General features: G+C 42.1%; 107 protein-coding genes, 21 tRNA genes, 2 rRNA genes, 5 riboswitches and 1 other annotated feature (1 of these 136 running past the window's edge). Of the genes, 31 read left to right on the top strand and 99 right to left on the bottom strand.

Translation table 11 applies throughout. From position 1 onward, the window contains the following. Positions 1-14, top strand: the end of a protein-coding gene (locus F0342_RS17355; protein ID WP_149157108.1) for a transglycosylase domain-containing protein. 2,917 nt of this gene lie to the left of the window's left edge; the window shows 14 of its 2,931 coding nt (coding positions 2,918-2,931); its start codon lies off the left edge, out of view; its stop codon occupies positions 12-14. Positions 15-256: 242 nt separating this feature from the next. Here F0342_RS17355 and acsA read toward each other — a convergent pair whose 3' ends face one another. Continuing rightward, on the bottom strand, positions 257-1,975 hold the full coding sequence (acsA, locus tag F0342_RS17350) for an acetate--CoA ligase (RefSeq protein ID WP_149157107.1): 1,719 nt from the start codon (positions 1,973-1,975) through the stop codon (positions 257-259). Between the two features lie 253 nt (positions 1,976-2,228). Here acsA and F0342_RS17345 point away from each other — a divergent pair, with 253 nt between their 5' ends. From F0342_RS17345 to F0342_RS17335, 3 genes are read left to right on the top strand one after another with little or no spacing between them, the layout of a single operon-like run. Further along, the gene (locus tag F0342_RS17345) at positions 2,229-2,861 is read left to right on the top strand and encodes a GNAT family N-acetyltransferase (protein ID WP_149157106.1); all 633 of its coding nucleotides are present in this window, start codon (positions 2,229-2,231) and stop codon (positions 2,859-2,861) included. A gap of 36 nt (positions 2,862-2,897) precedes the next feature. Next, entirely contained in the window at positions 2,898-3,545 is a 648-nt protein-coding gene (locus F0342_RS17340) for an acetoin utilization AcuB family protein (protein WP_149157105.1), read from the top strand. Beyond that, positions 3,542-4,717 carry an acetoin utilization protein AcuC gene (locus F0342_RS17335; protein WP_149157104.1) on the top strand — a complete coding sequence of 392 codons (1,176 nt, stop codon included), beginning with the start codon at positions 3,542-3,544 and terminating at the stop codon, positions 4,715-4,717. Before F0342_RS17340 ends, F0342_RS17335 begins: the two co-directional genes overlap by 4 nt. 87 nt (positions 4,718-4,804) lie before the next feature. Here the strand turns inward: F0342_RS17335 and motS are convergent, their stop codons facing one another. From motS to F0342_RS17315, 4 genes are all read right to left on the bottom strand, one after another. Then, a complete protein-coding gene (gene motS, locus F0342_RS17330; protein ID WP_149157103.1) occupies positions 4,805-5,542 on the bottom strand; it encodes a flagellar motor protein MotS in 738 nt (245 codons plus the stop codon). Continuing rightward, positions 5,532-6,347: a flagellar motor protein MotP gene (motP, locus tag F0342_RS17325; protein WP_149157102.1), complete on the bottom strand. Its 816-nt coding sequence runs from the start codon at positions 6,345-6,347 to the stop codon at positions 5,532-5,534. Before motP ends, motS begins: the two co-directional genes overlap by 11 nt. A 60-nt stretch (positions 6,348-6,407) precedes the next feature. Continuing rightward, positions 6,408-7,406: a catabolite control protein A gene (gene ccpA / locus F0342_RS17320; protein WP_149157101.1), complete on the bottom strand. Its 999-nt coding sequence runs from the start codon at positions 7,404-7,406 to the stop codon at positions 6,408-6,410. Positions 7,407-7,953: 547 nt separating this feature from the next. Then, on the bottom strand, positions 7,954-9,030 hold the full coding sequence (locus F0342_RS17315; RefSeq protein WP_148970963.1) for a bifunctional 3-deoxy-7-phosphoheptulonate synthase/chorismate mutase: 1,077 nt from the start codon (positions 9,028-9,030) through the stop codon (positions 7,954-7,956). A 205-nt stretch (positions 9,031-9,235) separates the two neighbouring features. Here F0342_RS17315 and F0342_RS17310 point away from each other — a divergent pair, with 205 nt between their 5' ends. Next, positions 9,236-11,392, top strand: a complete 2,157-nt coding sequence (locus tag F0342_RS17310; RefSeq protein WP_149157100.1) for a cell division protein FtsA — start codon at positions 9,236-9,238, stop codon at positions 11,390-11,392. 52 nt (positions 11,393-11,444) lie between these two features. On the opposite strand, the gene F0342_RS17305 is transcribed toward F0342_RS17310, so the two are convergent. The 4 genes from F0342_RS17305 to F0342_RS17290 all read right to left on the bottom strand — a co-directional run bounded on the left by F0342_RS17305 (position 11,445) and on the right by F0342_RS17290 (position 14,025). After that, positions 11,445-12,023 carry a YtxH domain-containing protein gene (locus F0342_RS17305; RefSeq protein ID WP_262481786.1) on the bottom strand — a complete coding sequence of 193 codons (579 nt, stop codon included), beginning with the start codon at positions 12,021-12,023 and terminating at the stop codon, positions 11,445-11,447. A 544-nt stretch (positions 12,024-12,567) separates the two neighbouring features. Then, complete coding sequence (ytxJ, locus tag F0342_RS17300; RefSeq protein ID WP_149157099.1) at positions 12,568-12,882, bottom strand: bacillithiol system redox-active protein YtxJ; 315 nt, start codon at positions 12,880-12,882, stop codon at positions 12,568-12,570. Positions 12,883-13,010: 128 nt separating this feature from the next. After that, positions 13,011-13,496 (bottom strand): YtxH domain-containing protein, encoded by a 486-nt coding sequence (locus F0342_RS17295; RefSeq protein ID WP_149157098.1) that lies wholly within the window; start codon positions 13,494-13,496, stop codon positions 13,011-13,013. 16 nt (positions 13,497-13,512) lie between these two features. Beyond that, positions 13,513-14,025 (bottom strand): DUF948 domain-containing protein, encoded by a 513-nt coding sequence (locus tag F0342_RS17290; protein ID WP_149157097.1) that lies wholly within the window; start codon positions 14,023-14,025, stop codon positions 13,513-13,515. Positions 14,026-14,230: 205 nt separating this feature from the next. Here F0342_RS17290 and F0342_RS17285 point away from each other — a divergent pair, with 205 nt between their 5' ends. Beyond that, positions 14,231-15,346, top strand: a complete 1,116-nt coding sequence (locus F0342_RS17285; protein ID WP_149157096.1) for an aminopeptidase — start codon at positions 14,231-14,233, stop codon at positions 15,344-15,346. A gap of 250 nt (positions 15,347-15,596) precedes the next feature. On the opposite strand, the gene murC is transcribed toward F0342_RS17285, so the two are convergent. The 9 genes from murC to F0342_RS17240 form a co-directional block, all read right to left on the bottom strand. Next, complete coding sequence (gene murC, locus F0342_RS17280; RefSeq protein WP_149157095.1) at positions 15,597-16,913, bottom strand: UDP-N-acetylmuramate--L-alanine ligase; 1,317 nt, start codon at positions 16,911-16,913, stop codon at positions 15,597-15,599. 157 nt (positions 16,914-17,070) lie between these two features. Then, a complete protein-coding gene (locus tag F0342_RS17275; protein ID WP_149157094.1) occupies positions 17,071-17,739 on the bottom strand; it encodes a hypothetical protein in 669 nt (222 codons plus the stop codon). Between the two features lie 8 nt (positions 17,740-17,747). Then, the gene (locus F0342_RS17270; RefSeq protein WP_149157093.1) at positions 17,748-18,851 is read right to left on the bottom strand and encodes a nicotinate phosphoribosyltransferase; all 1,104 of its coding nucleotides are present in this window, start codon (positions 18,849-18,851) and stop codon (positions 17,748-17,750) included. A 108-nt stretch (positions 18,852-18,959) separates the two neighbouring features. Continuing rightward, positions 18,960-21,743, bottom strand: coding sequence for a DNA translocase FtsK (locus F0342_RS17265; RefSeq protein ID WP_149157245.1), 2,784 nt, complete (start codon positions 21,741-21,743; stop codon positions 18,960-18,962). A gap of 374 nt (positions 21,744-22,117) precedes the next feature. Next, positions 22,118-22,723: a YtpR family tRNA-binding protein gene (gene ytpR, locus F0342_RS17260; protein WP_149157092.1), complete on the bottom strand. Its 606-nt coding sequence runs from the start codon at positions 22,721-22,723 to the stop codon at positions 22,118-22,120. Next, a complete protein-coding gene (locus F0342_RS17255) occupies positions 22,723-23,532 on the bottom strand; it encodes a DUF1444 domain-containing protein (RefSeq protein WP_149157091.1) in 810 nt (269 codons plus the stop codon). Before F0342_RS17255 ends, ytpR begins: the two co-directional genes overlap by 1 nt. A gap of 176 nt (positions 23,533-23,708) precedes the next feature. After that, positions 23,709-24,026, bottom strand: coding sequence for a thioredoxin family protein (locus F0342_RS17250; RefSeq protein ID WP_149157090.1), 318 nt, complete (start codon positions 24,024-24,026; stop codon positions 23,709-23,711). Position 24,027: 1 nt separating this feature from the next. After that, the gene (locus F0342_RS17245; protein WP_149157089.1) at positions 24,028-25,059 is read right to left on the bottom strand and encodes a PTS sugar transporter subunit IIC; all 1,032 of its coding nucleotides are present in this window, start codon (positions 25,057-25,059) and stop codon (positions 24,028-24,030) included. 206 nt (positions 25,060-25,265) lie between these two features. Further along, the gene (locus F0342_RS17240; RefSeq protein ID WP_149157088.1) at positions 25,266-25,772 is read right to left on the bottom strand and encodes a hypothetical protein; all 507 of its coding nucleotides are present in this window, start codon (positions 25,770-25,772) and stop codon (positions 25,266-25,268) included. Positions 25,773-25,944: 172 nt separating this feature from the next. Between F0342_RS17240 and F0342_RS17235 the strand changes: the two genes are divergently transcribed. Next, complete coding sequence (locus F0342_RS17235; protein ID WP_149157087.1) at positions 25,945-26,391, top strand: YtoQ family protein; 447 nt, start codon at positions 25,945-25,947, stop codon at positions 26,389-26,391. Positions 26,392-26,599: 208 nt separating this feature from the next. After that, the gene (locus tag F0342_RS17230; protein ID WP_149157086.1) at positions 26,600-28,093 is read left to right on the top strand and encodes a peptide MFS transporter; all 1,494 of its coding nucleotides are present in this window, start codon (positions 26,600-26,602) and stop codon (positions 28,091-28,093) included. A gap of 118 nt (positions 28,094-28,211) precedes the next feature. On the opposite strand, the gene F0342_RS17225 is transcribed toward F0342_RS17230, so the two are convergent. The 3 genes from F0342_RS17225 to F0342_RS17215 form a co-directional block, all read right to left on the bottom strand. Further along, positions 28,212-28,487: a hypothetical protein gene (locus F0342_RS17225; protein ID WP_149157085.1), complete on the bottom strand. Its 276-nt coding sequence runs from the start codon at positions 28,485-28,487 to the stop codon at positions 28,212-28,214. 120 nt (positions 28,488-28,607) lie between these two features. Continuing rightward, positions 28,608-29,135 (bottom strand): DUF84 family protein, encoded by a 528-nt coding sequence (locus tag F0342_RS17220; RefSeq protein WP_149157244.1) that lies wholly within the window; start codon positions 29,133-29,135, stop codon positions 28,608-28,610. Positions 29,136-29,250: 115 nt separating this feature from the next. Continuing rightward, positions 29,251-30,324 carry a M42 family metallopeptidase gene (locus tag F0342_RS17215; protein WP_149157084.1) on the bottom strand — a complete coding sequence of 358 codons (1,074 nt, stop codon included), beginning with the start codon at positions 30,322-30,324 and terminating at the stop codon, positions 29,251-29,253. 234 nt (positions 30,325-30,558) lie between these two features. Between F0342_RS17215 and F0342_RS17210 the strand changes: the two genes are divergently transcribed. Then, positions 30,559-30,873: a PepSY domain-containing protein gene (locus F0342_RS17210; protein ID WP_149157083.1), complete on the top strand. Its 315-nt coding sequence runs from the start codon at positions 30,559-30,561 to the stop codon at positions 30,871-30,873. A 70-nt stretch (positions 30,874-30,943) separates the two neighbouring features. On the opposite strand, the gene F0342_RS17205 is transcribed toward F0342_RS17210, so the two are convergent. Both F0342_RS17205 and trmB read right to left on the bottom strand, forming a co-directional pair. Continuing rightward, complete coding sequence (locus tag F0342_RS17205) at positions 30,944-31,786, bottom strand: YtnP family quorum-quenching lactonase (protein WP_149157082.1); 843 nt, start codon at positions 31,784-31,786, stop codon at positions 30,944-30,946. Between the two features lie 475 nt (positions 31,787-32,261). Next, on the bottom strand, positions 32,262-32,906 hold the full coding sequence (gene trmB / locus F0342_RS17200; RefSeq protein WP_149157081.1) for a tRNA (guanosine(46)-N7)-methyltransferase TrmB: 645 nt from the start codon (positions 32,904-32,906) through the stop codon (positions 32,262-32,264). Between the two features lie 261 nt (positions 32,907-33,167). Here trmB and F0342_RS17195 point away from each other — a divergent pair, with 261 nt between their 5' ends. After that, positions 33,168-33,446 (top strand): YtzH-like family protein, encoded by a 279-nt coding sequence (locus tag F0342_RS17195; RefSeq protein WP_149157080.1) that lies wholly within the window; start codon positions 33,168-33,170, stop codon positions 33,444-33,446. Positions 33,447-33,450: 4 nt separating this feature from the next. Here F0342_RS17195 and F0342_RS17190 read toward each other — a convergent pair whose 3' ends face one another. The 5 genes from F0342_RS17190 to thpR all read right to left on the bottom strand — a co-directional run bounded on the left by F0342_RS17190 (position 33,451) and on the right by thpR (position 39,040). Then, on the bottom strand, positions 33,451-34,224 hold the full coding sequence (locus F0342_RS17190) for a phosphotransferase family protein (RefSeq protein WP_149157079.1): 774 nt from the start codon (positions 34,222-34,224) through the stop codon (positions 33,451-33,453). Positions 34,225-34,408: 184 nt separating this feature from the next. Further along, positions 34,409-36,586, bottom strand: coding sequence for a type I pullulanase (pulA, locus tag F0342_RS17185; protein ID WP_262481785.1), 2,178 nt, complete (start codon positions 36,584-36,586; stop codon positions 34,409-34,411). After that, positions 36,547-37,500: a diacylglycerol/lipid kinase family protein gene (locus F0342_RS17180; RefSeq protein ID WP_149157078.1), complete on the bottom strand. Its 954-nt coding sequence runs from the start codon at positions 37,498-37,500 to the stop codon at positions 36,547-36,549. The genes pulA and F0342_RS17180 overlap by 40 nt, the downstream gene beginning before the upstream one ends. After that, complete coding sequence (locus tag F0342_RS17175) at positions 37,497-38,465, bottom strand: nuclease-related domain-containing protein (protein ID WP_149157077.1); 969 nt, start codon at positions 38,463-38,465, stop codon at positions 37,497-37,499. The genes F0342_RS17180 and F0342_RS17175 overlap by 4 nt, the downstream gene beginning before the upstream one ends. 23 nt (positions 38,466-38,488) lie before the next feature. Continuing rightward, positions 38,489-39,040: an RNA 2',3'-cyclic phosphodiesterase gene (gene thpR, locus F0342_RS17170; RefSeq protein WP_149157242.1), complete on the bottom strand. Its 552-nt coding sequence runs from the start codon at positions 39,038-39,040 to the stop codon at positions 38,489-38,491. 165 nt (positions 39,041-39,205) lie between these two features. On the opposite strand from thpR, the gene cysK reads away from it, so the two are divergent. Then, the gene (cysK, locus tag F0342_RS17165; protein WP_149157076.1) at positions 39,206-40,135 is read left to right on the top strand and encodes a cysteine synthase A; all 930 of its coding nucleotides are present in this window, start codon (positions 39,206-39,208) and stop codon (positions 40,133-40,135) included. A 60-nt stretch (positions 40,136-40,195) separates the two neighbouring features. Here cysK and F0342_RS17160 read toward each other — a convergent pair whose 3' ends face one another. From F0342_RS17160 to pepV, 3 genes are read right to left on the bottom strand one after another with little or no spacing between them, the layout of a single operon-like run. Further along, positions 40,196-40,447: a hypothetical protein gene (locus tag F0342_RS17160; RefSeq protein WP_223145727.1), complete on the bottom strand. Its 252-nt coding sequence runs from the start codon at positions 40,445-40,447 to the stop codon at positions 40,196-40,198. A 40-nt stretch (positions 40,448-40,487) separates the two neighbouring features. Beyond that, a complete protein-coding gene (dat, locus tag F0342_RS17155; protein ID WP_149157074.1) occupies positions 40,488-41,342 on the bottom strand; it encodes a D-amino-acid transaminase in 855 nt (284 codons plus the stop codon). A 21-nt stretch (positions 41,343-41,363) separates the two neighbouring features. Further along, positions 41,364-42,770 (bottom strand): dipeptidase PepV, encoded by a 1,407-nt coding sequence (gene pepV, locus F0342_RS17150; RefSeq protein WP_149157073.1) that lies wholly within the window; start codon positions 42,768-42,770, stop codon positions 41,364-41,366. A gap of 700 nt (positions 42,771-43,470) precedes the next feature. Between pepV and F0342_RS17145 the strand changes: the two genes are divergently transcribed. Further along, complete coding sequence (locus tag F0342_RS17145) at positions 43,471-43,692, top strand: DeoR family transcriptional regulator (protein ID WP_044340309.1); 222 nt, start codon at positions 43,471-43,473, stop codon at positions 43,690-43,692. Between the two features lie 371 nt (positions 43,693-44,063). Here F0342_RS17145 and F0342_RS17140 read toward each other — a convergent pair whose 3' ends face one another. Then, on the bottom strand, positions 44,064-44,783 hold the full coding sequence (locus tag F0342_RS17140; protein WP_149157072.1) for a pseudouridine synthase: 720 nt from the start codon (positions 44,781-44,783) through the stop codon (positions 44,064-44,066). A gap of 151 nt (positions 44,784-44,934) precedes the next feature. On the opposite strand from F0342_RS17140, the gene F0342_RS17135 reads away from it, so the two are divergent. Further along, entirely contained in the window at positions 44,935-45,162 is a 228-nt protein-coding gene (locus tag F0342_RS17135) for a hypothetical protein (RefSeq protein ID WP_113969815.1), read from the top strand. 113 nt (positions 45,163-45,275) lie between these two features. On the opposite strand, the gene F0342_RS17130 is transcribed toward F0342_RS17135, so the two are convergent. Beyond that, the gene (locus F0342_RS17130) at positions 45,276-46,895 is read right to left on the bottom strand and encodes a putative polysaccharide biosynthesis protein (RefSeq protein WP_149157071.1); all 1,620 of its coding nucleotides are present in this window, start codon (positions 46,893-46,895) and stop codon (positions 45,276-45,278) included. Positions 46,896-47,099: 204 nt separating this feature from the next. Between F0342_RS17130 and F0342_RS17125 the strand changes: the two genes are divergently transcribed. Next, positions 47,100-48,362 (top strand): BaiN/RdsA family NAD(P)/FAD-dependent oxidoreductase, encoded by a 1,263-nt coding sequence (locus tag F0342_RS17125; protein ID WP_149157241.1) that lies wholly within the window; start codon positions 47,100-47,102, stop codon positions 48,360-48,362. A gap of 49 nt (positions 48,363-48,411) precedes the next feature. On the opposite strand, the gene F0342_RS17120 is transcribed toward F0342_RS17125, so the two are convergent. The 9 genes from F0342_RS17120 to F0342_RS17080 all read right to left on the bottom strand — a co-directional run bounded on the left by F0342_RS17120 (position 48,412) and on the right by F0342_RS17080 (position 58,457). Further along, on the bottom strand, positions 48,412-48,594 hold the full coding sequence (locus tag F0342_RS17120) for a sporulation protein Cse60 (protein WP_149157070.1): 183 nt from the start codon (positions 48,592-48,594) through the stop codon (positions 48,412-48,414). A 330-nt stretch (positions 48,595-48,924) separates the two neighbouring features. Beyond that, positions 48,925-49,239, bottom strand: coding sequence for a rhodanese-like domain-containing protein (locus F0342_RS17115; protein ID WP_149157069.1), 315 nt, complete (start codon positions 49,237-49,239; stop codon positions 48,925-48,927). Positions 49,240-49,494: 255 nt separating this feature from the next. Continuing rightward, entirely contained in the window at positions 49,495-51,909 is a 2,415-nt protein-coding gene (leuS, locus tag F0342_RS17110; RefSeq protein ID WP_149157068.1) for a leucine--tRNA ligase, read from the bottom strand. A gap of 86 nt (positions 51,910-51,995) precedes the next feature. After that, positions 51,996-52,218: a binding site (T-box leader), on the bottom strand. A 300-nt stretch (positions 52,219-52,518) separates the two neighbouring features. After that, on the bottom strand, positions 52,519-53,295 hold the full coding sequence (locus F0342_RS17105) for a 3-hydroxybutyrate dehydrogenase (RefSeq protein ID WP_149157067.1): 777 nt from the start codon (positions 53,293-53,295) through the stop codon (positions 52,519-52,521). Between the two features lie 15 nt (positions 53,296-53,310). Next, a complete protein-coding gene (locus F0342_RS17100; RefSeq protein ID WP_149157066.1) occupies positions 53,311-54,633 on the bottom strand; it encodes a GntP family permease in 1,323 nt (440 codons plus the stop codon). A 297-nt stretch (positions 54,634-54,930) separates the two neighbouring features. Further along, positions 54,931-56,289 carry a sigma-54 interaction domain-containing protein gene (locus tag F0342_RS17095; RefSeq protein WP_149157065.1) on the bottom strand — a complete coding sequence of 453 codons (1,359 nt, stop codon included), beginning with the start codon at positions 56,287-56,289 and terminating at the stop codon, positions 54,931-54,933. Positions 56,290-56,659: 370 nt separating this feature from the next. After that, positions 56,660-57,847, bottom strand: coding sequence for an MDR family MFS transporter (locus F0342_RS17090; protein ID WP_149157064.1), 1,188 nt, complete (start codon positions 57,845-57,847; stop codon positions 56,660-56,662). 155 nt (positions 57,848-58,002) lie between these two features. Then, a complete protein-coding gene (locus tag F0342_RS17085; protein WP_044340322.1) occupies positions 58,003-58,167 on the bottom strand; it encodes a hypothetical protein in 165 nt (54 codons plus the stop codon). Then, positions 58,164-58,457, bottom strand: a complete 294-nt coding sequence (locus tag F0342_RS17080) for a YtzC family protein (RefSeq protein WP_149157063.1) — start codon at positions 58,455-58,457, stop codon at positions 58,164-58,166. The genes F0342_RS17085 and F0342_RS17080 overlap by 4 nt, the downstream gene beginning before the upstream one ends. A gap of 201 nt (positions 58,458-58,658) precedes the next feature. On the opposite strand from F0342_RS17080, the gene mnmL reads away from it, so the two are divergent. After that, the gene (gene mnmL, locus F0342_RS17075) at positions 58,659-59,624 is read left to right on the top strand and encodes a tRNA modification radical SAM protein MnmL/YtqA (protein WP_149157062.1); all 966 of its coding nucleotides are present in this window, start codon (positions 58,659-58,661) and stop codon (positions 59,622-59,624) included. After that, positions 59,621-60,193, top strand: coding sequence for a tRNA 5-(aminomethyl)-2-thiouridylate-methyltransferase MnmM (mnmM, locus tag F0342_RS17070; RefSeq protein WP_149157061.1), 573 nt, complete (start codon positions 59,621-59,623; stop codon positions 60,191-60,193). Before mnmL ends, mnmM begins: the two co-directional genes overlap by 4 nt. 87 nt (positions 60,194-60,280) lie before the next feature. Here the strand turns inward: mnmM and F0342_RS17065 are convergent, their stop codons facing one another. From F0342_RS17065 to F0342_RS17050, 4 genes are all read right to left on the bottom strand, one after another. Next, entirely contained in the window at positions 60,281-61,285 is a 1,005-nt protein-coding gene (locus tag F0342_RS17065) for an LLM class flavin-dependent oxidoreductase (protein WP_149157060.1), read from the bottom strand. A 101-nt stretch (positions 61,286-61,386) separates the two neighbouring features. After that, positions 61,387-63,753 carry an immune inhibitor A domain-containing protein gene (locus tag F0342_RS17060; protein WP_395940699.1) on the bottom strand — a complete coding sequence of 789 codons (2,367 nt, stop codon included), beginning with the start codon at positions 63,751-63,753 and terminating at the stop codon, positions 61,387-61,389. A 318-nt stretch (positions 63,754-64,071) separates the two neighbouring features. After that, on the bottom strand, positions 64,072-65,145 hold the full coding sequence (locus F0342_RS17055; protein WP_149157059.1) for a tetraprenyl-beta-curcumene synthase family protein: 1,074 nt from the start codon (positions 65,143-65,145) through the stop codon (positions 64,072-64,074). 14 nt (positions 65,146-65,159) lie between these two features. Next, the gene (locus F0342_RS17050; protein WP_149157058.1) at positions 65,160-65,963 is read right to left on the bottom strand and encodes an alpha/beta hydrolase; all 804 of its coding nucleotides are present in this window, start codon (positions 65,961-65,963) and stop codon (positions 65,160-65,162) included. A gap of 84 nt (positions 65,964-66,047) precedes the next feature. On the opposite strand from F0342_RS17050, the gene F0342_RS17045 reads away from it, so the two are divergent. Further along, positions 66,048-66,563, top strand: coding sequence for a gamma carbonic anhydrase (locus tag F0342_RS17045; protein ID WP_149157057.1), 516 nt, complete (start codon positions 66,048-66,050; stop codon positions 66,561-66,563). Positions 66,564-66,808: 245 nt separating this feature from the next. Here F0342_RS17045 and metK read toward each other — a convergent pair whose 3' ends face one another. Next, positions 66,809-68,011 carry a methionine adenosyltransferase gene (metK, locus tag F0342_RS17040; RefSeq protein ID WP_149157056.1) on the bottom strand — a complete coding sequence of 401 codons (1,203 nt, stop codon included), beginning with the start codon at positions 68,009-68,011 and terminating at the stop codon, positions 66,809-66,811. A 212-nt stretch (positions 68,012-68,223) separates the two neighbouring features. After that, positions 68,224-68,367, bottom strand: a riboswitch (SAM riboswitch). Between the two features lie 325 nt (positions 68,368-68,692). Here metK and pckA point away from each other — a divergent pair. After that, positions 68,693-70,282 (top strand): phosphoenolpyruvate carboxykinase (ATP), encoded by a 1,590-nt coding sequence (gene pckA / locus F0342_RS17035; protein ID WP_149157055.1) that lies wholly within the window; start codon positions 68,693-68,695, stop codon positions 70,280-70,282. Between the two features lie 54 nt (positions 70,283-70,336). Here the strand turns inward: pckA and F0342_RS17030 are convergent, their stop codons facing one another. Beyond that, positions 70,337-70,486 (bottom strand): lmo0937 family membrane protein, encoded by a 150-nt coding sequence (locus F0342_RS17030; protein WP_113969836.1) that lies wholly within the window; start codon positions 70,484-70,486, stop codon positions 70,337-70,339. A gap of 239 nt (positions 70,487-70,725) precedes the next feature. Here F0342_RS17030 and F0342_RS17025 point away from each other — a divergent pair, with 239 nt between their 5' ends. Next, positions 70,726-71,514, top strand: coding sequence for a GNAT family N-acetyltransferase (locus tag F0342_RS17025; protein ID WP_149157054.1), 789 nt, complete (start codon positions 70,726-70,728; stop codon positions 71,512-71,514). A gap of 41 nt (positions 71,515-71,555) precedes the next feature. Here F0342_RS17025 and F0342_RS17020 read toward each other — a convergent pair whose 3' ends face one another. The 8 genes from F0342_RS17020 to F0342_RS16985 form a co-directional block, all read right to left on the bottom strand. After that, positions 71,556-72,122, bottom strand: a complete 567-nt coding sequence (locus F0342_RS17020; RefSeq protein ID WP_395940698.1) for a biotin transporter BioY — start codon at positions 72,120-72,122, stop codon at positions 71,556-71,558. An 86-nt stretch (positions 72,123-72,208) separates the two neighbouring features. Further along, complete coding sequence (locus tag F0342_RS17015; RefSeq protein ID WP_149157052.1) at positions 72,209-72,391, bottom strand: hypothetical protein; 183 nt, start codon at positions 72,389-72,391, stop codon at positions 72,209-72,211. 119 nt (positions 72,392-72,510) lie between these two features. After that, a complete protein-coding gene (gene metE / locus F0342_RS17010; protein ID WP_149157051.1) occupies positions 72,511-74,811 on the bottom strand; it encodes a 5-methyltetrahydropteroyltriglutamate--homocysteine S-methyltransferase in 2,301 nt (766 codons plus the stop codon). A gap of 152 nt (positions 74,812-74,963) precedes the next feature. Next, positions 74,964-75,148, bottom strand: a riboswitch (cobalamin riboswitch). 71 nt (positions 75,149-75,219) lie between these two features. Next, a riboswitch (SAM riboswitch) is annotated at positions 75,220-75,330 on the bottom strand. A 97-nt stretch (positions 75,331-75,427) separates the two neighbouring features. After that, complete coding sequence (locus F0342_RS17005; RefSeq protein WP_149157050.1) at positions 75,428-75,625, bottom strand: hypothetical protein; 198 nt, start codon at positions 75,623-75,625, stop codon at positions 75,428-75,430. Then, a complete protein-coding gene (gene thiC, locus F0342_RS17000) occupies positions 75,603-77,360 on the bottom strand; it encodes a phosphomethylpyrimidine synthase ThiC (RefSeq protein WP_149157049.1) in 1,758 nt (585 codons plus the stop codon). Before thiC ends, F0342_RS17005 begins: the two co-directional genes overlap by 23 nt. 150 nt (positions 77,361-77,510) lie before the next feature. After that, positions 77,511-77,627: riboswitch (TPP riboswitch) on the bottom strand. 81 nt (positions 77,628-77,708) lie between these two features. After that, positions 77,709-78,401, bottom strand: a complete 693-nt coding sequence (locus tag F0342_RS16995; protein ID WP_149157048.1) for a copper homeostasis protein CutC — start codon at positions 78,399-78,401, stop codon at positions 77,709-77,711. A 129-nt stretch (positions 78,402-78,530) separates the two neighbouring features. Continuing rightward, positions 78,531-79,469, bottom strand: coding sequence for an ABC transporter substrate-binding protein (locus tag F0342_RS16990; RefSeq protein WP_149157047.1), 939 nt, complete (start codon positions 79,467-79,469; stop codon positions 78,531-78,533). Positions 79,470-79,489: 20 nt separating this feature from the next. After that, complete coding sequence (locus F0342_RS16985; RefSeq protein WP_149157046.1) at positions 79,490-80,011, bottom strand: hypothetical protein; 522 nt, start codon at positions 80,009-80,011, stop codon at positions 79,490-79,492. A gap of 164 nt (positions 80,012-80,175) precedes the next feature. Beyond that, positions 80,176-80,362: riboswitch (cobalamin riboswitch) on the bottom strand. Positions 80,363-80,491: 129 nt separating this feature from the next. On the opposite strand from F0342_RS16985, the gene F0342_RS16980 reads away from it, so the two are divergent. Then, positions 80,492-80,824 carry a hypothetical protein gene (locus tag F0342_RS16980; protein ID WP_149157045.1) on the top strand — a complete coding sequence of 111 codons (333 nt, stop codon included), beginning with the start codon at positions 80,492-80,494 and terminating at the stop codon, positions 80,822-80,824. Positions 80,825-80,863: 39 nt separating this feature from the next. Here F0342_RS16980 and F0342_RS16975 read toward each other — a convergent pair whose 3' ends face one another. Together F0342_RS16975 and F0342_RS16970 are read right to left on the bottom strand one after the other, a co-directional pair. Beyond that, the gene (locus tag F0342_RS16975) at positions 80,864-81,106 is read right to left on the bottom strand and encodes a DUF2584 domain-containing protein (protein ID WP_149157044.1); all 243 of its coding nucleotides are present in this window, start codon (positions 81,104-81,106) and stop codon (positions 80,864-80,866) included. Positions 81,107-81,150: 44 nt separating this feature from the next. Next, positions 81,151-81,933 (bottom strand): alpha/beta hydrolase family protein, encoded by a 783-nt coding sequence (locus F0342_RS16970; protein ID WP_149157043.1) that lies wholly within the window; start codon positions 81,931-81,933, stop codon positions 81,151-81,153. Positions 81,934-82,151: 218 nt separating this feature from the next. Here F0342_RS16970 and F0342_RS16965 point away from each other — a divergent pair, with 218 nt between their 5' ends. The 3 genes from F0342_RS16965 to F0342_RS16955 all read left to right on the top strand — a co-directional run bounded on the left by F0342_RS16965 (position 82,152) and on the right by F0342_RS16955 (position 84,782). Next, on the top strand, positions 82,152-83,153 hold the full coding sequence (locus F0342_RS16965) for an ABC transporter substrate-binding protein (protein ID WP_149157042.1): 1,002 nt from the start codon (positions 82,152-82,154) through the stop codon (positions 83,151-83,153). A 71-nt stretch (positions 83,154-83,224) separates the two neighbouring features. Then, positions 83,225-84,001, top strand: a complete 777-nt coding sequence (locus F0342_RS16960) for an ABC transporter ATP-binding protein (RefSeq protein WP_149157041.1) — start codon at positions 83,225-83,227, stop codon at positions 83,999-84,001. 28 nt (positions 84,002-84,029) lie between these two features. Then, complete coding sequence (locus tag F0342_RS16955) at positions 84,030-84,782, top strand: ABC transporter permease (RefSeq protein ID WP_262481793.1); 753 nt, start codon at positions 84,030-84,032, stop codon at positions 84,780-84,782. On the opposite strand, the gene ytkD is transcribed toward F0342_RS16955, so the two are convergent. The 3 genes from ytkD to F0342_RS16940 form a co-directional block, all read right to left on the bottom strand. Continuing rightward, positions 84,772-85,245 carry an RNA deprotection pyrophosphohydrolase gene (gene ytkD / locus F0342_RS16950; RefSeq protein ID WP_149157039.1) on the bottom strand — a complete coding sequence of 158 codons (474 nt, stop codon included), beginning with the start codon at positions 85,243-85,245 and terminating at the stop codon, positions 84,772-84,774. The two genes, F0342_RS16955 and ytkD, sit on opposite strands and share 11 nt — an antisense overlap. Positions 85,246-85,341: 96 nt before the next feature. Further along, positions 85,342-85,680: a hydrolase gene (locus F0342_RS16945; RefSeq protein WP_149157038.1), complete on the bottom strand. Its 339-nt coding sequence runs from the start codon at positions 85,678-85,680 to the stop codon at positions 85,342-85,344. A 56-nt stretch (positions 85,681-85,736) separates the two neighbouring features. Further along, on the bottom strand, positions 85,737-86,126 hold the full coding sequence (locus F0342_RS16940; RefSeq protein WP_262481783.1) for a phage holin family protein: 390 nt from the start codon (positions 86,124-86,126) through the stop codon (positions 85,737-85,739). Positions 86,127-86,354: 228 nt separating this feature from the next. On the opposite strand from F0342_RS16940, the gene F0342_RS16935 reads away from it, so the two are divergent. Further along, positions 86,355-86,600: a DUF6154 family protein gene (locus tag F0342_RS16935; protein ID WP_044340349.1), complete on the top strand. Its 246-nt coding sequence runs from the start codon at positions 86,355-86,357 to the stop codon at positions 86,598-86,600. Between the two features lie 66 nt (positions 86,601-86,666). Here the strand turns inward: F0342_RS16935 and F0342_RS16930 are convergent, their stop codons facing one another. Then, on the bottom strand, positions 86,667-86,849 hold the full coding sequence (locus F0342_RS16930; RefSeq protein ID WP_149157037.1) for a hypothetical protein: 183 nt from the start codon (positions 86,847-86,849) through the stop codon (positions 86,667-86,669). A gap of 192 nt (positions 86,850-87,041) precedes the next feature. Here F0342_RS16930 and ytzI point away from each other — a divergent pair, with 192 nt between their 5' ends. Further along, positions 87,042-87,215 carry a YtzI protein gene (gene ytzI, locus F0342_RS16925; RefSeq protein WP_149157036.1) on the top strand — a complete coding sequence of 58 codons (174 nt, stop codon included), beginning with the start codon at positions 87,042-87,044 and terminating at the stop codon, positions 87,213-87,215. A 47-nt stretch (positions 87,216-87,262) separates the two neighbouring features. On the opposite strand, the gene F0342_RS16920 is transcribed toward ytzI, so the two are convergent. Beyond that, positions 87,263-87,736, bottom strand: coding sequence for an S-ribosylhomocysteine lyase (locus F0342_RS16920; protein WP_149157035.1), 474 nt, complete (start codon positions 87,734-87,736; stop codon positions 87,263-87,265). A 330-nt stretch (positions 87,737-88,066) separates the two neighbouring features. Between F0342_RS16920 and yidD the strand changes: the two genes are divergently transcribed. The 4 genes from yidD to F0342_RS16900 all read left to right on the top strand — a co-directional run bounded on the left by yidD (position 88,067) and on the right by F0342_RS16900 (position 92,131). Next, positions 88,067-88,312 (top strand): membrane protein insertion efficiency factor YidD, encoded by a 246-nt coding sequence (gene yidD, locus F0342_RS16915; RefSeq protein ID WP_223145726.1) that lies wholly within the window; start codon positions 88,067-88,069, stop codon positions 88,310-88,312. A 166-nt stretch (positions 88,313-88,478) separates the two neighbouring features. Beyond that, positions 88,479-89,444: a metal ABC transporter solute-binding protein, Zn/Mn family gene (locus F0342_RS16910; protein ID WP_395940700.1), complete on the top strand. Its 966-nt coding sequence runs from the start codon at positions 88,479-88,481 to the stop codon at positions 89,442-89,444. 272 nt (positions 89,445-89,716) lie between these two features. Continuing rightward, entirely contained in the window at positions 89,717-91,075 is a 1,359-nt protein-coding gene (locus F0342_RS16905) for a cytochrome ubiquinol oxidase subunit I (protein ID WP_149157034.1), read from the top strand. Positions 91,076-91,099: 24 nt separating this feature from the next. Further along, positions 91,100-92,131, top strand: coding sequence for a cytochrome d ubiquinol oxidase subunit II (locus tag F0342_RS16900; RefSeq protein ID WP_149157033.1), 1,032 nt, complete (start codon positions 91,100-91,102; stop codon positions 92,129-92,131). Positions 92,132-92,368: 237 nt separating this feature from the next. On the opposite strand, the gene F0342_RS16895 is transcribed toward F0342_RS16900, so the two are convergent. From F0342_RS16895 to F0342_RS16860, 8 genes are all read right to left on the bottom strand, one after another. Beyond that, positions 92,369-92,740: a VOC family protein gene (locus F0342_RS16895; protein ID WP_149157032.1), complete on the bottom strand. Its 372-nt coding sequence runs from the start codon at positions 92,738-92,740 to the stop codon at positions 92,369-92,371. A 101-nt stretch (positions 92,741-92,841) separates the two neighbouring features. After that, complete coding sequence (locus F0342_RS16890; RefSeq protein WP_149157031.1) at positions 92,842-93,294, bottom strand: helix-turn-helix domain-containing protein; 453 nt, start codon at positions 93,292-93,294, stop codon at positions 92,842-92,844. Positions 93,295-93,501: 207 nt separating this feature from the next. Next, positions 93,502-94,608 carry an o-succinylbenzoate synthase gene (gene menC, locus F0342_RS16885; protein WP_149157236.1) on the bottom strand — a complete coding sequence of 369 codons (1,107 nt, stop codon included), beginning with the start codon at positions 94,606-94,608 and terminating at the stop codon, positions 93,502-93,504. After that, positions 94,598-96,088 carry an o-succinylbenzoate--CoA ligase gene (locus F0342_RS16880; RefSeq protein ID WP_149157030.1) on the bottom strand — a complete coding sequence of 497 codons (1,491 nt, stop codon included), beginning with the start codon at positions 96,086-96,088 and terminating at the stop codon, positions 94,598-94,600. The genes menC and F0342_RS16880 overlap by 11 nt, the downstream gene beginning before the upstream one ends. Before the next feature lie 93 nt (positions 96,089-96,181). After that, positions 96,182-97,000, bottom strand: coding sequence for a 1,4-dihydroxy-2-naphthoyl-CoA synthase (gene menB, locus F0342_RS16875; protein WP_044340358.1), 819 nt, complete (start codon positions 96,998-97,000; stop codon positions 96,182-96,184). Between the two features lie 15 nt (positions 97,001-97,015). Then, positions 97,016-97,825, bottom strand: a complete 810-nt coding sequence (gene menH, locus F0342_RS16870; protein ID WP_149157029.1) for a 2-succinyl-6-hydroxy-2,4-cyclohexadiene-1-carboxylate synthase — start codon at positions 97,823-97,825, stop codon at positions 97,016-97,018. Next, complete coding sequence (gene menD / locus F0342_RS16865; RefSeq protein WP_149157028.1) at positions 97,822-99,564, bottom strand: 2-succinyl-5-enolpyruvyl-6-hydroxy-3-cyclohexene-1-carboxylic-acid synthase; 1,743 nt, start codon at positions 99,562-99,564, stop codon at positions 97,822-97,824. The genes menH and menD overlap by 4 nt, the downstream gene beginning before the upstream one ends. Then, positions 99,557-100,966 carry an isochorismate synthase gene (locus F0342_RS16860; protein WP_262481781.1) on the bottom strand — a complete coding sequence of 470 codons (1,410 nt, stop codon included), beginning with the start codon at positions 100,964-100,966 and terminating at the stop codon, positions 99,557-99,559. The genes menD and F0342_RS16860 overlap by 8 nt, the downstream gene beginning before the upstream one ends. Before the next feature lie 302 nt (positions 100,967-101,268). Here F0342_RS16860 and F0342_RS16855 point away from each other — a divergent pair, with 302 nt between their 5' ends. Both F0342_RS16855 and F0342_RS16850 read left to right on the top strand, forming a co-directional pair. Then, a complete protein-coding gene (locus F0342_RS16855; RefSeq protein ID WP_149157027.1) occupies positions 101,269-102,192 on the top strand; it encodes a 1,4-dihydroxy-2-naphthoate polyprenyltransferase in 924 nt (307 codons plus the stop codon). A 511-nt stretch (positions 102,193-102,703) separates the two neighbouring features. Beyond that, positions 102,704-103,468, top strand: coding sequence for a TraR/DksA C4-type zinc finger protein (locus F0342_RS16850; protein WP_395940697.1), 765 nt, complete (start codon positions 102,704-102,706; stop codon positions 103,466-103,468). Positions 103,469-103,506: 38 nt separating this feature from the next. On the opposite strand, the gene F0342_RS16845 is transcribed toward F0342_RS16850, so the two are convergent. From F0342_RS16845 to F0342_RS16710, 28 genes are all read right to left on the bottom strand, one after another. Further along, positions 103,507-105,912: a glycogen/starch/alpha-glucan phosphorylase gene (locus F0342_RS16845; RefSeq protein WP_149157025.1), complete on the bottom strand. Its 2,406-nt coding sequence runs from the start codon at positions 105,910-105,912 to the stop codon at positions 103,507-103,509. Then, positions 105,902-107,347: a glycogen synthase GlgA gene (gene glgA / locus F0342_RS16840; RefSeq protein ID WP_149157024.1), complete on the bottom strand. Its 1,446-nt coding sequence runs from the start codon at positions 107,345-107,347 to the stop codon at positions 105,902-105,904. The genes F0342_RS16845 and glgA overlap by 11 nt, the downstream gene beginning before the upstream one ends. After that, a complete protein-coding gene (locus tag F0342_RS16835; protein WP_149157023.1) occupies positions 107,344-108,372 on the bottom strand; it encodes a GlgC family sugar phosphate nucleotidyltransferase in 1,029 nt (342 codons plus the stop codon). Before F0342_RS16835 ends, glgA begins: the two co-directional genes overlap by 4 nt. A 40-nt stretch (positions 108,373-108,412) precedes the next feature. Continuing rightward, positions 108,413-109,570, bottom strand: coding sequence for a glucose-1-phosphate adenylyltransferase (locus F0342_RS16830; RefSeq protein ID WP_149157022.1), 1,158 nt, complete (start codon positions 109,568-109,570; stop codon positions 108,413-108,415). 16 nt (positions 109,571-109,586) lie between these two features. Next, positions 109,587-111,524, bottom strand: coding sequence for a 1,4-alpha-glucan branching enzyme (gene glgB / locus F0342_RS16825; protein ID WP_316252622.1), 1,938 nt, complete (start codon positions 111,522-111,524; stop codon positions 109,587-109,589). A gap of 744 nt (positions 111,525-112,268) precedes the next feature. After that, a tRNA-Glu gene (locus F0342_RS16820) sits at positions 112,269-112,340 on the bottom strand. 6 nt (positions 112,341-112,346) lie between these two features. Continuing rightward, positions 112,347-112,437 (bottom strand) — tRNA-Ser (locus tag F0342_RS16815). Positions 112,438-112,444: 7 nt separating this feature from the next. Then, positions 112,445-112,519, bottom strand: a tRNA-Asn gene (locus F0342_RS16810). Between the two features lie 9 nt (positions 112,520-112,528). Beyond that, positions 112,529-112,605: transfer RNA gene (locus F0342_RS16805), tRNA-Ile, on the bottom strand. A 15-nt stretch (positions 112,606-112,620) separates the two neighbouring features. Beyond that, a tRNA-Gly gene (locus F0342_RS16800) sits at positions 112,621-112,694 on the bottom strand. 20 nt (positions 112,695-112,714) lie between these two features. Continuing rightward, a tRNA-His gene (locus F0342_RS16795) sits at positions 112,715-112,790 on the bottom strand. Positions 112,791-112,812: 22 nt separating this feature from the next. Further along, positions 112,813-112,888: transfer RNA gene (locus tag F0342_RS16790), tRNA-Phe, on the bottom strand. Positions 112,889-112,939: 51 nt separating this feature from the next. Next, a tRNA-Asp gene (locus F0342_RS16785) sits at positions 112,940-113,016 on the bottom strand. A gap of 215 nt (positions 113,017-113,231) precedes the next feature. After that, positions 113,232-113,305: transfer RNA gene (locus F0342_RS16780), tRNA-Met, on the bottom strand. Positions 113,306-113,341: 36 nt separating this feature from the next. Continuing rightward, positions 113,342-113,434 (bottom strand) — tRNA-Ser (locus F0342_RS16775). 16 nt (positions 113,435-113,450) lie between these two features. Then, positions 113,451-113,527 (bottom strand) — tRNA-Ile (locus F0342_RS16770). 4 nt (positions 113,528-113,531) lie between these two features. Beyond that, a tRNA-Met gene (locus F0342_RS16765) sits at positions 113,532-113,608 on the bottom strand. A gap of 81 nt (positions 113,609-113,689) precedes the next feature. Next, a tRNA-Ala gene (locus F0342_RS16760) sits at positions 113,690-113,765 on the bottom strand. Between the two features lie 8 nt (positions 113,766-113,773). After that, positions 113,774-113,850: transfer RNA gene (locus tag F0342_RS16755), tRNA-Pro, on the bottom strand. Between the two features lie 6 nt (positions 113,851-113,856). Next, a tRNA-Arg gene (locus F0342_RS16750) sits at positions 113,857-113,933 on the bottom strand. A 70-nt stretch (positions 113,934-114,003) separates the two neighbouring features. Further along, positions 114,004-114,092, bottom strand: a tRNA-Leu gene (locus F0342_RS16745). Positions 114,093-114,101: 9 nt separating this feature from the next. Beyond that, positions 114,102-114,176, bottom strand: a tRNA-Gly gene (locus F0342_RS16740). A gap of 8 nt (positions 114,177-114,184) precedes the next feature. Next, positions 114,185-114,269 (bottom strand) — tRNA-Leu (locus F0342_RS16735). A gap of 35 nt (positions 114,270-114,304) precedes the next feature. Further along, positions 114,305-114,380: transfer RNA gene (locus F0342_RS16730), tRNA-Lys, on the bottom strand. Positions 114,381-114,409: 29 nt separating this feature from the next. Continuing rightward, positions 114,410-114,485 (bottom strand) — tRNA-Thr (locus F0342_RS16725). A 116-nt stretch (positions 114,486-114,601) separates the two neighbouring features. Continuing rightward, positions 114,602-114,677 (bottom strand) — tRNA-Val (locus tag F0342_RS16720). A 10-nt stretch (positions 114,678-114,687) separates the two neighbouring features. Further along, positions 114,688-114,804, bottom strand: a 5S ribosomal RNA gene (rrf, locus tag F0342_RS16715). Between the two features lie 173 nt (positions 114,805-114,977). Then, positions 114,978-115,343 (bottom strand): 23S ribosomal RNA (locus F0342_RS16710); the annotation flags it as partial.

The raw sequence follows: 115,343 nt of genomic DNA, 5'->3' as shown, positions 1-115,343 counted from the left end.
CTGAGCAGAATTAGATAGCAATTTAAAAAACGAGCAAAAGTATTTACTTTTTGCTCGTTTTTTTATATTGGATGAGGGTGAAGGGCTGGATTTGGACTGTCCCTTTAATCTTTCATACCATTTTGGGAATTTTTCTACCATATATTAATTTTATCTGCCAACACTCATAAATCGACAAATTCCGTCATCCTCACCTCCTTCTCCCCCAGACCACAAAAAAACCCCCACTCACCACGAGCAGAGGTTCTTTCATCTATTAATCTTCCATTGTACTTAAATCACCGGTAGGAAGGTCTAATTCCCATGCCTTCAACACGCGACGCATGATTTTCCCGCTTCGTGTTTTCGGCAGCTTGTCTCTGAATTCTATTTCTCTTGGAGCCGCATGGGCAGCTAATCCTTTTTTCACGAATTGGCGAATCTCTTCTTTTAGCTCATCTGTCACTTCGTAGCCGTCGCGAAGAGCGATGAAAGCTTTGATGATTTCGCCGCGAACAGGATCAGGTTTTCCAATGACGCCTGCTTCGGCAACTGCCGGATGTTCTACGAGCTTGCTTTCTACCTCAAATGGACCAACTCGTTCTCCAGACGTCATGATGACATCATCAATTCGTCCCTGAAACCAGAAATATCCGTCTTCATCCATATAAGCTGAATCTCCTGAAACATACCAGTCACCAGGCATGAAGTATGATTCATACTTCTGTGGATTATTCCAGATCTGGTTCATCATGGATGGCCAGCCTTTTTTAATTGCTAAGTTCCCCATGCGGTAAGGAGGCACTTCGTTTCCTTGATCATCCACAATCGCCGCCTTCACACCCGGGAATGGTTTCCCCATGGATCCAGGCTTGATTTCCATGCTAGGATAATTACAGATCAATTGACCGCCTGTTTCAGTCATCCACCAAGTATCATGGATTCGCAGATTGAATACTTTCATTCCCCAGCGGACAACTTCTGGATTCAGCGGTTCTCCTACGCTCAGGATATGGCGAAGCGAGCTTAAGTCGAACTGTTTCACGACTTCATCCCCTGCACCCATCAACATCCTGAAGGCGGTTGGGGCACTGTACCAAACCGTTACTCCATAATCTTCGATCGTTTTATACCAGTTCTCCGGCTTAAAGCGTCCCCCTACAATGACGTTCGAGGCACCTGTCAGCCACGGACCGAAGATTCCATATGAAGTCCCTGTGACCCAGCCCGGATCCGCTGTGCACCAATACACATCCTCTTCCTGAAGGTCAAGTACCCATTTGGAAGTTTGATAATGTTGGATCATAGCGTTATGGACATGAAGGACCCCTTTTGGTTTTCCTGTGGACCCTGATGTATAGTGAAGGATCAACCCATCGTTCCGGTCTACCCATTCTACTGCCAGTTTATCGCTCGCTTCAGCGAATTTTGAAAGGAAGTCAATTTGGACATCGTCCTCCTGTACATCTTCCCCAATTAAGAAAACATGCTTTAAGTTTGGAAGTTCACTTACTGGAACCCTCTTTAATAGCTCAGGAGTTGTGATCAGTACCTTTGCTTCACTATCCTCCAGACGATCACGAACGGCTCCCTCCATAAATGCTTCAAACAGAGGACCAACGATGGCACCCAACTTGATCGCACCTAATACGGAGAAATACAATTCCGGTGATCTCGGCATGAAGATGAAGACACGGTCACCTTTTTCCACATCCCCAAAACGCTTCAATACATTTCCTGCTTTGTTCGACATCTTCTTCATATCAGAGTACGTATATTTTTCATCACGTTCTGCATCTCGGTAATAAAGAGCGACTTTATTTTTCCTGAAAGTTACTGCATGTCGGTCAATCGCTTCATGAGCCAGATTGACACGCCCTGTTTCCGACCATGAAAATTCTTTTTCGACATCTTTCCAATCAAATGATTCATACGTATTTTCATAGCTTTCAAGATTATAGTTTCCCTTCGTTACTGGTAACGCTTCCACTTTCATATACCGCATCCCCCTTATGTAAGAAATTACAATCTTATTATAGTATAAATTTAATATTTTCTCAATTTTTTAAAAAATCTGCCACAAGGTGCTCTTTTCTGCGTTTCGAGTAATAACTCTTCAAACCCTTGTTCTAGATAGGTATTGCAAAATAGCTTCCCCACTTCAAACGTCTGAAAATTTCGTGAAAGCGCTATACATTTTTTAATTTCATGTATAATGGACTTGAGGAATATCTTTAGGTGGTGTCCAGATGAAATTAAAAAAAACCTATAATGCAACAGAATTGAAAACAACAAAGGGAAATATCATTATTGAAGGTCCGATTTCCGCTGAAGAATTAGCCAGGCTAGACTTTCACGAGGACTTGGTCGCATTCAGACCTCCTGCCCAGCAGCATAAAGCCCTTGTAGAGATTGCCGGTTTACCGGAAGGCCGAATCCTTATCGCGAGAGATCATCATACGATTGTAGGCTATGTTACATATTTATATCCTGATCCACTTGAACGCTGGTCTCAAGGAAAAATGGAAAATCTGATTGAGCTTGGAGCAATCGAGGTCATCCCTAAATTCCGCGGGGCTTCCGTCGGAAAAAATCTTTTAAAGGTTTCCATGATGGATGATCATATGGAAGACTACATCGTCATTACGACTGAATATTATTGGCACTGGGACCTCAAAGGAACCGGCCTGAACGTGTGGGAATATCGTAAAGTGATGGAAAAAATGATGAACGCCGGCGGATTGGAATATTACGCAACGGATGACCCTGAAATCAGTTCCCATCCAGCGAATTGTTTAATGGCGAGAATTGGTACGAGAGTGGACCCGGATTCCATCCAACGATTTGATCAACTGAGGTTTATGAATCGTTTTATGTATTAATGGAATTCTGACAAGTTTTCTAAAGGGGTGGAGAACGTGATTGTAGAAGAAATTATGAAAACGAAAGTCGAAACATTAAAGGCAGACGATACAATTGAAACAGCCATAAAATTAATGCGGGAGAAGAAGATCAAGCATATACCGATTACCAATCATGATATGGAAGTGATCGGGATCGTGAGTGACCGTGATGTAAAAGACGGTACCCCATCTATTTTTCATGATGAGTCTACAACCAGTGAATTACAGAATCCTCTTAAATTGATCATGAAGAAAGATGTGATCACAGGTCATCCTCTCGATTTTGTCGAAGAGGTTGCGGCTCTCTTTTATGAGCACCGGATCAGCTGCCTCCCTATTTTGAAGGAAAGGAAGCTGGTCGGAATCATTACTGAAACCGACCTGTTGTACACGCTCATTCAACTGACGGGAGCCCATCAGCCCGGCTCTCAAATCGAAGTGAAAGTCCCACATAAAGCGGGCATTCTTTACGAGGTAGCCGGTATCATCAGAAGGAATAACTCCAATATTCAAAGTGTACTTGTGTATCCGGATAAAAAGGACGAACAGTATAAAATCCTTGTGTTCCGAGTAAGAACGATGAATCCGATGAATGTGATCAATGATCTAAAGAGAGAAGGATATGACGTGTTATGGCCAAACATGCCAGGAATCTCCACATGACAAAAGATGCTGTTTTCATCTATTCAGACGAACTCCTGGGGTATCGGTTCTCTGATGAGCATCCCTTCAATCAAACCCGATTGACCTTGACGATGGATTTACTCAAAGAAGCAAATGCTCTTCAATCAGATGAAATCGTTCCACCACGAATGGCTACCGATGAAGAGTTATTTCTTAATCATGATCCCAATTATGTAAACGCCGTCAAGAGAGCGAGTGTCGGCCAACTCTCTCAAGATCAGGCAGAAGGGTTTGGAATTGGTACAGAAGATACCCCGATGTTTCAAGGAATGCATGAAGCGAGTGCTTATTTGGTAGGCGGGACGTTGACGGCTGTTGATCTTGTCATGACGGGAAAAGCGAAGCATGCCCTCCATCTCGGTGGTGGTCTGCATCATGGTTTCAAAGGTAAAGCATCAGGCTTCTGTATTTATAACGACAGTTCGGTGGCAATCCGCTACTTGCAGGAAAAGTACGGTGCCCGGGTCCTATACGTCGATACAGATGCTCATCACGGAGATGGCGTTCAGTGGTCCTTTTACGATGATCCGGACGTGTGTACCCTTTCCATCCATGAGACGGGTCGCTACCTCTTCCCAGGAACAGGTAATATTAATGAACGCGGTCACGGAAAAGGCTATGGGTATTCGTTCAATATCCCACTCGATGCCTTTACAGAGGATGAGTCGTGGCTAGAAGCTTACGAAACTTCCTTTCGCGAAGTAATTGAATTCTTCAAGCCCGACGTCATTTTGACTCAAAACGGGGCAGATGCCCATTATTATGATCCACTCACCCACCTTTCGGCTACCATGAATATATACCGGGATATCCCTCGTATCGCCCATGAGCTTGCTCATGAGTATTGCGAAGGTAAATGGATTGCCGTTGGTGGTGGCGGCTATGACATTTGGAGAGTCGTCCCAAGAGCCTGGAGCATGATTTGGATGCAGATGACCGGTCGAATGGACCTTGCCTCTTCCTTCCCTGGGAAATGGACGGATCGCTGGCAAAGTAAAGCAGGGGTCACCTTGCCAAATGAATGGTGGGATAGACCTGACATTTACAAGCCGATTCCGAGAAAAGGCGAAATCACGGAGAAGAATAAGCAAACCGTAGAGAAAGCCCTATACTCCATCCGACAGCAGCTCAGGCAAAAACCGGGGAGTTAATGGGATGAAGGGGTAAGTATTTCATAACTCTACGAATCTATTTTAAAAAACCAAGGTCCTCTCATCACATTGAGAAGTCCTTGGTTTTTATTGTTCCTCATATGCAGGATCTGTTATGATCACTTCCACACGCCTGTTTTTTTGAAGATTTTCCCTTGTGTCATTGGGGGCAATTGGTCGAGTGTCCCCATATCCAACGGCAATGAAGCGCTTCGGATCTAAGTTTTCGGTTTGAACGAGATACCGGATCACACTGCTTGCCCTTGCAGAGGAGAGCTCCCAGTTTGATGGGAATCGATATGTACCGATGGGACGATTATCCGTATGTCCCTCCACTTTCACGAAGTTTGGGATCCTCGATAAAAGATCGCCCACTTTATTTAAGAACGGATAAGCGTCCTCAAGGACCGTTGCTTCCCCTGAAGCGAACAGTGTTTGCTCCTGAAGGACCAGCACAACTCCGCGCTCGGTTCTTGTGGCCACTACAACGTCACTTAGTTTGTTTTCATTTAAGTAGCTTTGAATATCGGCTAAAAGCTGATTCAACTCTTTATCGGTTTCCTCACTGCTTTGAGGCTGAGTTTTCTCCATCTCCATTTCAGGTTCAGCTGAAGGATTCTCGAATGGAATGACAGAAGGGTAAAACTCAAGTATTTGACGCTGCTGAAAGGAATCAGCGATGGTCCTAAATTTCACGATATCAATTTGAGACATGGAAAATAGTAAAATAAAGAATACGAGAATAAGAGTAATGAGATCAGAAAAGGTTACTATCCATTTCGGTGCACCCGTAGGCTGAGACACATGTCTTCGTCTACGCTTCATCGAATGTTGCCTCCCCTTGCTTCCTGCCAGAGTACATCTCCAGTTCCTCATTGGATAAGAACACTCTCAGTTTCTCTTCCAATATTTTTGGATTTTGACCGGATTGTACACCGACGACACCTTCAATCACGATTTGTTTCATAAACACTTCTTTTTCTGTTTTCATCGCTAATTTGGATGCCATTGGTAAGAAGACAAGGTTTGCAAGGATCGAACCATATAGAGTCGTTAATAAGGCGATGGCCATATTAGGCCCTAATGACGCTGGATCATTTAAATTCTTTAACATCAGTACGAGACCAATCAAGGTACCGATCATCCCCCAGGCAGGTGCATATTCCCCCGCCTTGTCCAGTAAACTTTTATTTTTACGATGCCGCTCTTCTAAAGCGATGATTTCGGCATTCATGATATCCACAATCACGTCCTGCTCAATTCCATCGACGGCTAACAGGACTCCTTTTCGAATGAAAGGATCCTCAACCTCTTCCACTTCCGCCTCTAAAGCGAGAAGGCCTTCACGTCTCGCTTTTTCTGATAGGGTCACAAACGTGCGAATGAGGCCCTGAAGATCGTATTCCTCGTCACGAAAGGATTCTCTCATCACTTTCCCCAGTTGCTTCAATTCCTTAATAGAGAAACTGACCAGCATGGCAGCGATCAACCCGCCTATCACAACAAACATAGATGGCAGATCCACAAAGGAACTGAAGCCTGTAACACCAGCGTTCGTAATGATGGCGAAAGCAACGAATAGAAACCCTACTACAACCCCGATTGGTGTAAGAACATCAAGCTTTTTCATTTTGACTCTCCCTACAAAAAAAAGTTCTGTTTGTCTTTATCTCTTATATCGACAAACTTCTTATTTTGTTGAGTTCCGATGTTCAATTCGATGAGGAAGAACAACTGTAGATTCTTCAACCGTTTCTTTGTTCATATATTTCGTTAATAATCTCATCGCCACAGCCCCGATATCATATAAAGGCTGAACAACGGAAGTTAACTGTGGTCGAACCATAAGCGCCAATCTTGTGTTATCGAAGCTGATCACTTCAACTTCATCAGGAATGGACACGTTTTGATCCTGCGCACCGTGAACGACTCCAAGAGCCGTCTCATCATTTCCGACGAATATAGCGGTCGGCTTATCCTCAAGCTCAGAAAACCTCTGCCAGGCTTCAAGTCCTGAATCATACGTGTACTCACCTTCAACCACCAGGTCGTCACTATATTCAACTCCGGCTTTAGCGAGTGCCTCACGATACCCTTCTAATTTAAACTTCATGTTGATTGTATCGTGGAAAGGACCACTTACAAATCCGATACGCTTATGTCCTTTTTCCAACAATTCCGTAACAGCATCGTAGGAAGCCGCTTTGTAGTCGATATTAACTGAAGGAACCTTGCTTGTTTCTTCCACAGCTCCAGCTAATACGATTGGAACCGGGGAACGTTCGAATTCCTGGACATGTTCCTCGGAAATGTGCCCGCCAAGGAACAGAATTCCGTCCACTTGTTTACCAAGCATCGTGTTAAGAAGATGAAGTTCCTTCTCCGCATTTTGATCCGAGTTACTTAAGATAATATTGTATTTGTACATGGTTGCGATATCTTCAATTCCACGTGCCAATTCCGCATAGAAAATATTAGAGATATCCGGAATGATGACTCCGACCGTTGTTGTTTTCTTACTTGCAAGTCCCCTTGCTACTGCATTCGGACGATATCCAAGGCGGGAAATGACCTCCAGTACTTTCTTTCTTGTTGCCGGCTTTACATTGGGATTTCCGTTGACAACACGTGAAACGGTCGCCATGGAAACATTTGCTTCTCTTGCTACATCATATATTGTAACGTTCATAGCTAACTCTCCTTTACTCTTCTACTCATTTATTTATCTTATTTTACACTAAATAAACCTAAAGAAAAAAGCGATTACAATAGTTTGTTAAAAAATGCACATAATTATATTCACGTTAGTGTTTTTTCAATGTATATAGGTTATTTATCTGCAATTACCATGATAATCATACGATAGTCTCTATTTTCGTGCAACGACTCCGCCTTATTTTAATAAAAAGTTCATTATAGCATGCAGAAAAATCGGCGACCAGAATACAGGCTTACTGGAGAAGAGTATGCGTTTCGTCGATATATTTAGAATTTCGCCGTTATATACGAGATTTCGCCGTTAAAATCGGAATTTCGCCGTTAAAATGAAATTTTTGCCGATATCCTCAATGATGATCGGATAGTTCACCTGAAATTCACTAATTACTTCGTTCGTAGTCTGCTCAAAAAGGCTTTCCTTACAAAATACACTCACAATGACAGCATAAAATCTTTTTGAAAATCAAAAACAAAGGGTTGAACCCCATAAATAGGATCCAACCCTTCTCTTTTATATATTATACTTCGATCGTTCTTCCTTTTAACAGCTCCTGATAGAAATGATCAAATTGATCTAAATCCATTTGTTGGGCAGAATCGGATAAGGCAACGGCAGGATCAGGATGAACCTCAGCCATTACACCATCTGCACCGATGGCAAGTGCTGCTTTCGCAGTTGGAAGCAACAGATCTCTGCGTCCGGTTGAGTGCGTTACATCCACGAATACTGGCAGATGCGTTTCTTGCTTAAGAATTGGGACAGCTGAAATGTCCAATGTGTTTCTTGTCGCTTTTTCGTACGTACGAATTCCACGCTCACAAAGGATGATGTCTCCATTTCCTTGTGAAATGATATATTCAGCAGCGTTGATGAACTCATCGATCGTTGCAGCTAAACCGCGTTTAAGTAATACGGGCTTCTTCACTGCTCCTGCTGCTTTTAACAACTCGAAGTTTTGCATATTTCTCGCACCGATTTGAATCACATCAATGTATTCCAATGCGGGTTCAATATCGGCTGGATTTACGATTTCACTGACGACAGCCAAATCATATTCATCCGCCACTTTTTTAAGAATTTTTAATCCTTCGATCCCGAGGCCCTGGAAGTCATAAGGTGACGTTCTCGGTTTGAACGCTCCGCCTCGCAGCAATTTAAGTCCTTTTGCTTTAACCGCTTTTGCCACTTCTGCTACTTGCTCGTAAGATTCAACCGCACATGGACCGAAAATGAAGTGAGGCTTTCCGTCTCCAATTGAATCTCCATTGATCGTTACAATTGTATCATCCGGTTTCTTTTTACGGGAAACAAGCAGTGCTTTACGGTGATCGTCTTTTTGAAGCTCCAACCCGGCTTTAAAGATTTCTTTAAAAATATGTTCAACGGTCGAATGTTCAAATGGACCATTATTATTTTCTTTGATCAGGTCAAGCATTCCTCTTTCACGAACAGGATCATAGCGGTATACTCCCTGAGTCTCCTTGACACGCCCGATTTCCTGAACTAGTTTAGCACGTTCATTAATGGTGTCTAATAGTTTTAAGTTCATCTCGTCTACTTGTTTTCGTAATTGATCGAGCTCTTGATTACTCACAATACAGCACCCTTTCTTTTTTTATCCTGTTCATACGTAAAAACTGTTATAGTTTTAAGAAAGTATGATACATTTTTGATATTGAAACTTATTATAATAGAACATATCCAAAATGTCACGATAAAATTCTTTATTAATTAGACGCTTTTAAGCACTAAAGTATTTTAGTATTGTATGAGAATAGGCTAAAGTGGGTGAATACTAATTGAAAAATACGCAAAAAATATTTGCTTTGGACATCGGAACCCGATCGGTCGTCGGGATCATTTTAGAAGAAATTAACGGAATATTTCAAGTTTCAGATATTTTAGTAGAAGAGCATAAAAAGAGAGCCATGCTGGATGGTCAGATTCATGACGTTCCAGCAGTTGCCGAGGTCATTTGCTCCATTAAAGCACAATTGGAGAAGAAACACGGCTCCCTTCATAAAGTGTGTGTCGCAGCTGCCGGAAGAGCCCTGAAAACGGCAACCGCATCTTCCACATTAAATATAAAAGGAAAACCCCTTCTTCAAAAAAACGATATTCTTCATCTCGAGTTAAGTGCTGTCCAGCAGGCTCAAGCATTGGCAGCAGAAAACGAAAATGATACGAAGGGCTATCACTATTATTGTGTTGGTTATTCTGTCCTATTTTATCGCTTGGATGGTGAGGAAATCGGAAGTCTCATCGATCAGCAGGGGGAAGAGGCCACCGTCGAGATTATCGCAACCTTCCTTCCACGTGTAGTAGTTGAATCCTTAATTGCTGCACTGAATCGCGCTGGCTTAGAAATGGATGCCTTAACCTTGGAGCCTATCGCTGCAATTAATGTGCTGATTCCAGAATCCATGAGACGACTCAATGTAGCCCTCGTTGATATCGGAGCAGGAACATCCGATATCGCGATTACAAATCTGGGCACTATCATTGCCTATGGGATGGTTCCGACAGCCGGCGATGAAATAACTGAAGCCATCAGCAATGAACTGTTGCTGGATTTTCCTTTAGCGGAGCAAGCAAAGAGGGAGCTTCAGTCTAGAGAGGAGATTACGGTTACCGACATTCTCGGTTTTGAAACGAGTTTCCCGGCACTGGAGGTTGTTGATAAAATTGGTCCAGCTGTAGATCGTTTAGCCGGGGAGATTTCTAAGGAGATTCTCCGTTTGAACAATGGGAATCCTCCACAAGCAGTCATGCTTGTAGGAGGAGGCAGCTTAACACCTGGGCTGCCGGGCAAACTAGCCTCATCCTTACAACTTCCACACAACCGGGTCGCTGTAAGAGGCGTGGAAGCGATTCAGAATATAACCATATTGGATGAAGTAACAAAAGGACCAGAGCTCGTTACACCTATCGGAATCGCCATTGCAGCTAAACAGACACCCGTTCAATATGTCACTGCCCATGTGAACAATCAACCGGTCCGATTATTTGAAGTTAAGGACTTAACGGTCGGGGACTGTATTTTGGCTGCGGGCTTAAAACTAAGTAAATGGCACGGGGTTCCAGGGAATGGTTTCTTTGTAACAGTCAATGGTCAAGATATATCCTTACCAGGAGGCCACGGTCAGGCACCTCTTATTGAAAAAAATGGTCAGCCTAGTGCACTGGACGAAAAAATTAACAATAACGATATTATCACTGTTCACAAAGGAGAGAACGGGTCTTCACCAAGCGTAACGATTGGAGATCTATTAGATACCTCTACTTCTAAACAGATTGTGATAGATGAGAATCCTTTTTTACTAGCTCCTCTCATCTACAGAAACAATCAACCTGCCTCCCTTGAAGAGACCATTCAGGACCGTGATTGTATCCAGATCGAATTGATGGAATCACTCTTCGACGTGTTAAAGCATTCAGGGTATGAAGAGTGGTTAGAAAGCACTAAGCCCTATCGTATTTCCATCAATGGAAAAGACACCTTCTTCCCTGTTTATAGTGGGAGGCTATTCATCAACGGTTTTGAGGCGAAGCTTTCATCAAAGATTCAGCAGGGTGATGTCATTTCATATAAACCAGGCTTTACTCCAACGGTAAAGGAGCTTCTCGCCAAGAAACAGCTCACTGCAGGGGCTTCTATCTTCATTACTTTTAACGGAAAGAAAGTAGAGCTTATGAAAGAGAGCAGCCGTGTTTATCGAAATGGCAGCAGACTTGAAATGGACGATCGTTTAATTTCCGGGGATTCGATTGAAATTGAAGAACAACCAATAAGCTCATTTATCTTCCAGGACTTATTTAATACTGTTGAAATCACCATGCCTTCTCATGCGAATGGGAGCTTCATACTCTTGAAAAACGGAGAGGAAACCACCTTTTATGAAGAAATTAAACAGGGGGATGAACTCGAAATCGTCTGGCCTCAGTCCACACGCTGAATGAAAGAATAGCAGACAACAAAAAAACTGGCATTCACGCCAGTTTTTTTGTTTATGATCCAACTTGTCCAGGTACGCTGCTCGTACGATTAGTTGGATGGATATTATTGCTGTTATCGTAGGTAGCAGTTGAACTCGTTGAAGTCTGTGAGCTGTTTACTGAAGATGTCGTGTCTCCTGTCACTTCTTCACCTGCTTCTCTCACTTTACCGCCAATATTCTTCAATTCCTCTCCCGCTTCCTTCGTTGTAGCGATAATTTCTGAAGAATCTTCCTTTACTTGATTCACTTGATCGATTACATCATCATTCACCTTTTCATAAAGGCTCTGTGCGTCGGTGATCGCATCCTTTAACACAGTGGAAGCCGTTTTAAGGCGATCCTGCCAGTCGTTCATAACTCCCGATGGATTCTCCCTTACCTTTGCCACCATTCCCATTGTAGAGTCCTTCACATTGGATGTTCTGGATGATACTCTTTTTCTCGTTGTTTTATCAAGCATAGCTAATGCGCCGCCTACTACAGCTCCCACTACCATGCCTTTTAATAACTTACCATTCTTCTCACCGGAAATGCCGTTCATCGCAGTCGTATTACTCGTTTGAGTATTATTAGGTACAGTCTGAGTCATGAATCGTTCCTCCTAATTTACTATCAATAAATTTTATTCTTATAGAGTAAATTCCCTGTATTATAGAAAGTAAACACATGGGAGGGAATTACCAAATTTTTATATAAAAGCATGCAATCTTTCTTCACTCTTAAAAAAAATGCATAACTTCCTCGCCATAAAAAAATGCTCTGTTTGCATTGTTTGATTCATTTATTTAAAAGATAGTTCAATGATCTCCTTGATAGTTTGTTTTAGGAACAACGCTCAACAAGGTCACAATAGGAGCAATTTTGTGATTGAGAATCTATACTTATAGCATTCACAATGGAGTACCACAGAGTGGATTGTAGCGGAAGTCACTTGACTCCTGCGGGAGATAGGGGAAATGTCGAGACCACGCAGGGCCAAAGCCTGAGGAGGCTCGACTTCCTCCCCGGGGAATCTTGTGACTGGAGCGAAAAGGAACGGTCCATGTTTTAACACTACCACTCGTTCATTCATAGCAATAATATTTACGAAAAGTTCATAAAAAAAGACCCTGCAATTAAACAGAGTCCTTTCCCTACAACTTATTCAATTCATTCTCGGTAATATTCCAATGTGAAGCATTCCAGCCCGGTTTTCCTTCGATAAACAAGAAGACTTGGGGTGATTCATGCTTGATGCCGTATTTTTCGGCAATATGATTGGATAGTTCCCTTGACTCTTGAACGGCTAAATAGTAGCCGTCTTCCTCTTCATGCTTATTCAGGAATGCCTGGTATTCACTGAATGCATTTGAGCTCACTGGGCATGTTAAGCTGTGCTTCATAAAAAAGAAGCGGGAATTCGTTTCAGAAAGCTGTTCAAATTCTTGAACGGTTTCAATCTTTTGCATATCATTCATACTCCTTTACATAAAAATGTGCATTAAATAGCCGGAGACAGGCGTGCCCCTTTGCATTTTTATTCCAACAAAAAAACGGTGAAGTAATCATATCACTTCACCGCCCTTAGAATCAATTATTATTGATTGTATGTTTTTTCAGTTTCGTCAAATGCCTTTTTTGTTTCTTCAAGCTTTTGATTCACATCTTCTGATTCTTCCACAGGTGTTTCACTTACAGCAACAGCTTGAAGCTCGTCATTTGTTTCTTGGAGCTCGTTATTATTTGAGCGGTATGATTTTAGCTTTCCAACGACATTGTTGGATTGCTCCTGTACTGATTTTGAAAGTGCAGATGATTTTTCTTTGGCTACCGCAGCAAGCTCATTGCTCTTTTCTACAGCTGTCTCTTTCCACTGACCTGTCCTTTCTTTCAGTACTCCAGCTTGCTCGTTGATATCATGACGAAGGTCTTTACCTGATTTAGGAGCCAGTAGAAGAGCTGCTGCCGCCCCAACGATTCCTCCGATAAGTGTTCCGATCATGAAGTCTTTTGAGTTAATGTTGTTGCTGTCGTTTGTTTGGTTTTGGTTTTGGTTCTGATTTTGATTGTACTGTTGTGTCATTTGAAAATTCCCCTCTCTAATTGTTATAAGATCTTGCTCTTTTAATCAATTTTTCTCGAGATCGAACTTCTTTAGATGCTTGGTTTTGAACAGCTGCATCAGGTTGACTTGGCTGTTTTTCCTGTTTTTGTTTCCATTTGTCCTTTAAATCGATAAAGGCATTTCCCCACTGAACCACCTGTGAAATCTTCCCTTGATTACGTTCAAGTTCAGTTGAAATGGAAGTACTTACTTTCTTAACCGAGTTATTAAGATTCTGGATGGAATGCCCTACATCTCTTACTGCATAAACAACAGTGTTCAGCTCCTCAGATTTCTTCTGGATATCCTCAGCTAATAAATTTGTTTTATGTAGTAATTCAGTAGACTCTTTGGTTACTCCCTGAAGCTGACTCTCAAGACCCGTCAATGTAGTCGAAACACTGTCCAGGGTAGAGCCTAAAGACTTCAAGGTCTTCATGACACTCATAACTAAAATTAAAAATGCAACGGCTATTACAGCCACGCTTAGATAAAGAATGATTTCCATATGCCACACCTCCATGTATAGAAATTCTTTACCCTTATGACAAACAAATAAACATTATACTAGTATTTCTTCTTTTCTCATGAATTCTCCTGCATGAAAAAATAAAAATATTTCTTGTTTTATCATTTCTCATTTTGTTTCTTTCATCCATTAGTAAATGTTTTAGGGTACAATAAAATGGACTATATAAAAGGGGGAAGATAACTTGAAAGATCCACGTATTGAAAAACTGGCAAAAAATTTAATTCAATATTCCGTGCAGTTACAGCCTGGAGAGAAAGTATTGATCGAAAACTTCGGATTACAACGTGAGCTTGTAACAGCACTAGTTAAGGAAGCATATGCAGCTGGAGGATATCCTTTCGTATCCATCAAAGATCACTCGGTCGACCGTGCATTATTGATGGGCGCTCAAGAAGAACAATACAACATGATTGCAAGCTTTGAAGCGAATGTCATGGAACAGATGGATGCGTATATCGGTTTGCGCTCAGGTGATAATATCAGTGAACAATCGGATGTACCTGATGAAAAGATGAAGATCCATGGAAATACAATTGGTAAAAAAGTACATAGAGAAATTCGCGTCCCTAAGAAAAAGTGGGTCGTGCTCCGCTATCCTACTTCATCCATGGCACAGCTTGCCAACATGAGCACAGAAGGATTCGAAGACTTTTACTTCGATGTCTGCAATCTGGACTACAGCAAAATGGACAAAGCCATGGATAACCTGGTTGAGCTTATGAACAATACTGATAAAGTCCGTCTTGTCGGAGAAGGGACGGACCTTACATTCTCAATCAAGGACATTCCTGCAGTGAAATGTGCGGGACGCCTGAACATTCCCGATGGAGAAGTATATAGTGCACCTGTAAAGGATTCAGTAAATGGAATCATTTCCTACAATACACCGTCACCTTATAATGGGTTTACCTTTGAAAACGTGAAATTGACATTCAAAGAAGGTAAGATTGTAGAAGCTACTGCAAATGATACGGACCGCATTAACAAAATCTTTGATACAGATGAAGGGGCAAGATATGTAGGTGAATTCGCCATTGGTGTGAATCCGTATATCCAGCATCCGATGCAGGACATTTTATTTGACGAAAAAATTGATGGCAGCTTCCACTTTACGCCAGGCGAATGCTACGAAGAAGCGTACAATGGGAACCACTCGAACATTCACTGGGATATGGTGATGATTCAGCGTCCTGAGTACGGAGGCGGAGAAATCTATTTCGATGATGTATTGATTCGAAAAGATGGCCGATTTGTCATTGAACAACTTGAAGTGCTGAATCCTGAGAATTTGAAGTAAGACTGAAGAGTCACTGTCATGAAACATGACGGTGACTTTTTTTGTATTGTGAATGGTTGCATGATTGATTGGTTTAGCTGTTGTACTTCTACGTTTATTCACCTGTTGAATTTCTACACTTATTTGCCTGTTAAAAATACCTATACTATTAACAGTTGAATTCCCCCATTATTTCAACTGTCAATCCCATCCCAAACTTCTCCGAAAATAAGAAAAGAACCGGCTCTCATCAAGAACCGGTTCTTCTACATTAATTTTCTGCTATCTGTTCCTCCAGCGTTTTTTCATACGCTTGTTGGAACTTTTGTACATCTCCTGCTCCCATGAAGATAAGCACGCTGTTGTCGTGTTTTAAAAGGGCAGTCGTATCTTGTTCGTCTATAATCTCGCACCCTTCGATCTTACATTCAAGATCGTGGATCGAAAGTTTCCCATGATTTTCCCGTGCAGACCCGAAGATTTCACATAAATACACCTTGTCAGCAAGACTCAAGCTTTCAGCAAACTCAGAAAGGAAGGTTTGCGTACGTGTGAATGTATGAGGCTGGAAAACAGCGATGATTTCTTTTTCAGGATATTTTTGTCTTGCCGAATCTACGGTTGCTTTAATTTCAGTCGGATGATGAGCGTAGTCATCGATCAGGATCTGGTTGCCCACTTCTTTTTCAGAGAAACGGCGTTTAACCCCTTTGAATGAGCTTAATCTTTCCTGGACGATGGTTGTATCAAGCTCTTCGTAATGACAGATGGCAATGACGGATAAAGCATTCATGATGTTATGGTCACCGAATGTCGGGATTTTGAATGCCGCATAAAATTCATTACGGACAAACACATCGAATGAAGTGCCGGTTCTGTCCCTTGATACGTTTCTCGCCTGGAAGTCATTCTCCTCAGCAAAGCCATAAAACACGACTGGCACTTGAGCCTGGATTTTCTGTAACTGTTCATCATCTCCACATGCGATGATTCCCTTTTTCACTTGCATCGCCATCTCCTGAAAAGCAGAGAAAACGTCATCCACATTGGCAAAATAATCAGGATGATCGAAGTCAATATTAGTCATGATGGCGTAGTCAGGAAAATAAGACAGGAAGTGGCGGCGATATTCGCACGCTTCAAAGACAAAGTATTGGGCATCCACTTCCCCTTTCCCTGTTCCATCCCCGATCAGGAAGGATGTTGGCTTTGCGCCACTGATGACATGTGCCAACAATCCGGTTGTAGACGTTTTTCCGTGTGCACCGGTTACCGCTACACTTGTAAATTTCTGCATGAAGTCTCCAAGAAATTTATGATATCTAGTGAGGGGTAGACCTTGCTCTACAGCTGCCTGAATTTCTTCATGTGTATCAGGAAATGCATTTCCTGCGATCACATGCATATCCCCTCCAATGTTTTCTTTTTGGAAAGGGAGAATTTTTATATTTGATTCATCCAGAGCTTTCTGAGTAAAGAAATATTTATCTACATCAGATCCTTGGACCTCGTAGCCCATATCGTGGAGTATTTGGGCTAATGCACTCATGCCCGACCCCTTAATTCCTACGAAATGATATATAGTCATAATAGAACCTCCAACAATCGTCTATCTAAAAGCATTATATGAAATGAATATTATTTTGCTATCGGTCTTAAGCTTTTGATATTTAGTATAGAAAAAAGCGAACTTTCTTCAACTTGAAATATTATATCATTTTTTAAAATCCCTGACCATGCACAAGCTACGAAAGACTGCGGATAATGAAGTTTGGTGCTTCTTCTTTTAAATATGTTCTCCATAAAACCCCAGTTTTTTGATTCATTTGACCATAATGATGTTTCACGTCTGATAAAATCCCCTCTGATTTGACGGGGAAAACGGGACCTAAGATCCACTGATGAGTTACTAACGGGACTTTCCTCACGAAATAGATCCCACCCTCATAAATTCCCTTTTCTTCACAATTTAGGTTTGTTTTAACAGAAACTTCTTCATCCTGAATGACATTCTGACATGTAAACGTAACTTCTTCGTTCTGATTACCAATTTTTCTAATAATGATAGGCTCCCAAGCTGCAGTCAGCACGATGGCACCGAGCAGTTTGACTGATTCATGCAGTGGATGGGACTGAAGAAATTGAAAGAACAGGGTTTGGCCCTTAATGGTTTTATAATCAAACAAAAACCATTCCTGGAACAGCTTTTCTACTTCTTCAACCATTTGAGTCTCATCATGTAATAGAAAACGCTTAGAGAAAATCATCTTGGCCCGTACCTTTTCTCTTATGTTCGTTTCCTTCAATGCGTACTCATACGCTTTTTTATAGAGGTCTTTTATATGTTCCTCGGCCATTCTCTGCTTTTTTTGTTTATATTGCTCTAGATTTAAAAGGCTCTCTTGTTCTTGCATCCTCTCACCTATTCGAATTCTACTTTTTCCAGGCGGGGATTTGGACGGAGTTTTCTTCCTGCCTTGGCTTCATGGGAACCGTCAATTACGACATTATCTCCCGTAAACCCGACATGGATTTTCAGAAGACTGCTTCCTACTCCATACATATCGACTGGAACTTTATTTTCCTCAAACTGGCGAATACGATCTTCGTTAAATCCACCTGACACCACAATCTTGACGTGGTGGAAACCTTCTTCATCCAAGGCATGTCTTAATGCGTTAATCAGTTGCATGTTTACTCCCCGCGGATCAAATGTTCCCAGCACATGTTGATTACGGAGGAAGTATTTATCGATCATCATTCTTGATGTATCTACCCTTACCCCTTTTAATTCAGGGCCAAACTCCCGTGCTACCTTTAATGAGTCTGTAATGGCATCATTATTGTAGTCTACCAGGGCAATGAGCTCGTCCTCAGGAAATGTTTCCTGATAAGCTTTAGTGGCTTCTACGATATCCCCATTGAATAATTGGATCAGGGCGTGAGGCATGGTTCCCATCCCCTTCTTTCCCCACCATTCGTTCATGGCATGGGTAGCCTGGGCTGTAGATCCCCCGATAAAGGCTGCATATCCATCCCCAGCCTGCTGAGTAAAGTGATCATCCCGATCTCCCATGAAGATGACAGGCTTTTGTTTCCCTGAAATAGAGGCAGCTTTCATTACATTATAGACACTTGTCGCAACTGATGTTCTTCTTGCCAGGATACCATCGATGATTCCTTCTAAATAGCCAAAGTCCTGGTAACGGCCCTTGATGGTCAGAACCGTTTCAAATGGTGAGATTTGATCCCCATCCTTTAAGGAATGGATTTCCAGATTTTCCGGGTTATCGGCGAAACTATGTAGAAGTGCAATCACTTCATCCGTTCCACAAATAACGGAATGATTCTTTTGAAAGAATTGCATGGTGACAACGGCATCGGGTTTATACTTCTTGGCAATTTCCTTCGTTTTCAAAAAATAAACCGCTGAAAACCAGCCATCCTTGATTCTTTCGTCAAACTTAAATGTATGATTGGTCAATCTGTTGAGTTTTCCTTGAAGTTTCAATTCTATTTCTTTCATCACTAAAGCTCCTTATGGCTCTTCCTACACAAAAATAGGTATTCTGTTTACTGAATCCTAAAAGGACACATATAAACAGAATACCATGTATTAAATGATTCTACTAGTCTATGCCAGAGTCTCCAATTCACTTTCGGAAATTAGGACATCCCTTGGTTTACTGCCTCTGGACTCTGAAATAATTCCATTACTCTCCATCATTTCCATCAATCTTGCTGCCCGGTTATAGCCGATTCTGAATCTGCGCTGTAATCCCGATGCAGAAGCCCCTCCCTGATCGACGACAAACTCACAGGCTTCTAAAAATAATTCATCTTCTTCCTCGGTAACCTGTGCCTTCTTGATCAATTCATCCTGTTGGAAGAGATAATCCGGCTCTCTTTGCTCTCTTACATGATTGATGATGTCATCTATTTCGTCATCGGACACGAAGGTTCCCTGCAGGCGGACCGGCTTCGATGAACCATTTTCCAGGAAGAGCATATCTCCCTTACCAAGAAGCCTTTCAGCCCCGCTTCCATCAATGATCGTTCTTGAATCGACGCTTGATGATACGGAAAACGCCACTCGTGTCGGTACATTGGCTTTGATCAAGCCTGTAATGACATCGACTGAAGGCCGTTGAGTAGCAATGATTAAATGAATCCCACATGCACGTGCCTTCTGGGCAATCCGGCATATCGCTTCTTCAACATCTGCAGGCGACATCATCATCAAGTCAGCTAACTCATCAATGACTATGACTAAATACGGCAGCATATCGCTGTATTGTTTATTCCGTTTCGCCAGTTCATTGAAGCGTTTAATATCCCTTACACCTGTATGAGCGAATAACTCGTATCTTCTTTCCATTTCCTCAACAGCCCATTTAAGAGCTGCAGTAGCTGCCTTTACGTCTGTTATGACCGGACTGACGAGATGTGGAATCCGGTTATAGGGTGCAAGCTCTACCATCTTTGGATCAATGAGAAGCATCTTCAATTCATCCGGTGATGCTTTGTACAAAAGACTTACGAGTATCGAGTTGATACACACACTTTTCCCTGATCCGGTAGCACCGGCGATGAGTCCATGTGGCATTTTGCTTAAATCAGTCACGATCGGCTGTCCGGAAATATCGAGACCAAGAGCGGCGGTCAGAGGGGAAGAGGGCTCTTGAAACTCAGGACTCGCGATCACTTCACTAATGCAGACTGGACGGCTCTCCCGGTTAGGCACTTCAATACCAATCGTATGCTTACCGGGAATAGGGGCTTCCATTCGGATATCCCTTGCAGCCAGGCTCAGCTTAATATCATCTGATAGATTGGTAATTTTATTCACCTTCACTCCAGGTTCCGGTTGAACCTCGAACCGCGTGACTGATGGACCTTGTGTGACATTCACTACTTTGGCCCTCACGTTAAAGTTATGAAGGGTTTCGTCCAGTAATATTCTTTGTGAATCGAGCCACTTTTCGCTCATTTCCTTTGATACAGGAGGCATCAGATAATCCACTTCAGGAAAAACATAGTCTCTTGTCCTTTTAGAAGATGAGCTTAATTCGCTATAACTCTTTACCGCCTCTTCTCCTTGAACAGAACTTTGTTGAGACGTTTTCTGTTCAGGATGATGAATGGATGTCGCTTCTTCCATTTTTTCTTGCTTTACTTCCAGGACAGGTTGTTCCCTCTTCTCCGGTTTTTCTTCAGCCTGAGTTAATGTTTCGCCCTCACTTTCCTTGCGGATGGGAGTCGAATCATTACTAGCTGATCGTTTTCGCGTATCTAACTGTCGCTTATCCTGTTTCAGCATCAATACGTTAAAAGGAAGGTGAGACCTCTTACGTCTCTGCGGTTCTTCCTTCTTCGGCTCTTGTTGGGAACGTACAGGTTCTGATACTTCCTCTACTCGTTTCTCTTCAATCGTGGATTCACTTTGTGCAACAGGTTCTTGAACAGGATGAACGGGTTCATGGACATGTTCTTCATTTACTTCATCTTCACTTGAAGAATGAACAGGTTGTTGCGGTGGATCTTCCTGCACCGAATCATGACGCTCTTTCTCTTCATGTGATGAATATTCCAGCTCTTGTCGTGGTTGTTCCATTTCAGATATAAGTGAAACACGTTCATTTGTTTCCTGGGAAACTTCTTCAGTGATCTCCACTTTTCGATCTGGATTCTCTACTGGAATTGTTTCATTGATATCTTCAGTATCTACCATTACAGTATCTTCAATCTGCGATTCTTTACGATGTACTTCCGGGAAATTCGTAATCATCTCAGCAGGTTCATCGTTACCAGGTTTTTCTGGTTCAGCTGTTTCAACTTCGACTATGGATGCCGATTCTTTTTCCACGGGAATTGAATTCTCTACTACAGATAGTGCCTCATGACCAATCACAGCTTCTTTGTTCTCTTCTTCATTATGTAAAAATTTCTTAAGCTCGAACTCTACCTGGTCTTCTTTTTTTACCGGTCGTCCTCTAAAACCATAAATTGGTGAAGGGATTTCTGTAGGGGTGAAAGGCCTGCTGTTTCCCTTTTCCACTTTAGGAGATTTCTTCGATTGGACTTTAGCCGATGTTTTTTCTTCTTTCCACTTTCTATTTTTAGAAGCGTGGTCCTTACTCTTTTCCTTTTGTTCCTTGGGTTGCTCTTCCTTCTCCTGATTTCTTCGATTTCTATTCGTTCGTGGACGCTCAATATTTTCTCCATCCGATATGAGGGGAAAACGAAAAGTCCCTTTAGGATATTGATACGTCATCCTTGCTTCTACATCACGTGAATGGTTGGGCCCTACTATATTTTTACGTTCAGTCTTTTTACGTTCAACATGCTGAACTTCATCATTGGTTTCCTCATAAAACTCTTCAAATTGATCATCATTATCTGATAATTTACCAAACATTTTTTTAATCCAGCTCACAAACATCACTCTTTCTTTCATACTTATTTATATTTTATCAGTTAAAGAGAAAAATTCGAGTCATTTCGATAGAATAAGAGAATTGTTAAAGAATTGTGTCGAAACAAACATAGGTGTAAAGAGATTGTAATACGAATTTTGCAAGGCTAATTTCAGATCTGTGTTACTAAGCCCGTAGTGGTTGATTTCCACTTCAATCAACTTATGAATGATCCCGTCACTTTCCAGTACTCAGTAAGAAAATCTTAATGAAAAACTACTATGAACAAGTTTCTATTAGTTTTCAATCGTACGACCCCTAACTTAAATAAAAATAAAAATACCTGAGCCCATACTCCGGACCCAGGTATATATTTTTAAGCTGTGAATGGTTGACCTACTTGGTAAGTATCTTCAAGAACGAGAATCCCTTTTTCTTGAGGGGCATCTGGAAGTGCAAGTTCTTTGGCAGAACAAATCATGCCTGATGATGCCACTCCGCGAAGCTCTGCATCTTTGATGACCATTCCGCTTGGCATTACAGCGCCAACTTTCGCAACAACGACTTTTTGTCCTTTGTCAACGTTAGGAGCACCACACACGATCTGAAGAGTTTCATCCCCAACATCCACAGTACAAATGTTCAATTTATCTGCATTTGGATGCTTTTCTTTTTCAGACACATACCCTACCACGAATTTTGGTGAAAAGTCTGCCTCCAATACCTCATCGAAACCGTTCTTTTTGATGGCTTCATTGATCAATTGGAGCTTACCTTCATTCATTTCGACAGGTCCCACATCACTTAAATCCATATACTTTGATGCTTGGAATAGGTTATACCCAAGTGTCTTCCCTGTTTTCTCATCAAACAAACGTGCAGCATCTTCTTTTCTTTCGTGCTGAACTTCTCCCTCAAACCCTGGTTCCATTGTAACGATCAGGGTATCACCAATACCTTCTAAGTTATAAAATACGTTCATCATTTCTTCTCCCTTTCCTTTTTGCGATTTTTTGCCAGAATGAAGATCGGCTCCAGTTCTCCTTCTTCATATACAAAGGATAGTGCCGTTATCGGAACATTTCCTGTCGTAAAGAAACTCATGGTCATCTGGGCAAGGACGTCATAGCCGGTTTCATTGCGGATATCCCCGATGACTAATACATCCTGATGAGGTACGGATACAGTCATCTCACCTTGAACATCCTTACTTACCTGCTTTAAGAAGGCATCATTTAAAATGCGACTTGCATCGTATCCATCATTATTGTTCAGAAAATAGAAGATGTTACCTGCGACTTTGTCCTTCTTCATGTCCGTTGGTAAGCTTCTGACATTGAATAAGGCGGTCTCCTTCATTTGCTCGTGAGTCCATCCTTCAGCCTTTAACATATTTTCATCTAATAGGCGGTAAGTTTTCCCCAGGTCAACAGCATAATAGATACGCGTTTCAGCTGTATGATCATCTGTAACGAGGGCAACCCCTTCATTGGATTCGGTCGCAAAAGAAGTGGAACGGATCACTGGAAACACTTTTTTTTCTTTGTTCCCAAGATCTGCTTCGGTACCCATTACGTTTAAAGCTTCTTCCACGTAATAAACCACTTCATCGATAATGGACTTATTGTTTTCTTTCCACTTGGATACAATCGGAGGCAGAGCGACGTTGATTCCTTTTTTCGTATCCGTGTTCTCAATTCTAAGAAGATCCTTATCTCGATCATATGTAAACGTACGATTCGGTTTCTCTAATCGTTCCTGGAGTATACCTTTTAGCTTTTTAATGTCCAAATCTGATCCTCCTTTGGTGGTACTATTATAATAGAAAGTATCGGTCCTAAACTTTCATCGTTGATTCATTCACTTATAACATTTTACATCAAAATGCATAGAATACAAAAGGAACCTGTCTCATTTAAGGCAAAAAGAAAAGGGATCCCAGAATAAGGTGATCCCTTTTCATCCTATTATGAAGATAATGTGTTCATGAAGTTCTCGATTTGTTCTTTTGTTTTACGGTCTTTATTAACAAATCGTCCAAGTTCACGGCCGTCTCCGTATGCCAGAAAGCTTGGAATTCCGAAGATATCCAATTCAATGCACAGATCAATGAATTGATCTCGATCTACGTATAGGAACGTGTACTCTGAGTATTGGCTCTCTATTTCCGGAAGGATCGGCTCGATGATTCTGCAATCCGGACACCAGTCCGCTGAAAACATAAATACATACTTGCCGCTTTCTTTCAACTGGTGAAACTCTTCCACTGATTCAAGTTTGCGCATATTATTTGCCCCCTGTTTCAATCGTCATTTGATTAGGTTTGATCCAACCTAGTTTACGCATATATTCAGATATTAACAGGCTTATGAATGCAGGTCCAACAAAATGCAACAGAAGGATTCTCAATGTTACATCCCAACTGAATCCCATCGTTTTAAAGGTCATGATTTGACCGACGAATCCGCTGGTTCCCATTCCGGCTCCGGCAGCATTATTCTCCATTAACCATATCGTGGTTCCGATGGGTGCCAATATCATGCCCGCAACTGTGGGAGGAATGAGAATGCGGGGATTTCGGACAATATTAGGTACTTGAAGCATGGAAGTACCTATTCCTTGAGCCAATAATCCACCGACTTTATTCTCCCTGTAACTGATGACAGCAAATCCTACCATTTGAGAAGCACATCCAATCGTTGCGGCTCCGGCAGCGACTCCATTCAATTCAAGCATGAGGGCAATGGCCGCGCTCGAAATCGGTGCCGTCAAAGCAAGACCCATGAGGGCTGCAACCAGAATCCCCATAGTAATCGGGCGTTGCTCTGTAGCCCAGCTGATCCAACTGCCAAACAGGCTCATAAAGTCTGCAATTCCCGGCCCTATAAAGTAAGCTATCGTAAACCCTGAAAAGATGGTGACGAATGGGGTGACAATGATATCCACTTTCGTTGTTTTGCTGACTAGCTTACCGATTTCCGTTGATATGACAGCTGCTACATAAGCTCCCGCCGGTCCACCTAAGCTTGCGCCTGCTGCTCCGGTAACAACCGCAGCAAATAGGACAAGTGGTGGTGCCCCGAGACCAAAGGCAATGGCTGCCCCTATTGCAGGACCCATCAAGCTGATCGCAAGACCGCCCATCTCTATGAAAAATTCACTTAACCCAGGGGGGATGGGAAGCTGTTCCCCGATCGTCTTAATGATTAATCCGATAATCAACGAACTGAACAACCCTAATGCCATATAACTTAACGCATCTATGAAATAAACCTTTGCAGATAATGTAATGCCTTTACTCTTTAAGAATTCTCTCACTTAAGTCCTCTCCTCCTTGTTAACCCTTCTACTTTTACTAGTGTAAAGACACTTGTTTATTTTGTCTATATATTTTACCTTTATCGGGCAATCAATTACCTTTATCGGGCAATCAATTACCTTCTATTTTCCTTTATTAAATCGTACCTATTCACATATAATAAAAAAACCGATTTTCCGCCTAAGTGGAAAATCGGTCTCTATCGTTATGATTTATGTTTAACTGAAGCTGCTATTTTCATCATCATCTCTGCATGATCTGCTAGATCATCTAATTCCACTTGTGTCGTTACCTTCGTTCCACCCACTCCAACCATAAGTTCGTATTCTTCCGTATCGGGCAGTTCCTTAATGACATAGTATCCTAAGCGATTGTCCTCTTTAAAAGTCCCATGTTTCAAGAGATTTTCATTGTCACTAATGGCCATTTTATATAGAAGTTCACTATCCTTATTTTCTTGAGGGTTTGTAAAAAGTATAAAAGTATCAGAGCTTTTGGATATAATGATATTATTTGGCGATTCTTTTTCTATTTTGGCTCCAAATGGGAGATAAAAGTTAATGTTTCCAGCCTCTTCTTGGGCTGTTTCATTTGAGCTTAATGTGTTCTCCACCACTTCAGCTGTCTTTTCTTTTTCTTGATCGATCGTTGTGTTGCATCCGGCTAAAATAAGCACAAGAATAAAGAAAATGACTGTGTATTTGATTTTCATCCTATACTTATCCTCCCTTTCATGCTTAGGACCTACGCTTATGATACCCTCACAAAGTCCCATTGACAACCCTTACAATCAGAAATCCTGCCTTTTTAATGGGAAAATAGGTTATTTTTAACTTACATAGGGTATTTATGATAAAATAACTAAAAACAGGAGGGTGTAAATCATGGAATTCACAGTGTATCTGGCAGGGGAAATACATAGTTCCTGGAGAAACGAGCTTAAAGAGAAAGCAGAAGAGCATCGCCTCCCTTTATCTTTTGTCGGTCCAATGGAAAATCACGAACGTTCCGATGCAATCGGGGAAGAAATTCTTGGTGAACAACCAAATAGAATACTCCGCGATGAGGCAGCTTCGAGTATTAACAATCTTCGAACTGAGTTACTGATGAAAAAGGCAGATGTGGTGATTGCCTTGTTTGGAGAAAAATACAAACAGTGGAATACTGCTACGGATGCGAGCACCGCCATCACACTTGGAAAGCCTCTTATTCTTATTCGTCCCGAAGAATTGCATCATCCGTTAAAAGAACTTTCAAACAAGTCACATGTTACCGTAACAAACATAGATCAGGCGATTAAGACGTTATCATACGTTTTTGAAACGGAATAAAATCATGAAAATAAGCATGCCGTCCAAATTGGAAGGCATGCTTATTTTTATGCCCATTACAAAAATCCCGGAACTTTTTTACTATATTAAAATAATTTAATATTGGCAATATAAAGACATTTTATGTTATTATTAACAATTTGTAAACTTTTTTTGACTTTATGAAAATATTAAAATATTATAGTAAAAGAATAAGGGAGGTAGTAACATGTCATCAATGAATAAACAGAAAATTGTGGATAGTGTCCCTCAAAAAGGTTTCTTTGGACATCCGAAGGGATTATTCACTTTATTCTTCACAGAATTTTGGGAGCGCTTTTCCTATTACGGAATGCGTGCCATCCTCGTATTCTACATGTACTATGAGGTTTCAAAAGGCGGTCTGGGCCTAGAGCAAAACACAGCTTTAGCAATCATGTCGATTTATGGTTCACTTGTATATATGTCCGGAGTAATCGGAGGCTGGTTGGCAGATAGAATATTCGGAACTTCGAAAGCCGTCTTCTACGGTGGAATATTCATCATGTTTGGTCATATTGCTTTATCATTTCCAGGAAGTTTAGCCATGTTCTTTGTTTCGATGGTATTGATCGTTGTCGGAACGGGATTATTAAAACCTAATGTTTCAACTGTTGTCGGTGAAATGTACAGCGAAAGTGACACTCGCCGCGATGCAGCTTTCAGTATTTTCTATATGGGTATCAACCTTGGTGCGTTCATTGCTCCACTAATTGTTGGTAAACTAATGGAAACAAAAGGATTCCATTGGGGATTTGCGGTTGCTGCCATCGGTATGTTCTTAGGTCTTGTTGTATTCATGACAACAAAGAAAAAGAATCTTGGTCTTGCTGGCACCTATGTTCCAAACCCGCTTGCACCAGCTGAGAAGAAGAAATATGGATTAATCGCAGGAATAGTAGTTGTTGGTCTTGCTATCATTTTAGGTATTACGATTCCTGCAGGTCTATTTACATTAAACGTATTTATTAATTTAGTAGGTATCTTCGGTATCGTCGTTCCAACCATTTACTTTATTGTGATGTACTATAGTCCGAAAACAACGCAAACTGAACGTTCCAGAGTCATCGCTTATATTCCATTATTTATTGCTGCGGTTATGTTCTGGGCAATTCAAGAACAGGGTTCAACCATCCTTGCAGTTTACGCAGATAAGCGAACTGAACTGGAATTCATGGGAATCAGCATATCTCCAGCTTGGTTCCAATCGTTAAACCCGTTATTTATTATTTTATTAGCTCCAGTATTTGCTTGGATGTGGGTGAAACTTGGTGACCGTCAACCTTCAATTCCGAAGAAGTTTTCATTCGGTCTATTGTTTGCCGGTTTATCATTCTTAGTGATTCTATTGCCTGCATACTTCGGAGGAGAAGATTCACTAGTAAGTCCTTTATGGCTAGTGCTTAGCTATTTGATTGTAGTACTCGGTGAGCTATGCTTATCACCAGTCGGTCTTTCTGCCACAACCAAATTAGCTCCGGAAGCTTTCTCTGCTCAAACGATGAGTCTTTGGTTCTTAGCTTCTGCTGCTGCACAGGCGCTGAATGCACAACTTGTCCGTTTCTACACACCAGAAACAGAAACGCTGTACTTCGGGGCAATCGGAGGTATGGCAATTGTATTGAGTATTGCTCTATTCCTGCTTTCACCTAAGATTCAGGAATATATGAAAGGTGTAAAATAATTGATTTAACCCTCTGAATGTTTTCAGAGGGTTTTTATATACCTGAATGGATATACTCCCTTAATGTCTGAAAAGTATAAAAAGAACTCCGCTTTAAAACGGAGTTCCATTCTAACAATTAGAAAAAGTCACAATCACATTTTCTTTTACGTCTGCTTCTACGATGATCTTCCGTTCCTAAGACATTATCTCTTCTATGACAACCACATTTTCTACGTTTATCTTCATCGTCATCTCTTCTTCTGCGACGTCTTCTACGATTATCATCTAATCCAAATACATCATCTCTGCGGTCACATCTTCTCCTGTCACCGAAAAGGAACTTATCCCAGTCACAGCATTTTCTGTCATCACGGCGGTCATCACGGCGGTCATTACAAAAATGGCATCCCATAAATTCTTACCTCCTTAGAAAGAATTTATCAGATAAAATAAAGTCTGATATACTCCATCTTATGAATAACAGGTAGATTTGGTATGGGCCAAGTACCCTCTAAGGGCAAAAGTCTATCGATTATTTGTCCCGCTTTTTGTTTCTGAACTGCCACTGACCTATTAAGAGCTGTACCACGTGCAGAAACATCGCCTCTCTCGTAATGAGTCCATTCGTAAACACACCCATTGCGCCCTCTTTTTTTCTTATCCCGGAGGTTTGAGTGTACTCATCCATCAAGGGTCCAAGCTCTTCCCCTGCCTTTAACCGACTGCTGAGTTCTTTAGGAAGAAGGATTCTGGCACCTCCACCAATGATTTCGTTGCCGCTCCGATCCACGAGTGCCCCCCAGTTACAGACAAACATTCCGTAAAGTGATTCCGTCACTCCTCCTTCAAGACCGATCCCCATATCGCTATCTGTTGCCCGTAATATGTTCTTGGCACGATTTAACGCACCTTCGATGGTCTCTTGATCAGAGATTGGCTGTTCACCTACATTTGAATCTGTTTTGAAACACTCGAATTCAACGTCCTCATAATGTTCCTGAAAAGCCATTTGAATGGCTTGCACCTTTGCGGGATTTGTAGTTCCAATTGCTATCTTCAACAAATTGATACCTCATTTCTAAGAGAGAGTCACTCCCTTTTTTCTCTATAAAAAGACTGTCTCAAGGAGAACATGAATGAGACAGCCTATTGGTATATTTTTTTATAAACGTGAATTATCCATTGGACTTAATGGATTCAATTGTGGAACGGTCACATTGCTTCACTAATTTGACAATCAGTTCTTTCGCAGCCGCATAATCATCTACATGGATCATGGATGCATGTGTGTGAATATATCTTGAACAGATACCAACAACGGCACTTGGAACCCCTTCATTTGACATATGTACTCTTCCAGCATCTGTTCCGCCTTGGGAAACGAAATATTGATATGGAATGTCATTTGATTCAGCTGTATCAAGAACGAATTCCCTGATGCCTCTGTGGGTAACCATTGAACGGTCAAGAATTCGAAGGAGAGCACCTTTCCCTAATTGGCCAAATTCATTTTTATCCCCTGACATATCATTTGCCGGACTCGCATCGAGGGCAAAGAAGATATCCGGATTAATCATATTGGCTGCTGTCTGGGCACCTCGTAATCCTACTTCCTCCTGAACCGTGGCTCCGGAATATAGAGTGTTTGGAAGTGTCATCCCTTGAAGCTCTTTTAGCAGCTCAATGGACAATCCGCATCCATAACGGTTATCCCAAGCCTTTGCCAGTATTTTTTTCTCATTCGCCATAGGTGTAAACGGACAAATCGGCACGATCTGCTGTCCTGGTTTAATCCCGATTTCCAGTGCATTATCCCGATCATCAGCACCGATATCAATAAGCATATTCTTGATTTCCATCGGCTTTCTACGCTGTTCTTCTCCGAGCAGGTGAGGAGGGATGCTTCCGATCACACCTGTAATCGGGCCGTTCTCCGTGATGATCTGAACACGCTGAGCAAGCAGAACCTGACTCCACCAGCCTCCAAGGGTTTGAAAACGAATCATTCCATTCTCCGTAACAGACGTGACCATAAACCCTACTTCATCCATGTGTCCTGCAACCATCACAACAGGATCCTGATCATTGCCTTTTTTCACTCCAAAAACCCCGCCGAGACGATCCTGAACAATGTCATCTGAGTATTGAGACAATTGTTCTTTCATAAACTTACGAATCGCATGCTCATTACCGGGTGCTCCCGGCAATTCAGTCAATGTTTTAAAAAGTTCCAACGTATCTTGTTTCATGTCATATGCCCCTTTTATATAAAATCTACCTTATGTATAATCTTATTTTACAGAACTTTCGAACGTCTTACCACCAATTGAGAAGAAAAGGAGTTCTCTTTTTTATTATTTCTTTGATAGAATGTACCTATAGATGGAAAATAATCGAGAATTACTGGGGAGATATTGGGAATAGTATGCTATCCCTTGCTTGTCAGAGAAACACCAATACACATTGCCTGTGGAGGGAATAAAATGAACTGGAAATCTTTGATGATCGGAATCGGAATCGGAGTAGTAGGCGGATATTTTCTTAAAGAAAAATTGGATGATTCGAACATGGTTTCTGCCGAAAAAGTATTAAAGGACGTAAAACTTTCATTTAAAAAAGAGGGGGACATCGATGGCTCCTGGATCGGCATGAAGCCCGAAGACTATCAGAAGCACTCGGTGACAACGAAAGTCTATAAAGGCGGGGTATCCAGACGAAATGACGGGGAACTGGAGCAATATGAGTTTTTAGCAGATGCGTATACGGGCACAGTTGTGGATGTGTACCCTTTATCCTAAAAATGGAATAACTGCATCATTAAAAAGGATGATCCCAAAGAGCCTTGGGTCCATCCTTTTTTATGCATTATTATTTTTCCCTCAGTACGTGATCAACGATCTCTCCATCTCTATTCCACTTGATTCCTCTATAAACCGCATCATGATAGAAAAGGAACCAGTACTCTCCTTCAATCGCTTGATTGATCCACTTTTCTTTTGCATCGATGGACGTCATCGGATAGTCGTCGTAAGCCAGTACCCATAGTGGATTTTTGTGCGCGTGAGTAGGCATGATATCCGCCATATGGATGAACTTCTCCCCGTTATGCTCTAAAAGGATAATTGAATGCCCGTCACTGTGACCTCCCGTATGCACCATTGTGATTCCAGGAAGTACTTCCTTTTCTCCCTGGAACGTTTCCACTTGAGATTGAATGCTTTCCCAATTTTCTTTCCAGTATGTATTGCGGGAGCGCACATTCGGATTTCTCATTTCATCCCATTCTACTTGGGAGGTGAAGATGGTTGCATTCGGGAATACAGGAACAATCGTATCGCCCTCATATTTGGTTAAGCCGCAAGCGTGATCGAAATGCATGTGAGTCATTAACACTACATCAATATCACTTGGTTTCAAGCCCAGTGCTTCCAGTGATGCCTCGATATCCGACTCTTCATGTACGCCATAGTTACGCTTTTGTTTCTCATTCAGCTTCCCTTTACCGATACCGGATTCAATTAATACTTTCTTCCCTTCCCATTCGAAATAGAGCGGGTCTGTTCGTAGTTCGATTTGATTCAAGTCATTTACGGCATATTTTTTTGACCAAAGAGGCTTTGGGACCACTCCGAACATAGCTCCCCCATCCATGTGTGTGACGCCGCCATTCAGCCAATAGATCAATATATCTCCAACCTTCAACGTTTCCAATTTGACTCCTCCTTTGTTCATTCCCTTTTATTTTATCAGAATTTATGGACAACTTATAGGTGGATGCTTGCATTCTGCGTGGCTGGCCTGGGTCTCACCGACTAGAATTGTAAAGCATTTAAAAAAATTAATTTGAGTTTTAAATGAGGCGTAGTCTTAAAACATAGACCGTTCCTTTCCGCTCCAGGCACAATATTCCCCGGGGAGGAAGTCGACCCTCCTCGGGCTTTGCCCTGTGGGGTCTCGACCTTCCCTCTATTACCCTCAGGAGTCAAGTGCCTTCCGCTACAATCCACTCTGTGCTTCTTTATTCTGGCTGCCTAATGACGGATAGAATGACAAATAGAGATCCTATTGTAGATAGTTTTTTCCCAAAACCAAACTGCTTACAAAGGAGCACCAAATTAACCTCATGAAGATAAACTTTACGAAAAAAAACAGCCCTGCGAGATCGCTAGGCTGCTTTAACAGTGATTTATTGATTTTGATATTGTGCTTCAACCCGGTAAATTCTTTGCCCTTTGGCTGAAAATTTCTCTTCATATTCAGTCATGATATTTCCTTCAAAATCACTTTTATGAAGATCAAGACTCAAGAAATTCAGATGCAGACCATACCATGAGAAGCTCTTTAATGAGTACTCGAATAAGCCTTGATTGTCTGTCTTAAAGTGGATTTCTCCGCCTTTGATCAGCACATCTTCATATAGATTCAGAAAATCTTTATAAGTCAATCGACGTTTTTCATGTCGGTTTTTCGGCCATGGATCAGAGAAGTTCAAGTACACTCGGCTTACTTCTTCTGATGAGAAGTATTCAGTCAGGTTCTTTGCATCGACATTTAATAGCTTGACGTTAGGAAGCCCGGCTTCAATCAAACGATCAAGAGCAGTTACAATGACGCTTTCATATAACTCAATTCCAATATAATTAACGTCAGGATTGGCTCTGGCCATTTCCGTGACAAATTGACCTTTTCCAGTTCCTACCTCAATGTGAATAGGATTGTCATTACCAAATTCTTTATTCCATTGACCTTTTATCTCCTGGGGTTCTGCCACAACATACTGTGGATGGTCACTGATTTTCTCAGAAGCCCACGGTTTATTACGTAAACGCATGTAGACACCTCTTTTTTTATTATCGAAAAAAACATACCACGACTATCCGTCCTGTGCAAGAGCCAAAATAGAGCCAATCTCGCTTCAGATCTTCTGGCTGATTTACCCACTTCAGGTCCGTCCCTCAAAATGCACGCATAATTGAAAAAGGAATTCACACACTATTAGTGAATTCCTTTTTCGGGTCTGGTCATTTTGAAAGTCTGAAAAAGTACGTGTTTCTTTAAATCTTTGTAGACGAAAACGAAAGGGTGTACCTCTATGCCTTTAAATTCACAGAATCAAATGCAGTTATTATCAGATATTTTAAGCAATCACAGTGCGGATTGCTGCGGTTCGGTTTCTGAATGTGAGCAAGTTGAACGATTGGTGAAATCATTAATGGTTAATGCTGATATTCACGAAAACGTAAAGCCTGTCCTGCAGGAAATTTATCAGTATAGTCAAAGCGGGATATCCTCAGCTGACTTATCGAACCATATTACGTCCAATCAAGAAAACCTGTCCCAATGGGTTACGGATATGAACAGCTATTCTTAATAGATCAGATGACTTTGTGCAGATATTCAATCCAGTGATTCATTTCGTGAAATCGGGCTTTTCCTTTATGCCACTGAATGGATAATATCGTTTGTGCGACCACATACCATTTCATTCTCAGCTTTAAGTTATCGGTTAGTTCAACACCATATTGAGTTAGCCAGTTCTCCCATTGGTCTTCAGGGATATACCAGTATAGTAATAGACCTACGTCAAAGGCAGGGTCAGCAATCATCGCCCCGTCCCAATCGATTAAATACAACTGGTTGTAATCAGACAGCAGCCAGTTGTTATGATTGACATCACCGTGACAGACTACATATTCTTCCTGATGAACTTCCAAGAGCTCTTTTTGAAGAAATAAAAGCGCCTCTCTTATAACAGGCAATGAAAGAAGATCGAATTCTAAGCCTGTCTCCACTTCCGTGAGCATATGCTCCGGCTGAAACGGCTCTTTTCCCAACCGCTCAAGCATGGTTGAAAGCGGCTTTGAGGAATGAATCTTGTTAAGCAGCCTTGCCACCTGTTCATCCTTCATCTCTTCCGGCTTTAATTCTCTCCCATTTAACCAGTGTTGTGCCGTTATGACATCCCCGTTTTCTAGTCTTTTTGTCCAAACTAGCTTGGGTACGATTCCTTCTGCAGACAATACAGCCACAAAAGGAGAGGAATTGCGTTTCAGAAATAACCTTTGCTCTTGGTACTGAGCAAAGAACGCTTCTCCAGTAGCACCGCCTGCGGGGACTATTTCCCAATCTTGGTCAAATAAGTGTTCCAATATATTCACCTTCTATTGGTCCTTTGTCATGTTTATATGTTCAGTTACGTTAATATTTGAATTCATTTACTACATCAAAAAAGTCTTATAAAATAAAAAAGACAGCTATTGGGCAATACAATCAATAGCCATCTGTTTAATTTTATCGTCATCTTGCGTTTTCGTCAAGCACTGGAATGAACTGTTACCTTACAAACACATAGGAAGAGACAGGTTCAAGGGTTATGGTTGGCTCTTCAACCCCATAAAGACCGCTTACTTTCGCCCGATTTCCGTCTGACAAACAAATCCAATCTTTTCCTTCCGGGAGGGAATACTGACACTTTTTCGAATCTGAATGGAAGACCATGAAGATATCGTTCCACGGACCATACGGGTGGACATTCTGATAGCGGACCACAACAAGATTTTCAATACTATGTGAGACTTCCACATGTTCCCGGATCAGGCCGCTCTTATGAAATCGGAAGGCACCGTGACTTTTACGGATTTGAATCAGTGCTTTCACGTATTGAACCACATCATCGAATTCTTCTCTTCTCGTCCAGTCTAATTGATTAATTCCCACAGGAGAATTGTAGCTATTTTCAATCCCCTTTTTCGTCCTGTAAAATTCCTGTCCTGCATGAATAAACGGGATCCCTTGAGATAGCAGTACCATCGTGGTTGCTAATTTATGGCGACTCATAAGGGTTCCTTCATCTTCATTTAAACAAGCTTTCATTTTATCCCAAAGGGTGTGATTATCATGGGATTCCACATAGTTGACGGATTGGGTCGGCTCTTTAAAGAGTCCTCTTTCCCCATTTTTCATCCCGACACTTCCAGTCAGGACGAGTTCCACCTTTTGTTCCAAGTGTCCGTGACCGAGGGCAAACCCTTTGTCATATAAGTTAAACGTACTTCCTTTAATGGTGTCCCGGAACCAGTCATTGAATTGACCGATCCCTTGAAGCTGATGGGCGTTACGAAGGTTGGCCTTTTGATGGGGTGGCAGGGGTGTGTTCAGGTCCCAGCCTTCTCCTATGATGATCGCTCCAGGCAAAACCTTATCCACTTCTTCACGGATTGTCGTCATCGTCTTAGTATCAAGAATTCCCATCAGGTCAAAACGGAAGCCGTCGACACCGTACTCTTTTATCCAATAAAGAATCGAGTCAACGATGAATTTCCTGGCCATCAGGCGTTCGGAAGCAAAATCATTTCCCACTCCCGTCCCATTTGAAGGTAAACCATTTTCGTCGTGACGGAAGAAATACCCGGGCACAAGCTTTTCAAAAGATGAATCCTCCCGAATGAACACGTGGTTGTAAACCACATCCAATATGACCCTGATATTTTCTTCATGAAGGCTATGAATCACGCTTTTCAGTTCATTGATCCGTTCATAGGGATCTTCAGGCTTTAAGCTGTAGCTCCCTTCCGGCGCGTTAAAGAACAAAGGATTGTATCCCCAATTGTAGCTTTTATCGGAAGGGTGATCAGTCACCCCATCGAAATCATTGACAGGAAGCAGTTCAACATGGGTGATGCCCAGCTCCTTTAAATACTGAATTCCACTACTGAATCCTTTCGGGGTAGAAGTTCCTTTTTCTGTAAAGGCACGATATTTCCCTGCGAATTTCATGCCGCTTTCTTTTTGTGCTGAGAAATCACGGACATTCAATTCATAAATGACAGCATCTGCAGGTGAAGATAATGGTGCCAAGGGATTAGGTCCCTCAATACGTCCAAGGTTCACAACACATCCCCACTCACTGTCGTAGGAAACCGATTTAGCATAGGGGTCGATCAGTTCATCCCAAACCAGATTGATACAAGTTAGAATGGTATAATAATAACGATTTACATCAGTATTCACCTTACATTCCCATACGCCGTTCAGGGTCCTTGAAAATGGGTATTGAATCAATTCATCATCAGGTGACTTGAGCTTTAATCTGACCTCAGTGGACGTCGGAGACCATACTTTAAACACGGTGCATCCCTCTTGGTATGTAACACCAAGGTCATCCCCGTCATAATAATAGCGTTGATCAAACTCTTCGGTTCTTATGACCGCTCCGATTTGCAGATCAGTCTTTGTGTTATGTTCATCGACAACTTCATAGGTTTCACCTAAGACAACCTTCTCGGTCTGAATAGTCGTGACATATTTCATGGCATCATTGAGGGGAATCTTTTCTTCAATGTGAAGAGCTATCTTTTCACTACCTTTTATGAGAGAGAAGTGACTGGAATTCCCATCATGGTAATCATATGGAAGAATCAATGTAACCGTATTGAACGTATCTAAAAACGCATCGTAATGCCTACTAATGACTAACACTTCTGCCACCCACTTCTGTTTAACATTTTCCAACTTAATGGAAGAACATGCACCTTCAATTCATTCCCCTTCTTCAGTTCTTCAATTGTGTCTCCGTCTGCGTGCACTGGTACATCCTGACTCGATCGGATGGTCATCGTTGTTCCTGTACACGTGCTGACTTCATTGAAAGCCGTATGTTTTCCGAAGAAGACAGATAGAAAGACCAGGAGTAATTTCCACCTCGATAACCCATGGACGAGGGTCATATCGATAGATCCATCATGAGGACAAGCCTGTGGGGCGATCTTCATTCCTCCACCAAAAAAGGGTTGATTCGAAACTGTCACAAACCATACCTTGTGAAACACCTGCTCTTTTCCATCAACATCTATTGAAAGGGAAAAGGGTCTATACGTAAACGCTTCCTTACAAAGGAGGATAGGATAGATCAGTTGTCCAAGGGACCATTTGTTCAACCACTTTTTAAAGGAAGAACGATTGGCCTTACGGGCAATTTCCGCATCAAATCCTATCCCTATATTATTCACGAAATGCCCATTTGGTCCGCTGCTCATGGTAAATTGACCTGAATCCAGGGTCACGATGTCCTCTTTTTTTAAACCTTCCTTTATTAAGGTATATGCTTGTTTTTTATCGTTAGGCCAATTATAGCCCCTTGCAAAATCATTACCACTTCCTGATGGAATATACCCTATAACGACCTTGTCAAAACCGATTGTTCCACTCACCACAGAGTTCATGGTCCCATCACCACCTACTCCCACTACCAGGAGCCAGTCGGATGGAGATTGATTGACAACACTTGAAACAATCTTCTTCACGTCACCGGGGTGACCTGTCACAAAAATCTCATGTGGAATATCGATGGTTTGACTAAATTGATTCCACGAAGATAAGGAGTGATGATTCTTTGCTGAAGGATTCACGATGAAAATCGTCTTCATTGTTGATTCTCATCTAATCCAACAGCATGTTCTCCCCACTGAAGCCTCTTGAATGAAGTGGTCTGGCAATACTCCAAGATGGCTTGTGCCGCTTTCAACTGGACACTCTTGATCGGAGAAGAGCTTGAGCGCTGTTGCTGGAACCATTCATTGTGGAGCCGTTTGTCAAGAAACTGAATGCCCACCGGAGCCTGTGGGTAATCTATGTATCCATTTCTGCTTATCACGCCTTTATGAATAGGAAGGTCCACACCTGCATATTGAATGATTTGATGGAGTATCCCCTCCATCCTTCTTAGTCCGATTAGAGGGTTTAATACCTTCGTCTCTACATCTCCCCATTTTTTCAACCAGAATCGTTCTCCTGAACCGATGTAGGCAGTTCCCTCTTCAAATTCGAGAAAGGTTAAGCACCAGATCCCTGTTGGTGTGATAAGAATGGTTTCGAGTTCTACAGGAGCATGTTTAATTTTTAATACCGGGTTGTACATCACGAGTATGTTATCTGGAAAACGCTGAAGCAGGTAGCGTAATCGTTCGTCATAATGATAGCTGTTGTCTACATAGGATTTCTCCATGATCGTGGAGCTTGCCCATCGTAACTGAAAATCAAATACAAGGTCCAGGAAGGAAACCTTCAATTCTTCCTCCGTAGAGATATCGTGGTGTGAATCCATTTCAAATGTAATTTCTTCATCATTTGCCTGAATGGAGCTTGAGAGCTCCTCTTCTTCATCTTCTTTCTTTTTAAACAGTGAAAAGAGCTTCTCTTTCATGGAGTTCTTTTCCAGTACTTGTTCTTCATCCTTAATGATCGGGGAGGCGGGAGGGAGTTCACCGTTTTCCCAATGTTGTTTCATTTTTTCCCATTGCTGCTTTTTTAATCGAACAAATTGGGAAGGATATCTATATAAATCCGTTTCGTACCTGGAAACGTAATCTTGAAGTTTAATCAGCTGTGCCATATGGATCTATCCTTTCATGACGGTCAATTTGCATGTAACGGTTTGGTGTAAATGGCTTCATACTTAGGCAGTCGATCTACATGTGTTCGATATAACACGATTTCTCTTGCTGTGAATAAATGGGTGTGAGGCGGCTGAAACGAATTCAACCATTCGGAAGTAAAAGGAAAATCTCTATTCCACTTTCGCCCTACGGTGATATGTGGAGAGAAGGGTCTCTTATCTAATTGAAAGCCCGCATCTTCACACGCACCATACACACTGTCCCGAACTCGTTGTAAGATTTCAGAAGGCTTAACGCCCATCCAAAGAATTCTCGGTGAATCACTCTTTCCAAAGGTACCATAGTGATCAAGTGTTAATGAAAATGAAGGACAATTCAGCGCGTCCACTTTATGGATCACGGGTTGAAGTTCATCCGCACTTCCCAAAAAGGCCAATGTGATGTGATAGTCCCCCGGGTGCACCCAGCTCTGAAAAGAACCCTCATCCTTCATTGGCTGCGTCCACTTATGTATACAATGTTTTGTTTCAAGAGATAAAGAGAGTGCAAAGAAATAGTGAGCTTTCAACATATCACTCGTCCTTTCATTAGTTACTATCATTTTAGCAAAATGTGTCATGAGAGAGAATGACTAGAAGGAAATGCAATAAAAATGAAATACAAAGCTCATTTATTTGATAAGATTTATCTGAATTAGTACGATAGAAGAAGAACGTTTTCTGAAAGGAAGTTGACCATGAAAGTTGTACAAAATATAGCTGAACTGATCGGGGACACTCCCCTTGTCAAATTGAATCGTCTCAATCCTGCTGACGGAGCGGATGTATATGTTAAATTGGAATTCTATAACCCGAGTAAAAGTGTGAAGGACCGTGCAGCCTTTCAAATGATCGTTGAAGCAGAAAAGGAAGGCTTATTAAAAGAAGGCTCAACCATCATAGAGCCAACAAGCGGAAACACAGGTATCGGACTTGCCATGAATGCGGCAGCAAGGGGATATCGCGCAATCCTGGTCATGCCAGATACGATGACTCAAGAGCGTATTAATCTGTTAAAAGCATACGGAGCTGAAGTAGTCTTAACACCTGGAGATGACAAAATGCCAGGAGCTATCGAAAAAGCGAAAGAATTAACAGAGCAAATTCCAAATAGCTTCATGCCGATGCAGTTTGAAAATGATGCGAATCCGGATGCCCATCGAAAAACGACGGCCCTCGAGATTGTGGAAGCCATGAAAGAAATCGGCAAGCCCTTATCTGCATTTGTTGCGACTGCCGGAACGGGCGGAACGATTACAGGAACAGGTGAAGTGTTAAGAGAGCACTATCCGGATCTCTCCGTTCATGTGGTGGAGCCGGCGGGATCTCCGGTTCTTTCTGGAGGTAAGCCAGGGAAGCATAAATTAGTAGGGACGAGCCCAGGTTTTGTTCCGGATATACTGAATACCAGTGTCTACGATGAAATCCACAAAATCGAAGACGAACATGCCTATGATATTGCCCGTAGAATGGCAAGTGAAGAAGGTATCCTGGTAGGGCCTTCATCAGGGGCTGCTTGCTATGCAGCCATTGAAGTGGCGAAGAAATTATCACCGGAAGATGTAGTCGTGTGCATTGCCTGCGATACAGGAGAAAGATATCTATCAAGTGACCTGTTTAGGTTTTAATATATCCGGACGATAACCAAATGAGGCTGCGCCCATGACGGCCCAGCCTCTTTCTTATGTTCATTTAACCTTATGATACTGCGTGATGAAATGTTCAGGAGAAGACTTAACAACAAACGTCCACACTCCTTCAATCGTGTGAAGATACAAAAAAGTATAGTAAGCTGACAATGGTTTGCTTGTCATGTCCATCACGTCCTTGATGGTGAAGCTTTTCGTAGGAGTCTCGATTCGATCCTTGTATAAATAAAGGTGCTCCTCTGTCTCTACCGTGAATTGCTGGTTGTCTTCTATTCTTCGTTCTGTCTTCATAAATGGTTGTGAACAAATCAATCTCATTTAAAGCCTCCAACTATTTTACCGGGCTTTGTTCCCTTTTTCTTTCACTAAAGAGTGCCTGCAGCTTTTTCGTTACAGAACCGGGTTCCCCATTCCCGATCACCTGTTGATCGATCTTAATGACGGGCATTACTTCTGAAGTTGTACTTGCAATGAATACTTCATCCGCTTCGAGAAGATCAGGGACAAGAAACGTCTCTTCTTGAAAAGAGATATTATTTCTTCTGCATAAATCTTCAATGACTCTTCTCGTAATACCATTGAGTATCAAGTTTGTTACGGGATGCGTGTAGATGACTCCATCTTTCACCATGAATGCATTAGAAGAGGAGCCTTCCGTTACAGTATCACCTCGATGCAATATGGCTTCGAAATGACCTTCAGAAGAAGCTTCTTCTTTTGCCAGCAGGTTTCCAAGAAGATTTAAGCTCTTAATATCACATCTCAGCCACCTGATATCTTCGACCAGCTTAGCTGTCACACCTTGCTCCATCTGGTGAAGGGGAACAGGAAAGTCTTTCGTATAAGCAACGACACTTCCCATTACATCTTTCGAAGGAAAATGGTGCTGACGGGATGACACACCACGCGTCACTTGTAAATAAACAATCCCGTCTTTCACTTGATTGGAATCTATAAGCTCCAGAAGATGCCCAGTCAGTTCTTCTTCTGAATACGGAATGGACAGTTTCATCTTTTCAGCACTTTGATAAAGTCGCTCCATATGTTCCTTCATCGTAAACGTGTTTCCGCCGTATACTCGAATCACTTCATATATTCCATCCCCAAATTGATAACCCCGATCCTCAATATCAATCTTCGCATCGGCACGATCGATAACTTCCCCATTTACAAATACTGTTTTCATTCTGCTCTCCCCTTGTCTCTCTTAAGATTCACATGCTAATTCATGGATAGCCTGTGCGTAAATAGCCGTTGCTTTCAGGAGATCCTCTATATACATATATTCATCCTTCTGATGAGCAATATCTTCACGGCCGGGGAATAATGCCCCAAAGGCTACGCCTGCCTCTAAGCTTCTGGCATAAGTCCCTCCACCGATGCTTAATAACTCGCCTCTCTCACCGGTTTGATCCTCATATACTTTTTTCAGCGTTTGAACGAGTTCATCATCTTTAGACACATGATGAGGTTTACTATCCGAGAAGTTCTCAATCGAATAGCCTTCTATCTTCTCAATGATTGCCTTTCCTTTTTCCATCTCAAACGTAACCGGATAACGCATATTTAATCCTAATCGTCCGCCTTCAGCATCTGAATAGCGCAGCTTCCCTACGTTGATAGTTAAATCTCCCGTAATATCGTCACGGTAGCTTACACCGAGTTGAATCCCTCTTGAATCTTTAAAGAAATGCTTGGTCGTGAACTCAAAGAATTCTTTCCCCTGAGAAGAAAGGGGTAGCTGTGATAAGAATGCGGCTAAGTAAAGACCTGCATTCTTCCCATTGTCAGGCTCCATTCCATGCGAAGAAACACCTTCTACTTCAAATACAAGCTCTCCGTTTTCAATGTAATAATTACCTTTGATGTTTTCTTCCTTTGTGAAAATTTCAAAGTTTTGAACCCATTTTGTGTGGTCCTCTTCGACCAATAACACCGCTTTTGCATAGTCAGGAACCATGTTGTAGCGTCGTCCGGACTCAAAAGACAGGACCTTGATGCCCGATTGAGACGCATCCGCCGGTTTTATTTGGACTAAATCATAGTCGGCAATCCCTTTTTCTGCATGGATGATCGGGAAGTCGGCATCAGGGGCAAACCCCATTGTAGGCATTTCTTCTTTTTTGAAATAGTGCTCTACACATCTCCAGTCGCTTTCTTCATCTGTTCCAATGATCATCCGAACCCGCTTATTGAAGGTTGGATCCAGATCCTTTACGATTTTCATGGCATAATAGGCAGCCATTGTAGGGCCCTTGTCATCGATCGCTCCACGGGCGAAAATCTTACCGTCTTTTATCTCGCCGCCATAAGGATCTAGACTCCATCCATCCCCTTCCGGCACAACATCCACATGACAAAGAATACCGAGAAGATCATTTCCTTCCCCAAATTCTAAATGACCTGCAAGATGGTCCACATTCTTAGGGATGAAACCGTCTTTCTCACCAAGGGTTAATAAATAGTCCAACGCTTCTTTCACGCCTCTCCCCAATGGTGCCTCCTCTGTCGCATTCTCTTCATCCAACACACTTTTAATTTGCAGGAATTGCTGCAGATCCTTAAGCAAATCGTCTTTCCGCTTCTCCACTTCATTCATCCAATTAATACTCATTCGTATCCACCTGCTCTATATGTATTTACTTCTACTTTCATTTTATACTGTTTCATGGGGAAATCCAAACAGAGAGAATCCTCATGTCGAGCTCTTCCTCTGCTCAATGAGCATACTGCCTGAATGAAAGTAGTAGTGTGAAACATATACCGTTCCTTTTCGCTCCAGGCACTTCCTTTCCTCTATTTCCCGCAGGAGTTAAGTGCCTTCCGCTACAATCCACTCTGTGCTACTACATTTTTACTGCCTATAAGTAAAGATAGATAAACACATAAAAGCTCCTATTATAGATCGAGCGTTAGCTACCAGAATAAGGTAATTACAAAGGAATTAAAGAAAATTTTGTGTTAGCTCAAAAATCGATAGATGATTGAACCATTTTTCAAATGAATCAAGCAATGCTCCATGGTAATAACCTTACCAAAAGAGCTTTTAAGATAAAAAATACATATATTTAGCATTATCTTCATATTCTAGGAATACAACCATCAAATTACTACGTAAATTATTTGTAAATTTGGACAATATTTTTGAAATTTTGTAGGATTAGGAGTACAATGTAATTGTCTGACATCTTATGAGTAAACTTTATATGTAGAAAAGGGGTTGTCTAAAGCGCATAGTACATATGGTAGCACGTGAGGTGCACAAACGACGCATGTAGTCTTTGCCTTTGGAAAAATGATGAGGGAGTGGTTCTTTGAAACCTTCAACCAATCGTATGCTAACTAGAATCAAAGCTGTATACATGTACATTAAACAGAAAGGTACTGTAACAACTCAAGATCTTGTAGACGAATTTGGCATTACTCCTCGAACCATACAAAGAGATCTCAACGTGTTAGCGTATAATGACTTGGTGCAAAGCCCAAGTCGGGGTCAATGGACAACTACAGAGAAGAAAGTGAAGATGACATCGTAAACGAAAAGCGGAAGGGCTTTGCCCAGAGGCGACAAGCATAAGACGAACCTGCCGAAAAGGCGGGTTTTTGCCTTTTTGGCAGATTTGGCTTATGACCTCAAGCCTCTAAGCCATGGAGCTGGACACATAGAAAAGCGGAGGCGGCTCGTTCAGGCCCGACAAGCATAAGACGAGAACGCCGGAAAGGCGCCCTTTGCCTTTTTGGCGTTCTTGGCTTATGACCTCGAGGGACTAGCCGCTGGAGCTGGACACATAGAAAAGCATCGACGGCCTTGCCGCCGGAACTGGGGCAGATCGAATAACGGACTAAAATTACTATTTAAACAAAGAAACGGGGCAGCACCTTTAGCGAAAGGTACTGCCCCGTTTTTTTATTCAGGTTTGAATTCTTTTAGTAGCGTAACTTCCTCTTCAGTCAGTTCACGGTACTCACCAAGTTCTAAATCTTTATCAAGCTCAAGCGGACCCATCGTTAAACGCTTCAGATACATGACGCGCTTCCCTACGCTTTCGAACATTCTTTTCACTTGATGAAATTTCCCTTCAGTGATCGTCAATTCAATATCAGAAGTCTGGCCTGATTTTAGAATGGTCAATTCCCCTGGCTTAGTTTCATAGCCATCATCCAACGTGACTCCACTTTTAAAGGCTTCCACGTCCTCTTCTGTTACTTCACCGTCAATCACGGCAAAATACGTTTTCGGAACATGACGCTTCGGAGAAAGGAGCTGGTGGGATAATTGACCGTCATTCGTAATGAGAAGGAATCCCTCTGTGTCCTTATCTAGTCTGCCAACCGGAAATGGATTGAATATTTGATCTTCCAATTGAAGCAAATCAATGACGGTTTCATCCTGTCCATCTTCAGTTGCTGAGATGACTCCAGGCGGCTTATTCATGAGAAGGTAGATGAATTCACGATACTCTACCTGTTCTCCGTACAACATCACTGTATCCTTCTCCGTATTGATATGTACTTTCCCATCCTTAATGACCTCTCCATTGACTTGAAGACCGCCATCCTTTAATAATTTCTTTACTTCTTTCCGGCTGCCATAACCCATATTGGCAAGCATTTTATCTATTCTCACATTAATCACGCTCCGTTTATGTTGAGTTTCTTTAATATTGATTTTATTAGTGATTTGACCAGTCCATAGGCACTTACCCATTCATGTTTCTATTCTTAACATAGGCTACTAAAGGTAAGCAACTTTGATAAAAATAAATGAGGTGAAGCGTATGTATCCATATCGACAACAAGGTTCAGGTGGATTATTGATCCCTATTCCACTTCCTGGAGGTGGCGGACAGGGATATCCAGGTTTCCCTGGTCAAGGATATGGCGGCGGCATCAATGACCGGTTAGACCGGCTTGAGAGACAATACGAGCGTCTGGACCGTAAAGTAGACCGCTTGGAACGAAAAGTAGAGCGACTTGAAAGACAGCTTGGGTATTATAATAATTAGCCCTTTCCTATTACAATGCTTGGTGAAAGGTGCATGATTCATTAAATAGAAGCTGGGCTCACTCTCCATTCAATAAAAAAAGGGATGATCGGCATGTATCATCCCTTTTTCCTTTACCCTATGCGAAGTTTACTGCGAATCCTCGTGATTTTATCCCCGAATAAACGATCTGCCAATTTACTTCTTAAGCTTAAGTAGAAGTAAACGAGTGCTCCCACACCACCACAGATGGCAACGAGAAGAATCGATTGGAACCCGGACTCAGGATTGAGGAATTGCACCAGAATACCATATAGCACTAATACCACTACTGCCATGACGGCATTCAGTGCTCCAATGAACATGGTTCTTCTCATAATCAGTCTGAATTGATATCTCGCGTATTTCTTGATGACATATAAATTGATTAGAATCGCTACTGTATACCCAATCACAGTGGCGATGACAGCACCTTGAGTTTCGAACAAGCGAATCAACGGGATGTTCAGAACAAGCTTGAGAAGCAGTCCGACAAGCAAGCTGAAGATTGTAAATTTCTGCTCGTCAATTCCTTGAAGAATCGCTGCCGTAACAGCAAATAAAGCAAAGAGAATCGCAACAGGTGCATATGATCTTAAAATAGACGTTCCTAATTCATCGCTGTGATAGAACATTGTGTACGTCGGCTCAGCTAAAAGCGCAATTCCTAAAGCTGCCGGAATAGTTAGGAACAATAGAATTTGAAACGTTTGGTCGATGTTTCTACGCATCGTTTTCCGGTCGCCGCTTGTATAAGACGTCGTAATCAACGGGATCAGCGTCATAGAAAAGGCGGTTGCCAATGACACTGGAATAATCACAAGCTTATGAGTATAGAAGTTCAATACGGCAAAGGCATGATCGGAAACTTTCGCATTTCCAATCGCAGACATCGCAGTGTTAAAGGTAATCTGATCGACCAGTTGAAATAAAGGATTGGCAAGCCCTACAAAAATAAACGGAATCGAATAGGCGATGATTTCTTTATACATCGACCGTAAGGAAACCTCTTCCTGACCGCGATCTTCCTCTAATAGCTCATCTAAATGAGGCTTTCGTTTAAACCAATACCAAATCAATGCCCCGAGACTTGCAAGCCCCCCGACAAATGCAGCAAATGTCGCTACGGAAATGGCAGTTGTCACTGATCCATCTAAGATATTTAATACAACATAAATCCCGCCTAATAAGAAAACAATCCGGACAATTTGTTCAATCACCTGGGAAACCGCCGTCGGTCCCATAGATTGATGGCCCTGGAAAAAGCCCCTGATCAAGCTCATAAACGGAATGATGATCAGTGCAAAACTTACTGCTCGAATGACGGTCGTCACCTGTGCGACCGAAATCACCTGTTCATCACTCTTGATTGTCATCTCTGCGAATATAGGTGCAAATGCATACATAATGAGGAATGATACAATCCCCGTCAGCGTCATCAGCACCAAACCCGACTTAAATAGCCTTCGTCCTACGGCATATTCACCTATGGCATTATATTTTGAAACGAATTTCGATACGGCCAGCGGCACACCTGCAGTCGCTACAGTCAGAAAGATTGTATAAGGTACATAACCATATTGATAAAGGGAAGCCCCTTCTTCATGGCCTTTTAACAAATCATCAAACGGTATAACATAAAAAAGACCCAGAAACTTCGAAATAAAGGTCCCTAACGTTAAAATAAACGTCCCTCTTATTAATTTAGATGACATAGTATCCCTCTCTATATATCTTGTTGCTCATTAAACAAACAAAATAAATTCCAGCACTCAAAATTTACACACTATCAGTAGTTTACTACTCTACGAATCGAATGACAATTTTTTTCGAATGTTGTATTTAAAACCCATCCCATTTAAAATAAGGAGAAACTTCTTTTGAGAAACGAAAGAGCAAAACTAAAAGTTGGTGGAAAAATGGTAAAGAAATACGATGTGATTGTCATAGGCGGAGGACCGTCCGGATTGATGGCCAGTATCGCAGCCGGTGAAAACGGGGCGAACGTCCTTCTTGTAGATAAAGGAACGAAGCTTGGAAGAAAGCTTGCGATTTCCGGAGGCGGCCGCTGCAACGTGACCAATCGACTTCCCATAGAAGAAATCATTAAGCATATTCCAGGAAATGGACGTTTTTTATATAGTGCCTTTTCTGAGTTTAATAATGAAGATATCATCGCTTTCTTTGAGAAGCTGGGAATACAATTAAAAGAGGAAGATCACGGCAGGATGTTCCCCGTATCGAACCGGGCTATGGATGTTGTGGAAGCCTTATTGAAGCGCATGAAGGAGTTAAAGGTGGATACCCGCACGAGCACAAGCGTGGAGGAAGTTCTGTACGAAAACGGCGAGACGGTCGGTATACTCTTGAAAGACGGGGAAACGATTGCAGCAAAGGCTGTCGTCATAGCGGTTGGAGGCAAGTCCGTCCCTCATACCGGATCGACTGGTGATGGATATCCGTGGGCTACAAAAGCGGGGCATACGATTACCGACTTGTTCCCAACTGAAGTTCCCCTTACATCGGACGAGCCTTTTGTTAAAAAGAAAGAGCTTCAAGGACTTTCATTGCGCAGCGTTGATTTGAGCGTATTAAATCCTAAGGGAAAGAAAATCATCACGCATAAAATGGATATGATCTTTACCCATTTAGGAATTTCCGGACCGGCTGTTCTTCGTTGCAGTCAATACGTGGTAAAAGCCATGAAGAAATGGAACCTGACCCATGTTGCCATGCAGATCGATTCCATGCCTGATCAAAATGAAGAGCAGCTATTCCAGTCTATCCATAAACAGGTGAAAGAAGAAGGAAAGAAAGCCGCAAAGAATATATTCAAAGGATTGGTTCCTGAGAGATATCTGTTATTTTTACTGGACCGTGCAGAAATCGATCACGATGAAAAAGGAGACCATATCTCCTCAGAGAAAATCAGACAGTTTACCAAGTTGTTAAAACAATTCACCTTCAATGTGAACGGAACATTATCCATTGATAAGGCGTTTGTAACGGGCGGCGGAGTCTCCATTAAAGAAATCGAACCGAAAACGATGGCTTCGAAAAAGATGAACGGACTCTTCTTCTGTGGGGAAGTGCTTGATATCCACGGATATACTGGTGGCTATAATATTACTTCTGCCCTTGTTACCGGAAGACTTGCCGGCTTTAATGCGGCAAAAGTATAATTCAAAAAGAAAGGTTGATCGTACTGCAGCTGCAGTACGATCAACCTTTTTATTTTGTGTAAACAACCATGGCCGAGAAACAATAAATCTGATCTTCTACTTCCTCCGACAATGCTGCTACATGATATTTAATATCCACGATTTTTTTATCTTCCAGTTTACTGAGAAAATGATTCATATCCTTCTCCAAATCTTTCTCATGCTCATAATCGAAGACCTTCACTTGAATCATAGAGATCCCTCCCCATTTCTGATTGGTATTAGTATCGTCATAATTTTTAATTTTCAAACAATTTATGGGGGATTTTTATTTTAGATTGAATGTTTCGTTGAGTGTGGTATTTTTTTGATTTCGCTGATATATTGTCAATTTCGCTGATAAATTTTGAATTTCGCTGATAAATTTTGAATTTCGCTGATATATCTCGAATTTCGCTGATAAACCGCCTTACATTCCACATAGAACTCTGTAGGTAAGTCACTTTTCATCCATTTTCCACTATATACATGAAAAAAGCACACCCTTTTCAAAAAAGGATGTGCTTCTTCCCAGAAAAACCAATTATTTCTTCTCTGCTGTCTCCCCAGCCCAGTTCATCATGCCGCCTTCCATGTTCACAACTTTATATCCTTGTTCCTGCATGTAGTGAGCAACATTTCCGCTGCGGTTTCCTGAACGGCAGATAAAGATGTACTCTTTGTCTTTATCAAATTGTTCAAGTGACTCAGGAATTTCACCCATTTTGATATGCTTCGCTCCAGGAATCATACCTTCTGCCACCTCTTCATCTTCACGAACATCCACTAAAAGCAGATCTTCACCGCTCTTCAACTTTTGCTCCAACTCATCAGTCGTAATTGTTTTAATCGTATCCATTCCTCTCAACTTCCTTTCAACATTCATTCACCACAATTATACCAAAGCCCGTCTCCCAAACAAAAAAATCAGATTGAAAGAGGGACGGACCTCAATAGAATGCTGATTTAAAGCGATTTGCGATTAAAATCCGGCCCATATAGAGGTCCGTCCCTCTAAATAGAAAAGAGGGACGGACCTTGGTGAAATACAGAATCCCCAATTGATAGCATTTCCTAACAATCAGATGCATTTCAAGGTCCGTCCCTCACAATATTAGTTAGCTACGATGTTCACTAGTTTGCCTGGTACAGCAATGACTTTGCGAATGGTTTTGCCTTCGATTTGGCTTTTGATTTCATCGTTTTCCATGGCGGTTTTTTCTAGATCCTCTTTGTTCATATCGCGAGGGATCATGACTTTCGCCTTCACTTTACCGTTCACTTGAAGAACGATTTCGACTTCGTTGTCGACAAGCTTCGATTCATCGAATGTCGGCCATGCTTCGTAGGAAAGCGTTCCTTCGTGACCAAGCTTGCTCCAAAGTTCTTCTGTCATATGCGGAGCGATCGGTGCCAGCATCTTAATGAAACCTTCCACATAGTTTTTAGGAAGTGTGTCCGCTTTGTACGCATCATTGATGAATACCATTAGCTGAGAAATTCCTGTGTTGAAACGAAGCCCCTCGTAGTCCTCTGTCACTTTTTTCACGGTTTGATTATACGTTTTGTCCAGGTCACTGTTCGGTGCATCTGTCACTTTCGAGGAAAGTGTACCATCTTCCTCGACAAGCAGGCGCCATACACGGTCAAGGAAGCGACGGGCTCCGTCCAGTCCGTTTGTACTCCATGCGATGGAAGCTTCCAATGGACCCATGAACATTTCATAAAGCCTCAGGGTATCTGCTCCGTGAGATTCTACCACCTCATCCGGATTGACAACATTCCCTTTTGATTTACTCATTTTTTCATTGTTTTCACCCAGGATCATTCCTTGGTTGAATAGCTTTTGGAACGGCTCTTTCGTTGGCACTACGCCGATATCATAAAGGAACTTATGCCAGAAACGGGCATAAAGCAAGTGCAGGACCGCATGCTCGGCTCCTCCGATATACGTATCGACCGGCAGCCAGTTTTCCATTTTCTTCGCATCGGCTAGGGCTTCTTCGTTATGTGGATCGATATAACGAATATAGTACCAGCAGCTTCCTGCCCACTGAGGCATTGTGTTTGTTTCACGGCGGCCTTTTTTACCTGTTTCACGGTCTTCAACATTCACCCATTCACTGATGTTCGCAAGTGGAGATTCACCTGTACCGGACGGTTTGATTTCAGTCGTCTTCGGAAGGACAAGTGGAAGCTCACTTTCTGGAACAGTCGTCGTTGTGCCATCTTCCCAGTGGATGACTGGAATCGGTTCACCCCAGTAACGCTGACGGCTGAATAACCAGTCACGCAGACGGTACGTTACTTTCTTGGTTCCGATATTCTTCTCTTCCAACCAGGAAATGGCTTTTGTGATAGCCTCTTCCTTACCCATTCCATCAAGAAAATCAGAGTTCACATGATCTCCGTCACCTGTATAAGCCTCTTTCTCAACGTTTCCTCCAGCGACCACTTCCACGATTGGAAGATCGAATTCCTTGGCAAACTCATAATCTCTTTCGTCATGAGCAGGAACAGCCATGATTGCACCAGAACCGTAGCTCATTAGAACGTAATCGGCAATCCAGATCGGCATTTTGCTTCCGTTACCCGGATTGATTGCAAAGGCGCCTGTGAATACACCCGTTTTTTCTTTTGCAAGATCTGTACGTTCAAGGTCACTTTTTGACTTGATCTTATCGATATACTCATTCACTTTCTCACGTTGTTCATCCGTCGTAATTCTTTCAACAAATGGATGCTCAGGGGCAAGAACTGCATATGTTGCACCAAAGATCGTATCAGGACGTGTCGTGAAGACATCGAATGATTTGTCATGACCTTCGATTGTAAAGTTCACTTCTGCTCCTTCAGAGCGTCCGATCCAGTTGCGTTGCATATCTTTAATACTTTCAGGCCAATCTACATCTTCAAGGTCTTCCACAAGACGGTCGGCATAAGCGGTGATCTTCAGCATCCACTGTTTCATCGGACGGCGCTCCACAGGATGCCCTCCGCGTTCGCTCTTCCCATCAATGACTTCTTCATTGGCAAGGACCGTCCCCAGTGCCGGACACCAATTCACGGCAACCTCATCCACATAAGCCAAGCCTTTTTCATAAAGCTTGGTGAAGATCCATTGCGTCCATTTGTAGTAGCCCGGATCTGTCGTATTGACTTCGCGGTCCCAATCATATGAAAAACCTAGTGATTTAATTTGACGGCGGAATGTATCGATATTTTTTTGTGTGAATTCTGCCGGGTCATTCCCTGTATCAAGGGCATACTGCTCAGCCGGTAAACCGAATGCATCCCACCCCATCGGATGAAGGACATTGTACCCTTGCATACGCTTCATGCGGGAAAGGATGTCCGTTGCTGTAAACCCTTCCGGATGTCCTACGTGAAGACCTGCGCCTGATGGATACGGGAACATATCCAGTGCGTAGAAATTGGCTTTCCCTTCATCTTCAGTCGCCTTGAACGTCTTGTTTGCTTCCCAATACTTCTGCCATTTTGTCTCAACACTTTTATGATCAAAACTCATATTGAGATCCTCCTTTAATTGTCATTCGAAAGGCAGGTGCCTTTCTTTTTTGAAAAAAAATAAAAAAACCCTCATCCCAAATAAATATTTGGGACGAGAGTTTGTATTAACATTCTCCCGCGGTACCACCCACATTAGTGTACGCGCACTCAGCTTCATTCATCCTTAACGCGGAAAACGGCAAGTCTTACTATTGGTTCACACTTGCAACTCAGCAGGCGAGTTCATGATGCTTCTGGTTGACTTTCACCACCCGTCAACTCTCTACGACAGAAATCTCTCATTACTACTCCTGATCAACGTTTCAATATAGGTAAACAATATATGTATTCACTATTTTAGTGAAAAATATACAGAAGCGCAAGCCTATTGTCGGTTTGCAAGGGAGATTTTTGTGAATTTATTGAATTGGTTGGGATTCAGGTGACGCTTATTGGGAAGTTTGGTCCTTTTTGATGAAAATCCAGCCGATACTGAAGATAATCCGGCCGTTTTCATCAAAAATACAGCCGTTTTACGTTTTTACCCAAACCCTTACACCCCACCTCCCCCTCGATTCCACCTCAATAAAAAGAAACGACCTCCTAACGGGCCGTTTCTCTCACCAGGCTACTGAACCGTATACCCTCCATCCAACACAACTGCCTGCCCGGTAATTCCCTTCGCTGCATCACTGCACAGGAACATCGTATAATCTGCAATTTCTTTTACATCCAGCAATCTTCTCTGCGGTACGAGAGGATAGATGACTTCTTCTATTACTTTTTCAAACGGTATATTGCGCGTTTTGGCAAGGTCCTCCAGCTGATTGCGAACCAGCGGAGTGTCCACGTACCCGGGACAAACCGCATTCACGGTAATTCCATGCTGTGCCGCTTCCAATGCCGCTACCTTCGTCAGGCCGATGACTCCGTGCTTGGCAGAATTATAGGCTGCTTTGCCGGAAAAACCGACTAATCCATTAATGGACGCCATGTTGATGATCCGTCCCGCTCCCTGCTCCTTCATGTGAGGCAGGACATGCTTGATTGCGACAAAAGGAGCGGTCAACATGACTTTTATGAGGAGTTCAAATTTCTCAGTCGGGAACTCTTCAATATGGGACACATGCTGAAGCCCTGCATTATTGATTAATACATCCAACTTCCCGTAATGATCCACCGTTTTAGCGATAGCCTCTTTTAATTCGGCTTCCGATGTCACGTCACAGCGCAATCCAAGAACTTCATATCCTTCAGCCTTATGGGCCTCAGAGGCTTTTTGAACGGTATCTTCCTGCAGATCCGTCAGTACGACTTTTGCTCCGTTAGCAGCGAATTCTTTTCCGATTTCGAAGCCGATCCCTTGCGCTGCACCTGTTATGAATACAACTTTATTTTCAACCATGATGATACTCCTTTCTTAGATCCCTACACCAAATGAGAATAAAAGAATCGCTAATGCTAATCCGATAAGTGGGACAATGACGGTTACTGCACCTACCGCACCATACGCTTCTCCATGTGATTCATTACAAATCGAGCGAATCGTCGTCACGACATATCCATTGTGCGGCAATGAATCCAGTGCTCCTGAAGATATCGCCACTACCCGGTGAAGTGCTTCAGGATTCACACCCATATCAACGTAGTGAGGAGCGAGGATCGGCAATGCGATCGCTTGACCACCGGATGCTGAACCAGTCATACCTGCTATCACACTGACTGCGATGGCTCCACCGATCAATGGGGATCCAGGAATATTCGTCATGACATCAACGGCTGTACTAAAGGCTGGAACGGCTTTGGCCACTCCTCCGAACCCAACAACGGCTGCTGTGTTACCGATGGCAATCAATGCTCCGACCGTACCTTCGGAAACAGCACCCCAGAAGCCTTTGAAATATTTGCGATTTAACACATAAGCCGAGATCACGCCACCTAATAAGGCAATAATAAGTGCTGATTGTTTTAAAGAATCGTGGAAAGTGAAAGCCAGAATAAGTACGACTAATAAAGGAATTAATCCCATGAAAGGGTTAGGTAAAGGTCTTCCTTCATCAATGACCGGATCTTCTTCACGTGAATGGAACTTCTCTCCTTTATTGACTGCTTTGGTGATCATACGCTTTAACCACCAGTAGCCAAACACCGCCATAAACACCGCGACGATCAAGCTGACTTCCCAGCCTGCATATGGTGTTGTACCAAGATATTCAATCGGAATCCAGTTTTGGATTTCCGGTGAACCTGCAGATGTCATCGTGAACGTGACCGACCCGAATGCTAATGCCGCAGGAATGAAACGACGCGGCAGATCCGCTTGTTTAAATAAACTAACGGCCATAGGATAAACAGAGAATGCCACTACAAAGAGACTGACTCCCCCGTATGTTAAAACCGCACAGGCAAGCACAATGGCGAACACGGCATACTTCATCCCTAGTTTTTCAACTACAAACCTGGAGACACTATCAGCGGCCCCGCTGTCTTCCATCACTTTTCCGAAAACGGCACCCAATAAGAACATCAGATACCAGGCAGCGACGAAGCTTGTAAAACCTGACATATAGTTTGAAACGAGATTCGCTTCCCCTTCACCCGCTAACTGCGGAAAGAGCGGCATTCCACTCAACACTGCTACAAATAAAGCCGATATGGGACCAACAATCAATATGTTCATGCCCCTCATCGTTAAAAAGATTAATAAAATGAGTCCTCCAATAAGACCGATCATGCTTAACATGATATTTCCCCCTTTGTTCTCTAAAGATGATCACCCGAAAATGAAATCGTTTACATTTTTATCTAATCTTCTTCTCTCCTTTCCATAAAATACTTTCAAATAGAATACATGCAATAATTGTGCCAACTTTCAGATTACTAATCAATCACTCATTTTCTCACGCACACATTACAAGAATTCCAGGATTCTGGACAAATTCAGCATTTTAGTCACGAAATGTACATATTTACACGAAAAATAAAACAGTCCGGAAATATGGACTGTTTTCCACATTTCCGGACTTCCGGCACAACCATATCATAGAAGCTGATATTTATTTAATTTCTCATACATGCTTGATTTACTTATCCCCAGTGTCTCAGCAACCTTTCGTTTGTCGTGCTGATGAGTTTGCAGACTTTGAATCAACACGGACTTCTCCGTTTCTTCAAGGATTTCTTTTAATGTTTTAGAGTCGACATCATATAAGTTTCTAACCTTCATATAAGAAGGCAGTGACTGAAGAGATATCCAGTTTTCATTAGACAAATAGGTGGAAGCGTTAATGACATTTTCTAATTCACGCAGATTCCCTGGCCAGCTATAGGAACTAAAAATCTGCATCACTTCGTTTTCAAACCCTTGGATCCGTTTCCCTGATGATTTTGTGGATTTTTCTAAGAAAAAGGCAGCTAAATTCTCGATATCTTCCTTCCTCTCACGGAGAGGCGGAATTTGAAAGGGGACTACATTAATACGATAGTAGAGGTCGCTTCGAAATCGCTTTTCTTCCATCATTTTTTCAAGTGGGCGGTTCGTGGCTGCGATGATGCGGACATCCACATGTTGAACACGGTTTGAACCGACTGCCTCGACCTCCCCTTCCTGTAAAGCCCTGAGAAGCTTCGCCTGCATGTTGAGAGGCATGTCCCCGATTTCATCAAGGAAAAGTGTTCCCTTATGAGCCAGCTGAAACTTCCCTTTTTTCCCACCCTTTTTCGCTCCTGTAAATGCTCCTTCTTCGTAACCGAATAGCTCTGATTCCAGAAGCTGCTCTGGGATCGCGGCACAGTTCACTTTAATAAAAGGTTGTCTGCTTCTTTCGCTCAGCTGGTGAATACTATGGGCGAACAGCTCTTTACCCGTTCCGCTCTCACCTCTGATCAGGATCGAAATATCACTGGGGGCAATCATTTGAGCTTTGTCCTTCAATTCATTCATTCCGGGTGATTCACCGATGATATCATTCAGCGTGTATTTCACGCCGGTATTGATATCCTGGATGTAGCTTTGAATTTTCGACATCATGTTCTTTACGTGAGAACTCATTTGCATCCATTCACTCGTATCCCGGAAGATCACCGATCCAAATGCTCCTATCACCTTCCCATCAACCCGAATCGGAATTCGATTGGCGATCATATAGTTTCCTTTTATATATTGAAGGTCCGCCACTTCCTCTTTGCCACTGCCTGCAACGATATGCATACGTGTGTTTTCGATGACGTTAGTCACATGTGAACCGATTGCTTTATCTCGTTCAACCTCAAGAAATTTACAGTAATTGTCATTTATATAAATAATCGTACCTTCGTTATCAACGACGACCAACCATTCAAAAGCGTTCTCAAGAATGATTTCAATCATTTCGACGGATACCTTTTTTAATAAGCTCATTTCCTTTGCCTCCTCTGTTTTGAAAGAGAACATATACATCTATAGTAGCACATACATTCACTGTCGTTGCGTAAATGAATGCGTTTTTCCAATCATTTCAATTACCAGTATAAATAATTCTAAAACTTTCTATAATCTAAGCGATTAGATTTTTTTTGTGAAATAGTATTGTTTTCTTATGAGTCCTATGCTATTCTATTATAGCGATGAGCTGAATTGTGTAAGTCGGGGATCACGTCCTTGTGACAACAAACGATGTGGCGTTTGCTGATCTCTCGCCTCAATTTTTTGCAAGTGGGCTTCCGTAGGAAACGGGAGCCCTTTTTATATGGAAAAAACAAACCCCAATGAATCCTCATTGGGGTTTTCTTTATTGTTGAATCGATACGGAGACTTCGCTTTTCTTTTTCAGCGGTCGGTCATATTGACTGGTAATGACTAATGAGACCATGAAGAAAGCGATCAACGTCAGAAACAGCACCTGCATGCTGAATACGTCCACTAATACTCCTCCGATAAACGGTCCGATCATTCTTCCTCCTGTTGCTGTACTGTTGACGATTCCCTGATAGAATCCTTCTCTCCCTTTTGGAGCAAGTGAGTTAGCAATGGTAGGAACAGCCGGCCATATGAGCATTTCACCAATCGTCAGGATGATCATCGCAATGGCAAACCATTGAAATTGATCAGCCATCGAAGCCACTGCGAACGAAACCATGAAAATAATCGTCCCAATCATAATTTGAAGCTTTAAATTATGTTCAAAACGCTTGATTGCTTTTGATAAAAGTGGCTGTGCAAGCACTATCAGCGCTCCATTGATCGTCCACAATAAGCTGTATTGTTTCAGGCTGATATTGATCTCCTGGGTGTACGTTGCAATGGTGGATTGCCATTGTACATAGCCCATCCAGCATAATAAATAGGCAACGCAAATGAAGAGCAGGGCCTTCATTTTCGATTTATCCCTTATCACCTTAGACTCATTCAAAACGGATGTTTGATGACCGTTAACTGAAATGTTTCGATAACCCAATAAGGCAATGAAGAAAAAGACGATATACATACTAAGATTCGCTAAGAATATATAGTTAAAGGAAAACGAGGCTACGAATCCTCCTAATGCAGCTCCAACAGCAACTCCAATATTTTGCGCCACATAGACGGAATTGAATGCTTTTCGGCCGCCTTCAGGCCATACCGAACCTGCCATGGCATACATGGAAGGAAAGACGATCCCTGAGCCAAATCCAACAATGGTCAAAAAGACCACATAGTGAGGCCAGCCATGCCAAATATTCATCCCGACCAGAGCAGTCAAAGTAATAGAAATTCCTACTAATATCGAGCGGTATCCACCAAACTTATCAAAAAGTGTTCCTCCGATCAAATTTCCTATTACACTCGCTCCAGCGTTCATCATCAGCACAATTCCCGCTACAGACAGTGATTTCCCTAAATTCTCATGAAGATAAATGGTATTAAGAGGCCATAAAAAAGAGGCACCTGTCACATTCACCATCATTCCAATGACAAGTAACCATAATGATTTGGGCATGATTCTGCCCCCTTTCCACTATTTTATTTCGAGTCCCAAAAGGATTTTACTCTTTTTTGTGAAAGGGGGCAAGAATTATTTCTTAAAATAGATGTCCTTTTTTTCTACTAAAAAAACCAGGTGCCCCATTATAAAGAGCACCTAATTTCAGTCCATTATTTTCCGTTATGATGATCGGATTTAACAGGCTGTCCCTTTTTTTCGTAGCGCTTTTTTGCAGCTTTGACAGGATTGTTTTCAGCTCCGAATTCTGTATCTAAATTACGGAAATCACTGCGGGTTTTTTGTTCAGGGTTTTTTTTATCAGAACGAGTGGTCAATGTAATTTACCTCCTACTACATTTGGATCATGATCTAACAGAATCATCTCATTTTGTAAGGCCTGAAGCTGAAGTCTCATGCGATGCAATTGTTCACGCTGTTGAGAGTTGGCGCTATTGGCTAAATGAGCCACATCATTCACCGCTGCTTCAAGTTGCTGCATGGCTTGAGTGTATTCCACATCGTGGTAATGCTCTTGCTGTGTCCCTGATTTATATTGTTCTTGAGCGTAACGAATGGCATCTTCACACTTTTGAATGCATTCATCAACCGAATTTCTTGTTGCCATTTCGACTACCTCCTTGACGTATAGAATAAAGAAGAGGAAGGTCCCATCCTTACTCTCCTCCATCTTAGTTTGAACCTGATTGCCCGTTTCAGAAGTGGTAATCTTCGCCTATTTCTCTATGCAGGATACATTTGACCCCGTGTTCATGATAAAATCTTTTTGAGCGTCATACATACTGTTACACACATTGAAACGTAGGAGGTGTTTGTCATCGAGACAAACCCATTTCCATATGCCACAGATTTAAAGCGATATCATACATGGAACTACCATTTACGAAATCACTTTGGACATAAAGTCTTTAAGGTTGCCCTCGATGGCGGCTTTGATTGCCCGAACCGGGATGGCACGGTTGCCCATGGCGGCTGTACCTTCTGCAGTGCTGCCGGCTCTGGGGACTTTGCCGGAAGCAGGGTCGACTCCTTAGAAAAGCAATTCATTGACATTAAAGAAAGAATGCATAAGAAGTGGAAAGACGGGAAGTATATGGCGTATTTCCAAGCATTCACAAACACTCATGCACCTGTGGATGTGCTAAGAGAGAGATATGAATCAGTTCTCGGGCAAGAGGGAGTTATAGGTATTTCCATCGCTACCCGCCCGGACTGTCTTCCTGACGATGTGGTCGAATACTTGGCTGAATTGAACGAAAGAACCTATTTATGGGTAGAACTGGGCCTGCAAACCGTTCATGAGAAAACCGCCGGATTGATCAATAGGGCCCACGATTATCAGTGCTATGTCGATGGAGTCAATAAATTAAGAAAACACGGTATACGGGTGTGTTCTCATATTATTAACGGACTTCCTCAAGAAGATGAAAAAATGATGATGGAAACGGCAAGTGAAGTGGCCAACCTTGACGTCCAGGGAATTAAAATCCACCTCTTGCATTTGCTGAAAGGAACTCCCATGGTCAAGCAATATGAAAAAGGACTGCTCGACTTCATGGATTTCGATCATTACGTGAAACTGGTTTGCGATCAGCTGGAAATAATACCTCCTGAGATGATCGTTCACCGCATTACGGGGGACGGACCTATCGACTTAATGATCGGACCGATGTGGAGCGTGAATAAATGGAGTGTATTGAACGCGATTGACGATGAACTTAAACGCAGGGACAGCTGGCAGGGAAAATTTTATAAAGTGGATGTGAAAGCATGAAATTAGAACGAATCTTACCTTTTGCAAGAGAGCTTCTGGAACGGGCTGTCAAACCAGGAGATATTACAATAGACGCAACACTCGGGAATGGACATGACACCTTATTCCTGGCTAGATTAGTCGGAGAAAATGGCCGGGTATACGGTTTTGATATTCAAGAGGATGCCCTAGAAAACACTAAAGAACAGCTCATCACCCATAATCTTGCTCACCGGGTGACACTCTTTCATCAAGGGCACGAGACAGTGATGAACGTAATTCCTCCCGTGCATCACGGAAAAGTGACCGGCGCAATCTTTAACCTTGGGTACTTACCCGGCGGCGACAAGGAAATTGTCACCCGTCCGAAAACAACGATACTCGCCTTGAATCAAATCCTGGAAATGATGGCACCTGAAGGGATCCTCGTCCTTGTCATTTATCACGGTCACCCGGAAGGAGCGGTCGAACGGGACTATATCCTTCGCTACGTGGAAAAACTGGACCAAAACTACGTCCACGTCCTTCGCTATCAATTCATGAACCAGCTGAATAATCCTCCATTTATTGTGGCATTGGAGAAGAGATAAATAGAAAAGCGTCAGGGCTTTACCTAGAGGCGGCCAATAAAAATAGGGATGGACCTTTTCGAGATCCGTCCCTATTTTTTCTATTTGTTATAACATTTCGTTTGCTATTAATTCAAATGATTTGAGTTTGTCCTGGAAGTCGTATGTGATGCTGACGAGCATGATTTCATCTGTTTGGTACTGTTCACTGAGTGAAAGTAGTTGTTCTTTCACCTTTTTAGGATTTCCGACGACCATGCGTTTGCGATTTTCGCGCACTCTCATTTCTTCAAATGGGGTGTACTGATAAGCTGCCGCTTTCTCAGGACTAGGTGTCCCGTTTGAACGCATGCCTTGTTCAATCATTAAGATCGCCAAGTCTATGCTGGATGCGACCCTTTCTGCTTCTTCATCCGTTTCAGCACAGATGGCAAACACGGCTACGATGTTCTTTGGGTCCTTCAGGTATTTGGAAGGAACAAAGTTATTTCTGTACGCCTGTGTATATTGAGGGCCGCCTTCCCCGTTAATAAACTGGGCAAAGGTATAAGGTAATCCTTTTTGTGCTGCCAGCATCGCACTGGACGGACTTGAACCAAGCATCCATACTTCAGGCATCGTTTCGATCATCGGGGCTGCCGTTAATCCTTGATAGGGATGAGTATCCGGTAATGAATCGGTTAAATACCCCAGCAGATCATCGATTTGTTCAGGATATCGATTGACGTCTCTCGGCTTCCCGTCATGCAGGGCCATCGTTGCCATCGGCATTCCGCCAGGTGCCCTTCCTAATCCTAAATCAATCCGATTCGGATTCAACCCTTCAAGCAATCGGAAATTCTCAGCTACTTTGTATGAAGAGTAATGAGGAAGCATGACCCCTCCGGAACCGACACGGATCCTTGATGTATTCTGTGCCAGATGAGCGATCAATACCTCCGGCGAGGAACCCGCAAGTCCCGTTGAATCATGATGCTCGGATACCCAGAAACGTTCGAATCCCAACTTCTCGACATGTTGTGCTAATTGGACTGTATGATTTAAAGCCTCTTGTGGGCTCATTCCTTCTGAAATGGGTGACTGATCTAAAACACTTAACTTCAAAATGGACATCTCCTTTAATTGATGTGAGTATTATTATCAATTCAGTAGTAAAAAATGTCCAATAACATGCTTAAAGGATGACTGCCGAGATGGCAGTCACCCTTTTTGGTTTATTTCTTGCTTATTTCGATTCTTCCGACTGAACGATCTTTACTTTGACCAGTAACTTTAATTTTCAATCCATATTCAGGTACATTACGTCCTGCATCTGGTATATCTTCATTCAAATAACTTCGATTATCATTGAAAACCGGGTTTTTCTGTGTATGTGGATCCAGCATTACTAAACCTAATGATTCATAATAATCCAGGAACATGAACTTAGATCTATCCATACTGAATGCAGCATCATGGATTTGATATCGAGTGGATGCAACTGAGTTATCACTCCATTTTAGTTCTCTCTGGTCTGCATCTACTACTCCCAAGAAACCTTCACCCGGGTGGGCACCAGTCCAGTTATCTCCATATTTTTCATCTGCATACCAAATTATTAGGCCTGGATCGTACGACATAAGACTGTTACCACGGCGGATGTGAGCCAAACCTTCATCTACCCCCTGGTGGTTTCTCCATTCGAGCAGGTAATAATGCTCAGAAGTTTTCACTCCATTTTCTTTTGTGAATCCTTCAAGTGTAACTTTTTCTTCACCTTCTACATCATCGAAGAATATTTCATTACCGTCTGAAGTCACTCTGATATCATCCACATATAAACCTTGATTAACCGCTGCAACATCTGTCCAATAGTTTAGTTTTACTTGAATTTCTTTCCCTGCATACTGACTTAAATCAAATGTGGCATCTACCCATCCATCTGAATTCCCAGTGATTCCATGACCAGGATTTTGATCGTGCGGATTTGTATCTGTTGTTACATTTCCTGGAATGCTCGTCCAGTTTTCACCGTCTTCACTAACTTGAACTGAACCATAATCCCAATCTTGTTCAATGTCATACCATGCTTTGAATGTAAGTTCTGCATTTTGAGAAGATGTTAAATCTACATTCATGACCGCAGAATTATCCAGGTCATTGCCACTTCCACTGAAGTACTCATATTCTCCGCTAAACGGTGTATTCACCACTGTTTCTTTATCAGGGAGGTTAATTTTAAGAGCATCAGGGTTTGTCCCTTTTGTATTTGCCTGATCCAGGTAGACTTCGATACCTTTTTTATTAATGTCTTCCAGATCAACTTCTTCATGTTTCAGCCAGTTTCCACCATGTGCTGCTTGCAGAAATTCTTTCGACCAAGCACTGAATCCTGTTGGTTCTGTTCCAGGAACCTTACCGGCCCAGCTTCCGCTTGCCATGATGGACCAGTATGCTACCGCTTCACCGGCACCTGTGTATTGAGTGTCATATTCATCAGGTAATCCCAGGTCGTGACCATATTCATGGGCAAATACGCCAGCAGCTCCATCAGCTGGTTGAACTGTATAGTCATATGCAGCCATATTGCCACCCCAATATGGAACTTCCGCTTCCGTGCCATCTACAGGGAACACATCCCCTAAATTCCAGCGATGAGACCAAATCGCATCCTCACCAAGACTACCTCCACCAGCTTCTTCCCCTACTGCTGAATGAACAATCATTAAATGATCTACCAAGCCATCAGGTTCACGGGTATTTCCGTCTCCATCAAGGTCATAACGGTCTTCCTGGTCATAATCAGACAAGTCCACTTCAGGGTCATTTGCTGCCGCTGCTAAAGCTTCGCGTACAAGTCCCCTCGCATCTTTATCATTATCACCTGTTTCTGGATCATTCCCCCCATAAGCTGCTGCCGGTTTAGAAGCTTGATACCATCCAGCTACCTCACCTTCAACAGAATAAGCCCCATCCGTTTGCTGCTCATAAAATTGCTTCATGGAAATGAGGTTTTCACCATTTGGACCTGTATATCCGTTTTCTCCAAATACCATATCCTCATAATGCTCTTTTACGTAATCTTCATAATACATATCCGAATCTTCAGGTTGGATGGAATTATGTGGGAAATCAGGGAATTCCATTAGTAATACTAGAACTTTATCGGTTCTCTTTTCACCGGTGTAATCCTCTTCCACTACAGGGTCTAAATCTCTTTTTTTCTTTTTATGCTTATCGCCCTTTTTGTGCTTATCGATATCTTTTTCAATTTTTTCTTTCTCTTCTTTTAATTCACCGTCATCTTCCAGTTCCTTTAAACCTTCAGATTTCTCTTTCAAGAACTTCTGGACAGCTTTTTCTGCTTGTACAGCTGTAGCATTCTTAGATAATTTACCGCTCTTTTGGAGCATTTCAATCAACTTCTCTTCATTCGCAATGGCTAAGTCGAATGGACCTTCACCATGTGAATGAGATTTCTTCACCGCCGGCTTTGCTAACACATTTTCAGGCACTGTGGTTGCAGCTGATGCAGGTACAGCAAATGCCCCTACACTCAATGCCGCAGCCATGGCCATCGATAATACTTTACGTGATTTCAAACTTGGTTCCCCCTTTTTTATGTACTAAATTTTTACACTAATTAAAATATACTCCATTATTCTGAAAAGTAAATCTTTTCAGAATACATTAGTTATTTAGTATGACGAAATAACACATTTTTAGATACATAGTACGATATTCCGCTAAACTACAGATGGGTAAATTGTCGTAAAATAAAAGATATCAACGATTAATATTTGTATAATTATGGTATTAACCGTCGAATTTAGTATCCCTTCACCCAACTTTAGTTTGATAAAAGAGACAATAAAAGGGACGGACCTTCGACACTAGTGTCGAAGGTCCGTCCCTCTTTTTCAGGATGTTTTTTTGCGATTTCTCCATTTTCGGTATATTTTTCCATTGATGTAGAAGAATCTGGTGATCCAGCCGGCTTGTGCGATGAATTGTTTGGAGAAGGATTGTACTTTTTCTTGTTTGTTTGCCTTGTCGTCTGACAGGTAGACGCCGATGAGTCCTTTGTTAATCAGGCGGTGAAAATGGGCATGTGGCAGTTCATGGGTGTGTTCGTCTGCTTTTTGAAGAAAATGAAGCAGCCGTTCTTTTAAATGCTCATCATCCTCGTAATAAAAGCAGAAGTTCAAGTCTCCCCCCTCATGGTCCTCATCCTGGTCAATGAAGTAATCAAGAAGGATATGTAAGCCTTGAATATATGGAAAATATCCACGTTTGATTTTTTCTGTGTGCGACGGCTGAAAATCGCTTCTGCATGCGTATGACACTAAACAGAAGATGCCGAGTGTTGATCCAGAACAGGCGGAAAACTCGTACCAATTCATTTCCGGAAGGTTCGAACGGTGAGTTTCAAACCAATTCTGCAGCCTTCCTACCCTTTCTTCTTTTTTAACATGTTTATGTATCTGCAAGTCGCAGTAGTATTCACAAAGCTGTATAAGATCCTTATTGATGTTCTCGTAGTGATGTAATGCTTCAAGAACGGACTGACAGCTAAGCACTAAATCTCTCAGATACCCCCCGTCATCCTGATCGGTCCTTAAAGCATAGTAATTGGCAGGCACAGCACCCACCGTAAGGGCGTCTTTCATGGATTGATGAAGAAGGGCAAAATCGTCGGGATCCAGGGAAACGCTCCGATCACAGAGATTATCCAAATAATCGCTTATTGTCTGATAGGCGACGATAAATCGAATCGTGTCTTCTTTTTTATCCAGTGCCAACAGGGAAAGGATCGATCCACCTTCACAGTGAAACGTTTTATGTTCGATACTGGCCAGGGCCTGACTTCTTAATTCCTGATTGGGGATCGCTTCCGCCCGCCTCTTCCACTCATCTAATTCTTTATGAACAATCGGAAAAACATTTCGGTATACTCTTGTCATTAACGAAAAGGGATCACTTGGGATCGACACCTTTACCACCTCTTTTACAAAATGTATCCTAGCGCTTTCAAACGACTTTCAATGAAAATATTGGAGTATTCAAAGATATCTTCTCTTTCTGGTTCATTATAGATTTCATGATAGCATTTCGGCCATTCTTTGTAATGCATTTCAGATAAAGACAGTTCGTTGAACCATTTTTTCACTGCTTTTTTATCGACAATTTTGTCATCACCAGCCTGCAACACGAGCAAAGGAACGTCAGGCATTTTCTCCAGGTTTACAAAAGCCAGTTTTATCGCTTGGGCGAGCTCCCTGTACCAGCGGACAGAAACTTTGGTGATATAGAGTGAATCGTTGCTGTCGATTTCACGTACATCTGCATTTCTCGTTGCCATATCGATCGTTAACCCTGATGGAAACTTCACCATGGGAGCGATTTTATTCAAACCGTGGGACAAGAGCTCGATCGATTTTGATGGGGTTGTGACCAAACCTAAACAAGGTGAGGACAAAATCACCCCTGCCAGGTTTACGTGAGTTTCCTGAAGCATACGGACCGCAACAAGCCCCCCCATACTGTGACCAATCATAAATACAGGCAATTCAAATTGATACGCAGCCTGTACCCAATCTTTCACTTCCACTATATAATCATCAAACGAATCAATATGTCCTCTTTGACTTCTCGATGTCATACCCTGACCTGGTAAATCCCCCATGATGACATGGAAGCCCGCTGCACGCCACATTTCAATGAGCCAACCGTACCGACCATGATGCTCCATTGCTCCATGAATGATAACGATGACTGCCTTTGCTTCTTGATCTGTTTCCCATTTCCACATGGCAATTCCTCCTTAATAGTTCTCTAAGTGTATAAATTCTGCTACCATTATTATAGTAAATATTATTGAAAGGGGAAGTAAAAAATGCTCTATCCATATCATGATAAAAAACCGATCATCGCTCATTCGGCCTACATTGCCGATTATGTGACCATCTCCGGGGATGTAGAGATCGGTGAAGAGTCCAGCATCTGGTTTAACACCGTCATCAGAGGGGATGTCGCTCCAACGAGAATCGGTAATAAAGTAAATATACAGGATAATTCCATTCTTCATCAGAGTCCAAATAACCCTCTTATTCTTGAAGATGAAGTAACCGTAGGCCACGGAGTGATTTTACATAGCTGCAAAATCCGAAAAAAGGCTTTAATCGGCATGGGGTCGATCATTCTCGATAATGCTGAAATTGGTGAAGGAGCATTTATTGGGGCAGGAAGCCTTGTTCCACAAGGGAAAGTCATTCCTCCCAACACACTGGCATTCGGTCGGCCAGCAAAAGTAGTGAGAGAGTTAAATGAACATGATATTAGCGAAATGAAGCGAATTTCGAGAGAATACGCAGAAAAAGGACAATATTATAAAAGCATCAAACCATTTTAATATCCTATACTTGGGATACCCCAACCTTCCTGAGAATACTCATGGAATATTTTCTTGTTGGCGGGTCCCCGTTCCGGATTTATCTGCCATTTTCAAAATACATCTGCCAAAAGTAAGTTTTATCTGCGAAAATCGCGATATACCTGCCCTTCGACACAAAAAAACAAACTTCGCCACCGCCTTCCCATATCGTAAAAAAGACCAACACCCTAATAAGTGTTGGTCTCTTCTATCTCTATCTTTCCTTATTCACTCAACGCTTCTGCTTTTAATGCTTCAGCTTTGTTTGTACGCTCCCAAGGAAGATCAATATCGTTACGGCCAAAGTGTCCGTAAGCTGCTGTCTGCTTATAGATCGGACGGCGAAGGTCCAGCATTTTGATGATTCCTGCAGGACGCAGATCAAAGTTGTTGCGAACAACGTCAATTAGTACGTCTTCTGATACTTTACCTGTTCCAAATGTATCAACGGAGATGGATACCGGTTGAGCAACACCGATCGCATACGCTAATTGAACTTCACATTTTTCAGCAAGTCCTGCTGCCACAATGTTCTTCGCTACATAACGTGCTGCATAGGCTGCTGAACGGTCCACTTTCGTTGCATCCTTACCAGAGAATGCACCGCCACCGTGACGAGCGTACCCGCCATATGTGTCAACGATGATTTTACGTCCTGTTAACCCTGCATCACCTTGTGGTCCGCCGATAACGAAACGACCAGTCGGGTTGATGAAGTATTTTGTTTGCTCATCGATCAGTTCTTTCGGTACAACAGGATCGATGACATATTCTTTTAAGTTACGTTGGATTTGCTCAAGCGTCACTTCAGGGTGATGCTGAGTTGAGATTACGATCGTGTCGATGCGAACCGGCTTATCGTTTTCATCATATTCAACGGTTACTTGAGTTTTTCCATCCGGACGTAAGTAAGGAAGGATTTCTTCTTTACGAACTTCAGTCAGACGACGGGAAATCTTGTGAGCAAGGGAAATCGGTAGAGGCATAAGTTCTTTCGTTTCATTACAAGCGAATCCAAACATTAACCCCTGGTCACCTGCACCGATTGCATCGATTTCTTCATCCGTCATTTGACCTTCACGAGCTTCAAGTGCCTGATCTACACCTTGAGCGATATCAGCAGATTGCTCATCGATGGATGTTAATACAGCACATGTCTCGGCATCAAAGCCATATTTCGCACGAGTGTAGCCAATCTCACGGATCGTTTCACGAACGATTTTTGGAATATCGACATACGTACTCGTTGTAATTTCACCCGCAACAAGAACAAGACCCGTCGTAACAGACGTTTCACATGCTACACGAGCATTCGGATCATTTGTAAGAATTGCATCAAGAATTGAATCAGAGATTTGGTCACAAATTTTATCTGGATGTCCTTCGGTTACGGACTCAGATGTAAACAGACGACGATTAGTTGACATCAAGGTTCCTCCTTAAGCATAATTGTTAGATTTTGATCTAACAAAACATTAAACAGATACGGTACTCATTCCCTAAGTAGTATGAAGTAAACATGGTTTTTTTATAAAAAAATCATGCATTATGTGCATTTGATCCACTATAAACAGAAAAAACCCTTCCTCATGTTTAAAACAATAGAGGAAAGGTTTCAGATCATAGCCGCGCCTTTTCTCTCTTATCGTTCAAGGTTCATAGACCTTGCCTCAGTTTAGCACCTTCGCTTAATCGGATCTTTCAGACAGAAAGAATCCATTCACTATTTAGCAGGTTGCTGGGTTTCATAGGGTCTGCTCCCTCCACCAGCTCAGGATAAGAGTATCCGTTCAAGGAACAATAATAACGTTTAGTACAAAGGGTGTCAACTTTTTTTCAAGTGACATGTTTAACCATTCAAGCTTACTCTTATCATGATTCCAACCTATCTTGCCCTCATAAAATAACCTAATTAGGCAATGAGGCTAAACATTATGATATTTTTTTCATATATATAAGAAGATACAAGCTATATTTGGACGAAAAATGTGACAATATGAAGACACATTATAAAAATGAATAAATAGTATAGACTAATGCTTCAATTGTGTTATACTATTTTTGTGAAGCAAACGAGATCATTAAATTTATATAAAGGAAGGGTTCTAATGAATTCAGTGAGCATGTCTAATGAATTAACAGAATTACTTAACGGTCAAAACATTCAGGAACAATTATCTGTTTCCCAACTAGTTGAAAAAGTCCTTCAACGAAATGAAGGCGTTTTAACATCATCAGGTGCAGTCAGAGCAGAAACTGGTAAATACACAGGACGCTCTCCTAAGGATAAATTCATTGTAGAAGAACCATCCACGAAGGATAAGATTGAGTGGGGTTCTGTCAATCAACCAATCTCTTCAGAATCATTCGATAAACTATATACAAAAGTATTAGATTACTTAAAAGAAAAAGAAGAAGTATTTTCATTCAAAGGGTTCGCAGGTGCTGACCCAAAACATAGACTACCGATTCAAGTGATCAACGAATTCGCTTGGCATAATCTTTTCGCTCACCAATTATTCATTCGCCCTACAGGAGAAGAGCTAAAGGGTCATCAATCAGAATTCACCGTCGTTTCTGCCCCGAACTTCAAGGCAGATCCAGCAGTAGACGGAACTCACTCTGAAACATTTATCATTGTATCATTTGAAAGAAGAATTGTCTTAATTGGCGGAACTGAGTATGCAGGTGAAATGAAGAAATCGATTTTCTCTGTAATGAACTACGTCCTTCCAGAATCAGATATCCTTTCCATGCACTGTTCTTCAAATGTGGGACGTGAAGGAGATGTGGCATTGTTCTTCGGTTTATCCGGCACAGGAAAAACGACATTGTCCGCAGATCCAAACCGTCGTTTAATCGGCGATGATGAGCACGGATGGTCTCCAAACGGTGTATTCAATATCGAAGGTGGCTGCTACGCTAAGTGTATCGGTCTGACACGTGAAAAGGAGCCACAAATCTTTGATGCGATCCGTTTCGGTTCTGTCCTTGAAAATGTGGTTCTCGATGACAATTCCCGCATCGCTGATTATGAGGATAACACTTTAACAGAGAATACTCGTGCTGCGTACCCTCTTCAAGCGATGGATAACATCGTTGAACCAAGTGTTGCAGGACATCCAAATACCATTGTATTCTTAACCGCAGATGCATTCGGGGTATTACCTCCAATCAGCAAACTGACGAAAGAACAAGCGATGTATCACTTCTTGAGCGGATATACATCGAAGCTTGCAGGTACTGAGCGCGGAATCACTTCACCACAAGCCACATTCTCGACTTGCTTTGGCTCACCATTCCTGCCACTCCCTGCAACTCGTTATGCTGAGATGCTTGGGAAGAAAATCGATGAGCACAATGCTCAAGTATTCTTAGTGAACACTGGTTGGACCGGTGGAGAATACGGTGTTGGTAACCGCATGAAGTTATCTTACACTCGTGCTATGATTCAAGCAGCTCTTGAAGGGGAACTGACACACGTTGAAACAGAAACGGACGACATCTTTGGTCTGAACATCCCAGTTCACGTTCCTGGTGTTCCAGACGAAGTGCTTCAACCAAAGAGAACATGGTCCAATGAAGCAGCCTATGAAGTGAAGGCAAAAGAACTGGCCCACAAATTCAACGAAAACTTCAAGAAGTTCTCAAACGTACCATCTGAAATAGAACTTAAAGGCGGCCCAGCCGTTAAATAGTCTATATAATAAAGGTCCGTCCCTCAATTTTTGAGGGACGGACCTTTATTATCGTTATAATCCTTTCTTACGGCCGGTGATTCTGTTAAATAAAAAGACAACAATGGCAATAACAAGTAAAACGTGGATGATGGCTCCTCCGATTTTAAAAATCAATCCGAGTAACCAAAGGACTAAAAGAATTCCAATAATGGTCCAAAGCATGAGTTTCCCTCCCAGTAACTGTGTTTGATGCTAAGATTCCCTATTTCGATGAATTTAAAACTACACATGATATTTCACCTGAAAAATTTTTCACCTATTCTTAACTTCTGTTAGTCCATATGAATTTATACAAATGACATTTTCACTGGTTCCATCTGTTATCGAAATACCTCAAATAATACTTTACTAAATATTTCTAATTTTGGTATGATAATGATTATTTACAAGGGGGGAACAAGATGATCAGACAGCTAACGGAACAGGATCATGATATTTGCCAGCAACTCATTCATCAGCAGCCGGCTGAGAATTTGTTTATTATCGGGGATATTGAAGCCTTTGGGTATGAACAGGATTTTCAGAAAATCTGGGGCGACTTTGATGCGGAAGGGAAATTGAGGGGAATCCTCCTTAAGTACAGAGAAAACTTCATCCCTTTTTCCATGGGGGAATTTAATGCGGAAGGATTTGCCGCAATCATTAATGAGACTGAAGACTACAGCATCGTTTCCGGATTAAAAAGGATCGTCACGCAGGTTGAACCCTTTTTATCCAGAGAAATTAAATCAATAAGACATATGCACTATGCGAAATGTGACAGCACGGAATCAATGGATCGACAAGACCTGCCTCATGTAAAACAGGCTACCCTCAATGATTTACCTAAACTTGTTGATCTTTTGAACTCTATCCCTGAATTTAGTGGTGGCGATTTTTCTATAGAAAAAAGAAAACATAGCATGGAAGCCGGAGTTTCGAGAAGCTATTACGTAGAAGAAGACGGGAAATTTGTTTCTTCTGCTTCCACAACCGCTGAAAACAGTATGTCTGCGATGATTGTCGCTGTCTGTACACATCCTGAGTATAAGAAAAAAGGATATGCGACCGAGTGCATGACAAAGCTTTGTCGAGACGTACTAGAAGAAGGAAAAGAACTGTGCTTATTCTATGATAATCCTGAAGCAGGAAAAATTTATAAGCGAATCGGATTCAAGGATATTGGATATTGGTCTTTGTATAAATTTTAGTCATAAAAAAGTTGACTCCCAAAAAAGAGTCAACTTTTTCATTATGCAGCTGCTTTCCGATTCCCGATTAACCTCGCCTGAACCAATCGTTGTCTTACAGTGATCCCAATCCAGCTGGCCAGGAATGCTTTGATAAGTCCAACTACGATAAATGGATATACACCTGCTGCCATTGCCTGATTCCAGCTAAGATCGGCTACAAATTTCAGTTGAATGGTACCCAGGATCAACGTAATGATCATTCCAACTGTATTGGCAACCATCGCCATTGGAATGGTGAATTTGGTTTTTTCAAGGATGAAGCCTGTAAAGAAAGCCGCTACGATAAAGCCGAATATATAGCCTCCCGTAGGCCCGACCAGTACCTGTGCCCCTCCACTGAAGCCCGCAAATACAGGAACACCGACTGCTCCCAGGGCTGCATAGCATATCATGGCAAACGCTCCATATCGGCTTCCAAGAATTGTCGCTGTAATTCCTACTGCTAATGTTTGCCCACTGATTGGAACGAGTGGCAGTGGAATCTCAATCTGAGCGAAAATCCCCGTAATAGCAGCAAAGATAGCACAGTGAATGATCACCCTTAGTTTTTCTCCGTTCACTTTCAAATCCCCCTTGTGTATGTAAACTATGTATAACATTAAGTTAACACAATTCGAAGGATTTTGGGAAGCTTATTTTTTTATCCCTTCCTTTAACTGGGAGCATAGACATTGCATATCTTCTCTTCTGCCTGCCATTCTAAAGCGGTCTTTAATGAAATCCTCCCTTGGGGGAACTCATCAATCCCCTTATCACTCACCAAATACAGGATGGTGCGATTTGGCTGATATTCATTAAATACTTGAATGATTCTTCCTATGGCTATGTATGGCATTTTCTTTTCTCTCCTTATGAGCAGGACGCAATTTTTTCAACTACGTCCTGCGTTTTGAAAAGGGATCAAGCGAACGTAATCACCTACACTCGATCATATTTCTCTCCGTTTCCCGTCTATTAACTTTCCTTTTTAAGCAGCATCTCTTCACGCACTTGTTCCGCCGCTTCCACCATGGTTTTAAGCGCTGATACCGTCTCATCAATTCCACGTGTTTTCAAACCACAATCCGGGTTGACCCAGAATAAATGGGGATCCAGCACTTCAAGAGCCCGATGTATATTACGGATTAATTCTTCACGCTTCGGCACCCGGGGACTGTGTATGTCATATACCCCCAGACCAATCCCTTTGTCATACGTATTGTCTTCAAAAACATGGATTAATTCCCCATGACTTCTTGATGTTTCAATCGAGATGACATCAGCATCCAGATCATTGATGGCATCTATAATATCTTCAAAATCCGAATAGCACATATGTGTATGGACCTGGGTTTGGTTCTGTACTGATGAAGTGGCTAATTTGAAAGCGTATACGGCAGCCTTAAGATATTGCTCCCAATTTTCATTTTTTAAAGGCAGTCCTTCCCTAAGTGCCGGTTCATCGACTTGTATCATACGAATTCCATTGGCTTCTAATTCCTCTATCTCTTTTTGGAGAGAAAGTGCGATTTGATTAGCTACTTCATAACGTGATACATCATTCCGAACAAATGACCAGTTAAGAATTGTGATAGGACCCGTTAACATCCCTTTAACCGGTTTATCCGTTAATGATTGAGCGTATACGGTTTCTCTAACGGTCATGGTTTCTTTAAAATTCACATCACCATATATGAGTGGTGGCTTCACACATCTGGAACCGTATGATTGTACCCACCCATACTTCGTAAATTGAAAACCTTCTAATTTTTCACCAAAGAATTCAACCATGTCCGTCCGCTCGAATTCACCATGTACAAACACATCAAGGCCGATTTGTTCCTGAATTTCAACCCAACGTTTGATTTCTGCATGAATATATTGCTGATACTCCCCATCAGAAAGTTCTCCCTTCCTCCATTTCAACCTTTGCCTTCTCACTTCCTGGGTTTGAGGAAAACTGCCGATTGTAGTGGTGGGTAGAAAAGGTAATGAAAAGTACTTGGCCTGTTCCAGTTTACGAACATGGAAAGGATCCTTTCTCCCGACATTGTTGGGATGCAATTCTTCAACCTCTTCCTGCACTTCCCTATTATTACGCAGCGGAGATTCATTTAAATTCTTAATCGCCGTTACACTTTGAGCGATATCATCTTCTATTGTTTCAGCTCCATCACGAATCCCCTTTGTTAAAACAGTGATTTCATGTAATTTCTCATCAGCAAATGATAGAGCGTCAATGAGGGGGTGGCCAAGTGTTTCTTCATTCTGCAAGGTTACAGGTACATGTAGTAAACTACATGATGGTTGTATGATCAAGCGATCACTTGGAACATATCCTGCAATGAACGAAAGAAGTGAGTTGGTATCCGCAAGATTACTTCTCCAAATATTCCTGCCATCAAGAATGCCGGCAGCCAAGAATTTATCCTTAGGAAAACCAAATTTCTTCAGCGCAGCCAAATTTTCTCCTCGATCATACACAAAATCTATCCCTATGCCATCTACCGGGAGTGTCAACACCCGCTGGTACCTTTCCAAACTATCATAATAGGTTTGAAGGATGATCTTTAACCCGGGGCAGGATTCTTTAAGTGTTTGATAGACTTCTTTGAATTGATTTATCTCTTCATCCCCGATGGATGTGCACAATATCGGTTCATCCATTTGTACCCACTCAACACCTTCTTCCTGTAATTCACGCAATACTTCAGCATAAAGAGAGACAAATTGATCAACATGGGTTTTATAATCCCCGGTTTCATACCCTTTAGACAATTTCACAAAAGTGAAGGGACCTAAGATAACCGGTTTCCCTTTTATCCCTGTTTTTTCTTTTGCCTCTTTATAAAAATGCAGGGGACGATTTTCCACTAACTGGGGTACGATCCCATCAAGTTCAGGAACGAGATAGTGATAGTTGGTGTTAAACCATTTTGTCATTTCTAATGCCACCGCGTCCTTTGAGCCTCTAGCCATTTCAAAATACGTTTCAAGAGAGACCTTACCCCCACTATAATGAAACCTCTCGGGAACCAAACCGAACATGACGGCTGTATCAAGCACATGATCATATAGGCTGAAATCTCCAACCGGAACTAAATCAATCCCCTGATCTAATTGCTTCTTCAAATGGTTGACTCGTATTTCCTCCATTTGCTCTAAGAAGGAATCCTTTTCAATCTTCCCTGCCCAAAATTGTTCCAGCGTCTTTTTCCATTCACGCTTTTCACCGATCCTTGGATATCCTAAATTCGAACTGATCACCTTACTCATTCATTCCTCACTCCTTATCTTGATTTGATTGTCATCAACAAAAAAATCTCCCTTTCAAATGAAAGAGAGATTCATACGTATCACTAACTAGAGTTGAGACCAACTTGTATTCTCAACACGTATTCCTCACCCCTCTCTATATCCACGTAGAGCATAAGCGCATACAACAGGCAGGTCTCCTGACTTAGGTTCACAGCTTCTTATCCCTTCCCATTTCAACAGAAATAGTGGTTGAATGATAAGTCGCTCCCCATCACAGTGGCGGGACCGTGCCGGATTTTCACCGGTCTTCCCTTTTAGCTGAGCATGATTCAGCACCTATTGCATTTGTCTATTAAATTTTTCTTTCATAAAAACGAAAAACCCTCTCTAACTACCATAGAGAGGGTTTCATATTATTAGAATCCTCTCTTATTTTCCAAAGCAATTTGCTTTGCAGGAATTAGCACCTTTTCAACACATCGGTTGAATGGTTGCCGGGTTTCACAGGGCCAGTCCCTCCACCTCTCTCAATAAGAGTTAAATATATATTCATCTACTGTTTCGAAATTTGTAATAATCGTAGCACGGTACATATGAGCTGTCAAAAGAAATTTAATCAATAACTTACACTTTTCTAATAATAGGTACTTTCTACATAATGACATTTGATACAAGACCTTGTTACATCAGTCTCATAGAAGACATGCCTGCAGTTTTCCTGAATGCTCTTCACTTCTTTTTCGAGTTGAATGATTCTCTGATTGAGTGATACGATATCATTCTTCAATTTGAGTACATGACAGATCGGTTTATCGATAGATGTTTGATCCATTTTCCACAAACTCCTTCGATTTTTCTATCAGTCCTCTTTCTATATCCTTTTGGGCATCGTCAAGATCGGTTGCCTTCATGCCCCTGATATCGTGTGAAATTCTCATTGAACAAAACTTGGGTCCACACATTGAACAAAAGTGGGCCGTTTTTGCCCCCTCAGCAGGAAGAGTTTCGTCATGAAACTCTCTTGCACGCTCAGGATCCAGGGATAAATTAAACTGGTCATTCCATCTAAATTCAAATCGAGCCTTAGAAACGGCATTATCTCTAATTTGTGCCCCTGGATGCCCTTTCGCTAAATCCGCTGCGTGTGCTGCGATTTTATAAGCAATGACACCTTCTCTCACATCATCTTTATTAGGTAATCCCAGATGCTCTTTCGGTGTTACATAGCACAGCATGGCTGTTCCAAACCAGCCAATCATGGCAGCCCCTATGGCAGAAGTAATGTGATCATATCCCGGTGCAATATCTGTCGTTAATGGCCCCAATGTATAAAAAGGAGCTTCATGACAGATTTCCATTTGCTTATCCACATTCTCTTTAATCATATGCATCGGTACATGGCCAGGTCCTTCAATCATCACCTGTACATCATGCTTCCAAGCAATTTTGGTTAGCTCACCTAATGTTTCAAGCTCTGCAAATTGTGCTTCATCATTTGCGTCGGCTATTGACCCCGGCCTTAATCCATCTCCTAAGGAAACGGAGATATCATAGGCTTTTAAAATCTTACATATATCTTCAAAGTGTGAATAAAGGAAGTTCTCCTTATGATGGGCAAGACACCATTGTGCCATGATTGAACCTCCACGGGAGACGATGCCTGTTGTGCGAGTAGCCGTCAGATGAATATACCGCAATAATACCCCTGCATGAATGGTGAAATAGTCAACCCCCTGCTCCGCCTGTTCGATCAATGTATCCCTGTATACATCCCATGTAAGATTTTCTGCAATCCCGTTAACCTTTTCAAGTGCTTGATAAATCGGTACTGTACCTACAGGGACAGGAGAGTTTCGAATGACCCACTCCCTTGTTGTATGAATGTTTTTTCCTGTTGATAAGTCCATTATTGTATCGGCACCCCAACGAGTTGCCCACGTCATTTTCTCCACTTCTTCTTCCACGGAAGATGACACGGCCGAGTTTCCGATATTCGCGTTTATTTTCACATGAAAGTGACGACCGATGATCATCGGTTCACATTCAGGATGATTAATATTAGCAGGAATGATGGCCCTGCCATTTGCTACTTCTTCTCTGACAAACGAGGGTTCAACATTTTCCCGGATAGCGATGAACTCCATTTCCGGTGTAATGATTCCTTTTTTCGCATAATGCATTTGAGTCACATTACGACCCGGTTTTGCCCGCATCGGGGTACGCTTGATAGTAGGGAACGACTCTATGTTTGCACGAGGATCTTTTCCTTTATAACCGTTATCTTCCGGTTCGATTTCACGTCCCGGGTAAGCCCCGACATCCTGACGTTCCAGGATCCACTCTGTGCGAACGGAAGGTAATCCTTTATTAATATCGACTTGGTAATGCTCATCTGTATAAGGTCCGCTTGTATCATATACACGAACCGGTTCATTCTCTTCCACACCCAAGGCAACATTCGTCCTACTCAGTTCAATTTCTCTCACCGGTACATTTATGTCAGGCCTTGATCCTCCAACATATACTTTTTTACTGTTTGTAAATTGCGATTTCAACTCGATTGCCACTTAACTTCTCCTCCTTTTGATTGGATCTTAGAAGTTACTGCGCTAGGCATTCCCCATAGTTCATAAAAAAGGACATGAAGACACAAAAAAGGGTCCTGAATAATCAGAACCCGAAATGTCAAAAAGTAGTATGCGCTAAAATACAGAAAAAACGCATCCGTACTACTTCCCTACGCTGGTATCATCCAGATCAGGTTCAAAGGGTCAAAGAACTTATGCGTTCTTCTCTCAGTCCAAGCAATGTATCGGACTCCCCTAGTAGAAATATTGATATTATTATGTTGTATTACATACTATTTTTACCATAATTCATTCTTTTTTCAAATAGTCTTATAGTAACAAATCAAATTATGATGTGATCACCCGTTTGATTTTCATTACCTTTTCAGGGTCTATTCCTAAGTCATAGCTCCCGTCTTTACGAACACCTGATCCAACATGATATTCCCGTGCTTTTAACTTATTGTGTATTTCTCCTATATTTTCCACGGTCAAACCTGATCCTGGCATGATAATGGGGCCGCCCACCTTTTCTATTTCCCTCATTGCACTAATCATGTCCAGCCCCCCGCTCACTTCAGTTTTTCCTCCAGATGTTAGGATTCGATCAACGTTCAAACCTGATTGGAATAATTCTTTGCATAAGTCTAATGGACCACAAGACACATCGATAGCCCGATGATAAGTAATCGATTGGCCCTTCGCAGTTTGTACGATTTCCTTTAAAGCATGGGAATCAAGTTTCCCTTCCTTGGATAAAGCACCAAAAACGATGCCAGTGGCCCCTATTTTATTTATGGTTCTTACTTGGTCCATCATGATGTGCAATTCTTCGGCATCATACGAGAAAGATTTACTATGTAAACGAATCATAACCTGAACAGGAATCGATACAGCCCTCAATACGTTTTCTATCATTTGATATTCAGGAGTTAATCCTCCCTCGTGTATGTCAGATACCAATTCAAGTCGATCTGCTCCGGATGCTTCTGCAATTTTGGCATCTTCCTCATTCAAGACAATGACTTCCAGTTTGCTCATGTTGATTTCCCCTATCGCGATATTGTTACGTTTACTTTATCATAATGGCTCGAAAATTGTAGAACTTGAGATAAAAAAGACAATGATTCCACATACAAATCACTGTCTTCTCCAATCTAATATCCTACTTTATTCAGAAAATAAATCCGGATACACCGTTTTTGCAGTTAGCAGAACGGCTTCTCCAATACGTGGTCCCGGTCTTGACATAATATCTGAATCCAGGAAATGAACCTGATCATTTTTCACTGCCTTTACATCTTTCCAGCTTTCCCGGGACTTGATTTCAGCTGTCGGCTCGTCGACATACCCCACTGTCGTTAAAATCATATTAGGATTCCGTTTAATGATTTCTTCTTCGCCTACTTTCACCCAGCCTTTTTGGTCTACAAAAATATTCTCGACCCCAGCCGTTTCCAGTATTTCTTGCTGAAACGTTTCTGCTCCTGCTGTGTAGATATCCGGGGAGGGACTGATTTCAAAATATACTTGTTCACTTTCCTTTAACGTACTTACTTTTCCTTTCACATCTGAAATCTGTTGCTTGATGCCATCTACCAATTCGTCCCCCTTCTTCTCTACTCCCATTACCGTGGCAATTTGTTCAATATCCCCATAAACATCTTCAAAGGTTTGGGCAGATTGAATAACGAATACGTTTAATCCCGCCTCTTCAAGCTGCTTCACTCCGGCATCATCTCCAGTAGTATACGCAATGACAGCATCTGGCTTTAGCGCAATGACCTCTTCAGCATTGACCGTCATGGAATCCGATACTCTTTTAATCTTTTTCGCTTCTTCAGGATAGTTATCGAATTCAGTTGCCCCGACTACCTTATCTCCAGCTCCTATTGCAAAGAGAATCTCTGTGTTACTCGGCTGTAAGGAAATAACGGTTTCCGGTACTTTCTCAAAGCTAATCTCTTCTCCCCTGTCATCGGTCACAGAATAAGACTCATTATCAGACTTAACTTCCTTTGTGGATGTTCCCCCTTCCCCATTGCTGCACCCTGCGAAAACAACCAGGATGAGTGATAGTAGTAAACTATTTAACCATGACTTTTTCATATTTCATCTTCTCCGCTTCTCTATATTTTGTCTTTATACGATTTACACACAAAAGGAATTTCTTCAATCCCTTCACATTTATTCACATACACGGCCATCACAAACAGGACATTTGCCAGTAAATGAGCGTATTTAAATAAAATGTTCTCCACTTTCATTTCAGTACTGACTTTATGTAAGGCACGGACGGACTTTTTTGCTTCACTGCGGCAGGTATGAAGCACACATGCAGCTGTCGAGCCCTGTGGAAGGACAAAGGTTTGGATTCGGTCCTCGACTTCCAACACATATCGATCGTACATTTGGCTCAATGTATTTAAGTCCTCTTCCTTGATGGCTGTCATTCCACGCACCGACCCATTAAGATGGTATGACATCTCAGCTAAATACAGTAAATCATCGTGCACTTTCGGTAAGTGCTCCGTCAATGATGACGCGAGTCCGATTTTAGTCGACAGTGAATCGGTCCGGATCTCAAAATCTACGGTTGAAACAGATTCACGCATATAGGGATAACATAAGTAGCGGAAATCCTTTGCCATCTGTAAACTCCTCCTTTCTGAATAATGTTTGTGAAGCACCTATCGTATTTCCAGGGAGGATAAATAAACACAAAAAAACCACCCAAGAATATTGGCCGGCAGTTGTCATCCATAAAAAAAGAGATGCTAAATAGCCGCACCATACCCCTAACTTCCGAAGAGCATAATACGATGAAAAAAAGGCAGGTATCCTGGCTTGTGCGTCAGCCTACTCTAAGAACCTTCCCATTTGAATGTTCAAATAGTGGTTTTCTTCTTATTTCGTCAGCACTTACAGTTGCGGAAACAGCTTCGGACTCACACCGAATTCCCTTTAAGCTAAAGATCAGCACCTAATTTCTGCGGGAATTATTCACTTAAGGAACATTATACCACTTTATCTATTTCAAAGTTGATGAAGTTTTGCATAAAAAACAAACATGTTGGCGTACAAGCTTGAATATCTTTTGAGTATGTGAAGAAATGATAAGGAGGAATAACATGAAGCGATTGGTTGTATTGCTATTATGCGTATTTTTGTTAAGTGCATGCGGAGACAAAGAACCTGCATCCTATGAATTATGTGGATATGGGGATATGATGGTAGTGAACAAGAAGGAATATGTGAAGGTCTCTGAGGAGAAGAAGCTGGTCCTTGATGAAAAGCTCGGGGCTATTAAAGAAAAGATTGAGAGTCAATATCACCCCGTGAATGATTTTACGGCAAATACACTGAAAAAAGGGACTCCCATTTATAGCGTGAAAGATCACAGCAACTATCTAATCGCACAGACTGAGGATAATCGCTATATTTTATATGAGGAAATACAATAAAAGGAGGGCTGTAAGCGGATGTTTACAGCCCTCCTTTATTTAGTTCGTGGAATTCAAGGAAATCAATCGATACAGAATCGTCGTTTTCTCATCCGTCCACTCCTTCTTTTCTATCCTGCCGTAACCACTGGGATCACTGTGTTTCGTCTTTCTCACATCAATCGGAATATGCATAGGATAAAGGCGATAACCATCCTTTTGGAGCTCGAACAGGTTCTCTTCTTTCCTCACTTCTTTTCCTTTTGTCACAATCATCGTGTTTAATTCCAAGCCCATGCCCATTTCTCTTGACCTCAATCCTTTTTTATTTAATCATACACCACTGTCTATTGATTTTTCATCCATGTGCATAACATGGAGACAATCTGCTGGTTCTTTCGTGGGGGAAAATAATGCGTAAACTCTTTGAAGTATCGGGACAACACAGATTTCTCCAACTCTTTCAGTCTTTTTTCTAATCTATATGCATGCTCCACTGAAACGTTCTGATCCTTTTCACCGTGAATGATCAATACGGGAGCTTCAAGGTTTTCTAATTTGTATAGTGGGGTACGCCATTCGTATCGTTCCGGAACTTTATTGGGACTTCCTCCTATGACTCGTTTCATCATTCTCCTGAGATCCTTCCGTTCGTCATATGTTAAGAACATATCGGAAACGCCTCCCCATGTAACAATGGAGGTAACGTCACTGCGCTGGATGCCTGTCAGCAGTGCCATTACTCCTCCTCGGGAAAAGCCGAACACATGAATCCGGTTATCTGCCACTCTGTGATAGCTTTTGAGCAATTCAAGACCCGAAATGGCGTCTTCACGATCATCCCCCGCAAAATCTTCATTTCCTTCTCCTCCAAGATTGCCTCGATAATAGGGAGCAAATACAATGAACCCGTGAGAAGCAAATTGAGCGATTCTCGCAGGGCGGACCATGCCAACGCCTTTGATCCCGCCTCTCAAATAGAGGAACCCGTCATACTTCCCAATTCCTGCCGGTTCAGCCAATAATCCTTTCACCCGGAGACCACCGGATAGATAGGTAATTTCATATAGTTCCACACGAGGATTAGGTGAAGGAAACAATATTTTCTTCACAATCGTTCCGTTTTTCATATTCTCTTCCTTTCAAAACGTGCTCTGGGTATTCACACATTTTTTATACTCTACATAGGATATTTTAGCAAATCTCATCATCAGCAGATGATTCAAGACGCTGCCTTTATGACCATCCTACCCTTTTAATATGGAAAGATAAACAAGGCAAAGAGAGATGCACTCATCCCCATTCTATAGATAAACGAGTTTCACAAAGCTTAAAGGAGGAATAGTGAATGAAAAAATGGCTTCGTAGTGGCTTTGCCGTATTACTCATAGGCATGTTGGCAATCGGGTTGACAGCATGTGGAGAAAAAGAAGAAGTCGTACAGAAAGTTCGTGTAGCAGAAGTAACCCGCTCGATTTTCTATGCTCCTGAATATGTCGCAATCGAAAAGGGATTCTTCAAAGAGGAGGGGCTCGACATTGAACTAACCACTACCTGGGGTGGTGATAAGACAATGACCACCTTGCTATCCGGCGGTGCTGATATCGCCCTGGTCGGTTCAGAAACCTCGATCTATGTTCATGCACAAGGTTCGGATGATCCGGTCATTAACTTTGCTCAATTAACCCAAACCGATGGAACATTTCTCGTCTCACGTGAAAAAGTGGAAAACTTTGAATGGGATCAATTAAAAGGTTCCACCTTCCTAGGTCAGCGGAAAGGCGGTATGCCACAAATGGTTGGGGAATTTGTCCTGAAGCAGAATAGCATCGATCCGCAAAACGATTTAACCCTCATCCAAAACATTGACTTCGCGAATATCGCGAGTGCCTTTGCATCCGGTACAGGGGACTACGTTCAGCTATTCGAACCAACGGCATCCATTTTTGAACAGGAAGGAAAAGGGCATATCGTGGCTTCCTTTGGAACAGAATCAGGTCATGTTCCCTATACAACGTTCATGGCCAAAGACAGCTATATGAATGAAAACAAAGAAACCGTAGAGAAATTTACGAAAGCTCTGTACAAAGCTCAGAAATGGGTGGCGGAAAACAGTGCAGCAGACATCGCGAAAGTGATTGAGCCCTATTTTGAAGACACAGAACTTTCATTAATTGAAACGGTTGTTGATCGCTACAAATCACAAGGATCCTTCGCGACAGATCCGATCCTTGACGAAGAAGAGTGGAATAATCTCCAAAACATCATGGATGAAGCAGGAGAGCTTCCACAGTCCGTTGATCATAAAACGTTAGTGAACACTTCAATCGCTGAAAAAGCAGCAAAGTAGAACGATTCGGGGCTGACTTCACATGTCAGCCCTTCACTTATAGAAAAAAAGAAAATGGAGGCTTAAGTACAGTGAACTTTCTATCCTTAGATTCGATCCATCACACCTACTTTTCACCCAAAACGGCCACCCATGCTCTCTCAGACATAACGCTTGCAGTGAAAGAAGGGGAGTTTGTCTCGTTTATCGGTCCAAGTGGATGCGGGAAAACCACGTTACTCTCTATTATTGCAGGCCTTATCCAGCCGACAGAAGGAACGATTCTATTAAACCAACAACCAATTCGAAAAATGAAAGAGAAACTGGGATACATGCTGCAGCAGGATTATCTGTTTCCGTGGAAGACCATCGAAGAAAATATTTTTTTAGGTTTAACCATTATGGGGACCCTGACAGAAGAAAAGAGGAAAGAAGCACGCGCCTTGTTGATTGAAATGGGGTTAGAAGGTGTAGAAACATCCTATCCAAGGGAACTATCGGGAGGAATGCGTCAAAGGGTGGCGCTGATTCGAACTCTCATCACAGAACCCCAATTACTTCTCTTGGATGAACCTTTCTCAGCACTCGATTATCAAACCAAATTGAAGTTAGAGGATCTGGTGTACTCCACATTAAAGTCTTTTGGAAAAACAGCCATCCTTGTGACCCATGATATAGGCGAAGCCATCTCCATGAGTGACCGTATCATTCTATTCGGGACGAAACCAGGGTCTATCCACACGATATTCGAGGTTCCGCCCCCGTTAAAAGAGTTGATGCCCTTTGAAGTTAGGAATCATGAGGTATACCCGGGATTTTTCCAATCCATATGGAAGGAGCTTGAGAAACTTGAATCACGAATCGATTAAACAAAAACACCTGGAATACATTCAATCGATGAAGAAAGAACAGCGATGGGTCTGGTTTTATCAAGCGCTTATTTTCTTTGTGTTTTTCTCTCTCTGGGAGCTCGCGAGCCGAAGCAGCTGGATCGACCCACTCATCTTCAGCTCACCCTCAAAAATATGGAAACTGTTTCTCGTAAAACTGGGAGACGGAAGTCTTCTAGCCAACCTGTCTGTCACACTCGGTGAAACCATCATCGGATTCATTCTCGGCACCTTGCTTGGGACCCTATTAGCCGCTTTATTATGGTGGTCACCATTTCTTTCTAAAGTATTGGACCCTTATCTTGTGATCCTCAATGCCATGCCAAAAGTAGCGCTCGGTCCGATATTAATTGTGGGATTGGGACCCGGCTTCACATCCATCATCGCCATGGGTACCGTCATTTCCGTCATCATCACCACGATTGTTGTGTATACTTCCTTCAGGGAAGTGGACCCGAATTATTTGAAGGTGATGCAGACCTTCGGAGCAAGAAGGGGGCAAATGTTCAAAGAGGTCATTCTTCCCGCCTCTTTCCCGACCATCATCTCCACACTGAAAGTCAACGTGGGCTTATCATGGGTCGGAGTCATTGTAGGAGAATTCCTGGTATCCGCCAAGGGGCTCGGATATATGATCATTTATGGATTCCAAGTCTTTAACTTTACCCTTGTCCTACTATCCCTGCTTGTCATTGCCGTATTCGCTACCATTATGTATAAGCTGGTTGAACAGCTCGAAAAGAAGTTGATCAAATCATAAGGTTGAGATCCTTTATTCTTTTGAGAGCCAAGTCCACCACTTGATCTTTCATGATAAAGCTAAAGGAAGGATCGTCATGAATGCTGGAGAAATCACCACTCCAAAGGACGGCTCCTTCTGTTTCCAGATAATCTTCCTTGTTTATGATCTCCTCAGCTTTTGCAAAGAAAATCGTTTTAATAAATGGTGAGTGATCATATACCTTATATTCCCCTATGCAAAATGGCTCCTTGATCACTCCCCCTGTCTCTTCATACGTTTCACGTACCGCAGCTTCCTCAAGGGTTTCTCCTTTTTCCCGCTTCCCCCCAGGAAACTCCAGACCTCTTTTTTTATGTCGTGTTAATAACCATTCCCCTTTGTAGCGGCATAGAACTAACACATGGTATGATTCTTGTTGAAACCTTCCCTTTTCAAAGGATATTTCTACTTGCTTCCCATTTTCATCGATAAACTGTTCCATCTGAATTCACCTCATACGTACACACTTTCTATCATCTAACCATAAATAAAAAGCATTGGTCCACAGATATCTCTTCTGAACCAACACTTTTAATCATTATTTATGATCCTCATGAGGCTCTGAATTCAAGATGCCTATACTCTCAATGAATTTCTTCGCTTCATCATCTCCAAGTCGATGAATCATTTCATACACTTGATGCAGGTTTTCATCATATGCATCATTTTCCCGGTCAAAATGATATTGAATATAAGGGACATGCGCACGATAGAAGTTCTGCCAATCGACTGAGTGATTGGAATCGAACACTTCCCTCAGCTGGGTGATTTCTTCATCAGTTGCAGATATTTTAAAGTTCCATGGCGAATCCGTTGAGCTTCTTGAAATCTCACCCGTGGCTACTTCAATATAATAATCGTGTCGTTCTTCGTTCATCTTCCCACTCCTTATCTGTGCTTACCCTTCATTTTCCTCAATTGACGAAATTCTATTCACTTTGATTTCTTCTTCAACACTTCAACCGCTTTCCGTAAAAACTCCGGCACCGGTACTCCTGCTCTACCGACATTTTCAATGATCGAAATCATTTCATTACATAAATAAAAAATAATCGTGGCATTACGAATAAAGTGTTGATTTGTTAGTATAGTATCAATAAGGTGGGCAACCGTGACAAGGGAGAAAATCAGCACTTTCCGGCCAATTCCTCTCAAACCGAATTTGCTGGACAACTTTCCTTCAATCCCACTTGCAATCATCCCTGTGAAATAATCCAAAGTCACGGCAATTAATAAAATAGTCAACAGTGAATTCCATTCTCCAAATAAATTTAAAATAATTGCACCCAGTCCCGATCCAACGATCAGCATACTTTTTTCCAAATAAAGCATCTCCTTTTTCTAATGGTTGGCTTTGTATCAAGTGAAGGGGAAACCAGGACTTCATCAGCTTTTGTAGCTGCTTTTGTCAAAAAGTGAGCAAATACCGTTTTATAGCCCATGGTTAATAAGTCTTATTGAGGGTAATGACAAATAAGAGTTGTCCTAGCATAATATGTAGAGTAATTCATAAACGTTCATGGTAAAATGAACGAAAGGGAGGTGAAGCGCATGAAGTTAATCGAAGAAATTTATGAAATGTACCGAGGAAGGATCAAAGGTACCGACGAAGACTTAGACCTCATTGCCCTTACAATCTTAGAAGATACCTCTAGGAACGAGCTACTGGAACTTATTCAAGAAATGGAAACAGAAGAATTACAATACTTCTTCCGCTTATACATATTCGAAACACTTAAAGAAAAATGGTCCAACAGTGAAGAACGAGTGAGACTCGAGAAAAAGAGCTTGCACTAATCGGAATTTTCAAACTGATAGAAGAAGCCTTGATCCGAATTTTCCGGAACAAGGCTTCTTCCCATTTCATCCCTTCACATCAAGGACATGTCCTTTATCGGGATGCGGCGCAGGCTGACTGACCTGCATTTCTTTCATCATTACGGTCACTTGAGCCGTTTGTGTCGCCATCTGACTTTTCAATAAATTCGTACTGAGTGTTCGTTGAAGCTCAGCGACTTGCTTGCCCATCATTGAAGAAACATCCATGGTAATTTCCCCCCTCGTTTCGTTTATCAAAGCTGGCACATACTATAAAAAATTCATATGCACCTTTGAGGATACCAAATATTACTAGTCATTAGTAGATAAACCTGCGTTTTACGTCATAAAAATGTTGAATTTTGTCCATGTACATCCCGTTTTTCTATGTTAAAATAGTGAAAAAAAGGGGGTTGCATAATGTCAGTAACTCTTGTTCTGATCATTGCTGTTGCTATATGTATTTTAGTGATATTCGTGAGTGCCCTTACAACATCCAAAGCATATACAACGGTTAAACATACAGTAGATCCACTTGAAGATAATCCTCATTTGGAGAAGATGAAGCAAGAAGAGAAAAAGGAAGACAACTAAAATAAAATCCACCGTTCTAATGTAGAACGGTGGATTTTTTTATGTTTTTATGCAAAAACCTGCTTTAGCTCTTCATTACTTTGGCTGAGCCAGAAACGCATTAGTTTCTTTGCGCCTTCTAAATCATGGAGCTTCGCCTGGCCGCATTGTTTTTCATTGGATGCCGGAATCTCTTCGATTTCTACAGCTTCTTTCATGGTTGCATTTAAGAGATCGATGATTTCTTCCACTTTCGGCTCTCCGCTTACAACTAGATAGTAACCTGTCTGGCATCCCATCGGGGAGATATCAATAATATCGAAATGAGCATATGACTCTGCATATTTACGGATGGTGAAGGCTAATAAATGTTCAAGTGTATGAATGGAATCAGGCTTCATCGCTTGCTTGTTAGGCTGACAGAAACGAATATCAAACTTGTTGATAAGTCCATCGCTGCCTACTTTATGGACACCGCAATGTCTCACAAAAGGTGCTTTCACTGCATTATGATCTAATTCAAAGCTTTCTACTGAAGGCATTAAAATCACTCCCATTTAGTTTCTAGTTATAAGTATAACGTAAATTCATAGTTATTTCATCAACTTAATCTGAATTAGGATGAAAACCTGTTTTTACAGGCTCTTTTCGCATAGATTGTTGTTTTGTACCATAAGATCAGCCAGGGGCTCTGTCAACAAGCGTGTGCTGGATGAGGGGAACCGCTCTGCTTGCAGCTAGTGTTCAAAAGAAATCGCAATTACATGGGAATATCCAGATTGTATGAAACTTGGACTAACAATAAGTCAAAAACGTTTTAATCCCTTAAACAGTTTTGATATAGTAAAAGAAAATCAATCAGGAGACAGATTATGAAAAGGTTATTGTTATTTGTATTTAAGGTGTACCAACGGGTCATCTCTCCTCTCAAGCCTCCCACTTGCCGGTTTTATCCAACCTGTTCCCATTATGGCGTGCAGGCAGTAAGTCGGTTCGGTGCATTACGCGGAGGATGGTTAACAGTAAAGCGGATTTGCAAATGCCACCCTTTTCATCCTGGTGGCATTGATCACGTGCCTGATAAATGGCCTTCTAAAAATACGAATCATTCCGACTAACTCCTATCCGGAGGTAGTCTTTCTTTTTTTAAAAGATAAAAATTAAAAAATCCATCCATTTATCTTGCTTATTCCCCATAACGGTAGTAAAATAACCTTTGTGCTAAATCGTAATCATTACAGTTATTAAATTATTACCCTTAAAGGAGGATTCCTCTTGAACTATATTCGTATGAGTTTATTTTTATTATTGATTTTAGTATTATCCGCTTGCGGAGCCTCTTCAGATCAGGAAGAGGCTGAAAAGAAAGATAAATTGGAAGTGTACACAACCGTTTATCCACTGGAGGATTTCACGAAGAAAATCGGCGGAGAACACGTGGATGTGGAAAGTATTTACCCTCCAGGTGCCGATGAGCATACGTTTGAACCTTCTCAAAAAGATATGATTAAAATGGCTGATGGAGATGTTTTCTTCTATATCGGAATGGGACTTGAAGGATTCGTTGAAGGATCGAAATCGATTCTAGAAAACGAAGATGTAGTCGTTGTACCGACGAGTGAACATGTTGAATTGAATCATGAAGAAGGTCATGGTGAAGAGAGTGCTGAAGAGCATGAAGAACATGAAGACTCTCATGAGGACGATCATGGCGATGAGCACAACCATGACGTTGATCCACACCTCTGGTTAGACCCGGTGTACTCTAAAGAAATGGCGAAAACCATTGCAGATACACTTTCAGAAGAAATGCCGGAACATAAGGAAGATTTCCAAGCGAATCTGGATGCATTATCGAAAGATTTAGATGCGCTGGACGCTGAATTTAAGGACATGGCAGAAAATGCACCAAAGAAAACCTTCTACGTTTCTCATGCTGCTTACAGCTATTGGGAAGAACGCTACGGACTGCATCAAGAAGCCATTGCCGGATTGAATACTGCTGATGAGCCATCACAGCAAGAGCTCAAGAAAATCATTGAAAAAGGGAAAGAAGACAATGTTCAATACATTCTCTTTGAACAAAACGTCTCTTCCCGTCTAACAGAAGTTGTACAAAACGAATTGGGTGCAAAAGCCCTGCACCTTCATAATCTTTCTGTTCTTACTGAAGAAGACAGAAACAATGACGAAGATTATTTTACTCTCATGAAGAAGAACATAGAGACTTTAAAACAGGCATTACAATAGAACATTTTGATTGAGAGCAGCTGGTGAGCTGCTCTTTTTAGTTTTTGCGATTAAATTTTCGGCTATATTATCGATTTTTCTAATTTATTATCGACTTTGGCCCTTATATTATCGACTTTCCGATTATATTATCAACTTACAAAAATCGACATTCCCCTGCAGTATTTTTAGATCTACAATCAAACTTTCTCCCCCTACTAATAATCATGAATATTATTTTCCATTAAGTGGACAATAAGGAAATGTTAAAGACTAGTAAGGGAGACATGAGAATGGATGAATTAGTAATTGCTCGTTCCTTATTTGGTACTACAATGGCCTTTCACATCATTTTTGCCACACTTGGAGTCGGTATTCCGTTAATGATTCTTGTTGCAGAAATTATGTATCAGCGGACGAATGATCTGGACTATTCCGTGATGGCAAAACGCTGGACGAAGGCGTTCGCCGTGCTGCTGGGGGTAGGGATTCCGACAGGGACGATTGCAGGTGTTCAATTGTCGCTACTGTGGCCTGGATTCATGGAGGTTATCGGACGGGTGATGGCACTGCCGTTCCAAATAGAAATCTATGCGTTCTTTGTTGAAGCGTTATTTATGTCTATCTATGTGTATGCAGCCAATCGGATCGCTCCCTGGATGAGAATCGTGAGTCTTGTCCTAGTCGCCATCGGTGGACTTGCTTCAGCTGTACTAATCACGAATGTGCATGCGTTTGAAGGGACACCTGCTGGATTTGAAATGGTGAACGGAGAAATCACCAACGTGGATCCTTGGAAAGCTTTCTTCAATCCAAGCTTTTTCGTAACAGCGGGGCATGTAGCTCTATCTGCTTATGTAGTGGGGTCGTTCACGATTGCTACTGTTTCTGCCTTTAAAATGCTCCGAACCTCATTTGGGTCAAGGATTTATAAATTTCATCAAAAGTCCCTGATGATTTGTTTATTAGTCGGGGGTATCTTCTCCTTTTTCACAGCGATTAATGGACATGAATCGGCTCAAATGCTCCATGAGTATCAGCCTGAGAAACTGGCTGCAGCTGAGGGATTGTTTGAGACCCAAACCCATGCCCCGCTTGCGATTGGAGGATTCACGGATCCTGAGGAGCAGGAAGTGAAATGGGGTATCGAAATTCCTTGGGCCCTTAGTTTCCTTGCTGGAAACAGCTTCGATACGGAAGTTATCGGATTAAACGACTTCCCTAAAGAATATTGGCCGCCTCTCTTCGTTCATACGTTATTCAACGCGATGGTGGGAATTGGATCTTTACTCATTTTACTTTCCCTCATTGCCTACGTATGGAATAAATTATTGAAAAAAGACCGATTCCCAAAATGGTTGATGTGGTCGTTTGTAGCCGGTGGTCCCCTATCGATCTTAGCCATCGAATTCGGATGGATTTTCGCTTGTACCGGCCGTCAGCCTTGGACGATTTACCGCATCTTGAGTACAGAGGACTCGGTTACCACGACGGGAAACTTGGCCGTACTGTTCGTTTTGTTCGTTTCCGTTTATGCGATTTTAGCCGTGTCCGTGGTTCTTGTTCTCTTGTATTACTTCAAACGGAATCCACCTGAAAAAGATATCAACAAAGCGGAAGGAAATCATAAGGATATTCCTCTATCCACATAACCAGCAAGAATTGGAGGTGAAGTAATGACACAAGCATTGATTGCCATCACAATATTATGGGGGTTCGTCTTTATCTATGCCGTCATGGCAACGATGGATTTCGGAGCCGGCTTTTGGTCGATGATCTATATTAATCATGACAAAACAAAAGCAACCAATATCGCCAACCGGTATCTGTCACCAACCTGGGAGGTGACGAATACGTTTATTGTTGCCCTGGTAGTGGCAGTGTATAGTATGTTTCCGGGTGCTGCCTATTCATTAGGAACGGTGTTGCTCATCCCGGGGAGTTTAATCCTGCTGCTTCTGGCTCTTCGAAGTGCATTTCTCGTCTTCTCTCATGTGGCAGATGATTACAGAAAGCCGCTGACCTATGTGACGGGAATTACAGGCTTGCTGATACCAGGTCTGCTCATCAGCGTACTGCCAATCTCTCACGGACCTTACATTGATTTTGAAGACGGACAAACTCTTCTTTTGGGGAAGTTGTTTACGAGTCCACATGAATATGCCTTCTTCGGATTTGCCGTTGCCAGTACGTTATTTCTTTCATCCTTACTTCTTGCTGACTACTCCAAAGCTTCCAAGGAATTTGAATCCTTTAAAGTGTATCGGCGAGATGCCATGATCATCGGTCCAATCTCTGTGGTCATGGCGTTCCTGATTATGTTCACCATGAAAAATGAGGCGTCATGGATCTATGAAAGAATGATGGAAGATCAGATTTTGTTATGGGTCTCCTTATTTGGGTTCCTGGTTGCCGGGGGAGCATTATTTCTCCCCACCAATAAAGAGGGCATGAAGGGAATGCCCCGTGTAGCTGTCATCGCCGTGACATTTCAATATGTACTGGCAAGCTATGTATACGGTAAAGCCCACCTGCCTTATATCATCTACCCGGAAGTTACGATCCAGTCCGGATTCACGGATCCCAACTCGTTTAAGGCTGTGTTCATCACCTATATTGTCGGATTCATCATTCTGTTTCCCGGGTTTGTGTACTTTTGGAGTTTATTTATGAATGATAAACGATATTTGAGGCAAAAAAGTGAATGACTGCACGATAGCTTCGATACTCTCGGAGCTATTTTTCTACCTCCCGTATAGATCAATTATTTGCTTATCCACACAGACTAACGGTAGAAATTAACCGAACATATGGTTTCTCAACTGTAATTACAACCTCGCATCATTATCAAGCAGTCCCTGCAGTTGGCGACAAACCCTTTTTAATAAACAAGAAAGAAGAAAAGCTCAGATTCAGCTCTGAGCTTTTCTTTTCCACCATATTTTTTATCTATGTTGATCCACAAGAATCGGATTGCCATCAGGATCTTCAATCGTTAAACTTGCAGGGCCTTCGCTTGATTCATCTGCTTCAGACAATATTTTTACCCCTTGTTCTTTCAGCTGCTTTTGAAGGTCCCGAATGTCCGTATATGAATCCAGATTTTCGGCATTTTGATTCCAGCCTGGATTAAAGGTCAGAATGTTCTTTTCAAACATGCCTTCGAACAAACCAATTACAGTACTTTCGTTCTTCATGATAAGCCAATTTTGGGCAATGTCCCCTCCCAAAGTTTGAAATCCAAGTTTTTCATAAAATGCTTTTGATTTATTAATGTTTTTAACACTTAAGCTTACAGAAAATGCACCTAGTTTCATAATTCCTCCTTAAAAAAAATAATAATGAAGATTTAATTCATAGATTAAGTATAGTTCCAGATTTGGAAAAATACAACATTCACCAGGGGATATCTGACGTATTAATCTTCTATATATTTTTCTTTAAGAACATCCGCACCGATCCCGCCTCCTATCATTAAGATCAACGGTCCAAAGTTCCAAATAAACCCATTTCCAATCAAAGGTATATCAAAAGCAGTAAATTTATTAACAAGAAAAATTCCTATTTTGGCCAACAAGAAAACTACACCAATTAAAAATAGAAATTCAAACATCGATTTTAATTTTGGATGCGCCAATTGCTTACTATCCTTGATTACTTTCTCTGTCAATTCCTCATCACTCCTCAACAATTCATCGATTGTAACTCCGAATAGATCACTTACTTTAATGATGATTTCAATGCTGGGATAATTCTGACCAGTCTCCCACTTTGAAACCGATTGCCGACTGACAAAAAGCCTTTCTGCTAACTCTTCCTGGGACCATCCTCTACCCTTTCTCTCACTTTTCAACTTCTCTCCAAAGATCATTCTACCAATCACCTTTCATTCATCTATCTTTCATTATTGCCAATCACTATGTAAAAAGTAAAGATAACCATGGTTGCACCGCACCGCAACTACTAGTTGCCCCCTTTAAATAAGTTACAATAATCATTAAATTGAACAAATAAGCAGGCCCTCGGACAGAACCTGCTTATTTGTTCGTTCGATTTATATTTTTTTGATTGGGGGTAATTACTGGTTAAACATTTCTTTACCGATTGTCACACTACTTAACCGTTTTCTATTCAACTCCACACCTATCCCAGGACCATCTAAACGTTCCACAACACCATTTTTCACGACGATGGGAGAAGTAATGATATCTTCTTCCCAATATTTCGAGGAGGAGGAAATATCCCCGGGAATCGAGAACCCCTCGAGAGTGGCAAGAGTCAGATTATGTGCCCGGGAAACCCCAAACTCGATCATGCCTCCGCACCATACTTTGATGTGATTCTCCTGGCACAACCGGTAGATTTCCAAAGCGCTTGTGTAACCACCGACTCTGCCAAGCTTGATATTGACCACTCCGCAGCTATTTAAATAGATGGCGCTCTTCATATCATGAGGGGTTACGATGCTTTCATCCAAACAAATCGGAGTCGACAACTCTTTTTGCAAAAGTGAGTGTTCCACTAAATCGTCAACTCCCAAAGGCTGTTCGATCATCTCCAGCCCAAACTCATCCAGTGCTTGAAGCCCGATTTTGTCTTCAAGGGAATAAGCTGAGTTCGCATCTGCCAGAAGAGAAAGCGAAGGAAAATGGTCACGCAATTCTTTTACAATCTCTATATCCGCTCCAGGAGAGATTTTCAGCTTTATGCGTTGATACCCTTCTTCCACTAGTTCGCCTGCCTGCTTGATCATTTCGTTCAAGGAATTGGCACCTACGACTGCCCCTGCAAGAATTTCAGAACGCGTCCCCCCTATCATCTCCGAGAGAGGAACGTTATGCTGTCTGGCATAGAGATCCCATAAAGCCATTTCAAGTGCAGCCTTCGCCATAGCATTTCCCCTTACAGCTTTGAATCTTTTTCCGATTTCTTTAGGGTGTTTAAACGGGTTACTGTTCATTAAAGGAATCAATACATCTTTGAGCATATGATAGGATGTTTTCACGGTTTCTTCTGTATACCACGGTGTGGAAAAAGCAACCCCTTCTCCCAATCCAATCAATCCGTCGGCATCTTGAACCTCAACTACGATCCCTTCCCGTTTTTCAACGGTTTGCAGATGTGTCACAAATGACTTTTTCAATGGCATCGATATGATGTGAAGCGTAATGGATTTAATCTTCATCGACATACAGTCCTTTTTCCCACTGATCTCTGAGCACTCTTCTCAGCAGTTTGTTCGAGGCATTTCGTGGTAACTCATCTACAAAGATTATTTTTTTCGGCTGTTTATATGATGCCAGATTATCGCTGCAGTAATTTAAGATCTCTTCTTTTGTAAGACGCTCTTTCTTAACGATAAACGCACAGGGAATTTGCCCCCATGTGTCATTTGGAATCCCAACCACCCCGGCATCCTCTACCCCGTCACAGCCTAACAGCACACTTTCAATTTCCGCAGGATACACATTTTCTCCCCCTGAAATGATGAGGTCTGATCGCCGGTCCAATACAAATAAGAATCCCTCTTCATCTACATAACCGATATCCCCTGTATGGAACCAGTCATCTTTAAAACTTTTTGCATTGGCTTCCTCTCTTCGGTAATACCCGTTCGTTACATTCGGGCCTTTTACCAAAATTTCACCCTCTTGATTTGCTTTTGCTTCTCCCTTTTCATTCTTGATTCTTAATTCGGAAGGAAAGAGTGGTTTCCCCGCTGAACCCAGCTTCGTCATACTGTATTCAGGTGATAACGTCACGATTTGAGAAGCCGTTTCCGTCATTCCATATGTCTGAAAAACGGGCACTCCTTTTTCCTTACAAGCCTGAAGTAATGGAAGTGGTGCAGGTCCGCCACCTAACAGCATACAGCGGAAATCCGGATGATACGTTCTGTGGCCCATGTCATTCAACAACCGCTGAAGCATATTGCTTACAACCGACATGATCGTGACCCTTCCACTTTCAAGCTCCTGATTAATCCCTTTCACATCAAAAGTTTCAACCAGTCGTACCTTCATTCCATAAATCACACTTCTCATAAGGATCGAATATCCGCTTATATGAAAGAGAGGAACCGAGCAAAGCCAGGCATCATTTTCACTTATTCCGAGATTCAAAGAAGATCCAATGGCACTCCACCAATGGTTACCATACGATTGAAGAACTCCTTTGGGGGCTCCGGTCGTTCCTGATGTGTACATAACCGAGCAAGCTTGGTCTAACTGAAAATAATCCTTTACTTTAAAGCTTGTTGGGGCTGTTTGCAGCAACTGAGAGAATGGAATTCCATCAACGTCTTCCCCTAGAAAAGACAGCTTCCCCTCAAACTCATCGTCATATATGACCGTCGATAACTCCATGTCCTGTACTTGAAAAGATAATTCATTCGAACTCAGTTTGTTGTTTAATAGTACAGTCGTGAATCCAAGTTGTTGAATAGCATGAATGACCAACACAGATTCCACTTTATTTTTAATCATGAGTCCCACAAAAGGATGTGCAGAAGATTTCACTATGGTATGAAGCTGCTCACCGATATGAATAGATTTTCCCCAGAGCTCTCCGAAGGTATACTCCACATCACCATTACTTATTGCCATCCGATCAGGGGTTAAGAACGCTCTTTGTTTTAGCCAATTAGGCAGTTGCTGTGTAGTCATCCTGTCATTCCCATTCCTTTCTTGTTTATGCTCTTTATAGCCTTTATAAAAAAAGCCTGACGAATCCGCAAAGATTCATCAGGCCACCTTAGATCAAGGGAAACGAGGGAATTGTCCAAAGTCCGGTTTACGCTTTTCTTTAAATGCGTCGCGGCCTTCCTTGGCTTCTTCCGTTGTGTAGTATAGAAGTGTAGCGTCTCCTGCAAGTTGTTGCAGACCCGCTAATCCATCTGTATCTGCGTTGAATGAAGCTTTTAAGAAACGAAGGGCAGTCGGACTTTTTTCAAGCATTTCTGATGCCCACTGAACCGTTTCCGCTTCAAGCTGCTCATATGGAACGACTGTATTGACAAGACCCATTTCAAGCGCTTCTTGTGCGTTATACTGACGGCACAGGTACCAGATTTCTTTTGCTTTCTTGTGACCGACGATGCGTGCAAGATATCCTGCACCGTATCCTGCGTCGAAACTTCCTACCTTAGGACCAGTTTGTCCGAAGATTGCATTGTCAGCAGCAATCGTAATATCACATACGACGTGAAGAACATGTCCTCCTCCGATGGCATAACCTGCTACCATTGCGATGACCGGCTTAGGAATCACTCTAATCAGACGCTGTAAGTCCAGTACATTCAGTCGCGGAATTTCATCTTCCCCGACGTATCCGCCATGTCCTCGTACTCTTTGGTCTCCCCCTGAACAGAATGCCTTTTCTCCAGCACCTGTTAAAACGATGACACCGACTTTGGAATCGTCACGTGCATAAGCAAATGCATCGATTAATTCCATTACAGTTTTAGGACGAAAAGCGTTGCGAACTTCTGGTCGATTGATCGTGATTTTTGCGATCCCATTGTATGTTTCGTACAAAATATCTTCGTAGTTTCTTTCTGAAACCCATTCAAAAGCCATTGGTTTGTTCCTCCTTTATGTAGTTAACAGTAGATCCTCTATTATTGTACCAAACTTTCGCGGTTCTTCCACATGAATTGCATGACCTGTGTTATAAATTGTCATGATTTGAAAGTCTGGATTGAGTTTTTTCATTTCTTCCGCAATATAAACAAACTTTTGATCCAGCTCACCTACAAGTAAATGGACTGGAATAGAGAGCTCACCCAGCTTGTCCCACCATGAGGCTTGAGCCCCTGTCCCCATTCCTTTTAAGCTATTGGATAAGCCTAAAGGAGACTGAGCAAGGCGCTGCTTACGAATCTCGGCACGCTCATCTTCAGTAAGTCTTTTTTGAGAAGCAAATAAAGGGATCTCCTCCCAAAAGTCGACAAAGGCTTCCATTCCTTCTCTCATGATCCTGTCGGCTAACGCATGGTCTTTTTTCCGCCGTTCCACTCTTTCTTCACTCGTTTTCAACCCGGGAGAAGCACTTTCAAGAATCAAACTCTTCACTTTTTGAGGATACATCATAGTGAAGTGAAGGGCCGTCCGACCTCCCATGGAATAGCCGATCAAGATTGCCTGGTCTACTTCAAGTGCAGACAAAATGGAATCAAGATCATTTGATACATGATCCATTGTATATCTTGATGGGTCTTCAGGGGATTCTGTGCGGCCATGACCAATCAAATCAATGCTTATGCACCTATACGCAGTAGATAACTGATCGGTGATTTTTGACCATGTCGTCGTATCCCCGGTAAAACCATGAAGAAAAACCAGAGGCTCTCCTTCTCCTTTAACTTCTACAAAATAGTGAATATCTTTCACCTGAAGAATCAATGATTTTCACCCTTATACTTCTTCATCATTTCCCGGGAAACAAAATCCCACAAATTACGATGATTTGCTACATTTTCTTCACGGTTCGTCATCACTTCAATGATTTTCAAGCCATTTCTGTGCTGTGCTTCCGTTACAGCAAGTGCAAATTCTTCTTCTGATTCCACTCGGAAATAACCGGTTTCGTAAAGCTTGGCAGCATGGGAAAAATCCAGATCCATCGGCGTGCCGAACAGATCTTCAAAGTATTCACCTTCACTCGCTTGCGGAAGGTAGGAAAAGATTCCCCCACCATTATTATTAAGGACCACTATGGTCAGATTCAGCTTATATTTTTTCCCAACGAGGAGGCCGTTTAAATCGTGGAAGAAAGCAAGATCACCTATTAATAGATACATGGAATCTGAGCAGGTGCTCATCCCAAGTGCTGTCGACACCACGCCGTCAATTCCGTTCGCTCCCCGATTGGCATAGATACTGATTGACCGATCATTACTAAAGAAAAACGTATCGATGTCCCGTATCGGCATGCTGTTGCTGACAAATACATTCGACATTTCTGGCAATTGTTGAATAAGTTCACTTACTGCCATCCCTTCATCCCACGTCTGATGACCTTTAAGAAGCAGTTCCTTTGTGGAATGATTCACATTCTTCCAGTGATAGAACCATTCATTAGAACCATCACGACTCGCTTCATTGATCATGCTTTGACAGAATAGGCCCTCATCACAATAGATGTATTCCGTCCCTTTCGATATGGGATCCTGCCACTCTTCACCCGGACTCACGATCCAGTATGGGATTCCTGAAAGACTTTTTAGAAACAACGTGAGAGGTTTTGAAACAGGCATGGCTCCGAAACGAATCACGATTTCAGGATGCAGGCTCTCCTTTACTTCATCAATCTTCAGGAACGTATCATAGGTATCGATAATATGTGCCTTTGAATGAGAACCGCTCCTCATTTGGGAGAGGGGGTCTGCTGCGATTGGAAAACCGAATTGCTCGCTAAATTCAACGATGGAGTTAATCGAATCATGATTGAGGCCCGGTCCGCAAATTATCAAACCTCTCTCTTTAGTTCGGAGTATCCCTTGAAGCTCTTGAGAGACAGCGGGAGAGAGGGTCCTATCTCCGTGAAGTACCCTTTTTACTTTTGAACCTGTTGGATAAGAAACGTTCTTTAAATCAGGAATTAACGGTTCTCTAATTGGAAAGTTAAAGTGAACGGGTCCTTTCGGTTCTCCTAATGAAAGTCCTATTCCTCTGGATGCTGAAGATCTTGCATATTCAAGCATGGACGGACTATTTTCCGGCAGTGCCATGTCTACTGTCCATTTCACATGTTTTCCATATAGATCCAGCTGATCAATTGCTTGCGGGGCACCTACCTCCCGCAGCTCATGGGGACGATCAGCCGTCAGCACGAGCAATGGCACTTTCGCGTAGCGTGCTTCAATAATCGCTGGATAATAATTGGCTGCTGCCGTTCCGGATGTACAGAGGATGGCGACCGGCTTTTTCTTTGCTTTCGCAATGCCTAGAGCAAAGAAAGCAGCAGAACGTTCATCTACATTAATGTACGTTTTCACTTCAGGATGATGGGCGAATAACAAAGCCAAAGGAGTAGAACGAGAGCCAGGGCTAATGACTACTTCGTCTACTCCATTTCCAACCAATTCTTCAATAAATGCCACTAAATAATGAGTTAACTTCTGCTGATGTTCATCAATCATATACGTTTCCCCCTAATGCTCTTAGCATCGGTCGAAATTTCATTTGTGTTTCTTTAAATTCACTTTCAGGTTCGGAATCTGCCACAATTCCACACCCTGCATATAAATAGGCCTTGTCTCCCTGAAGGAGACCTGAGCGAAGGGCAACGGCATACTCACCATTTCCATAGGCATCGATCCAGCCTACGGGACCTGCATATAATCCGCGATCCATTTCTTCCTCTTGCCTGATTACGTGCAATGCTTTATCCCTGGGAACTCCACCTAATGCAGGAGTCGGGTGTAATTTCCCCACCAATTCCAAAAGGGATGTATGTTCAGATGCCTGTCCAGTGACAGGAGTATATAAATGCTGAATGTCTTTCAGCTTCATCAATTGAGGCGATGTTGGAATCGTCAACGACTTACAGTAAGATGCAAGAGCGTCATGGATGCTATCAACAACAAGCTGATGCTCGTAACGGTTCTTCTCATCCTGAAGGAGCTCCCTTCCCAGTTTCTCATCGTTTTCCAACGTATCCCCTCGTGCAATGGATCCTGCTAAACAGGTGGAAAGAACATCATCTCCTGTTTTCTTGACAAGTCGTTCAGGTGTGGCTCCAATAAAACAGCTTTCTTCCCTTTCAAAACTGAAAACAAAGCTATCCGGCTGCTGCTTCCACAAATTATCCAATACAAAGTCAGATGACACTTGCGTATCAAACGCCACTTCACATTTTCTGGCAAGCACTACCTTATCCATCTCACCCTGTTTTAAACGATTCACCACATTTTGAACAGAATCCTTCCATTCTTGAGGCTTCATATCCCTGTTTTGCAGCCATCGGGGCTGTTCAGGTATAATTGGCATCCCCGCGTTTTCAAGAAGCTCTTCTTTGATCCTGAAAAGGTCATGGAATAAACTTTCTTCCGACTCTTCCGGATGGCAAATGAAATTCATCGTTAAATAATTGGTTTTCCCCGGCTTTGTCAGCATAAATATTGGTAATTGAAACGTACCGTTCGAGAATTGCTCCCACTCTTCTCCGATATCATTAAGCGGATCAAAGCTAAAGCCCCCAAATAACAAAGGTCCTGTGCCTGTCCATTCTTCCCCGGTCACAATCACTGAATCTTCAATTAAGCGCTTCCACTCTTTCTCAACCGTAAAAAATCGGTCATTTATATCATTTGCAGACATGATATGAGCTGCTCCAAGCCCTACCAGCGAGATGGTATGATCACGGTCCTTCCATAAAAAACGCTCTCCGATAAAAGAGCTTCCTCCATAATAAAAAGAAAGAGGATCCACTGCATCTACTTCCTCCACTATGCTGAGAAGGACGGGGTGATGTATTTGTTTAGCCTTCATTTTGGCTGTATCATATGCTTTTTCAATTTTGGTTTTATGAATGGTAACCAATTGAATTCCCCCAAACAAAATCACGTACGATATTCAAACTTATTTTAAGATACACCTGTCTTTAAGGTGTGTCAACGAAGTTTAAGACATGATACAATTTTTATCCTTATTATATATAATAAACCCTTTTTCCCCTTTTGAGAAACCAAAAGCGTTGTAAAAGTACTCAATTACTGGAAAATAGCACCTTCACGGATTTTGAGAAAATGATTGACAGTCCTCTTCCCTTTACCTACACTTTAATCTGTAAAGGAATTGTAATGTTTTCTGAAAATTCCTTATTGCGTAAGGGAGAGAGTATGATGGAACAACAAGCATCCAATGTTTTGGAATCAGATAAAGGGTGGAAAATCTGGTGGCAACTTACAAGGCCACACACTCTAACAGCAGCATTTGTACCTGTTTTACTAGGCACTGTTCTTGCACTGCAATTTACTACGGTAAGCGTATCATTATTTGCCGCCATGCTTATTGCATGTTTGCTTATCCAGGCTGCTACCAATATGTTCAACGAGTATTATGACTATAAGCGAGGCCTGGATACAGAGAATTCTGTCGGTATCGGGGGAGCAATTGTCCGGAACGGAGTCAAACCCTCCACGGTCATAAACCTCGCCTTTTCACTGTACGGAATTGCACTTTTATTAGGAATTTATATATGTCTTTATAGCACATGGTGGCTGGCACTCATAGGTATAGTGTGCATGGCTGCGGGGTACTTTTATACTGGAGGACCTATGCCAATTGCTTACACACCTTTTGGAGAAATCGTCGCAGGATTCTTTATGGGACTTGTGATCATTCTCATATCGTTTTACATTCAAACTGGATATATCAATGGCGACAGCATCCTATTATCCGTTCCCGTATCCATTTTAGTCGGCGCCATACTTCTGGCTAACAACATCCGCGACCTGGACGGGGATAAAGAAAACGGTCGAAAAACCATTGCCATTCTTTTAGGAAGAAAAGGAGCAATTATCCTTTTGGGCGGCATGTTTGTCGTATCCTATGGCTGGATAATCGGGCTGGTCCTTGCTGGCGTTTCATCACCTTGGCTGGTCGTTGCCTTTCTTAGCATCCCGAAAGCCGTCAAGGCCACGACAGGATTCATCGGAAAATCACAGCCGATTGAAATGATGCCCGCTATGAAAGCCACCGCACAAACGAACACCATCTTTGGATTCCTGCTATCCATTGGACTTTTACTTGCATATATGCTTTAAAAAACGTGAGTCGACTCTTCATTTAGGGTTCGACTCTTTTTTTATATGCTCGTTTTACAGTGCTTGTTATATTCCTGAATGTGCTAAATCTTATAAAAACAGTAGCGGTTTGAGAGAGTCGATTGAGTGCCAGAACTAAACAGCGACACAAAACAATGTAAGAAAAATACTTCCATCACTAAAATTGACCACTATACACATTGAAAAATGTAGTTTTTTAAAATATATGGTGATTTTAATAATTAAAGTAGGGCTTATGCATAGAAAGTTGATTGGAGCGGAAGTTGCTCGACTCCTGCGGGAATAGCGGGAAAGTTGAGACCCCGCAGGGCAAAGCCCGAGGAGGCTCAACTCACGCCCCGCGGAAAGCGAGCATCTGGAGCGGAAATCAACTACCGCTCGCTAATTGAAAAAGCAACATAGTTTATGAAAACAACCTTTTATGTTTTAACATCCCCACTTTCGGATAAAGTATGGTTAGTACATTATTTAAGCGAACATAATGAAGGATGTGAAGAAATTGCTAACACACAGCCAAAAACAGACACTAAAACAAGAATTGGTTCAACAGGAAAAACAGTTACAAGAACATTTACATCAGGATTTAGATAATCTTCACCATACAAATGAACGTGATAACTCAGGCGAACTCTCCCTTTACGATAATCATCCTGCCGACATGGGAACCGAGTTATATGAACGGGAGAAGGATTTCGCCATAGATGATCACGCCAAACTGGAACTAAATAAAATTCACAACGCCCTGCAGGCGATCGAACAAGGAACTTATGGACAATGTAAAGAGTGTGGTCAGGAAATTCCTTATGAACGTTTGGAAGTCATTCCAACGACACTTTATTGTAAAGATCATTCACCGGAACAATCGACACCTCAGGATAGACCCGTAGAGGAAGATGTGCTGCAGCCGCCTGTTGATAATGAATTCAGGCACGAAACAGACGGAAATGTCCGGGATGATCAAGACAGCTTTCAGGAAGTAGGCCGTTTCGGTACATCCGAAACCCCTTCTGACTTCGAAGGTGATTATGAAGATTATTCGGGATTGTATCAGGATGAAGACACATCAGAAGGATTTACCGAGGATTTCGAGTCCTTTGTCGGAACCGACATGGAAGGCTCCAACCGCAAAGCATATCCTTCGAAAACCCATGAAGAATACGAGGATATGCTGGATGAAAACAATATGGAATCCACAATAGGTGACATTCCGTATAAAGATGGCGACAGTTATATTTCTGATAAGAAGAAGAAATAATTTAAAAAGCTTGGGGAAACTTTTCCCCAAGCTTTTTTCTACTTTATTAAACTGCCCTGTGCGATGCCCCATATGTCCTTAGCATACTGCTCAATCGTCCGGTCACTCGAGAAGTAGCCGGAGTTAGCGATATTCTGCAAGCACATTCGTGACCAATGCTCTTTATTTTCATACGCTTTTCCTGCTTGTTCTTGAGCCCTGACATAGGAGTCGAAATCCTTCAGAACAAAGAATTGATCGTTCTCGGTTAATAAAGAGTCATAAATGGTTTCAAAATGGTCACCAGCATCAGGAAGTGTATCGTCAATCAATTGATTCAACACCCTCTTAATGCGGGTATCATAGTGAAAATACTCCATTGCATAATATCCACCGTGATGCTGATATTTCATCACTTCATCCGCCGTTAAACCAAATATAAAAATATTTTCTTTTCCTACTTGCTCAAGAATCTCAATATTCGCCCCGTCCAATGTTCCAATGGTCAAGGCTCCGTTCATCATGAATTTCATATTTCCAGTACCGGAGGCTTCCTTGCTGGCTGTGGATATCTGTTCTGACAGATCAGCTGCTGGAATGATTTCTTCAGCTAATGAAACCCGGTAATTTTCCAGGAATATGACTTTAATCCGCCCTTTTACAAGCGGGTGGTCATTCACCAGATCCGCTACAGAATGAATCAACTTAATGATTTTCTTCGCATAATAGTAACCCGGGGATGCTTTTGCTCCAAAAATAAACGTTCGCGGATGAAAATCAAAGCTTGGATCTTCCACACAGCGATTATATAGGTGAAGAATGTGTAAAACATTCATCAACTGTCGTTTATACGCATGTAGCCGCTTCACTTGAATGTCAAATATCGAAGTAGGATCGACGTTGATTCCATTACTTTCAAATATTCGATCTGCGAGCTTCTGTTTATTTTCCTGTTTTACATCATACAGGTCCTTAAGAAACGCCGTATCATGATGATACTTTTTCAAGTCCGCTAACTTACTGGGATCTTTAATCCACCCATCCCCGATGGAAGAAGATATCAGATTCGACAGGGACGGATTGCTATTCAGCAGCCATCTTCTATGTGTAATGCCATTTGTCTTACTATTAAATTTATCAGGATAATATTGATAGAATAAGTTCATTTCTCTTAGCTTTAAGATTTCAGTATGAATCTTTGCCACTCCGTTCACACTAAAGCTTCCTACAATCGCCAGGTGAGCCATTTTCACTTCATCATGGGAGATGATCGCCATATCCTCTATCCGCTTCCAATCACCGGGATACTCCTTCCACAACTCCTGACAGAATCGCTCGTTGATCTCATTCACGATCATATGGATGCGGGGGAGCAGGGGTTGGAAAATACGGATCGGCCATCTTTCCAATGCTTCTGATAGAGTCGTATGATTCGTATAGGCAAATGTATTCGTCGTGATTTTCCACGCTTCTTCCCATTCAAAGGAGTATTCATCAAGAAGGACCCTCATCAGTTCTGGTATCGCGAGGACAGGATGAGTATCATTGATATGGATTGATATATTCTCATGCAGTTCCTTCAGGTCCCCATTTCTATAAAGATAGGAATCAAGAATTGAACGGATGCTTGCTGATACCAAGAAATATTGCTGTTTAAGACGCAGGATTTTCCCTTCTTCATGGGTATCGTCAGGATAAAGAAATTCGGTGATCGCTTCAGTATCACGCTTATACTTCATCATATCTTTACCGGCTTTATAGGCAGCAGGTTCAGCACTCCATAATCGTAAAGTATTGACCGTCGACGTTTCATATCCCACAATAGGCATATCATAAGGAACGGCGGCTACTACTTCTGCATCCACATGGCGAAACTTCAATACATCATTTTCTGTATAGGACTCCACCTTACCCCAGAAAGGAACTTCGACGGTAAGATCTGACTTTCGAACTTCCCATACATGTCCATGACGCAGCCACTGCTCCGGAAGCTCCATCTGAAAACCGTTGACAATCTTTTGTTCAAACAATCCATGCTTGTAGCGGATCCCATAGCCATGACCAGGTAAATTAAGAGAAGCCAGTGAGTCCAGGAAACATGCAGCCAAGCGACCCAGACCACCGTTTCCGAGTCCCGCATCGTGCTCAACCTCTTCCATTTCAGCAAGGTCTATTCCCAGGTCCTTCAATCCCTTATCCACAATATCGTAGATTCCTAAATTCATCAGGTTCTGGCGAAGCAGGCGTCCCAGGAGAAATTCAATCGACAAGTAATACACCTGCTTTTGTTTACTGAACCGGTACTGCTCATTCGTATGAATCCAGTTCATCGAGATGTATTCCCGTATAAGATGACCCAATGTAAAAAACTGATCCTGACTGGTGGATTCAGGAAACGTCTTTCCATACATCATTTCAAGCTTCTTCAGAAACATTTCTTTAAATTCAATTGGATCAGAAAACATGGCTTTCACTCCTTGATACCAGGTCAGCATATAGTTGATTATACTTAAAGGCCGATTGGGCCCAACTATAATCTTTATTCATTGCAGTTCGTACAATATGATTCCATGTTTCCGGATCTTCGTAGAAATACGATAGAGCTCTTCGATAAGTGTAGAGCATATCGTGAGCATTAAAGTTCTTAAACGAAAAACCGTTTCCTGTCTTCGTTTCTTCATTATAGGATTCAACTGTATCGTTCAATCCACCGGTCTCCCGGACAAGTGGAAGGGCTCCATATCTCATGGCAATTAATTGACCCAGTCCACACGGCTCGAACTTAGAAGGCATCAGGAATAAATCACTGGCAGAATAGATCTGTTTTGCCAGTTCCTCATTAAATCCGATTTGCACTCTGACCTTATCAGGATACGTCCATTCCATCTCCCTGAAGAACTGTTCAAACTCCCAATCCCCTGTTCCCAACAGAACAAACTGAACATTTTCCTGGATCATTTCATGAAAGACGCCTCTGACCAGTTCAAGCCCCTTTTGGTTCGTTAACCTTGAAATGATGGATACAAGAGGGATACCTTCATTCTCCTCCAGTCCCAGGCTTTTTTGCAGATGGCGCTTTGCCTGCTTCTTTCCATGAAGGTTACCGCTGAAATAAGGAAACTCTCCCTCATCAGGATTGTACACTTCATCATCGATCCCATTCAGGATACCCAATAATTGGTTATACCGTTGACCAAGGATATTATGAAGCTTTTCTCCATAATAAGGCGTGAGGATTTCCTCTTTATATGTAGGACTCACAGTTGTGACAAAATCCGAAGAAATGAGCGCACCTTTCATGAAATTGATATTTCCATAAAACTCTAGGTATTCATGATGAAAATACCTCTCGGGGATGCCTAACAAGTCAGTCACCACCTGTTTAGGGTAAATTCCCTGAAATTGAAGATTATGAATCGTGAACACGCTACGGATAAATGAATAGCCCGGTCTCTCCTGATACTCGCTTCTCAATAAGAACGGAACCATGCCAGTGTGCCAGTCATGACAATGAATCACATCTGGATAAAAATCAAGAACAGCGATACTTTCCAATACGGCTCTTGTAAAGTACGCGAATCGCTCCCCATCATCAAAATAACCGTATAGACGATCACGATTAAAATAATATTCATTGTCGATAAAATAATACGTTACTCCATTTTCATTGTACTCTTCAATACCACAATACTGATTTCGCCAACCGACTGACACGAAAAACTCTTTCTTTCGTTTCATCTTTGAACGAAACTCATGAGGGATTCCACCGTATTTAGGCAGAATCACCCTGACATCCGTCCCTAAACTTCTTAACTCCTTAGGCAGGGCACCTGCAACGTCCGCTAAGCCTCCAGATTTAATAAAAGGGACACACTCGGATACTACAAATAACACTTTCACGAATTCATCAGCGCTCCTTGAATCATCCCTTTGCGAATGACTATTGGGTTGTTTGGATCTCCGATAAGCTTTACTCCATCCTCAATTTTCACATCTTTATCTAAGATCACATTCTCTAGTACACAGTTATCTCCAATTTGGCTCTTCTGCATAATGATGCTGCCCGAAATCGTTGTGTTTTTTCCAACCTTGACCGCTCTGAACATCGTAGAATTCTTCACTTGGCCTTCAATGAAGCATCCATTGGCGATGATGCTATTTTTCACACTTGCAGCTGATGTATAGCGTGTAGGCGGCTCATCCTTCACCTTTGTATAGATTGGCATATCTTTCTTGAACAGCTCTTTCCAATAAGATAAGTTCCTTAGCTTCATGCTGGCATCATAGTATTCTTCAATGCAATCAATCGTTTGAACAAATCCATCATGCTCATAGCCGCACACCTTAAAGCCGCTATCCATGTCCTCTACGACATCCTGCATACATGTATAGCCTGTTTCACGTCGTTTCTGGATCAAATCAATAAGCGTTTTCGTTTTCACCAAGTACATGTCTAAAGAGTTTCCGTTATGACGCATTTCCGTTATATCACAGCCGATTCTTATATGGCGCTCCAGGACCGGTTGGTAGTCAATATTACATAACGTAAAGCAATTGCTGATCAACGCGTATTCCTGTGTACTTCGATTAAAATAGTCCAGGTGATGTGCGAAGTGATTAAATGCCCCCACACCCTCTTCACTTGCTTCCAAGCCTGGTGCCGGGAAGAAGAACAAGCCATCACGCTTTCGGTTCAGATCCCAGTTCTTCCCCGATCCAAGGTGGTCCATAAGGGAACGGTATTGAAACTTAGGGAAGATCGCAACGGAACCAATATCTGAATTCACCATATTGGAGAGTACAAAGTCGATCAAGCGGTATCTGCCCGCAATCGGAAGGGCTGCTAATGAACGATGTAACAGTAAATCCTCTAACGAATCATAGTAACTAGTAGCATCAATAACTCCAAGCATAGTATTTTTCAAAACACTTCCTCCTCTTATGTTGTAATGTGTTCTTCAACCTTTACACTTTTTCTTGTTCCAGTAGTGTTTCAATGAATGATTCCGTTACCAAGATGATTTCATCCGATTCTTCTTCGGGCATGATGCATAGACCGCTCGGCACCTTGACATTCGACGGTACGATCGCCTGCTCGATATAGGCATTTTCCCCAATGACAGCATCCGGCATAATGACTGAGCGACTGACATACGCTCCCTTTTTCACTGTGGTTCCTTGGAACAGGACGGATTTGCGGATGGTACCCTCAATCGTACATCCTTCGTTCACAAGAGATCCCTCAACAGAGGCTTCTTCAGAAATATATTGTGGCGGCTCATTTGGATTTACTGAATACACTCTCCAGTCGTGATCGAACAGATTCAGCTCATTTTCCTCATCAATCAAGTCCATATTGGCTTCCCATAGGCTCTTAACCGTCCCGACATCTTTCCAGTACCCTTTAAACGGATAAGCCATCAGCTTTTTCTTCTCATCAAGCAGCAAAGGGATAACATCCTTGCCAAAGTCATGGCTGGAATCGGGATTTCGCTCATCCATCTCCAAGTAATCTTTAAGCACTGAATAGTTGAAGATATAGATACCCATCGAAGCTAGATTACTCTTAGGAAAAGCCGGTTTTTCCTCAAACTCCGTGATTCTCATTTCTTCATTCGTGTTCATAAGACCGAACCTGCTTGCCTCATCCCAGCCTACTTCAATCACAGAAATCGAGACATCCGCTTTCTTCTCAATGTGATAATCCAGCATTTTGCTGTAATCCATCTTGTAAATGTGATCTCCCGATAGAATCAATACATATTCAGGATCATATTGCTCAAGATAATTCATATTTTGATAGATTGCACTGGCCGTTCCCGTATACCAGCGCATCTCAGATGATTCCGCATAAGGCGGCAGTACGGTCACTCCACCATTTTTACGATCAAGATCCCATGCACTTCCAATCCCGATATAAGAATTCAATACTAATGGTTGGTACTGAGTAAGGACACCTACCGTATCAATCCCGGAGTTTGTACAATTGCTCAATGTGAAATCAATGATGCGGTATTTCCCTCCAAACGGTACAGCTGGTTTTGCCAGGCTCTTCGTCAATGAGCTTAACCGGCTCCCTTTTCCACCTGCTAATAACATCGCTACACATCTACCTTTTCCCATCCTTTTCTCTCCCCTTTCAATCTATTGGTTTTAAATAAACGGCTGCGTATGGTGGAATCGTCATTTCCACATATCCATCTCTTCCGTGGTACGACTCATTGTGCACAATAAGAGGCAACGGATTCACCTGATGAGAACCACCAAATCGTTCATCATCGCTATTCCAAATTTCTTCATAAGATGAAACCTTATTTACACCCACCTTATAATGATGATACACATGAGGGCTGAAATTACAGATCACTACAAGATGATCCCCCTTCTCTTTCCCATTTCTGATAAAAGAGAATATCTGCTGCTCACTATTATCCACATCCACCCATTCAAATCCTTCTGAACGGTGATCCATTTGGAATAATGGTTCAGCACCTTTATATAAATGCATAAGCTCTTTAAAATATGAATTGAATTTGTGATGAAAATCGTAATCCAATAAATGCCAATCTAATTGCTCTAAATCCTTCCACTCTGAAAACGGGGCAAGTTCACTCCCCATAAACAGAAGCTTCTTCCCTGGATGAGCCATCATATAGCTCAGGAGCAGCCGGTATTGAGCAAATTTCTGCCAGTAATCACCAGGCATTTTATTCAATAATGACTTCTTCCCATGTACCACTTCGTCATGGGAAAATGGAAGCACATAATTCTCTGAATACGCATATAACAATGAAAATGTTATAAGAGAATGTACATGCCTTCTTTCAGAGGTATCTGTTTCCATATATTTAAGGACGTCATTCATCCATCCCATATTCCACTTATAATTAAAGCCAAGCCCTCCATAATGAACAGGGGACGTCACCTGAGGCCAGTCTGTAGAATCCTCTGCTATCATCAAAATAGAAGAGTCATACTCAAAAACGGCCTTATTCAAGTTTTTTAAAAACTGTAAGGCTCCCTCATTAGGAGCGAGCTCTCCCTGGTTTGCCCAGTAAATAATATTGGCCACTGCATCAATCCGGAATCCATCAATATGATACAGATCCATCCAGAAACGTGCATTCGAAATCAGGAAGCTTCTCACTTCCCCTTTACCTAAATCAAAATTTGCCGTTCCCCACGTATAATTCTCACGGTCACGTTCCTCTCCATACTCAAAAGCAAACGAACCATCAAATTCATATAACCCGTGGGCATCTTTACAAAAATGACCCGGGACCCAATCCAGAATCACGCCGATATTATGTAAATGACATTCATTCACGAACGCCATCAATTCATGAGGTGAGCCGTAGCGACTAGTCGGAGAATAATAACCAGTACCCTGATACCCCCAAGAACGATCAAACGGATGCTCCGTGACAGGCAGCAACTCAATATGTGTAAATCCTTGTTCTTTCACATGAGGAATTAATTGCTGAGCTAATTCCTTATAAGAAAGAAACTTCCCCGCTTTCTTCTTCCATGTGCCCAAATGTACTTCATAAATCGCCATAGGCTTGTCATAGACCGTCGAACTGGCTCGATTCTCCAGCCACTTCTCATCCCCCCAAGAAAATCCCTGCAGCTCATACACCACACTTGCAGTATTTGGACGCTTCTCAGAAGCAAAACCGTATGGATCCGCCTTCAGCTTCTTTAAACCTGATAGAGTGATAATCTCGTACTTATACGTTTCTCCCGATAGATCCTCATCAATGCGAATTGTCCATAAACCTTCGTTATTCCGCCGTGCAAGTTCATACCCGGCTCCATTCCAATGATTAAAAGATCCAACCACTGAAACATGTCTTGCTTTCGGTGCCCAAACGCAAAATTCTGTATAGGCCCCAGTGGAATCTCTTCTCACATGTGAACCCATAAACTGATAGGCCTGCTGCAAATTTCCCTCATGAAACAAAAAAACATCATAATCTGAAATGGTCATTGCGTTCATCATCTCACCTACATTTTTCAATCTACTTACTACATTTCTTTCAACTTCATCAAAATCCTCTTTATTATCGTCGCTCAATTACGACAATTTCCTACATGCTTATGATAAAATGGTTCACTTTTGGAAAGTCTTACTAAATGGTAAGGTTTACATTGGAAGAACATAGGGGAAACGTGTTGAATTTATAGCGAAATTTGTCGAAATTTTTAATATTATAAAAAGTGAAATTTGCTGGAAATGCAGAAGGATTCCGGTATTTTGTATCGCTATTAGCTGGTTGTGAGGAGCATGGCGATGTCGAATTGAGGAGGAATTAGTAATGGATGATAAATATGCAAGCTGAATGCTTAGGGTGAATGAACTTGTTCTAATGAATCATAACGGGTAGCTAAGGAGAAATCATGCATAGTGTAATCTTTGTAGGCGGTTGGGGGTTAGTAAATACCTGGAGACGATTAATGGAGAGATTACGAGGTGATTGCTGCTTTTTACTCTTCAATGACAACTGAATGAATGTTTACTCAAATCCTCACATATTATATTGAAAAATTGAGATGAAAAGTATAGTGCTGAAGTTGATAATAAACAAGGGCAAGTTGAAAGTATAATGATGAATGTCGATAATATATCCCTCGTACAGAAGTAGAAGCATTTTCTCATGTAAAACCGCATATTTTAGTGCAGATCTGGCTCCATATTCAATTAAATCTCTTTATTTAGTCATGTTTTTATTCTATTTTTAATAAAATGACCACCATTTTCTACTTTGTACAACTTTGTACAACAAAAAAAGACTATCAAAAATGATAGTCTTTTTTTAGATGACCCATACGGGATTCGAACCCGTGTTACCGCCGTGAAAGGGCGGTGTCTTAACCGCTTGACCAATGGGCCATAATATGGCGGAGAAGGAGGGATTTGAACCCTCGCGCCGGTTGCCCGACCTACACCCTTAGCAGGGGCGCCTCTTCAGCCACTTGAGTACTTCCCCGTATTATTGGCTCCGCAGGCAAGATTCGAACTTGCGACCGATCGGTTAACAGCCGATAGCTCTACCACTGAGCTACTGCGGAATAATGAAATGGTGGGCCTAAGTGGACTCGAACCACCGACCTCACGCTTATCAGGCGTGCGCTCTAACCAGCTGAGCTATAGGCCCATTAAGAGTAATAATTGGAGCGGGTGAAGGGAATCGAACCCTCATCATCAGCTTGGAAGGCTGAGGTTTTACCACTAAACTACACCCGCACAATTTATATAAGAAAATATGGGGCGACTGATGGGAATCGAACCCACGAATGCCTGAACCACAATCAGGTGCGTTAACCACTTCGCCACAATCGCCATAGTGTCTTCAAATAGAAAATGGTGGCTCAGGACGGAATCGAACCGCCGACACATGGATTTTCAGTCCATTGCTCTACCAACTGAGCTACTGAGCCTTACTTAGAGTAAAATATTTAATTATGAACCATAATTTTATCAAAAGAAAATGGCGGTCCGGACGGGACTCGAACCCGCGACCTCCTGCGTGACAGGCAGGCATTCTAACCAACTGAACTACCGGACCAAAGCTTTTTGCGATAGCAAAATAGCTATCATTACCTTGCGTCAGCAAAATAACTTTCATTACTTGCGATAGCAAAATAACTTTCATTACTTGCGATAGCAAAATAACTTTCATTACTTGCGATAGCAAAATAGCTATCATTACCTCGCGACAGCGAAAATAACTATCCATGCGTGACTCATCAAGAATTATCCTATCCTAAGTCAACAATGGTATTGCGGGGACAGGATTTGAACCTGCGACCTTCGGGTTATGAGCCCGACGAGCTACCGAACTGCTCCACCCCGCGACGATATAAATATGAAATTTCCCATAAAAGGAAATATGGAGGAGGAAGGGGGATTCGAACCCCCGCGGGCTATGACACCCCTGTCGGTTTTCAAGACCGATCCCTTCAGCCGGACTTGGGTATTCCTCCGTATTGAAATGGTACTTGGTGGACCTTGTAGGACTCGAACCTACGACCGGACGGTTATGAGCCGTCTGCTCTAACCAACTGAGCTAAAGGTCCCTTTTGGTAGCGGCGGAGGGGATCGAACCCCCGACCTCACGGGTATGAACCGTACGCTCTAGCCAGCTGAGCTACACCGCCAAGATACATTTAATATCAAAATAATTGATAAATGGATTTCTCAAATATCACTTAAGTTTCTTTTGCTTTAGCAAAAGAACTTGGTGGAGCCTAGCGGGATCGAACCGCTGACCTCCTGCGTGCAAAGCAGGCGCTCTCCCAGCTGAGCTAAGGCCCCAAATAAGGTGGTCGGGAAGACAGGATTCGAACCTGCGACCCCTTGGTCCCAAACCAAGTGCTCTACCAAGCTGAGCTACTTCCCGATAATATGGCGCGCCCGAGAGGAGTCGAACCCCTAACCTTTTGATCCGTAGTCAAACGCTCTATCCAATTGAGCTACGGGCGCATAATTCTATTATTGCTCCTTATTTGCTTAAGCAAATTAAGGAAGATTATTTTGCTCTCGCAAAAAATCTTGGTGCCGAGGACCGGAATCGAACCGGTACGGTAGTCACCTACCGCAGGATTTTAAGTCCTGTGCGTCTGCCAGTTCCGCCACCCCGGCAAAGTCTTCTGGAGCGGAAGACGGGATTCGAACCCGCGACCCCCACCTTGGCAAGGTGGTGTTCTACCACTGAACTACTTCCGCAAAATGAATGGTGCGGGTGAAGGGACTTGAACCCCCACGCCTTGCGGCGCCAGATCCTAAGTCTGGTGCGTCTGCCAATTCCGCCACACCCGCATGATGGTAAGATATTCTGCTTATGCAAAAATCTATGGTGAGCCATGAAGGACTCGAACCTTCGACCCTCTGATTAAAAGTCAGATGCTCTACCAACTGAGCTAATGGCTCATCTGAAAAGATGATATTTAAAACCGAAATGGTGCCGGCAAGAGGACTTGAACCCCCAACCTACTGATTACAAGTCAGTTGCTCTACCAGTTGAGCTACACCGGCATATTCACTTTCATATGAAGTCTTAATGGAAAGTTACTTCACAGAAGCAGTTCAAGGAAAGATATTTTGCTGGTGCAAAAATAAAATGAAGTTTATTTTACTTTCGTAAAAAAACTTGGTGGAGGATGACGGGATCGAACCGCCGACCCTCTGCTTGTAAGGCAGATGCTCTCCCAGCTGAGCTAATCCTCCAAAATATAAAGCCTGGCGACGTCCTACTCTCACAGGGGGAGATCCCCCAACTACCATCGGCGCTGAAGAGCTTAACTTCCGTGTTCGGCATGGGAACGGGTGTGACCTCTTCGCCATTGTCACCAGACTATTTTCTTGTCTCTTTTTCAAGGACAAGTACTATTATATCGTGTAGATATATTTTTTCAAGGCTTTTTTTATAATTCCGTATAAAATTTATTCCCTGAAAACTAGATAAAGAATTGATGTCAAGAAAGCCGAATACCGACCAATTATCGTTCATTTAAAAAATGACTCTTTGTGGTTAAGTCCTCGATCGATTAGTATCAGTCAACTCCACATGTCGCCATGCTTCCATCTCTGACCTATCTACCTAGTCATCTTCTAGGGATCTTACTCACATACGTGATGGGAAATCTCATCTCGAGGGGGGCTTCATGCTTAGATGCTTTCAGCACTTATCCCTTCCGCACATAGCTACCCAGCGATGCCTTTGGCAAGACAACTGGTACACCAGCGGTGCGTCCATCCCGGTCCTCTCGTACTAAGGACAGCTCCTCTCAAATTTCCTGCGCCCACGACGGATAGGGACCGAACTGTCTCACGACGTTCTGAACCCAGCTCGCGTACCGCTTTAATGGGCGAACAGCCCAACCCTTGGGACCG

The organism is Bacillus sp. CH30_1T (assembly GCF_008364765.1).
Lineage (GTDB): Bacteria > Bacillota > Bacilli > Bacillales > Bacillaceae_B > Rossellomorea.
Note: the sequence above shows the minus strand (reverse complement) of the source record. Positions and strands in the feature narration are given on the sequence as shown.

Excerpts from the sequence above, each read along its gene's own strand:
- F0342_RS17160 (WP_223145727.1), bottom strand. The coding sequence starts at position 40,447 with ATGAAGACAGAACGAAGAATAGAAGACAACCAGCAATTCACGGTAGAG.
- F0342_RS16880 (WP_149157030.1), bottom strand. The coding sequence starts at position 96,088 with ATGACTACACAGCAACTGCCTAATTGGCTAAAACAAAGAGCGTTCTTA.
- F0342_RS16945 (WP_149157038.1), bottom strand. The coding sequence starts at position 85,680 with ATGAACGAAGAACGACACGATTATTATATTGAAGTAGCCACGGGTGAG.
- F0342_RS16965 (WP_149157042.1), top strand. The coding sequence starts at position 82,152 with ATGAAAAAATGGCTTCGTAGTGGCTTTGCCGTATTACTCATAGGCATG.
- murC (WP_149157095.1), bottom strand. The coding sequence starts at position 16,913 with ATGACTATATATCATTTCGTAGGAATTAAGGGGTCGGGCATGAGTGCA.
- cysK (WP_149157076.1), top strand. The coding sequence starts at position 39,206 with ATGAAAGTTGTACAAAATATAGCTGAACTGATCGGGGACACTCCCCTT.
- F0342_RS16995 (WP_149157048.1), bottom strand. The coding sequence starts at position 78,401 with ATGAGCAAACTGGAAGTCATTGTCTTGAATGAGGAAGATGCCAAAATT.
- trmB (WP_149157081.1), bottom strand. The coding sequence starts at position 32,906 with ATGCGTTTACGTAATAAACCGTGGGCTTCTGAGAAAATCAGTGACCAT.
- motS (WP_149157103.1), bottom strand. The coding sequence starts at position 5,542 with ATGAAGCGTAGACGAAGACATGTGTCTCAGCCTACGGGTGCACCGAAA.
- yidD (WP_223145726.1), top strand. The coding sequence starts at position 88,067 with ATGAAAAGGTTATTGTTATTTGTATTTAAGGTGTACCAACGGGTCATC.
- metE (WP_149157051.1), bottom strand. The coding sequence starts at position 74,811 with ATGAGTAAGGTGATCAGTTCGAATTTAGGATATCCAAGGATCGGTGAA.
- F0342_RS17235 (WP_149157087.1), top strand. The coding sequence starts at position 25,945 with ATGGAATTCACAGTGTATCTGGCAGGGGAAATACATAGTTCCTGGAGA.
- leuS (WP_149157068.1), bottom strand. The coding sequence starts at position 51,909 with ATGAGTTTTGATCATAAAAGTGTTGAGACAAAATGGCAGAAGTATTGG.
- F0342_RS16935 (WP_044340349.1), top strand. The coding sequence starts at position 86,355 with ATGAAGTTAATCGAAGAAATTTATGAAATGTACCGAGGAAGGATCAAA.
- F0342_RS17120 (WP_149157070.1), bottom strand. The coding sequence starts at position 48,594 with ATGATTCAAGTGAAGGTCTTCGATTATGAGCATGAGAAAGATTTGGAG.
- F0342_RS16900 (WP_149157033.1), top strand. The coding sequence starts at position 91,100 with ATGACACAAGCATTGATTGCCATCACAATATTATGGGGGTTCGTCTTT.
- F0342_RS17080 (WP_149157063.1), bottom strand. The coding sequence starts at position 58,457 with ATGGCAACAAGAAATTCGGTTGATGAATGCATTCAAAAGTGTGAAGAT.
- F0342_RS17125 (WP_149157241.1), top strand. The coding sequence starts at position 47,100 with ATGGTAAAGAAATACGATGTGATTGTCATAGGCGGAGGACCGTCCGGA.
- F0342_RS17030 (WP_113969836.1), bottom strand. The coding sequence starts at position 70,486 with ATGCTTTGGACCATTATTGGAATTCTTTTAGTCCTTTGGTTACTCGGA.
- F0342_RS17275 (WP_149157094.1), bottom strand. The coding sequence starts at position 17,739 with ATGCAAGAACAAGAGAGCCTTTTAAATCTAGAGCAATATAAACAAAAA.
- dat (WP_149157074.1), bottom strand. The coding sequence starts at position 41,342 with ATGAAAACAGTATTTGTAAATGGGGAAGTTATCGATCGTGCCGATGCG.
- F0342_RS17250 (WP_149157090.1), bottom strand. The coding sequence starts at position 24,026 with ATGCGCAAACTTGAATCAGTGGAAGAGTTTCACCAGTTGAAAGAAAGC.
- metK (WP_149157056.1), bottom strand. The coding sequence starts at position 68,011 with ATGTCAACTAATCGTCGTCTGTTTACATCTGAGTCCGTAACCGAAGGA.
- acsA (WP_149157107.1), bottom strand. The coding sequence starts at position 1,975 with ATGAAAGTGGAAGCGTTACCAGTAACGAAGGGAAACTATAATCTTGAA.
- F0342_RS16830 (WP_149157022.1), bottom strand. The coding sequence starts at position 109,570 with ATGGGAAAAGGTAGATGTGTAGCGATGTTATTAGCAGGTGGAAAAGGG.
- F0342_RS17115 (WP_149157069.1), bottom strand. The coding sequence starts at position 49,239 with ATGGATACGATTAAAACAATTACGACTGATGAGTTGGAGCAAAAGTTG.
- F0342_RS17210 (WP_149157083.1), top strand. The coding sequence starts at position 30,559 with ATGAACTGGAAATCTTTGATGATCGGAATCGGAATCGGAGTAGTAGGC.
- F0342_RS17090 (WP_149157064.1), bottom strand. The coding sequence starts at position 57,847 with ATGCCCAAATCATTATGGTTACTTGTCATTGGAATGATGGTGAATGTG.
- F0342_RS16955 (WP_262481793.1), top strand. The coding sequence starts at position 84,030 with ATGAAGAAAGAACAGCGATGGGTCTGGTTTTATCAAGCGCTTATTTTC.
- ytpR (WP_149157092.1), bottom strand. The coding sequence starts at position 22,723 with ATGAACGTATTTTATAACTTAGAAGGTATTGGTGATACCCTGATCGTT.
- F0342_RS17295 (WP_149157098.1), bottom strand. The coding sequence starts at position 13,496 with ATGACACAACAGTACAATCAAAATCAGAACCAAAACCAAAACCAAACA.
- F0342_RS17135 (WP_113969815.1), top strand. The coding sequence starts at position 44,935 with ATGTATCCATATCGACAACAAGGTTCAGGTGGATTATTGATCCCTATT.
- F0342_RS17180 (WP_149157078.1), bottom strand. The coding sequence starts at position 37,500 with ATGAAGACGATTTTCATCGTGAATCCTTCAGCAAAGAATCATCACTCC.
- F0342_RS17045 (WP_149157057.1), top strand. The coding sequence starts at position 66,048 with ATGCTCTATCCATATCATGATAAAAAACCGATCATCGCTCATTCGGCC.
- F0342_RS17065 (WP_149157060.1), bottom strand. The coding sequence starts at position 61,285 with ATGTCCATTTTGAAGTTAAGTGTTTTAGATCAGTCACCCATTTCAGAA.
- F0342_RS17305 (WP_262481786.1), bottom strand. The coding sequence starts at position 12,023 with ATGACTCAGACTGTACCTAATAATACTCAAACGAGTAATACGACTGCG.
- F0342_RS17240 (WP_149157088.1), bottom strand. The coding sequence starts at position 25,772 with ATGAAAATCAAATACACAGTCATTTTCTTTATTCTTGTGCTTATTTTA.
- F0342_RS17345 (WP_149157106.1), top strand. The coding sequence starts at position 2,229 with ATGAAATTAAAAAAAACCTATAATGCAACAGAATTGAAAACAACAAAG.
- F0342_RS17230 (WP_149157086.1), top strand. The coding sequence starts at position 26,600 with ATGTCATCAATGAATAAACAGAAAATTGTGGATAGTGTCCCTCAAAAA.
- F0342_RS17105 (WP_149157067.1), bottom strand. The coding sequence starts at position 53,295 with ATGGTTGAAAATAAAGTTGTATTCATAACAGGTGCAGCGCAAGGGATC.
- F0342_RS17175 (WP_149157077.1), bottom strand. The coding sequence starts at position 38,465 with ATGGCACAGCTGATTAAACTTCAAGATTACGTTTCCAGGTACGAAACG.
- menD (WP_149157028.1), bottom strand. The coding sequence starts at position 99,564 with ATGATTGATGAACATCAGCAGAAGTTAACTCATTATTTAGTGGCATTT.
- F0342_RS17195 (WP_149157080.1), top strand. The coding sequence starts at position 33,168 with ATGCCTTTAAATTCACAGAATCAAATGCAGTTATTATCAGATATTTTA.
- F0342_RS16845 (WP_149157025.1), bottom strand. The coding sequence starts at position 105,912 with ATGTTTTCTGATCCAATTGAATTTAAAGAAATGTTTCTGAAGAAGCTT.
- ytzI (WP_149157036.1), top strand. The coding sequence starts at position 87,042 with ATGTCAGTAACTCTTGTTCTGATCATTGCTGTTGCTATATGTATTTTA.
- F0342_RS17100 (WP_149157066.1), bottom strand. The coding sequence starts at position 54,633 with ATGTTAAGCATGATCGGTCTTATTGGAGGACTCATTTTATTAATCTTT.
- F0342_RS16980 (WP_149157045.1), top strand. The coding sequence starts at position 80,492 with ATGAAGCGATTGGTTGTATTGCTATTATGCGTATTTTTGTTAAGTGCA.
- ytxJ (WP_149157099.1), bottom strand. The coding sequence starts at position 12,882 with ATGCAAAAGATTGAAACCGTTCAAGAATTTGAACAGCTTTCTGAAACG.
- F0342_RS17335 (WP_149157104.1), top strand. The coding sequence starts at position 3,542 with ATGACAAAAGATGCTGTTTTCATCTATTCAGACGAACTCCTGGGGTAT.
- F0342_RS17015 (WP_149157052.1), bottom strand. The coding sequence starts at position 72,391 with ATGCCATACATAGCCATAGGAAGAATCATTCAAGTATTTAATGAATAT.
- F0342_RS17290 (WP_149157097.1), bottom strand. The coding sequence starts at position 14,025 with ATGGAAATCATTCTTTATCTAAGCGTGGCTGTAATAGCCGTTGCATTT.
- F0342_RS17050 (WP_149157058.1), bottom strand. The coding sequence starts at position 65,963 with ATGTGGAAATGGGAAACAGATCAAGAAGCAAAGGCAGTCATCGTTATC.
- F0342_RS16975 (WP_149157044.1), bottom strand. The coding sequence starts at position 81,106 with ATGGGCATGGGCTTGGAATTAAACACGATGATTGTGACAAAAGGAAAA.
- pckA (WP_149157055.1), top strand. The coding sequence starts at position 68,693 with ATGAATTCAGTGAGCATGTCTAATGAATTAACAGAATTACTTAACGGT.
- F0342_RS16970 (WP_149157043.1), bottom strand. The coding sequence starts at position 81,933 with ATGAAAAACGGAACGATTGTGAAGAAAATATTGTTTCCTTCACCTAAT.
- F0342_RS16920 (WP_149157035.1), bottom strand. The coding sequence starts at position 87,736 with ATGCCTTCAGTAGAAAGCTTTGAATTAGATCATAATGCAGTGAAAGCA.
- F0342_RS17270 (WP_149157093.1), bottom strand. The coding sequence starts at position 18,851 with ATGAAAGAAATAGAATTGAAACTTCAAGGAAAACTCAACAGATTGACC.
- F0342_RS17005 (WP_149157050.1), bottom strand. The coding sequence starts at position 75,625 with ATGGATCAAACATCTATCGATAAACCGATCTGTCATGTACTCAAATTG.
- F0342_RS17225 (WP_149157085.1), bottom strand. The coding sequence starts at position 28,487 with ATGGGATGCCATTTTTGTAATGACCGCCGTGATGACCGCCGTGATGAC.
- F0342_RS16895 (WP_149157032.1), bottom strand. The coding sequence starts at position 92,740 with ATGAAACTAGGTGCATTTTCTGTAAGCTTAAGTGTTAAAAACATTAAT.
- motP (WP_149157102.1), bottom strand. The coding sequence starts at position 6,347 with ATGAAAAAGCTTGATGTTCTTACACCAATCGGGGTTGTAGTAGGGTTT.
- menC (WP_149157236.1), bottom strand. The coding sequence starts at position 94,608 with ATGAAGATTAAATCCATTACGCTTCACATCATATCGATGCCATTGAAA.
- F0342_RS16905 (WP_149157034.1), top strand. The coding sequence starts at position 89,717 with ATGGATGAATTAGTAATTGCTCGTTCCTTATTTGGTACTACAATGGCC.
- F0342_RS17215 (WP_149157084.1), bottom strand. The coding sequence starts at position 30,324 with ATGAAACAAGATACGTTGGAACTTTTTAAAACATTGACTGAATTGCCG.
- F0342_RS16990 (WP_149157047.1), bottom strand. The coding sequence starts at position 79,469 with ATGAAAAAGTCATGGTTAAATAGTTTACTACTATCACTCATCCTGGTT.
- pepV (WP_149157073.1), bottom strand. The coding sequence starts at position 42,770 with ATGAGTATTAATTGGATGAATGAAGTGGAGAAGCGGAAAGACGATTTG.
- F0342_RS17095 (WP_149157065.1), bottom strand. The coding sequence starts at position 56,289 with ATGAGCTTATTAAAAAAGGTATCCGTCGAAATGATTGAAATCATTCTT.
- F0342_RS17025 (WP_149157054.1), top strand. The coding sequence starts at position 70,726 with ATGATCAGACAGCTAACGGAACAGGATCATGATATTTGCCAGCAACTC.
- ytkD (WP_149157039.1), bottom strand. The coding sequence starts at position 85,245 with ATGGAACAGTTTATCGATGAAAATGGGAAGCAAGTAGAAATATCCTTT.
- F0342_RS16985 (WP_149157046.1), bottom strand. The coding sequence starts at position 80,011 with ATGGCAAAGGATTTCCGCTACTTATGTTATCCCTATATGCGTGAATCT.
- menB (WP_044340358.1), bottom strand. The coding sequence starts at position 97,000 with ATGGCTTTTGAATGGGTTTCAGAAAGAAACTACGAAGATATTTTGTAC.
- F0342_RS16855 (WP_149157027.1), top strand. The coding sequence starts at position 101,269 with ATGGAACAACAAGCATCCAATGTTTTGGAATCAGATAAAGGGTGGAAA.
- F0342_RS17130 (WP_149157071.1), bottom strand. The coding sequence starts at position 46,895 with ATGTCATCTAAATTAATAAGAGGGACGTTTATTTTAACGTTAGGGACC.
- F0342_RS16930 (WP_149157037.1), bottom strand. The coding sequence starts at position 86,849 with ATGGATGTTTCTTCAATGATGGGCAAGCAAGTCGCTGAGCTTCAACGA.
- thpR (WP_149157242.1), bottom strand. The coding sequence starts at position 39,040 with ATGTTGAAAGCTCACTATTTCTTTGCACTCTCTTTATCTCTTGAAACA.
- mnmM (WP_149157061.1), top strand. The coding sequence starts at position 59,621 with ATGAAATTAGAACGAATCTTACCTTTTGCAAGAGAGCTTCTGGAACGG.
- ccpA (WP_149157101.1), bottom strand. The coding sequence starts at position 7,406 with ATGAACGTTACAATATATGATGTAGCAAGAGAAGCAAATGTTTCCATG.
- F0342_RS17265 (WP_149157245.1), bottom strand. The coding sequence starts at position 21,743 with ATGTTTGGTAAATTATCAGATAATGATGATCAATTTGAAGAGTTTTAT.
- F0342_RS16890 (WP_149157031.1), bottom strand. The coding sequence starts at position 93,294 with ATGATCTTTGGAGAGAAGTTGAAAAGTGAGAGAAAGGGTAGAGGATGG.